This is a genomic window from Priestia iocasae (assembly GCF_016909075.1).
GTDB classification, from domain to species: domain Bacteria; phylum Bacillota; class Bacilli; order Bacillales; family Bacillaceae_H; genus Priestia; species Priestia iocasae.
The window spans coordinates 1-115,343 of sequence record NZ_JAFBFC010000007.1 but is presented as its reverse complement, the minus strand read 5'-3'; the positions used below and the strand labels follow the sequence as shown (position 1 = coordinate 115,343).

107 protein-coding genes, 1 tRNA gene and 1 other RNA gene (1 of these 109 running past the window's edge) are annotated in these 115,343 nt (G+C 38.0%); 7 read left to right on the top strand and 102 right to left on the bottom strand.

Going from position 1 to position 115,343, the window contains the following annotated elements; translation table 11 throughout:
• On the bottom strand, window positions 1–259 hold the start of the coding sequence (locus JOC83_RS16860) for a FecCD family ABC transporter permease (RefSeq protein WP_205188562.1). It extends 794 nt beyond the left edge of the window; only the first 259 of its 1,053 coding nucleotides appear in the window; the start codon lies at window positions 257–259; the stop codon falls past the left edge of the window.
• Window positions 256–1,260 carry a FecCD family ABC transporter permease gene (locus tag JOC83_RS16855; RefSeq protein WP_205188561.1) on the bottom strand — a complete coding sequence of 335 codons (1,005 nt, stop codon included), beginning with the start codon at window positions 1,258–1,260 and terminating at the stop codon, window positions 256–258. Before JOC83_RS16855 ends, JOC83_RS16860 begins: the two co-directional genes overlap by 4 nt.
• Window positions 1,261–1,452: 192 nt before the next feature.
• On the opposite strand from JOC83_RS16855, the gene JOC83_RS16850 reads away from it, so the two are divergent.
• The 3 genes from JOC83_RS16850 to trhO all read left to right on the top strand — a co-directional run bounded on the left by JOC83_RS16850 (window position 1,453) and on the right by trhO (window position 4,060).
• Window positions 1,453–2,445 (top strand): ABC transporter substrate-binding protein, encoded by a 993-nt coding sequence (locus tag JOC83_RS16850; protein WP_205188560.1) that lies wholly within the window; start codon window positions 1,453–1,455, stop codon window positions 2,443–2,445.
• 205 nt (window positions 2,446–2,650) lie between these two features.
• Window positions 2,651–2,830, top strand: a complete 180-nt coding sequence (locus JOC83_RS16845; protein ID WP_205188559.1) for a YozQ family protein — start codon at window positions 2,651–2,653, stop codon at window positions 2,828–2,830.
• Between the two features lie 315 nt (window positions 2,831–3,145).
• Window positions 3,146–4,060, top strand: coding sequence for an oxygen-dependent tRNA uridine(34) hydroxylase TrhO (trhO, locus tag JOC83_RS16840; protein ID WP_205188558.1), 915 nt, complete (start codon window positions 3,146–3,148; stop codon window positions 4,058–4,060).
• A 71-nt stretch (window positions 4,061–4,131) separates the two neighbouring features.
• On the opposite strand, the gene JOC83_RS16835 is transcribed toward trhO, so the two are convergent.
• On the bottom strand, window positions 4,132–4,956 hold the full coding sequence (locus JOC83_RS16835; protein ID WP_205188557.1) for an ABC transporter ATP-binding protein: 825 nt from the start codon (window positions 4,954–4,956) through the stop codon (window positions 4,132–4,134).
• Window positions 4,957–5,354: 398 nt separating this feature from the next.
• On the opposite strand from JOC83_RS16835, the gene liaG reads away from it, so the two are divergent.
• Both liaG and JOC83_RS16825 read left to right on the top strand, forming a co-directional pair.
• Window positions 5,355–6,212 (top strand): LiaG family protein, encoded by an 858-nt coding sequence (liaG, locus tag JOC83_RS16830; protein WP_205188556.1) that lies wholly within the window; start codon window positions 5,355–5,357, stop codon window positions 6,210–6,212.
• Window positions 6,213–6,311: 99 nt separating this feature from the next.
• Entirely contained in the window at window positions 6,312–6,725 is a 414-nt protein-coding gene (locus JOC83_RS16825; RefSeq protein ID WP_205188555.1) for a VOC family protein, read from the top strand.
• 156 nt (window positions 6,726–6,881) lie between these two features.
• On the opposite strand, the gene JOC83_RS16820 is transcribed toward JOC83_RS16825, so the two are convergent.
• The 7 genes from JOC83_RS16820 to JOC83_RS16790 all read right to left on the bottom strand — a co-directional run bounded on the left by JOC83_RS16820 (window position 6,882) and on the right by JOC83_RS16790 (window position 14,386).
• On the bottom strand, window positions 6,882–7,715 hold the full coding sequence (locus tag JOC83_RS16820) for a sugar phosphate isomerase/epimerase family protein (RefSeq protein ID WP_205188554.1): 834 nt from the start codon (window positions 7,713–7,715) through the stop codon (window positions 6,882–6,884).
• Window positions 7,716–7,744: 29 nt separating this feature from the next.
• On the bottom strand, window positions 7,745–8,722 hold the full coding sequence (locus JOC83_RS16815) for a DUF6005 family protein (RefSeq protein WP_205188553.1): 978 nt from the start codon (window positions 8,720–8,722) through the stop codon (window positions 7,745–7,747).
• Window positions 8,719–8,985, bottom strand: coding sequence for a petrobactin biosynthesis protein AsbD (gene asbD / locus JOC83_RS16810; protein WP_205188552.1), 267 nt, complete (start codon window positions 8,983–8,985; stop codon window positions 8,719–8,721). The genes JOC83_RS16815 and asbD overlap by 4 nt, the downstream gene beginning before the upstream one ends.
• Window positions 8,982–10,220, bottom strand: coding sequence for an AMP-binding protein (locus tag JOC83_RS16805; RefSeq protein WP_205188551.1), 1,239 nt, complete (start codon window positions 10,218–10,220; stop codon window positions 8,982–8,984). The genes asbD and JOC83_RS16805 overlap by 4 nt, the downstream gene beginning before the upstream one ends.
• A 21-nt stretch (window positions 10,221–10,241) precedes the next feature.
• Window positions 10,242–11,960: an IucA/IucC family protein gene (locus JOC83_RS16800; protein WP_205188550.1), complete on the bottom strand. Its 1,719-nt coding sequence runs from the start codon at window positions 11,958–11,960 to the stop codon at window positions 10,242–10,244.
• A complete protein-coding gene (locus tag JOC83_RS16795; RefSeq protein WP_205188549.1) occupies window positions 11,938–13,758 on the bottom strand; it encodes an IucA/IucC family protein in 1,821 nt (606 codons plus the stop codon). Before JOC83_RS16795 ends, JOC83_RS16800 begins: the two co-directional genes overlap by 23 nt.
• 295 nt (window positions 13,759–14,053) lie before the next feature.
• Entirely contained in the window at window positions 14,054–14,386 is a 333-nt protein-coding gene (locus tag JOC83_RS16790; protein WP_205188548.1) for an antibiotic biosynthesis monooxygenase family protein, read from the bottom strand.
• A 183-nt stretch (window positions 14,387–14,569) separates the two neighbouring features.
• On the opposite strand from JOC83_RS16790, the gene JOC83_RS16785 reads away from it, so the two are divergent.
• Complete coding sequence (locus JOC83_RS16785; protein WP_205188547.1) at window positions 14,570–15,781, top strand: MFS transporter; 1,212 nt, start codon at window positions 14,570–14,572, stop codon at window positions 15,779–15,781.
• A 45-nt stretch (window positions 15,782–15,826) separates the two neighbouring features.
• Here JOC83_RS16785 and JOC83_RS16780 read toward each other — a convergent pair whose 3' ends face one another.
• The 25 genes from JOC83_RS16780 to JOC83_RS16660 form a co-directional block, all read right to left on the bottom strand.
• Complete coding sequence (locus tag JOC83_RS16780) at window positions 15,827–16,441, bottom strand: PH domain-containing protein (RefSeq protein WP_205188546.1); 615 nt, start codon at window positions 16,439–16,441, stop codon at window positions 15,827–15,829.
• A 144-nt stretch (window positions 16,442–16,585) separates the two neighbouring features.
• Window positions 16,586–19,084 (bottom strand): bifunctional diguanylate cyclase/phosphodiesterase, encoded by a 2,499-nt coding sequence (locus JOC83_RS16775; protein ID WP_205188545.1) that lies wholly within the window; start codon window positions 19,082–19,084, stop codon window positions 16,586–16,588.
• Window positions 19,085–19,592: 508 nt separating this feature from the next.
• Window positions 19,593–21,587, bottom strand: coding sequence for a family 16 glycosylhydrolase (locus JOC83_RS16770; protein ID WP_239583601.1), 1,995 nt, complete (start codon window positions 21,585–21,587; stop codon window positions 19,593–19,595).
• A 109-nt stretch (window positions 21,588–21,696) separates the two neighbouring features.
• On the bottom strand, window positions 21,697–23,037 hold the full coding sequence (locus JOC83_RS16765) for a glycoside hydrolase family 30 protein (RefSeq protein WP_205188544.1): 1,341 nt from the start codon (window positions 23,035–23,037) through the stop codon (window positions 21,697–21,699).
• 15 nt (window positions 23,038–23,052) lie between these two features.
• On the bottom strand, window positions 23,053–24,405 hold the full coding sequence (locus JOC83_RS16760) for a GH1 family beta-glucosidase (RefSeq protein ID WP_205188543.1): 1,353 nt from the start codon (window positions 24,403–24,405) through the stop codon (window positions 23,053–23,055).
• A gap of 14 nt (window positions 24,406–24,419) precedes the next feature.
• Window positions 24,420–25,220, bottom strand: coding sequence for a carbohydrate ABC transporter permease (locus tag JOC83_RS16755; protein WP_239583608.1), 801 nt, complete (start codon window positions 25,218–25,220; stop codon window positions 24,420–24,422).
• Between the two features lie 111 nt (window positions 25,221–25,331).
• Window positions 25,332–26,231 carry a carbohydrate ABC transporter permease gene (locus tag JOC83_RS16750; RefSeq protein ID WP_205188541.1) on the bottom strand — a complete coding sequence of 300 codons (900 nt, stop codon included), beginning with the start codon at window positions 26,229–26,231 and terminating at the stop codon, window positions 25,332–25,334.
• 78 nt (window positions 26,232–26,309) lie between these two features.
• A complete protein-coding gene (locus JOC83_RS16745; RefSeq protein WP_205188540.1) occupies window positions 26,310–27,614 on the bottom strand; it encodes an ABC transporter substrate-binding protein in 1,305 nt (434 codons plus the stop codon).
• A 99-nt stretch (window positions 27,615–27,713) separates the two neighbouring features.
• Window positions 27,714–28,736 (bottom strand): LacI family DNA-binding transcriptional regulator, encoded by a 1,023-nt coding sequence (locus tag JOC83_RS16740; protein WP_205188539.1) that lies wholly within the window; start codon window positions 28,734–28,736, stop codon window positions 27,714–27,716.
• 195 nt (window positions 28,737–28,931) lie between these two features.
• Window positions 28,932–30,632, bottom strand: coding sequence for a methyl-accepting chemotaxis protein (locus JOC83_RS16735; protein WP_205188538.1), 1,701 nt, complete (start codon window positions 30,630–30,632; stop codon window positions 28,932–28,934).
• A 446-nt stretch (window positions 30,633–31,078) separates the two neighbouring features.
• Window positions 31,079–31,442: a transfer-messenger RNA gene (ssrA, locus tag JOC83_RS16730) on the bottom strand.
• Window positions 31,443–31,560: 118 nt separating this feature from the next.
• Window positions 31,561–32,028: an SsrA-binding protein SmpB gene (gene smpB / locus JOC83_RS16725; RefSeq protein ID WP_205188537.1), complete on the bottom strand. Its 468-nt coding sequence runs from the start codon at window positions 32,026–32,028 to the stop codon at window positions 31,561–31,563.
• Between the two features lie 126 nt (window positions 32,029–32,154).
• Window positions 32,155–34,503, bottom strand: coding sequence for a ribonuclease R (rnr, locus tag JOC83_RS16720; protein WP_205188536.1), 2,349 nt, complete (start codon window positions 34,501–34,503; stop codon window positions 32,155–32,157).
• A 64-nt stretch (window positions 34,504–34,567) separates the two neighbouring features.
• Window positions 34,568–35,308 (bottom strand): alpha/beta hydrolase, encoded by a 741-nt coding sequence (locus JOC83_RS16715; RefSeq protein ID WP_205188535.1) that lies wholly within the window; start codon window positions 35,306–35,308, stop codon window positions 34,568–34,570.
• 281 nt (window positions 35,309–35,589) lie between these two features.
• A complete protein-coding gene (secG, locus tag JOC83_RS16710; protein WP_205188534.1) occupies window positions 35,590–35,823 on the bottom strand; it encodes a preprotein translocase subunit SecG in 234 nt (77 codons plus the stop codon).
• 136 nt (window positions 35,824–35,959) lie between these two features.
• Window positions 35,960–37,252, bottom strand: a complete 1,293-nt coding sequence (gene eno / locus JOC83_RS16705; RefSeq protein ID WP_205188533.1) for a phosphopyruvate hydratase — start codon at window positions 37,250–37,252, stop codon at window positions 35,960–35,962.
• 331 nt (window positions 37,253–37,583) lie between these two features.
• The gene (gpmI, locus tag JOC83_RS16700; protein ID WP_205188532.1) at window positions 37,584–39,116 is read right to left on the bottom strand and encodes a 2,3-bisphosphoglycerate-independent phosphoglycerate mutase; all 1,533 of its coding nucleotides are present in this window, start codon (window positions 39,114–39,116) and stop codon (window positions 37,584–37,586) included.
• Window positions 39,116–39,871: a triose-phosphate isomerase gene (gene tpiA / locus JOC83_RS16695; protein ID WP_205188531.1), complete on the bottom strand. Its 756-nt coding sequence runs from the start codon at window positions 39,869–39,871 to the stop codon at window positions 39,116–39,118. The genes gpmI and tpiA overlap by 1 nt, the downstream gene beginning before the upstream one ends.
• 327 nt (window positions 39,872–40,198) lie before the next feature.
• Window positions 40,199–41,383 (bottom strand): phosphoglycerate kinase, encoded by a 1,185-nt coding sequence (locus JOC83_RS16690; RefSeq protein ID WP_205188530.1) that lies wholly within the window; start codon window positions 41,381–41,383, stop codon window positions 40,199–40,201.
• 259 nt (window positions 41,384–41,642) lie between these two features.
• Window positions 41,643–42,650, bottom strand: coding sequence for a type I glyceraldehyde-3-phosphate dehydrogenase (gene gap, locus JOC83_RS16685; protein ID WP_205188529.1), 1,008 nt, complete (start codon window positions 42,648–42,650; stop codon window positions 41,643–41,645).
• A gap of 55 nt (window positions 42,651–42,705) precedes the next feature.
• Window positions 42,706–43,734 (bottom strand): sugar-binding transcriptional regulator, encoded by a 1,029-nt coding sequence (locus JOC83_RS16680; RefSeq protein ID WP_205188528.1) that lies wholly within the window; start codon window positions 43,732–43,734, stop codon window positions 42,706–42,708.
• Between the two features lie 135 nt (window positions 43,735–43,869).
• On the bottom strand, window positions 43,870–44,115 hold the full coding sequence (locus JOC83_RS16675) for a glutaredoxin family protein (protein ID WP_205188527.1): 246 nt from the start codon (window positions 44,113–44,115) through the stop codon (window positions 43,870–43,872).
• A 143-nt stretch (window positions 44,116–44,258) separates the two neighbouring features.
• Window positions 44,259–45,557, bottom strand: coding sequence for an RNA polymerase factor sigma-54 (rpoN, locus tag JOC83_RS16670; RefSeq protein WP_205188526.1), 1,299 nt, complete (start codon window positions 45,555–45,557; stop codon window positions 44,259–44,261).
• A gap of 290 nt (window positions 45,558–45,847) precedes the next feature.
• On the bottom strand, window positions 45,848–46,522 hold the full coding sequence (locus tag JOC83_RS16665; protein WP_205188525.1) for a hypothetical protein: 675 nt from the start codon (window positions 46,520–46,522) through the stop codon (window positions 45,848–45,850).
• A gap of 202 nt (window positions 46,523–46,724) precedes the next feature.
• A tRNA-Arg gene (locus tag JOC83_RS16660) sits at window positions 46,725–46,796 on the bottom strand.
• 237 nt (window positions 46,797–47,033) lie between these two features.
• Between JOC83_RS16660 and clpP the strand changes: the two genes are divergently transcribed.
• The gene (gene clpP, locus JOC83_RS16655; RefSeq protein WP_205188524.1) at window positions 47,034–47,621 is read left to right on the top strand and encodes an ATP-dependent Clp endopeptidase proteolytic subunit ClpP; all 588 of its coding nucleotides are present in this window, start codon (window positions 47,034–47,036) and stop codon (window positions 47,619–47,621) included.
• A 107-nt stretch (window positions 47,622–47,728) separates the two neighbouring features.
• Here clpP and JOC83_RS16650 read toward each other — a convergent pair whose 3' ends face one another.
• The 67 genes from JOC83_RS16650 to JOC83_RS16325 form a co-directional block, all read right to left on the bottom strand.
• Window positions 47,729–47,986: an HPr family phosphocarrier protein gene (locus JOC83_RS16650; protein WP_205188523.1), complete on the bottom strand. Its 258-nt coding sequence runs from the start codon at window positions 47,984–47,986 to the stop codon at window positions 47,729–47,731.
• A gap of 55 nt (window positions 47,987–48,041) precedes the next feature.
• On the bottom strand, window positions 48,042–48,983 hold the full coding sequence (gene whiA / locus JOC83_RS16645; RefSeq protein ID WP_205188522.1) for a DNA-binding protein WhiA: 942 nt from the start codon (window positions 48,981–48,983) through the stop codon (window positions 48,042–48,044).
• Between the two features lie 116 nt (window positions 48,984–49,099).
• A complete protein-coding gene (locus JOC83_RS16640; protein WP_205188521.1) occupies window positions 49,100–50,080 on the bottom strand; it encodes a gluconeogenesis factor YvcK family protein in 981 nt (326 codons plus the stop codon).
• Entirely contained in the window at window positions 50,077–50,970 is an 894-nt protein-coding gene (gene rapZ, locus JOC83_RS16635) for an RNase adapter RapZ (RefSeq protein ID WP_205188520.1), read from the bottom strand. Before rapZ ends, JOC83_RS16640 begins: the two co-directional genes overlap by 4 nt.
• A gap of 108 nt (window positions 50,971–51,078) precedes the next feature.
• Window positions 51,079–51,537: an 8-oxo-dGTP diphosphatase gene (locus JOC83_RS16630; protein WP_205188519.1), complete on the bottom strand. Its 459-nt coding sequence runs from the start codon at window positions 51,535–51,537 to the stop codon at window positions 51,079–51,081.
• Between the two features lie 538 nt (window positions 51,538–52,075).
• Window positions 52,076–53,026 carry a thioredoxin-disulfide reductase gene (trxB, locus tag JOC83_RS16625; protein WP_205188518.1) on the bottom strand — a complete coding sequence of 317 codons (951 nt, stop codon included), beginning with the start codon at window positions 53,024–53,026 and terminating at the stop codon, window positions 52,076–52,078.
• Between the two features lie 85 nt (window positions 53,027–53,111).
• The gene (locus JOC83_RS16620; protein ID WP_205188517.1) at window positions 53,112–54,593 is read right to left on the bottom strand and encodes a tetratricopeptide repeat protein; all 1,482 of its coding nucleotides are present in this window, start codon (window positions 54,591–54,593) and stop codon (window positions 53,112–53,114) included.
• A gap of 241 nt (window positions 54,594–54,834) precedes the next feature.
• The gene (hisIE, locus tag JOC83_RS16615; protein WP_205188516.1) at window positions 54,835–55,461 is read right to left on the bottom strand and encodes a bifunctional phosphoribosyl-AMP cyclohydrolase/phosphoribosyl-ATP diphosphatase HisIE; all 627 of its coding nucleotides are present in this window, start codon (window positions 55,459–55,461) and stop codon (window positions 54,835–54,837) included.
• A complete protein-coding gene (hisF, locus tag JOC83_RS16610; protein ID WP_205188515.1) occupies window positions 55,458–56,216 on the bottom strand; it encodes an imidazole glycerol phosphate synthase subunit HisF in 759 nt (252 codons plus the stop codon). The genes hisIE and hisF overlap by 4 nt, the downstream gene beginning before the upstream one ends.
• Window positions 56,213–56,950: a 1-(5-phosphoribosyl)-5-[(5-phosphoribosylamino)methylideneamino]imidazole-4-carboxamide isomerase gene (gene hisA / locus JOC83_RS16605; protein WP_205188514.1), complete on the bottom strand. Its 738-nt coding sequence runs from the start codon at window positions 56,948–56,950 to the stop codon at window positions 56,213–56,215. Before hisA ends, hisF begins: the two co-directional genes overlap by 4 nt.
• Before the next feature lie 5 nt (window positions 56,951–56,955).
• The gene (gene hisH / locus JOC83_RS16600) at window positions 56,956–57,585 is read right to left on the bottom strand and encodes an imidazole glycerol phosphate synthase subunit HisH (protein WP_205188513.1); all 630 of its coding nucleotides are present in this window, start codon (window positions 57,583–57,585) and stop codon (window positions 56,956–56,958) included.
• Window positions 57,586–58,170, bottom strand: coding sequence for an imidazoleglycerol-phosphate dehydratase HisB (gene hisB, locus JOC83_RS16595; RefSeq protein ID WP_205188512.1), 585 nt, complete (start codon window positions 58,168–58,170; stop codon window positions 57,586–57,588).
• 33 nt (window positions 58,171–58,203) lie between these two features.
• Window positions 58,204–59,469 carry a histidinol dehydrogenase gene (gene hisD / locus JOC83_RS16590; RefSeq protein ID WP_205188511.1) on the bottom strand — a complete coding sequence of 422 codons (1,266 nt, stop codon included), beginning with the start codon at window positions 59,467–59,469 and terminating at the stop codon, window positions 58,204–58,206.
• Between the two features lie 15 nt (window positions 59,470–59,484).
• Complete coding sequence (gene hisG, locus JOC83_RS16585) at window positions 59,485–60,117, bottom strand: ATP phosphoribosyltransferase (RefSeq protein WP_205188510.1); 633 nt, start codon at window positions 60,115–60,117, stop codon at window positions 59,485–59,487.
• Window positions 60,118–61,299 (bottom strand): ATP phosphoribosyltransferase regulatory subunit, encoded by a 1,182-nt coding sequence (locus JOC83_RS16580; protein WP_205188509.1) that lies wholly within the window; start codon window positions 61,297–61,299, stop codon window positions 60,118–60,120.
• 213 nt (window positions 61,300–61,512) lie between these two features.
• On the bottom strand, window positions 61,513–62,040 hold the full coding sequence (locus tag JOC83_RS16575) for a DapH/DapD/GlmU-related protein (protein WP_205188508.1): 528 nt from the start codon (window positions 62,038–62,040) through the stop codon (window positions 61,513–61,515).
• Window positions 62,037–62,684, bottom strand: coding sequence for a pyrophosphatase PpaX (gene ppaX / locus JOC83_RS16570; protein ID WP_205188507.1), 648 nt, complete (start codon window positions 62,682–62,684; stop codon window positions 62,037–62,039). The genes JOC83_RS16575 and ppaX overlap by 4 nt, the downstream gene beginning before the upstream one ends.
• Window positions 62,674–63,618, bottom strand: coding sequence for a nucleoside recognition domain-containing protein (locus JOC83_RS16565; protein WP_205188506.1), 945 nt, complete (start codon window positions 63,616–63,618; stop codon window positions 62,674–62,676). Before JOC83_RS16565 ends, ppaX begins: the two co-directional genes overlap by 11 nt.
• 23 nt (window positions 63,619–63,641) lie before the next feature.
• Window positions 63,642–64,463, bottom strand: coding sequence for a prolipoprotein diacylglyceryl transferase (lgt, locus tag JOC83_RS16560; RefSeq protein ID WP_205188505.1), 822 nt, complete (start codon window positions 64,461–64,463; stop codon window positions 63,642–63,644).
• Window positions 64,464–64,480: 17 nt separating this feature from the next.
• Complete coding sequence (gene hprK / locus JOC83_RS16555) at window positions 64,481–65,416, bottom strand: HPr(Ser) kinase/phosphatase (protein ID WP_205188504.1); 936 nt, start codon at window positions 65,414–65,416, stop codon at window positions 64,481–64,483.
• 256 nt (window positions 65,417–65,672) lie between these two features.
• The gene (locus JOC83_RS16550) at window positions 65,673–66,044 is read right to left on the bottom strand and encodes a phage holin family protein (RefSeq protein WP_205188503.1); all 372 of its coding nucleotides are present in this window, start codon (window positions 66,042–66,044) and stop codon (window positions 65,673–65,675) included.
• Window positions 66,045–66,046: 2 nt separating this feature from the next.
• Window positions 66,047–66,241, bottom strand: coding sequence for a PspC domain-containing protein (locus JOC83_RS16545; protein WP_205188502.1), 195 nt, complete (start codon window positions 66,239–66,241; stop codon window positions 66,047–66,049).
• A gap of 15 nt (window positions 66,242–66,256) precedes the next feature.
• Window positions 66,257–67,357 (bottom strand): DUF4097 family beta strand repeat-containing protein, encoded by a 1,101-nt coding sequence (locus tag JOC83_RS16540; RefSeq protein WP_205188501.1) that lies wholly within the window; start codon window positions 67,355–67,357, stop codon window positions 66,257–66,259.
• A 101-nt stretch (window positions 67,358–67,458) separates the two neighbouring features.
• Complete coding sequence (locus tag JOC83_RS16535) at window positions 67,459–67,770, bottom strand: magnetosome magnetite crystal formation protein family (RefSeq protein ID WP_205188500.1); 312 nt, start codon at window positions 67,768–67,770, stop codon at window positions 67,459–67,461.
• 280 nt (window positions 67,771–68,050) lie between these two features.
• On the bottom strand, window positions 68,051–70,921 hold the full coding sequence (gene uvrA / locus JOC83_RS16530; protein WP_205188499.1) for an excinuclease ABC subunit UvrA: 2,871 nt from the start codon (window positions 70,919–70,921) through the stop codon (window positions 68,051–68,053).
• Between the two features lie 7 nt (window positions 70,922–70,928).
• Window positions 70,929–72,908 carry an excinuclease ABC subunit UvrB gene (gene uvrB / locus JOC83_RS16525; RefSeq protein WP_205188498.1) on the bottom strand — a complete coding sequence of 660 codons (1,980 nt, stop codon included), beginning with the start codon at window positions 72,906–72,908 and terminating at the stop codon, window positions 70,929–70,931.
• A gap of 216 nt (window positions 72,909–73,124) precedes the next feature.
• Window positions 73,125–74,360, bottom strand: coding sequence for a polysaccharide deacetylase family protein (locus tag JOC83_RS16520; protein WP_239583607.1), 1,236 nt, complete (start codon window positions 74,358–74,360; stop codon window positions 73,125–73,127).
• A 179-nt stretch (window positions 74,361–74,539) separates the two neighbouring features.
• The gene (locus JOC83_RS16515; RefSeq protein ID WP_205188496.1) at window positions 74,540–75,736 is read right to left on the bottom strand and encodes a PDZ domain-containing protein; all 1,197 of its coding nucleotides are present in this window, start codon (window positions 75,734–75,736) and stop codon (window positions 74,540–74,542) included.
• A gap of 377 nt (window positions 75,737–76,113) precedes the next feature.
• Entirely contained in the window at window positions 76,114–77,565 is a 1,452-nt protein-coding gene (locus tag JOC83_RS16510; protein WP_239583600.1) for a S41 family peptidase, read from the bottom strand.
• A gap of 178 nt (window positions 77,566–77,743) precedes the next feature.
• A complete protein-coding gene (locus JOC83_RS16505) occupies window positions 77,744–79,063 on the bottom strand; it encodes a murein hydrolase activator EnvC family protein (protein WP_205188495.1) in 1,320 nt (439 codons plus the stop codon).
• Window positions 79,064–79,179: 116 nt separating this feature from the next.
• Window positions 79,180–80,070, bottom strand: a complete 891-nt coding sequence (gene ftsX, locus JOC83_RS16500; RefSeq protein ID WP_205188494.1) for a permease-like cell division protein FtsX — start codon at window positions 80,068–80,070, stop codon at window positions 79,180–79,182.
• Window positions 80,060–80,746, bottom strand: coding sequence for a cell division ATP-binding protein FtsE (ftsE, locus tag JOC83_RS16495; RefSeq protein WP_205188493.1), 687 nt, complete (start codon window positions 80,744–80,746; stop codon window positions 80,060–80,062). The genes ftsX and ftsE overlap by 11 nt, the downstream gene beginning before the upstream one ends.
• The gene (locus tag JOC83_RS20220; protein WP_275580446.1) at window positions 80,743–80,865 is read right to left on the bottom strand and encodes a hypothetical protein; all 123 of its coding nucleotides are present in this window, start codon (window positions 80,863–80,865) and stop codon (window positions 80,743–80,745) included. Before JOC83_RS20220 ends, ftsE begins: the two co-directional genes overlap by 4 nt.
• Window positions 80,866–81,100: 235 nt before the next feature.
• Complete coding sequence (cccB, locus tag JOC83_RS16490) at window positions 81,101–81,445, bottom strand: cytochrome c551 (protein ID WP_205188492.1); 345 nt, start codon at window positions 81,443–81,445, stop codon at window positions 81,101–81,103.
• A 60-nt stretch (window positions 81,446–81,505) separates the two neighbouring features.
• Window positions 81,506–82,366 carry a YitT family protein gene (locus JOC83_RS16485; RefSeq protein ID WP_205188491.1) on the bottom strand — a complete coding sequence of 287 codons (861 nt, stop codon included), beginning with the start codon at window positions 82,364–82,366 and terminating at the stop codon, window positions 81,506–81,508.
• A gap of 207 nt (window positions 82,367–82,573) precedes the next feature.
• A protein-coding gene (gene prfB / locus JOC83_RS16480) for a peptide chain release factor 2 (RefSeq protein ID WP_239583599.1) occupies window positions 82,574–83,672 on the bottom strand; the annotation gives its coding sequence in 2 pieces (ribosomal slippage) (window positions 82,574–83,608 and window positions 83,610–83,672; 1,098 coding nt in all).
• Window positions 83,673–83,904: 232 nt separating this feature from the next.
• Window positions 83,905–86,421, bottom strand: coding sequence for a preprotein translocase subunit SecA (gene secA / locus JOC83_RS16475; protein WP_205188489.1), 2,517 nt, complete (start codon window positions 86,419–86,421; stop codon window positions 83,905–83,907).
• Window positions 86,422–86,823: 402 nt separating this feature from the next.
• The gene (gene hpf, locus JOC83_RS16470; protein ID WP_205188488.1) at window positions 86,824–87,381 is read right to left on the bottom strand and encodes a ribosome hibernation-promoting factor, HPF/YfiA family; all 558 of its coding nucleotides are present in this window, start codon (window positions 87,379–87,381) and stop codon (window positions 86,824–86,826) included.
• 205 nt (window positions 87,382–87,586) lie between these two features.
• A complete protein-coding gene (locus JOC83_RS16465) occupies window positions 87,587–87,985 on the bottom strand; it encodes a DUF8042 domain-containing protein (RefSeq protein ID WP_205188487.1) in 399 nt (132 codons plus the stop codon).
• Window positions 87,982–88,326, bottom strand: coding sequence for a flagellar protein FliT (gene fliT / locus JOC83_RS16460; protein WP_472924486.1), 345 nt, complete (start codon window positions 88,324–88,326; stop codon window positions 87,982–87,984). Before fliT ends, JOC83_RS16465 begins: the two co-directional genes overlap by 4 nt.
• A gap of 5 nt (window positions 88,327–88,331) precedes the next feature.
• A complete protein-coding gene (fliS, locus tag JOC83_RS16455) occupies window positions 88,332–88,733 on the bottom strand; it encodes a flagellar export chaperone FliS (protein WP_205188485.1) in 402 nt (133 codons plus the stop codon).
• 22 nt (window positions 88,734–88,755) lie between these two features.
• A complete protein-coding gene (gene fliD, locus JOC83_RS16450) occupies window positions 88,756–90,843 on the bottom strand; it encodes a flagellar filament capping protein FliD (RefSeq protein WP_205188484.1) in 2,088 nt (695 codons plus the stop codon).
• Between the two features lie 15 nt (window positions 90,844–90,858).
• Window positions 90,859–91,209, bottom strand: a complete 351-nt coding sequence (flaG, locus tag JOC83_RS16445; protein ID WP_205188483.1) for a flagellar protein FlaG — start codon at window positions 91,207–91,209, stop codon at window positions 90,859–90,861.
• Window positions 91,210–91,778: 569 nt separating this feature from the next.
• Entirely contained in the window at window positions 91,779–92,792 is a 1,014-nt protein-coding gene (gene rfbB / locus JOC83_RS16440; RefSeq protein WP_205188482.1) for a dTDP-glucose 4,6-dehydratase, read from the bottom strand.
• Between the two features lie 47 nt (window positions 92,793–92,839).
• Window positions 92,840–93,733, bottom strand: a complete 894-nt coding sequence (rfbA, locus tag JOC83_RS16435; protein WP_205188481.1) for a glucose-1-phosphate thymidylyltransferase RfbA — start codon at window positions 93,731–93,733, stop codon at window positions 92,840–92,842.
• Between the two features lie 10 nt (window positions 93,734–93,743).
• Window positions 93,744–94,901, bottom strand: coding sequence for a DegT/DnrJ/EryC1/StrS family aminotransferase (locus JOC83_RS16430; protein ID WP_205188480.1), 1,158 nt, complete (start codon window positions 94,899–94,901; stop codon window positions 93,744–93,746).
• 80 nt (window positions 94,902–94,981) lie between these two features.
• Window positions 94,982–95,749 (bottom strand): methyltransferase domain-containing protein, encoded by a 768-nt coding sequence (locus JOC83_RS16425; RefSeq protein WP_205188479.1) that lies wholly within the window; start codon window positions 95,747–95,749, stop codon window positions 94,982–94,984.
• Entirely contained in the window at window positions 95,746–96,885 is a 1,140-nt protein-coding gene (locus JOC83_RS16420; protein ID WP_205188478.1) for an ATP-grasp domain-containing protein, read from the bottom strand. Before JOC83_RS16420 ends, JOC83_RS16425 begins: the two co-directional genes overlap by 4 nt.
• Window positions 96,886–97,095: 210 nt before the next feature.
• A complete protein-coding gene (locus JOC83_RS16415) occupies window positions 97,096–98,394 on the bottom strand; it encodes a glycosyltransferase (protein WP_205188477.1) in 1,299 nt (432 codons plus the stop codon).
• Window positions 98,395–98,599: 205 nt separating this feature from the next.
• On the bottom strand, window positions 98,600–99,670 hold the full coding sequence (locus JOC83_RS16410) for a tetratricopeptide repeat-containing glycosyltransferase family 2 protein (protein ID WP_205188476.1): 1,071 nt from the start codon (window positions 99,668–99,670) through the stop codon (window positions 98,600–98,602).
• Window positions 99,671–99,750: 80 nt separating this feature from the next.
• Window positions 99,751–101,670, bottom strand: a complete 1,920-nt coding sequence (locus tag JOC83_RS16405) for a tetratricopeptide repeat-containing glycosyltransferase family 2 protein (protein WP_205188475.1) — start codon at window positions 101,668–101,670, stop codon at window positions 99,751–99,753.
• An 84-nt stretch (window positions 101,671–101,754) separates the two neighbouring features.
• Window positions 101,755–102,570: a flagellin Hag gene (gene hag, locus JOC83_RS16400; protein WP_205188474.1), complete on the bottom strand. Its 816-nt coding sequence runs from the start codon at window positions 102,568–102,570 to the stop codon at window positions 101,755–101,757.
• Between the two features lie 141 nt (window positions 102,571–102,711).
• On the bottom strand, window positions 102,712–102,942 hold the full coding sequence (csrA, locus tag JOC83_RS16395; protein ID WP_205188473.1) for a carbon storage regulator CsrA: 231 nt from the start codon (window positions 102,940–102,942) through the stop codon (window positions 102,712–102,714).
• A 12-nt stretch (window positions 102,943–102,954) separates the two neighbouring features.
• Window positions 102,955–103,389: a flagellar assembly protein FliW gene (gene fliW, locus JOC83_RS16390; protein WP_205188472.1), complete on the bottom strand. Its 435-nt coding sequence runs from the start codon at window positions 103,387–103,389 to the stop codon at window positions 102,955–102,957.
• A 12-nt stretch (window positions 103,390–103,401) separates the two neighbouring features.
• Window positions 103,402–103,992: a DUF6470 family protein gene (locus JOC83_RS16385; protein WP_205188471.1), complete on the bottom strand. Its 591-nt coding sequence runs from the start codon at window positions 103,990–103,992 to the stop codon at window positions 103,402–103,404.
• 137 nt (window positions 103,993–104,129) lie between these two features.
• Window positions 104,130–105,011 carry a flagellar hook-associated protein FlgL gene (gene flgL, locus JOC83_RS16380; RefSeq protein WP_205188470.1) on the bottom strand — a complete coding sequence of 294 codons (882 nt, stop codon included), beginning with the start codon at window positions 105,009–105,011 and terminating at the stop codon, window positions 104,130–104,132.
• Between the two features lie 9 nt (window positions 105,012–105,020).
• Window positions 105,021–106,637: a flagellar hook-associated protein FlgK gene (gene flgK, locus JOC83_RS16375; protein WP_205188469.1), complete on the bottom strand. Its 1,617-nt coding sequence runs from the start codon at window positions 106,635–106,637 to the stop codon at window positions 105,021–105,023.
• Window positions 106,638–106,656: 19 nt separating this feature from the next.
• Window positions 106,657–107,151 carry a flagellar protein FlgN gene (locus tag JOC83_RS16370; protein WP_205188468.1) on the bottom strand — a complete coding sequence of 165 codons (495 nt, stop codon included), beginning with the start codon at window positions 107,149–107,151 and terminating at the stop codon, window positions 106,657–106,659.
• Between the two features lie 8 nt (window positions 107,152–107,159).
• Window positions 107,160–107,426 (bottom strand): flagellar biosynthesis anti-sigma factor FlgM, encoded by a 267-nt coding sequence (flgM, locus tag JOC83_RS16365; protein WP_205188467.1) that lies wholly within the window; start codon window positions 107,424–107,426, stop codon window positions 107,160–107,162.
• Window positions 107,427–107,587: 161 nt separating this feature from the next.
• Complete coding sequence (locus JOC83_RS16360; protein ID WP_205188466.1) at window positions 107,588–108,013, bottom strand: TIGR03826 family flagellar region protein; 426 nt, start codon at window positions 108,011–108,013, stop codon at window positions 107,588–107,590.
• 56 nt (window positions 108,014–108,069) lie between these two features.
• Complete coding sequence (locus JOC83_RS16355; protein WP_239583598.1) at window positions 108,070–108,780, bottom strand: ComF family protein; 711 nt, start codon at window positions 108,778–108,780, stop codon at window positions 108,070–108,072.
• Window positions 108,773–110,242: an ATP-dependent helicase ComFA gene (locus JOC83_RS16350; RefSeq protein ID WP_239583597.1), complete on the bottom strand. Its 1,470-nt coding sequence runs from the start codon at window positions 110,240–110,242 to the stop codon at window positions 108,773–108,775. Before JOC83_RS16350 ends, JOC83_RS16355 begins: the two co-directional genes overlap by 8 nt.
• Window positions 110,243–110,351: 109 nt before the next feature.
• Window positions 110,352–111,194: a DegV family protein gene (locus JOC83_RS16345; protein WP_205188464.1), complete on the bottom strand. Its 843-nt coding sequence runs from the start codon at window positions 111,192–111,194 to the stop codon at window positions 110,352–110,354.
• 240 nt (window positions 111,195–111,434) lie between these two features.
• Complete coding sequence (locus tag JOC83_RS16340; protein WP_205188463.1) at window positions 111,435–111,872, bottom strand: YaaR family protein; 438 nt, start codon at window positions 111,870–111,872, stop codon at window positions 111,435–111,437.
• Window positions 111,820–112,179 (bottom strand): EscU/YscU/HrcU family type III secretion system export apparatus switch protein, encoded by a 360-nt coding sequence (locus JOC83_RS16335; RefSeq protein ID WP_205188462.1) that lies wholly within the window; start codon window positions 112,177–112,179, stop codon window positions 111,820–111,822. The genes JOC83_RS16340 and JOC83_RS16335 overlap by 53 nt, the downstream gene beginning before the upstream one ends.
• Window positions 112,176–114,077, bottom strand: coding sequence for a hypothetical protein (locus JOC83_RS16330; RefSeq protein ID WP_205188461.1), 1,902 nt, complete (start codon window positions 114,075–114,077; stop codon window positions 112,176–112,178). The genes JOC83_RS16335 and JOC83_RS16330 overlap by 4 nt, the downstream gene beginning before the upstream one ends.
• Before the next feature lie 118 nt (window positions 114,078–114,195).
• Window positions 114,196–115,158: a M14 family metallopeptidase gene (locus tag JOC83_RS16325; RefSeq protein WP_205188460.1), complete on the bottom strand. Its 963-nt coding sequence runs from the start codon at window positions 115,156–115,158 to the stop codon at window positions 114,196–114,198.
• Window positions 115,159–115,343 lie beyond the last annotated feature (185 nt).

Sequence of the window (115,343 nt, the reverse complement as noted above, 5' to 3'; positions counted from 1 at the left end):
CCGCTAAACAAATTCCAGCTAAAATAGCAATTATTATGCGAGGTAACCGAAAGGAAGTGACAATTAGTTGTTCAAACTCTGATCCTTGTCCAAAGATAATTTGAATAATGTTTAATGGACCAATAAAGAGTTCTCCCATACCAGCACTTAAAAGAAACAAACCTAGCAATAAGACTAATAAAGTAGACATAATAATGGTTGCAGAAATATTGATTAAAAATGATATTCTCCCAACACGAATAGCTTTGTGCTTTCTCATGATGAACGAACCCCCTTACGTGCGATGTAGATAAAGAAAGGAGTTCCAATACAGGCAGTCATAATTCCCACTGGTATCTCTTCTGGCATAATGACATAGCGGGCAGAGATGTCAGCAATTAAAAGTAAAATCCCCCCCAGCACTCCACAGTAAGGGAAGATCCAACGATAATCTTGACCAACAAGCCAGCGAACGATATGAGGCACGATAATCCCTACAAAACTAATGGGTCCAGCAATGGCTACAGCCCCACCTGCCAAAAAAACAATAACAATACCCGCACCAATTTTCACCATACCGGTTCGCTGTCCTAATCCTTTTGCAACATCTTCTCCGATTGTTAAAATATTAATCTTATTAGCTAGTAAAAAAGCGCCTACTGTTGCAACAACAATATAAGGAAGAACAGAATATAAAATATCTAATTTTCTTCCTTGAACAGAACCTGCTAACCAATAAAGAACTTGATCAAGCGATGATTCATCTAATACAAGAAGTCCTTGTGTTAACGAGGAGAACAGAGCAGCAATTGCAGCTCCTGCTAATGTTAGCTTAATCGGTGTTAACCCTTCTCTTCCTAACGAACCTAAAAAATATACGACGACTACTGTGATTGTCGCTCCTAAAAATGCAATCCAAGTGAAAGCTTGTAAAGATGTAATGGAAAAAATCATAACAGCTACGACAATGAAAAAACTTGCCCCAGCATTAACCCCTATAATATCTGGGGATGCTAATGGGTTTTTGGTTAACGCTTGCATCATAGCTCCTGCAATTCCTAAGCTACTTCCTACAACAGCTCCAATCAGTGCACGTGGTAACCTTACATTCTGAATAATAAGGTGTTCATTCGAACCATCAAACGCGCGAAAAGCCGCCATCGACGTTTCAATACTCGTATTGGTATAACCGAGTATAATACTTAAACCAATACATATTATTAAAATAATACTTCCTATCATCAATCCAACTAGTTTTAAATTAAAGGTTCGTAGTACCATATTGTTGCTCCTCTAACTATGCGGAAAAAGTCCTTTTTCTCTTCTTTCAGTTTAGAAAAGAAACCGATGTGTGTCAATGATTATGAGAATCATTTTCACTTTTGTATTGACAGTTTTATGAACTTCGAATAACATCTTACTTGTAAATGAAAATCATTATCATATTTTAATTAACTCTTTGGGGGTAAAAACATGACTACATATCTCAAAAAGCGCTTTTCATATGTTTTTGCGCTTCTATCCATTATGGCGCTATTAGTTGTATCCGCTTGCAGTAATGCAGCTGAAGAAAAGCCTGCTGAAGACGGCGAGAAAGATAAAGCTGGATCAGAAGAAACGTATACTATTCAACATGCAATGGGTGAAACAACAATTGAAGGTACACCAAAGCGTGTTGTTATTTTAACAAATGAAGGAACGGAAGCTTTATTAGCAATGGGCGTAACTCCTGTTGGAGCCGTTGAGTCTTGGCTTGGTGACCCTTGGTATGATCACATTCAAGAAGACATGAAGGATGTAAAAAGTGTCGGAACAGAAAGTGAACCAAGTCTTGAAACGATTGCTTCATTAAAACCTGACTTAATCATTGGAAATAAGCAACGTCAAGAAGCTGTTTACGATCAATTAAGCCAAATCGCACCGACAGTCTTCTCAGAAGCATTACGCGGTGATTGGAAAGAAAACTTCGAGCTTTACTCAAAAGCAGTAAATAAAGAAAAAGAAGGTCAACAAGTAATCGCTGATTTTGATAACCGTATCGCAGACTTAAAAGGTAAATTAGGCGATCAACTACAAAAAGAAGTATCCATTGTTCGTTTCACGGCTGGAGATGTTCGTATCTATCATAAAGATTCATTCTCAGGCGTCATTTTAGAGCAATTAGGATTCGCTCGTCCAGAATCACAAAATGTAGATGACTTTGCTGAAAAGAACGCAACAAAAGAACGCATCCCTGCCATGGATGGAGACGTCATGTTCTACTTCTCATACGAAACAGGTGATGGAGAAGCAACAAAGCTTGAAGAAGAGTGGACAAAAGATCCATTGTTCCAAAACTTAAACGTAGCCAAAGCAGGAAACGTTCATAAAGTAAGTGATCCTATCTGGAACACTGCTGGTGGGGTTGTCGCTGCAAATTTAATGCTAGATGATATTGAAAAGTATTTTTTAGAAGGAAAGAAATAAGCATCAAAAGGAATTGACCTTCGTCAGTTCCTTTTTTTATAGTGCGTAAACTACCTTCTGTTCGCCCTCTAACAACCTTTTAAACAAACGTTTGATTAATTTTTTCCTTCTATATAATATGACTCCTTGTCCTTCTTTTGTGTGGGTAGATGCATAGCTTTTTATACTTTTACACATAATGAACACATGTAAAGGAGGGATAACAATGGATCGTGAACCAAAGCAAGGAAAGAAAAATGAATTACATACAGAAGAAATGGCAGATCGTCAATTTGAAGTACAAGATTACAGCCGCCAAGATGAGTTATCACAAGGTCTTGCAACCACACATGAACAAGTAAGTGATGCTTATAATGAAGGAACCGTTGAAGATACAAACCGCTAATACTTTTTTTGTATGGAAGCTTTGATATTTTAAAAGAAGAGCTAGAAAAAGAAGAGCCAAAACACACTCTTATTAAAGGGATGTTAGCAAACTTTACGGAAATTGAATCTGTTCAATTTCATCGCGCACAAATTGCAAAGTTGCTAGGTGTAAAAATACGATAAAGAGCTTACCAGATAGCCCTTTTCACGTAGATTAAGCATGATTAAATACTTGTACTAAGCAACCTTTTAACAAATTTCCCCTCCCCTTCTTTACTTTCCACAAATTTGTTATGATAGAAAGGAAAGTTTAGAAGGAATAGGTGAAGAACAAATGAACTATCAAGTATTACTTTATTATAAATACGTCACAATTGATGACCCGACTTCATTTCGCGATGAGCATTTTGCTCTTTGTGAAGAACTTGGGTTAAAGGGCCGTATTTTAGTTGCCCACGAAGGAATAAACGGTACAGTATCTGGAACACCTGAACAAACAGAAGCGTATATGGCTATGATGAAGAATGATCCACGCTTTTCAGACATGATTTTTAAAATTGAACGACATGATGGACATGCATTCAAGAAATTAAAAGTGAAAGTAAAACCAGAGATTGTTAATTTAAGTTTAGATGCCGATTTAGACCCAAATGAAACAACAGGTAAACATCTTTCACCAAAAGAATTTTATGAAGCCATGAACCAAGAAGACGTGCTCATTCTTGATGCAAGAAACACATACGAATATGATTTAGGTCATTTTAAAAATGCAATTCGTCCTGATATTGAGACATTCCGAGAATTACCTGATTGGATTCGTGAAAACTTAAGCGAACATAAAGATAAAAAAATCTTAACATACTGTACAGGTGGTATTCGCTGTGAAAAGTTTTCCGGTTTCCTTGTAAAAGAAGGATTCGAAGATGTTTCTCAATTACATGGAGGAATCATCACATATGGTTATGATGAAGAAGTAAAAGGACGCTTATGGGATGGAAAATGCTATGTGTTTGATGAACGCATTTCTGTACCTGTTAACCGTACGGAAGAAGAAACTGTTGTTGGAAAATGCTATTACTGCGGAGAGCCTGAAGAGCGTTACGTAAAATGTGGCAACCCAGATTGCAATGATCACCTTCTCCTTTGTGAAGAATGTGAACATGAACATTTACGCTCATGTAGCTCAGAATGTAAAGAGCATCCACATAACCGCTACGTAAAAGAGCATGCTGTTCAATCAGAAGTATAATAAAACTATCCCCCCTATTTTAGCTGTTTAAAATGGGGGGGTTTTTATGGTGCACAAGACGTCTGTATTGACTACCTTGCTAAGCTAACCTCTCTTGTCATATCCTTGTTGCTTTTAAGTAAGTCATATGTAATACATATTGGACGATTCGTACGAGGGTCTTGCACAACTTCTGCATCAATACCAAATGTTTTTGCTAAAATATCAGGAGTCATTACTTCTTCAGGTGTACCTTCTTTCACAATTTGTCCAGACCGAAGAGCAACCATATGATGAGCAAATCTTGCTGCATGATTCAAGTCATGAATGACAATGGCAATCGTTCGCCCTTCTTCCTTATTTAGCTTATCTAATAGTTCAAGTACCTCTAACTGATGAGCTAAATCCAGATATGTTGTAGGCTCATCTAATAACAACAAATCTGTTTCTTGTGCTAACGCCATGGCAATCCATACTCGTTGGCGCTGTCCACCTGATAAAGCATCAACTGTACGCTCATGAAAAGCAGACATCCCCGTTACTTCTAATGCCCAATGAATAACATCTCGATCATGACTTGTTAACTTCCCAAACCCGTTTTGATGAGGAAAACGACCATATGACACTAACTCTGCTACTGTTAGACCAGAAGGAGCTTCTGGGGATTGAGGCAAGATAGCCATCTTTTTCGCAATTTCCTTTGTAGATGCTTTGTGTATGGCTTTTCCATCTAAATAAACAAAGCCACTCTTTGGATGAAGGATGCGAGACATTGTCTTTAAAATCGTTGATTTTCCACATCCATTCGGTCCGATAATGGTTGTAATTTTACCATGAGGAATTTCTAAATCTAGCTCTTTTACAATATCCACATCCCCATATCCGATATTTAACTTCTCTGTTAATAATGAAACCATTTATAATAACCTCCCCATCATTACGTCACATTGCTTATTAAAAAAGAAACTTCGTCTCAACTATCTACCTAAGCACCTAACATGACGGACCTTCCATTATGTCTCCTTTTTTTAGATAAATGTATATAGAAGTTCGAATCATTTATTTCATTACTTATAGTCAATCACTCAAAATAATCGATATTGATAATCTTTATCAATTAAAAGGATAATATAGATTATCGTGTTTCACAAGACTAATTACTTGATTTTCAAGCTTTTTCTCTCTACGTCTCAAGTCTTACATCAAAATAATTCTTGCGTTCATTGTAGAAATAATGGATTTTATTTACAATTAGACTATAAAAGGTAGTAAGTACTAACGTTACGCTAAATTATGAAGAAAGCAGGTAGTAAACATGAAACGGACTTTCATTATCTTTTTCGTTCTTATTGGAGGATTTCTGTTATATTCGAATCTTTCATCTTTATCGTTTTTACCGGTAGGATTGTCAAAAAGAACAGCAGATGTAAACTCAAAAGTCGAAACGATTCACATTGATATCTCAAGTGTTAAAACAACCATTATTCCTGAAGATCGAGAAGACATTAAAGCGGATTTAAAAGGAAAAGGAAAAGTAGAGATTTCAAAACGCGGAGATACGATTACTGTAAAATATAAGCGAAAACCGTTTGATTGGTTTTCATCATTCGAATCGTCTGAACTACTCATTTATATACCAGAAAACTATGATCGTAATATGAACCTCACAATAGGATCTGGGGACTTACTATTCTCAGGTACTTCTCCTAGTAAGCCTGTTCATTTAAATGAATTGCGTTTAAATGTAGGATCTGGGGATGTTCAATTAGCAAGCTTAGCTCTTGATACATTTGAAGGAAACATTGCTTCAGGAGATGTAATGATTACATCTCTTTCAACGAATAGAGGAACATTTGACGTGAGCTCTGGGGAAGTGAGCGTGAAGGAATACAAGGGTGAACTAAATGCAGACGTATCATCGGGAGACTTTTTTGTTCACATGAATGAACTCGTAAACTCAATTGATGTAGACCTGAGCTCTGGAGAAGCAACACTTGATCTCCCAAACAATGCTGATTTTAAACTCCGAGGAAAAGTAAGTAGTGGTGACATCACCAATGACTTTCCTTTACACCATTCCACACAAGAAAAAAGATTGATTGAAGGAACACATGGTTCTGGCACACATTTGATTAAAATAGATGTATCAAGTGGTGACTTTCAACTTCAATAAAAAACGAACAAATGTTCTTTACAAGTGATACCTGCTTTATTATAATAGAAGATGAAGAAGCTCATTTATCTAAATTATAAGAAATCAGGAGTGATACAAATGAAACATCAAGCAACCCCTTATTTAACATTTGATGGAAACGCAAGAGAAGCTTTACATTATTACAAAGATGTATTTGAAGGTGAAATATTATCAATTCAAACTTTCGGGGAAGCTGAGTTTCCAACTCCTCCAGAAGTAGATGAGCGAATTATGCATGCTCAATTTAAGAAGGACTCTCTCTTCCTAATGTTCTCTGATGCATTTCTAGGTCAATCTGTTACAGCTGGTAATAACATCTCATTAGCACTTGAATTAGAATCTGAAGAAGAGATTCAAACTCTGTATAATCGTCTGTCTGAGCAAGGCACTGTCATTATGGAGCTTCAAGATACATTCTGGGGTGCTAAATTTGCAAAAGTAAAAGATATGTTTGGCATCACTTGGGATTTAAACTATACAACTCAATCTTAAAAAATATAGACCATGATTACCTGCTTATCGGTAATCATGGTCTATTTTCTTGCTACTCATTCATGTTCGTTAGCGTCATTATCATGCCTTCTTTTAAACTACAAGAACAACATCATCACTAAGCTACACTCTTATAGATGAAATAAAGAACCTTCTTTAACAAGCACTAACCGTCAGCTCTCTCACTAATTCAGTTGTTTTTTTACAATCACTTGCTAATACCTCTTTTACATTTGGTCCAAACCATTCAAGAGACGCATCTACATCTATCAAAGGAGCAACAATTGATAAGAATGAATGGTAATCTACAGCTCCTTCAAATAAAGGTACCATCCCCTCTCTAGAACCTGCTGCTGCATAGACGTTTTGGGGAGCAAATACGTTTAGTTGGTCTCGTGACGTAATGTTTTTAAAATGAAAATGCGAAATAAATGGTTGAAGCACTTGAAATGCTTCAATTGGGTCTGCTCCCGACTCCCACATATGTAATACATCAAAGTTCACTCGAAGCGCTGGATGATTCACTTCCTCTAAAAGCTGCAATGTTGAAGGTAACGTATCGGTTAACGTATTTGGGTGTGTTTCAACCAGCACATATTGTCCTTGTTCATGAATCAGCTCACAAACAAGTCGTAACTGTTTCACAAGATATGCTCTTTCTTCTTTGCTAGTTGCAGCGCTTGCTTTTTGGCCAGCAAAGGTACGAAGCTTCTTCGTTCCCCAGCGATGACCAAGTGATGATAACGTTTGAACAGCATTCGTTAATTCAAGTGAAGATGCTTCTAGTGGAAAATAGTCACTAAGCATACTTACTTGTAACCCATAAGATTGTAGCCACTGAGCATTGTATGAAGGCTCATCGGCTAAATGCTTTGCATGAATTCCCCATAGTTCGATTCCTGTAAATCCATTAGATTGAGCCCAATCCGCTAGATGATCAATTGAATGAAGATGGTGGCGAAATGAGATGGTACATATAGAAAGATTCATTGTTTTCTCCTCCGTCTGTTGTTTCACTATTAGTTATGAATCAGCATGCGATTTTCACGTTGCTGACACCACTCGTCAAAACACTTCTGCAGTCCACGTTTAATCTTAAACTCTCGCTCATCTAGCTCATCTAACTTTTTATAAATCTCGTTTGTTTCTTCCAAATTGCCTGTCATCGCAATCTTCATTGCACGATATTGAACCGTTGTATACCCTTTTACGAGAAGCTCAATTTCATCGCACCATGCTTCAAATTCCTCTTCTTCATAGCCAAGTAGCTCCCAAAAATAAGCGTAAGCATGCTCATAGGCATATTTTCGAATGGCTAACACCGGTAATTGCTTTAAAGCCATTGTCAGCTCTTTTAAACGCTGCTGTTCCCTACCTGTCGTATAAGCTTCCACAATGAACCGAACGGCATCTGTCATAGGGTTCTTATCATGCTTCAAACACGTGTTAAAATAAGCTTCAATGGTTTCAGGTGATGTAGGAATAATTTGATCCGCATCAAAATAATAACCGCCTTTTACGGATGGCTCCTGTATTGCGGCTAAGATTTTATCCTTTGGTAACACACCTTCCCAACGAAAATCAGGATCAAACATAAACCACTCATCTTCATTTTCAGTTGTATCTAGCATGACATAATGAGGAAAAGGACGTTGATGAAACTTATTTTCACGCTCCGGTAACATCGAAAGGTCCAGCATTACCATGACGTGACGATGAGACGGCTTATTTTCAATTAAATGCAACATCCGTTGCACATTCTCTTCTTTAGAAAGACCTTCCTCGTACCATTGATGAAGTTTAATTCCATATAAAAGCTCATACCAGTTCTTAAAAAAGGTATGATCAATTTTTTCAGAATGATAACTTAATACCGGACCTTCAAGCACATCAAAATCTGCATCCCACACCCCAAAGTAATAGGGGCGATGGTCAACACCTGGCGTCTTTTTAATGACTTCACATACGCAACTAACAAAACAATGTACTTTAATCATGCGTTTTCCTCCACGTTTTGTAGACGCTCTAAAAAGTCGATTAACGTACCAACTGTGTGAAAGTCTTTTGGAGACAGCACTTCATCTGGAACGCTTAATCCAAGGTCTAATTCTACATGTAAAAGAAGTTGAAGAATCATAATGGAGTCCATATACAAGTCTTCATTTAATCTTGCATGCTCTTGAAAAGAAGAAAGAGTCGGGAGCTCTAATTTATTTTTCATAATGTCATAGATGTTTTGAGTTAACTCCTCTCTCGTCATACAGGCACTCCTCCTAGTAGCTTTCTGCTCACCTTTCCATTTGGGAGCTTAGCGATTTCTTTTACTTGAACAAATTCTACAGGAACTTGATACGGAGACAGTCGATTTTTGCACCATTCTCTTAGTTCCATCTCATCAATCGTCTCATTAGAAACGAACTGTACACACACTCGCTCGCCTGCATAGGCATCACTCTTTTTATAGACAACAGCTTCCTCTATTCTCGGCTCAGCCATTAGGACGTTCTCTACTTCTTGAGGGTATACATTTAACCCAGCTACATTGATTGTGTCATCCATTCTCGACACATAGCATAACGTACCGTCTTCCTTCAGATAACCAAGATCTTTTGTATAAATGTCCTGTAAAGATGTGCGAATCACAATTTCCGCGAGATGATTTTTGTCTTTTCCAGCGCTAATATTCACATGAGACAGTGCATATCCCATATCCTCAGGTGACATAACATTTGGATGCAGGGCTACACAACCTGCTTCTGAACACCCATACTGCTGAAGAACACGATCAGCTACTTGATGAAGAGACGACAACCAACTTGCTGGTATGACTGTTCCTGATGTCATAACCGCATGAAGTCGTTGCCCTTTTGGTAACAACTGTACAACTGTATGAATAAGAGCTGGAGCTCCATATAAAATATGGGTAGGATGTTTTACTACCTTTTTAATCACATATTTGGGATTCATATTGGTAATGACAATTGGCTCTGCCCCTCTTTTTAGACAAGATAACACACCACTAATCAGACCATACGAATGAGTAACGGGACAAGCAACAATAGATGTTGTGTCGTTACTCATTGGCCAATTCGCTACGTAGCTTTCTAGTTCTTCTTCAATTGAGTCCCAAGAGCGCTCAATGCATTTCGGCTCTCCTGTCGTTCCAGAGCTCATTTGAACGAGAACCCCTTCTTTTTCGTTCTCTTTACTCGAAAGCTCAATAGGTGACTCTAATGATTCAAAAAGCAAAACGTGACTTGATGTCGCGTTTGCAAAGCGAAGTGCTGCCTCTTTTGGAGTAGCAGGATTGATAGGCACAACCGAACCACCCTTTTTTTGCATATATAAGCAAAGCGATAACCATTCAAATGCATCGGGAAGACAAACGGCGATTCGTTTTTGATGGACATTTTGTAAGATCTCCATTTCTTCAAACCTAGCATGTTGCTTCTCTACATCCACAACTGTGTAGTACTGATCATTCACAAAAAACATGATAGCGATCTCCTTTTCTTTTTAAATCATTGCCAACGTATTAGATATGAGATGACGATAACTCTCTTGCTTTGTCGTACTAATCTTTTTTGTTAAAAGTGACTCTACATAGATGTGTTCTTGGTTCATACACAACTGTTCATGACGTTTACGTAAATGTGGAAAGTGCTCTAAGTGCCTCTCAATGGCTTTATGTACGTTCAACCAGAAAACACTCTCTTCATATCCACTATGCTCTTCAAGAACAAAAGATAGCTCACTCAAATGAAACACAAACAATGTATCCATCACGAGTTCTCTTAATCCCTCAACAGAAGACATCCAATAATACTCATCATTAGTGGCATCTTTATATAATGGATGTAAAGACTGAAAAGCTGGTAAAATTGACGGATTCGCCAAATAATCTTCTGTATACTCAACACTTTCATGAAAATCACGAAGCACAACCCGAGTAGGCCAGCCATCTTGATGTAGTAACACCATATTTTGTGCATGGGCCTCAACTCCAACACCATGAGCAATTAAAAGGTGCCATACGGGTAGAACTGTTACTTCAATAAAACGTTCAATCCATTTGTCTCTTCCATATTTCGTTAGCCAATGTTCGATAAATAACTTTCCGTCTCTTTCCATCATCATGAAAGCGGTAAATGGCACCGCTTCTTCATTCTCGTTCATATGACAACGAACGCTTTCACGCCAAATAACGCCAAGCTGACCATCCATTTTCTCTTTCAATGCTTCATCCTTTGGCTCATAAATAGCTCCTGCATACTCTTGCAATAAAACAAGAGATTTCTTCAAAAAAGGATCTGAATCAACAATTTTTTGAAGCCACAATGAAATGTGCGGAGCCGTGCAAACCGAATGAGAAGCAAGTGTACGCAAAGATGATGTATTGACCATGTTCATCGGTAGCTTAATGTGAGCCTTTTCTCTATTTGTCTCATTCCATAATGTACGAACAGATTGCGTTGCTCGATAGAAGTCTCCTTTAAAATCTAGCGGTAGAAGATCACCATTCCTTAACACCTCTTCTAATCGACCACTTTCAACAAGATTGCGCCACTGCCATGGATGAACGGGTAAAAATGTATAATCAATTACATTCTTTTCAGCTTGCTGTAGTTGAGACGTAAAGCTTTCCCACACCTCTACTCCAAGCTCTTTCTTAAAAAACTCAGGCTCTTCATAAGGGAAAGCAATATTTACATCAGACCTACGAACCGCAATCCATTGAAGAGAAAATGACTTCTTTGCTTCAGGTCCAAACTGCTGATGATCATCAATTGTGAATCCTGTCCTTGACTTGTAGCATGGGTGATAAGGATGACCCTCCATAATTTCTGATTCTAACTCTTCAAATGGTAGATCTCGTCTCGATTGAAGGTGAGGAGCAAGCTTCGATTCATTCCACTCTGTTAATCGAATCGTTTGTTGAAGCTCGTTTAATAAACGCGTTTGAACCTCACTATCTGTCGTTAACTCATTGACTAGTTGTTCAAGAGACACATTGGCTAATGATCCATCTTTCTCTATATAGTAAATCGACTCTTCATTTACTCGAAACCGCCCAAATGCAGTTTCTCGTGCTTCACACTGGTAGACTCCGTTGTGTCCATATATGTAATACGTACGATCACTGTTTTCATATGGGAGAATCTCCTCAAATAAAACGGCTTCAATTACTTGACGTTTTACTCTCAGCTCCGCTTTACAACATAACGGCTGAAGCATAAGCCCCCTCCTCTTGAATGACGTTCTCACTCACCACAAATGGATTCGTTACGGTTGTGTATACGGCTTGTTCTAGTTCAGCTTCTAACTCGTCTACATCATGAAATCGCGTTAACAAATTAGCCTTAAAAGCTAATGTTGGTTGATAAAGCATTAACTGAACAAATTTCTTTCCAGCTCCGCTTAACTCTCTTTCAAGCAGCTTTAATTTATTTCTCACTTCTTCTACTAATCTTTCTTCTTTTATAAGACCATCGAGTCCAAAACGATGAATGATAGAGAAGAGTTGATTCATGAACAAGTAGTAAGCAAATCGATCTTCGATCACATGATTCTCGTAAAAGAGGTCTGGTGTCTCTTTTACGTTTGGCTCACGTTCAAGAAGGTACTCAGCATAATTGGCTGACAAGTAAAAGCCTTGATTATCACGATAGTAATAAGCAGTTGGATAACTTGTTGAAAGATCTAACACACTGTTTTGTTGATGTGCTTCAAGTGCAATTCCATGTTCATCAAATAAGCGAATGAGCGGATCAATTGAGCATGCCCAATACTTTCTAAACCAATTCATACTCACTTCTTCATTTGTTCGTCTTTCTGACGTTGCAAGGTTTGTAATTAGCTGATGAAGGCGAGATTTGCATCCTGGTAAGGTGTCTTGAACAAGTGCAGCAATTGACGTAATCCCCTTATCTTGACTTGTTGGGAATAGATTTGAACGAATAATTACTTCAAAACCTGTTTCTTTGTGACCTGGTAAAGCAACTGTTACATATGCCGGGTCATCCATGACACGAAAGCTTGGGTATTTTTCTAAGAAGTTTATTTTCTTTAATAAACTAGCCATGATGACACCGGCTTTTAACTCATGAAGACGATTGACTCGTAGTGAGTTTGTTACTTTAACGGGAATTGAAAATTTATACATCCACTTTCCTTTTTCGCTATAAACCGTTCGGATAGATGATGTAGGTGTAAACACTTCACCAAGAGGACCTAAATCTTGCACAATGCCTCCTTTTATCGCTTCTTTCACATGTGGTTGTTGCAATAGCCACTGTGCTTGAAGAGGATGCATAGGAATCAAATCAAATCCTTCTTCTACTTCAAACGCTAATAACTCTTCTTTTATAAGAGACGTGGCAGCCTTTTCTAATACAGAGGCTTCCTCAACATAGTCAGATTTCACACTGAAATAGTGTAGCTGAAATCTCCCACAAAGCTCTGGAGCATAATAATCGTGTTGCCAATTGGCCATACCTTGTCGACTCTTCGGTGTAGGATGAAGCCAATGTCCAAACAAAAGTGACTGTTCAGTGTCGATAAAACGGCTCCCGTCAGAGTACAATTGTTCAACATCCATGTTCCTTTTCTCCACATACGTTGTCATCGTATGATAACTTTCAATTAAACGAAGAATCAGTTCATCATAATGTGAAGCAAGTGACGAGCGTCCAGCTGATTTTGCTTGTAAATGAAGCTCTTGAGTTAGTAACATCATGACGGATAAACGATCTTCTTGATACCATGACTGTTTGTTTACATCGTATTTAAACGCCTTGCCGAGCGAATGCCTTCCTACAATCGATGCGTATTCTATCTCTATCGCTAAACAGAGCGCCTGATGCGGCAACTGAAGCTCTACTATATGTGTACCTGTGACAACAAAATTTGGTTGTTGTTCTCCCACCCATTCCTCTCTTTCAATTAAGTGACCTTTATTAACCTCACGTAAGTAACTGTTCACAAACGCTTGAAAAGAGGCGTTTTCTGCTATTTGTTTAGCTTTATGGGTCATAGTTCCACCCTTTCTTCATTCTATTGTCCTAGTAAAAGAGAACCATTCTCAATTGGGTTCAAAAAAATTTATATACTGCTATGTCTACTTCTTTCGTAATAATGAAATGTAACTGACTTATTGTATAAATATAATCGTTCAATCAGCATTTCTTTTATCTAGCTCTTTTCGGTTCAACGTATGTACTTTTAAATCTTGTGTTTATATCCTACTCCACCCTGAAGAAGGATATTGATGATGTCATCAGGTGTGGAGAGGTTTACATCTATTCTTATTTAGTACGAATGAGTTTCTATCAACGAGGAGTTGGCTCTGCATAAAATTTCTGACCTAATACATGAAACACGTCTTGGCGACTTTCTAAAATAAAGGATGGAGCCGGTTTGCCACGATTAGCACGATGACCAGCAAGGTGAATATCACTTGTCTCCCATGCCTTCCACGCTTCTTCTGATTCCCAACGAATCATAATTAACACTTCTTCATTTCCTTTTCTCTGCTTCTTTTTAAGGACGCTTAAATCAACAAATCCAGGTTGCTGTTCGATTATTCCTTCTGCTGCAAAGCGCTCAACCATCTTTTCTGCATGTCCTTCTGTCACAAGTATTGTCTTTAATTGAACAAACATAAATAACCTCTCCTTTAACGTATCTTTGTATGTTATTATAGATGATAAAGATTCTCATTTTCAATTAATTTCTTGAAAAAAGCTAATTTTTTCCTAAAATAGTAGAAAAAGAGTTTCCTAAATCATAAGAATTACAGTATATTTAGGGAGACGAAATAAAAGGATAATGGAGAGGCTATTAACATGTGGAAAAATAAAAACGTATGGATTTTATTAGCCGGAGAGTTTATTGCAGGTCTTGGTTTATGGCTTGGGATTATTGGAAATCTGGAGTTTATGCAAGAAAAAGTACCATCTGACTTTTTAAAATCTGTCATTTTAGCCGTTGGTCTTTTGGCAGGGATTGCAGTTGGACCGTTAGCTGGACAAATTACAGATCAAGCAAATAAGAAAACCGTCATGCTGATTTCTGGCTTTACTCGCAGCATTAGCGTTGTTTTTATGCTCATTGCGATCGAAACCGGATCTGTTTGGTGGATGATTGTATTTCTTATTTGCATCCAAATATCTGCTGCTTTCTACTTTCCCGCCCTTCAAGCTGCCATTCCGCTTGTGGCCGAGGAAAAAGATTTATTACAATTAAATGGTGTTTATATGAATGTATCAACGCTATCTCGAATATTGGGCACAGCTCTAGCAGGTATCTTTTTAGTCATTATGTCTTTATCTATGCTTTATATCACATCCTTGATTGCGTATTTAGGATTATTTATCTTAACATGGTTCTTAACCATCGACGAAACAAAACAAGAGCAAGAAACAAAAGATGGCGCACCGGCAAAAGCTGGATTTAAAGAGGTCTTTCCTATTATTAAAGGGCTTCCGATAGTTTTTATGACCCTTGTTATGACATTGATTCCTCTTTTATTTATTGGAGGATTTAACTTAATGGTTATTAATATTAGTGAGCTTCAAGACAGCTCAACAATTAAAAGTTGGATTTATACAGCTGAAGGTGTAACGTTTATTTTAGGGACTCTGTTTGTAAAAAAGATGGAGGAAAAAACATCACCTTATAAAATTCTATTTGGCTGCTCATTTGTGATTGGGTTCTCTCAACTTCTTCTCTATTTAGCGGATATTCCTGTTTTATCCGTTTTAGCCTTTGCGATTTTTGGCTTCGCGGTTGGGTGCTTCTTTCCAACAGCTGCAACCATTTTTCAAACAAAGGTTCCAAAAGAGTTTCACGGTCGATTCTTCTCGTTCCGTAACATGTTAGACCGTCTCATTTTCCAGGTCGTTTTACTTGTTACAGGATTCTTATTAGATGTGATTGGCTTACAACTGATGACAGTCCTATTTGGCTCTCTATCTATCGTAATGACTACTTTATTTTATACAAAATATCGTCAGCTTCGCTCAACCAACTCCCTAAAAGTTGAAGCGAGTAGCTAAAAAAAGCATCAAGTTGTCGAATAGACAGCCTGATGCTTTTTCGTATTAATTGTTAATATACTTTTCAAACACTTCGCCAAAGTCCTTCACATGATACTGGTCATGCACAGATGTTAACCATGTAAACCCAAAGTCCGTTAGCTCACGATATGTAACGGCTAGCTTGTTATCATCTGTTCGTGCATTTTGTAAAACTGTCACCGCTTTGTCTAAACTTTGCGAAGCCATCTTCATGTAAATTTGATTGTCATGAGTCATTTCTGCAATACGAAGAAGTGCTTTATATAAATCTTTTAGCTGTTCAATTTGTTCTTTATGAACATCGATGTCAAACGCTACATTCCCTAGCATAAATTTGATTTCAACATCCATATCAATCTTTCCAGCTGTTTCAAGAAATACATTTGAAATTTTATGCTGAGAGTACGGATAACGCTTAAGAACACGTTTTGAAGATACAGCATTCGCTCCATCCACATGAATAATTGCTAGATTCGTAAAGCAATACTCATCTGCTTTCGTTTTAATAAGAAAGTAAATTTTCTCTCCATCTTCATGCATCACATAATCATCCGCATCCGTTTTATCATAATCAGCTGGGCTAATGATTTTTCCAATATCTGATAATCCTAATGCATCTGAAGCAATCTTTTTAAACATTCTTATTCCTCCCCGCTATTGTTCTTACTGTTTTATCTTATCAAGATTATTTACATCTTTAAACAATTAACAATATTTTACTCATTCTTTCTCTGTCCATTACTTGTACTTGTGTTCAAAAGAGGAGTCTACAAGTTACAATGCTTAACCTTCTCTACCTGTTAATACACCTTGCTCTTCTTTAAAAAACGTATGAAGTACTTGATCGTGCGGAACTGGCGCACTACATAGATAGCCTTGATACTGATGACATTGACGAGACATTAAGTAGGCAAGCTGTGCATCGGTTTCGACTCCTTCTGCAATCACATTAAGGTTAAGATTTAATGCCATATGAATAATCGTATCAACAACTGCTTGGTCTTTCGGACTATCGTGAATGGTTTGAATGAATGATTTATCAATCTTTAACGTATCTAAAGGGAACTCTTTTAAATAATTTAACGAAGAATAGCCTGTTCCAAAATCATCTAAAGATAATCTAACTCCCATGGCTTTCAATTCATGCATAAAAGGAATGGAAATATCCGGATTTCTGACTACGCTTTCTGTTAATTCCAAATCTAAGTAAGTTGGATCAATCTTCGTTTCTTCTATTATTTTTTTAACCGTGCGAATAAAAGTAGGCTCATTGAATTGTACAGCTGAAATATTGACAGATATATGCTTAAGGTCAAGTCCTTGATTTAACCACTCTTTAAATTGTAAACAAGCTTGCCTTAAAATCCATTCTCCTAGTGGAATAATTAACTTTGTCTCTTCAGCCAAAGGAATAAATTCTAAAGGTGAAATAATCCCTAACTCAGGATGATTCCATCTTACTAACGCTTCAAAGCCATTAACTCCCCCTGTTTCAATGTCTACCTGAGGTTGATAATAAATGTGAATTTCTCCGTTAGATGCCGCTTTACGTAGCCCTGTCTCTAAAATCATTTTTCGAGAGATGAGTTCGTTGATTTCCAGCGTGAAAAATTGATACTGATTTCCACCCTTTAATTTCGCTTGATACATAGCCGTGTCGGCATATTTAATTAAATCTTCAACCGATTGAGCATCCGCTGGGTACAAACTAATTCCAATAGAAGGAGAGATAAAAAATTCCATATCATCTAACACCATCGACTCTTTCATCAAGTCGATAATGTTGCTTGCAACCAAGCCAGCTTGATTAGAGCTTGTTTGTGTAAGAACAATGACAAACTCATCGCCACTTTGCCTCGCGACTAAATCTTTTGGTCCTATACAACTTAAAAGTCGTGCTGTCACTTCTTTTAATACAGCATCACCCGTTCGATGCCCATACACATCGTTGACAAGTTTAAAACGATCTAAATCAATAAATAAAAGCGCTATTTCTTCGCCATTTTCTTCAGACTGACTGAGTACACTCGCAAGATGTTCATTTAACATTCTTCGGTTCGGTAGATGCGTTAACTCATCCTTATAAACGAGCTCTTCAATACGTCTTTGATGATTAATACGCTCTGAAATATCTCGGATAATGCCGGTAAAATACGCTTTCTCACCTTTAGAAGTTGTAGACAATGACAGCTCTAATGGGAATTTTTCCCCAGACTTATGTAACCCTTCTAACTCTACCGTCTTTCCAATAACCTTTTTCTCTCCTGTTTTTTTAAAACGCTTAACTCCCTCAACATGTGCTTTTCTAAATTGCTGAGGCATAATTTTCTCGACAGATTCTCCTCTTACTTCGTCAAATGAATAGCCGAAAATCCGTTCAGCAGCTTGATTCCAGGAGATAATGTTCCCATAATGATCAATTGTAATGACTGCGTCGTTTGCAGTTTCAATAATGGATTGATACATACTATCCATAAAACTTATTTGCTCAGAATGATTTTCCATCTTTGTGTCATACTTGACTAGAAGGATGAGTATTCCAATCATTAACAATATCCCGAACGTAACCGCAAAACCAAGCGTTGTTGCATCAATAGCCATTGAAGGCTCGATTGACGAAACATGGATATGAGTAAAGGTGGCAGATGCCATTCCTGTATAATGCATCCCACAAATTGCAGCTCCTAGCATTAAAGCAGCACCCCAACGATACCTTACCCACCTTTCAGGATGATTAAGAAATTCTCTAAACACAAGTAATGCAACAAAAGATGCGACAAAAGCAATAAGAACCGATACAAAAACAAGAAACATGTTGTAGCTAATTTCTGCTGACATGACCATCGCTTCCATACCAACATAATGCATGGATACAATTCCAACACCAATAAATAATGAACCAATAAACAAGTAAAAAGTTTGATCTAACCTTTTACTAATTAAATAAAATGCAAGAAAACTAGAGCCAGCGGATGAGAGGATGCTTACCGTTAATAAAAATGCATCATATGTGACTGGCATGTGCATATCGTATGCAAGCATCGCCACAAAGTGCATAGACCAAATTCCTCCCCCAAGTGTTAATCCCCCTGCAAGAATCCATTTCCACCGATTTATTCCTGTCGAATGATTAAGACGATCTACCATTTGCAATGAAGCAAACGAAGCAATAACTGCTACGATAATCGATAAAGCAACAAAGCCCATGTTGTAATGACCAGACATTTCTTCCACAATAAACAATCCTCTCTTTACTTCTAATAAAGGAACGAAACAAACCATACACCTAAAACAAATCCATAAAATAGAATTATTACCATTTTATAAATATAATAGATTATTTAGTTATTATATACATTTTAAGAAATTAGTAGCAACAGAGATAGCATAACAGAACCTCTGACAAACATTCAATTATAAGATAGTAATAAAGTAATAGGTGATAGTTCATTTGAATTAAAAATAAACGTTGATGGTTATTGTATTCACATTCTATTGTTTTTCTTCTTTCTTCCGTGAATCAATCCGTTTAAGTGGCTCATTAAACATAGAAAAAGAACGTTTTCATATAAAAATCCCTTATCCATCAATCCATTCACTTTCTGGATTGCATAGACAAGGGATTTTGCAGACTAAGTCAAAGGAGACTCCTTATGCTTCCTTTAACTTAGTCGTTTATTTGTAATTAGAATGAATAGCTTTTAAAAAAGAAACTGCTTCACAACCGATTATTCCGACCTCTTTAATCTAGAAAACATCCTATACTAGTCATTTCATTATGTTACATTTTCTAGAGGGATTTATATAGCTGAATATTATCAAGCTCGATAGTACCTTTAGAGTTTCCTAATTGAAAAACGAGTTGTGAATAAGGATCACTTACATTCATTGCTAACTCTTTAAAGGTTAGTTCAATGTGTTGTTCTCCTTTTACGAGCTTTACAACTTCTTTTCCATACACTTTACCTTCTTGATTGACAATCTGAATTTCAACCTCATTTTTATGAGATGATTGAACGTCAAAGCTAAGGTTATAGTCATGATCTGGTGAAATAAGAATGCCTCGTTGAACGAGTTGAATCTCACTTGCATGCTTACCTCGCTTCTCAATATCCATCTTTAACTTACGTTCTTCTGCGTCAACATTACTAGAAACAACTGCTTTTCCGCTGTTCAATAAATGCCAGTAGCTCATTCCGTTAGCTTCTCCAATGTCGAACCCACCATTGTACACATGATTGCCGTTAGGTAACGGTGTCTTCAGCACATCATGATTAAATGGAATACTCTCTACTTCTTCTAATCTCGCATTACCAATCCACGTAGTCGTGCTGTTTGTCCCTAAATTAAATTCAACTCGAGCTGCATTATCTGAATCGTGTTTCATTTGGAACGGAATTTCATAGCGTTGAATCTCGTCTGTTACATGCGCCACTAAGCTTGGTGAATAACTTGCATAGCCAACTGAAGCTCCACCCGTGACTTTCACAATCATCTTTCTTACTTCTTCTGCTTTTGCATCAAAGGTTAACTTGTAGAATCGACCTTTCGCAAGTGAAACAATTGCTTGCGGTTGCACGGAATACACCTGCCAACCAGCATTTTTAATATCTACTTTTAGAAAGCGGTCATTATTGATGTCTTCAACCAGCACGTTAGCATTATTACCAGCACCCCATTCTTCATAGAGCGCCCAATGAGCAGTTCCCGGAATGCCCATTCCATAATCTTCTTCTACATCTTCTGTAAAGCGATTATTATAAATCAAGTTACCATCCTCTTGCGCAAGCTTTGCATCTGGCAAATAATCTTCTTTCGCAATAGTTGGAGGGACTGGCTCTCGATATTCACGGCCAGTTAGTTCATATACACGTACATAATCGATTTTCATCGATTTTGGAAACATGGTGTTTTCGTCAGGATTACCATCAAAGTTTCCTCCAACAGCCAAGTTCATAATGAGGTGAAACTCTTCATCAAATGGAGCTGGATAAGCATTGTTCGCTGGTTGACCAGGACTTTGGCTATACCAATCATTCTTTGTACTATATAACTCACCGTCTACATACCAACGAATCTCACCAGGTTCCCACTCAATCGCATACGTGTGAAAATCTTCAATTGTTTTGCCATCTTTAAGCTCGTACTCTGCCCCACTGTATCCATTGTTCGGCCATTCTTGCCCATAATGAATCGTCCCTGCAATGGTATGAGGCTTACTGCCCCATCCCTCCATAATATCAATCTCTCCAGAGGCAGCCCATCCTCCGTAAACGTTTTTCTCAGGAAGCATCCAAATCGCTGGCCAATACCCTTTTCCAGTTGGTGCACTTGCTCTAATTTCAAATTTGCCGTATTTTTTACTGAACAACCCTTTTGTTTTAATACGAGCAGACGTGTAGCCAAAGCCTTCATATTCTTCTTTTCGTGCTTCAATGACAAGGTTACCATCTTCTTCCCTTACATTTTCAACACGATTTGTGTAATATTGTAACTCATTGTTTCCCCAGCCAGGTAGCCCGACTGAATGACCATTTGTTAAATCAAATGTCCATTTGGAAGAATCAATTTGTCCATCATTAAATTCATCTCCCCAAACTTTCGTCCACATTTCTTTCGTTGGTTTTTGATGATCATCTTTTTTTACGGCTGCATGTACCCCTGATTCTTTTTTCACGTTGATGACTTTATCCTCTGCATAAGAAACACTAGTGAAGAAAGAAGTCAGCATCATCGAAGAAATTAAAACGGAGGAAATTGACTTCTTAAATGTATGACTTCTCATTCTATACACTCGCTTTCTATCATTTTTTGAAAACGCTTTCTAAAAAGCTCACAATATACTCACAGGACATGAAATCTGTACCTGTGAGTCTCGCACCTTCTCCCTCCTCCTACAAAATAAACGTAGAAATAGAGTGAGCAGGAATTGTAGTAGTTGTACTTCGTTCTGACATCGATAATGTAATGGTTTGTGCATCATCTTGCTCATTCATCAGAACAACAACAATCGTACCGTCTTGATTTTTAAATGCTGTCGCTAACACGTTGTCACTTGATACATTACACAAGATACGCTGTGCACCTGGTTTAATGTATTTACTGAAATGACCAATGTAATAATAAGAGCTATTGTAATGAACTTGTTCTTGTCCCACATCTACGATGACAGGAGCATCGCAATAATTTCCGACGTGGTTAGGACCACCTTTTTCATCTAAAACTAAATTCCAATCAATCCAAGCTTCAAGATAGTTATTTAAATCTCCAATGATGTTTCGTCCGTAGCGTTCTCCTGTCTGCCAAGCTCCGAGATGAACGCCGCCTTCCATACATCCTTCTGTAAAGATTAAGTGTTTGTCAGGGAAAGCATGGTGAACCTTTGATAAATTCTCGAATTCTTCCGATACATACCAATGAACACCAGTACCCCACACATACTTAGCCGCATCTTCATCGCTTAAGATGACTTTTGCTCGTTCATAGATATTGTCTCGATTGTGATCCCATATAATTACCTTTTTATCTTCATACCCTGACTTAAGCAGAGCTGGTCCTAAATAATATTTAATAAAGTCCCTTTCGTCTTCTGCTGTATATAAGCATGAGTCCCACACCTGCTTTGCTTCAGGTTCGTTTTGAATCGTTACTCCCCATATGTCGATTCCCTTTTCTTCCATCGCTTCAATGTATTTAGCATAGTACTCTGCCCATGCTAAACGATATTCAGGTAACAGTTTTCCACCGTTATTCATTTCATTAGTGTCTTTCATCCATGGTGGCGGACTCCAAGGAGAAGAAACAATGAATAACGGCTCTCCTGCTACTTTCATCGCATCCTTTATTAAAGGAATAACAAGCTTTGTTTCCCGTTCTATTGAAAAACTAGCTAGCGACTCATCATGTTCGTCTACATACGTATAGTTACCAAGAGAAAAATCACAGCTGTTAATGTGAGTACGTCCAAATCTGTAGCCAAGTCCCTCGACAGGATCAAAATAACGATTGATGACCTGGTCACGAAGTTCAGGGTTCACTTGAGACAGTACATAAGCTGATGACTCTGTAAAAGCTCCACCAAATCCTAACATCGTTTGAAATGTTTGATTCTCATCTAGCGTAACGACTGTTTCTCCAAGTGACGGATTTGATTGAAAAGATAGAGGCTCTTTTGCTGATAAGCGATCTCCAGTATCTCTAGCGGTTTGAATAACTTGAATCTCTTTTGTTTTCACAACGATTACCCCTTTTTACTCCACAGTGCTTGAAGGTACTTTTAAGCTTCTATTTTTAATGATTTCTGCATAACGATGCGCGCTATCTTTCCAAATTCGCTCTTGTGAATCAAAGTCTACATAAATAATGCCAAATCGCTTATCGTATCCAAAGCTCCACTCGAAATTATCAAGCAATGACCATAAATAATAGCCTTGAATGTTCATTCCTTCATCGTTTAACTCGGAAACAGCTTGTAGATGCTGCTCAACGTACTCTACACGCTTCACATCATGCACTCTTCCGTTTTCAACTTGATCATCAAACGCTGCTCCGTTTTCTGTAATATAAATCGGAAGGTCTGTGTACTCTTTTCGTAAGCGATGAATTAAATCTTTAAATTCCTTCGGTGCAATATCCCAGCCCATTCCCGTTTTTTCATAGTCAGAGTATGCGCCTTGGTACATAAAGTCTGCAGCTGCATTAAACTCGACTAAACCACGGCTATAAAAGTTAATGCCGAAGAAATCACAATCGATTGAGATTAATTCCATATCTCCTTGGTGAATGAAGTCATAAGAATGAACATACTTAGAAAATAGATTCATCATATCTGTTGGGTATTGACCTTTAAATACTGGATCTAAAAACCAACGATTTGAATATCCATCTGCATTGTTAGCCGCTAATTGATCATTCGTTGAATCTGTCTTTGCGTAGACAGGAGAAAGATTTAATGTAATACCGATTGGTGTTTCAGAATGAAAAGTCTCCTTAAGCATTTGTACAACTTTTCCATGTGATAAAAGAATATGGTGAACCGCTTTTAATGCTTCTTCTAGATTTTGATGACCAGGAGCATGAACACCTTGATGATACCCTAAAAATCCAGCGCACCAAGGTTCATTGTGTGTAATCCAAGAATCAACATATTCATCTAGCTCTTGAAAACAAACTTTTGCATAGTCTGCAAACCATTCAACCGATTCTCTGTTTGTCCAACCACCTTCTTCATGTGCCCACATAGGAAGGTCCCAATGATAAAGTGTAACGGCTGGCTTAATTCCTTCTTCTAATAAACGAGATGTTAGCTTTTTATAAAATGCCATTCCTTCTGCATTGAACACGCCTTTTTGAGGAAATATTCTTGGCCAAGCAATAGAAAAGCGATATGTGTCTACTCCTAGGTTTTTAATATGCTGAATATCCTCTTCAAATCGATGATAATGGTCACAAGCAACATCACCGTTATGTTGCTTGTACACTTTTCCTGGAATATCACAGAACATATCCCAAATGGACGGTGTTCTTCCGTCTTCTGCATGAGCTCCTTCAATTTGATAAGAAGATGTTGCTGTTCCGAATGTAAATTCTTTCGTAAATGTCATGTCTTTTCTCTCCTCTATTCTTTAATTGAACCTGCTGAAATGCTGTTAACGATATATTTAGATAAGAATAAAAATGCAACCATAATCGGAACAACCGATATCGCAATTCCTAGATACATAGAACCTAAGTTTTGAGCAACTTGTGAACCTTTTAAGAAGCCCATTAATACTGGTAACGTATATTTTTCTGGTGAGAACAACACGACCAACGGGACAATGTAGTTGTTCCAAGATCCGATAAATGTAAAGATAGACATGGTCGCAATAGCCGGCATCATGATTGGAATCGCAACTGTGTGAAAGATTTTAAATTCACTAGCTCCATCAATTCGCGATGCTTCAATCAAGCTAGGGTGAAGCGTTGTTTGAATGTATTGACGTAGAAAGAATACGACAAACGGACTAGCAATCGCTGGCACGATTAATGGAATAAACGTATCTAGAATACCTAAGTTTTTACTTAATTCATAGAATCCGATTAATCCTAGTTGTCCTGGTACCATCATCATGATCAACATAAAGACAAACAAGAAATTTTTCCCTTTAAATGTGTAAAAGGCAAATCCGTAAGCAGTTAATGCTGAAAAGTATCCAGATAAAACGGTCACAAGAACGGAGATAATTAAACTATTTTTAAATCCAGCCCAGATGTTAATGTAGTTCATCATCGTTTGATAGTTTTCAACTAAAGAAGTGCCGGGAAGTAATTGAAACCCTGTTAGAATTTCTTCGTTTGATCGAGTGGCATTAACAAGCATCATTAAAAATGGAATAAAACAAATCACTGCTAGCAAGACAAGAAATGTATAGATCATGATTTTCACGACGCTTGGTCGTTTGGCATTACGTGATTTTTCTAATGAGAATGCTGAATGCTGCTTCGTCTTGTTTTCGTATTTTTCTACTGGTGCTTTTTCTAACATGGTTTACACCTGCCTTCCTTGTTTACGTTGATTTCCATACATACCTTTGAATACAATTGCTGAAAAGATGAGCGTAATCACAAATAAGCCGTAAGCTACAGCCGATGCATAGCCGTAATTGTTGTATTTAAATGCTTGGTTGTATAAGTACAGAACCATTGTGTTAAGTGCTCCATCAGGTGAACCGATACCATCTGTTAAAAGCATTGGTAAATCAAATAATTGAAGTCCGCCAATTAATGACGTAATCATGATATAAAGTAAGATTGGCTTTAATAACGGAACCGTAATCTTAGTAAACGTTTGCCAACGGTTCGCACCATCAATTAATGCTGCTTCATAATAGTCTTTTGAAATACCAGATACGCCTGCCATTACAACGATAAACGAGTGACCAAACCACATCCACGTCAGAATTAACGAGACAGAAAGTTGAGCTGAAGTTGGTTCATTCAACCAGTTGATCGGCTCTGATATAAGCCCGATATTCATTAGAACCATATTTAATGATCCATGTTGCCAATCAAGTAAAATACCAAATAATAAGGCAACAGAACTAATGGTAATCAGGTTAGGAAGATAAAAAATCGATCTAAAAAAAGCAAGTCCTTTTAGCTTGATTCTCATATCAGAAAAAATCATTGCTAATAACAACGCCAAACTCATTTGTAACACAAAGTTTATTCCCCAAATCTTCCACGTGTTAAAAAAGGCTTCAACGAAGTACGTATCCGTTAACAATCTTTTATAATTTTCTAGACCGATGACTTCCGCTACACCGCTCCCTGTATAGTTTGTAAAACTGTAGTAAAAGGTAAGCCCGACAGGATAAATACTAAATACGCCAAAAATCAGCCAAAATGGAGCAATAAAAAGGTACCCATATCGGTTTAGATTCTTCATGTTTCCGCCCTCTTTCTAAGAATGAATGGTTAAGGGTGACGCCATCTAATTGTGTCACCCTTAACACCATGTACTACATTATTTATTCGGTACGTTTATATCAGGGTAAGCATTCTTTACTTTGCTATAGAATTCTTTAATTGCTTCTTCTTTTGATTTTTTACCTTCTGCATATTGCTGAACAGCGCTTCCATATAAAGTATCAATTTGTTGATCATACTTTGTCACGATACCTGGCTCAATCTTTTCAGATTGTCCTAAGAAGAACTCGTAATTGTTTTGACCACCTAAGAACTCTTCGCTAAAGTCATCTTTAATTTTATTTGTTACAGGAAGATAAGATAAAACATCTCCCGTTTCTTTCGCCCACTCTGTTAAGAACTCATCATCTTGCGTCATCATTTCTACAAATTTATAAGCAAGTTCTTTGTTTTTTGATTTACTATAAACACCTAACCAAGTACCACCCCAGAAGTAAGAAGTTGGCCCACTTGTTAATGCCCAGTCTCCTGTCGTTTCTTTCACATTTGTTTTAAGAACACTGTGTAGTCCCCATGTAGGTAAAACATAAGAAAAGACTTGTGTTTCTACTTCATTACCTTTTTCTTTTACTTTAATTGGCTTATCCATTGCTTCAAACCAAGACGGTGACCACTCAGGTGCTAATGCTGTATAATTGTTTGTTCTTAATTCTTTTGCATAATCCATGAAATTGATTCTTTCATCTGTTAACTGTAACTCATTGTCTTTGTTCACCCATGGCTGAGGATTATCTCCTTGTGCGAACCAACGGATTGATCCTTCATCTGGAAACATCTTATAACCTTTTGCTTTCATCTTTTCAGCCACTTCAAATACTTTATCCATTGAACTAAGCATGTTGCCTACTTCTGCTGGATCATCTGTTCCAAGTACTTCTTTTGCAATACTACGTTTGTAAAAGATTCCACCTGGTGTCGTTTGCCATGAAACGGCTCTTACATTTCCATCTTTATCTTTTCCTAAATCAAATACATACGGAACAAACTTGTCTGCTTGCTTCTCTACACTATAAGGCTCCTCAGATAAGTTCTCCCAATACCCTGCATCTACCCACTGCTTAATGAATGCAATTTCTCCAGTGAACACATCAGGTGCTCCTACTCCACTTTCAAGTACTGGCTTTAGCTTCGTCGGGTAATCAGCAATTGGAACAATCGTCAATTCGACCTTAACACCATTTTTTTCTTCAAATTTTGTAATTGGTTTTTTTAATTCATCAGTGAATGACCAAATTTTTAGGTCAACATCTTTGTTACCACCTGTTTCTTTGTTGCCAGCGCAACCAGCTAAAACACCTATTAATAAAATCGATGCTAAAGCAATGCTTACTAATTTTCTCATTGTAGTTTCTCCCCCTTAAAATTTTGAAATCGGTTTCGATTTAATTTAAAATTTAAACAATACGAAACCGCTTTCGAATTGCTCTAAAAAAATAATGCCTTATTTTTCTTTTTTAGATATGGTTCTACAGGAATCTCGGATGATAAGTTCCACCGGAATCACTTCTGAATGAATCATCTTTTTCTTTTTCGTGATTTGATTAAGTAACATCTTAGCAGCTCGTTCTCCTATTAAGTGTGTATCCTGCTTAATAGTTGTTAGCTTTGGCGTAATGTAACTGGACATCTCAATGTCATCAAACCCTATAATGGAGATATCTTCTGGAACGGATAGTCCTTTTTCCTTTACAGCTTCAATCGCGCCGATTGCCATGTGGTCACCTGCTGCAAACACTGCTGTCGGTCGATCACGTAAGGACAGTAGCTGTTCCATTGCATGCTTTCCTTCTTTAATTGAAAATAGTCCTCCATTAATGAGGTATTCTTCTGGAATAGGAAGATGTAGCTGCTTCATCGCATCTTTATATCCTCTAATCCTTGCTGCTCCTGCATCGGTTTTAGAATCTCCGGCAATATGAGCAATTTTAGTATGACCAAGTGAATACAAATAATGAACGGCTAAGCTTGATCCTGCAACGTTATCAGAATGAATCACACTACAACCTGGGTCCATACGATCGATGACTGTGATTGGTAATGTACTGTTTATCATCTCTCGAACTTGAGCATCTTTTGAATCTGAACAGATCACTACAATCCCGTCTACCGCTCGATATTGAAAATGCTCTAAATAACTAATATCACGATTACGAAGGTTTCTTGATGCAAAAATGAGATCATATCCTTCTCTTTCTACGTACTTTCTAAAGCTTTCAATCACTCCATTGAAAAATGGATGCTTCATTCCTACTTCGTTTGCCTCAGAAAACATAACCCCTATGGTCCAAGATTTTTTCGTAGAAAGAGATTGAGCATGAGCATTTGGTAAATACCCCATTTCTGCTGCAACTCGTAAAATTTGTTGCTTCGTCTTTTCACTGACATCAGAGTAATTATTAAGAGCCTTAGACACTGTTGTACTTGAAAATCCTGCTTTCTTTGCAACATCATAGATTGTAATCATTTCTTATCTCCTCTATTCCGAAAGCGCTTTCGATAATTTCATTATAGCTTAGCATTTTTAAGTAATCAATAAAAAATTTTCAGATTTTGCTTGAAAATTTTTCTTTTAAATGACGATAAAAAACGGACTTATCACATTGATAAGCCCGCTTCATAACTCGCAGCTTCTTTCCATTTGTTAAAATATTATTATTGCTTACTGCACTTTAAACCTTTTAATTAATTCTTGAAGCTCTCCAGCCAGTGTAGAAAGCGAAGTGGCTGTTTTATTCATATATTCAATAGATGTCATTTGCCTGTCTGAAGAAGCGGCAACTTGTTTTGTCATTTGAAATGACGATGTAGATGCATGTGCCATTTCTTGAACCGAAGCAGCTACTTGTTGTGAACCAGCACTTATTTGTTCAGACGTTGCTGAAATGTTTTCGATTTCTACTTTCATTTCTTCCATAGCGTTTAATATTTCATTAAATTTCTCATTTGTTTGCTCTGCTGAATGAACGCCATCGGAAACAATCTGCTTAGTCGTTTCAATGGCTTGAATCGTGTCATGTGTTTCTGCTTGTACTTGTTGAATTAACGTTGAAATTTGCTTAGTAGAATGAGAAGATTGCTCTGCTAATTTACGCACTTCATCTGCTACGACCGCAAATCCCCTACCTGATTCACCTGCTCGTGCCGCTTCAATCGCTGCATTTAGGGCTAATAAGTTTGTTTGCTCAGAAATCTCTTGAATCATTGTGGTAATCTTTCCGATCTCTTTAGACCTTTCGCCTAAGGATTGAATATTGTGAGCCGTTTCGTTCACTTCTGTGCGTAAGGATTGAATGTGAGCAACCAATTCATTAATAGCAACGGTTCCTTCGTTAGCTTTTATGGAAGCCGTATGAGATAGCTCAGAGACGCTCGAAGCATTTTCAGCAATGGACGATATACCTTTGCTCGTTTCTTCGACCGCTGTTGCTGATTCATTTGACATTATATTTTGAGTTTCTACTGTATGAGTTAATTGTTGAATGGACTGATTGATTGCTTCCACATCGTTTATGACACTTTCAGCACCTGACTGAAGCTGAACCGATGAAGAAGCTACGCTATTTGAATGTTGTTCCACATTGATAATGATGGTTCGTAAAGTTGATAAAAATTGATTGAAAGAAGAGGCCAATTCACCAAGCTCGTCATTCGTACGTATTTTTATCTCCTTTGTCAGATCTCCATTACCAGAGGCAATCTCCTTAAACTGTATATTCATTTCCTTCAAAGGCTGAATAATGGAACGAGTGAGTAGAATACCTACTGTTAAGCTAAGTAAAATAATGGAGAGAATTAAAACAATTTGAGACGTTGTCCTCTTCGTCTCTAAAGCAGCCAATTTCACTTTACTTTCATGAACCTCTGTGTCTATTGACGCTACTAATTCTTCAATCGCAGGGGATAACGTTTCTTTTCGAATCGTTCGTTGATTGATAAAATGAATCTCTTCAGCCAATTGAAGATTTCCATCTTCATAAGCTGTAATGCTATCCTCATGTGCTTGAATATAAGAGGCAAAAGCTTTTTCTAGGTTGACAACTAGCTGTTGTTCTTCTTTTACGATAAGAACCTTTGATTTTTCTAGTAGTTCCAATGCCTCTTTTTGTTTTTCGTCAATCTGCTCCACATATGAAACATCCTTTTTGACTAAAAATCCTCGCTCATCATTTGAAATACCTGCAAGTTTATATTGAAAATTTTTAAGATGCGTTGCTACTTCTGTATATTGCAAAAAATGCTCATACTTTATTCGCATATCTTTTTGAATATAGATTGAATATCCACCTATTATACTCGTTCCCATCATTAATAAGAGTAGTAATATAGCCATTCGATGCTTGATTGTTTTAAAAATAAACATTTTCTTCCTCCTGTATACCATTAGATGCCAACTGTTATGACTATGTATAACTTGCTATCATGCAGTACTTGTCCACATATTCACTACTTTTTTGTTTAGGAATTTTTTCAAGATATAAACTCTCCCTTATTTACACGATAACCATAGGACAACTCATTCATTATAAGAAGTTTAAAAGTCGTTGGAAAGAAGAAAATGACTAAATTAGAAAATTTTACTTAAATCAAACCCAATTTAAATAAGAAGCATAGGAGGAAAAGAACCATTCATGCGAGATTGGATCATTGAGGATATTTAAAGAGTTGATTAGAAAGTATGCGCTGATTATATATGGATTGCATCTCTTGTATGTAAAAGTAGAGAAAACAAAAATAAAGCACAAGTTAGCCAAAATGGCTATCCTATGCTTTATGTGAATAATCGTATGTAGCCACCAAAGTATGTATTGGTGGAGACGGTGGGAGTCGAACCCACGTCCAGACATATCGGCACTTAAGCTTCTACGAGTGTAGTCGGCATATTAGCAATTCGCAATCTTTTCTGCCTACCGACAGGCGTCCAAGTCACTAGTCTGATTGTTCTCTTCCTTCGTCCTCAGACGGCGAACTCCGGCGTAGCCCACTTAAAGTGAGTCCCTGATCCTACCACATGGGCGATGGAGGGAGGAACCGCTTTAAACTGTTATTAAGCAGCTAAAGCGAAGTTATTGTTAGATTTGCCAGTTATTATTGGCGTTGATGTTTTTACGAGGCCATCTCCTCGACTCGCAACTCAAGCTCGAACTATCCCTGTCGAATCCGTAACGTCCCCATATATAAAAGGGTAACTAGGAAATGTTCGTTAAGCAAAAGTTAACGTTGTAACTGGCTAACAACAATTCTTATTATAGCACAAAATGTGAGCTTTGCAATTGTAAGTTTTTGTAAAACTAATCTTTTTGACGATCACGGAATGCGCGCTCAATATCACGTTTTGCTTCTTTCTTCTTCAAGTCATCACGCTTGTCATATTTCTTTTTACCCTTACCTAACCCTAATAAAACCTTTGCGAAACCATTTTTCAAATAAAGCTTGAGTGGTACAAGCGAGTAACCTGTTTCTTTCGTATAACCAATTAGCTTACTGATTTCACGCTTATGCAACAGTAATTTACGCGTGCGAAGCGGGTCATGATTATAACGGTTACCTTGCTCATAAGGACTAACATGCATATTGTGTAAAAAGACTTCGCCATTTTGCACACGAGCAAATGAATCTTTTAAGTTAACACGTCCATTACGAATCGACTTAATTTCTGTTCCTTGTAGAACAATACCTGTTTCGTACGTTTCTTCAATAAAATAATCATGATGCGCTTTTTTATTTTGCGCAATTAATTTCCCTTCACCTTTTGGCATCGTACTTCCCCTTTCCCTACGGTAATCTACATTCTACCAAATTCATGTTTCTAAAACAATGAGTGGGTAGAAACGAGAAGGTCTTACTCTGAGTGAGCAAGACCTTTTGTAAAAGAAACACACTCTTTATTTTCGTTTCTTTTTACGTTTCGCTTTCGGTGCGTTTTCAAAGAAGCGTTTTTTCTTCTTCTTTTTAGGCTTTTCCGTTGTCCAACCATCTACACTGTTTTCTTTCTTACCATTTGAACCTGTTTTTGATCTTTTAGAAGGTTTGTCATCACGTTTCTTCGCTTTAATGACCGTCGGACGATCTTTCGCAATACGCTTACGACTTTCTTTCATGCCGACAATAACAAAGTCAATTGATCGCTCATCTTTGTTCACATCAACTACTTTTACTTCAATTTCATCACCAATACGGAACACATTTCCTGTACGTTCACCAATCATGGCATAATGACGCTCATCGTATCGGTAATAATCATCTGTTAAGTCACTTACATGAACGAGACCTTCAATTGTATTGGATAGTTCCACAAACATACCAAAGTTTGTAACGGAGCTAATAATTCCTTCAAACGTTTCACCAATTTTATCAGCCATAAACTCAGCTTTTTTCATGTCATCGGTTTCGCGCTCTGCATCCACAGCTCGTCGTTCCATATTTGAAGAGTGTTCCGCAATATCTGGTAAGTCCTCTTTCCATCTTGCTTGTGTATCTGCATCTACTTTTCCTTCAATTAAGTAAGTACGAATTAAACGATGCACAATTAAGTCTGGATAACGTCGAATTGGTGATGTGAAATGTGTGTAAAACTCTGTTGATAACCCAAAGTGACCTAAACTTTCTGCTTCATAACGCGCTTGTTTCATCGAGCGAAGCATCACTGTGGATACAACCATTTCTTCTGGATTTCCTTGCACCGCTTCTAAAATATCTTGAAGCGCTCGAGGATGAATGTCGTTACCCGTTCCTTTCACGACATATCCAAAGTTTGTGACAAATTCTAAGAAGCGACTAAGCTTCTCTGCATTAGGCTCTTCATGAATACGATACATAAACGGTACGTTCATCCAATGGAAGTGCTCAGCCACCGTTTCATTCGCCAATAACATAAATTCTTCGATTAAACGCTCTGCTACTGAGCGTTCACGTAGTTCCACATCATAAGGATGGCCTTCTTTATCAACAAGTACCTTTGCTTCTTTAAAATCAAAGTCAATCGCTCCGCGATCCATACGCTTCGTACGAAGAACAGATGCTAACTCGCCCATTAATTCAAACATGGGGATAAGCTGTTCATATCTCGACATGACTTCTTCATCTTTATCCACAAGAATTTTATTCACATCTGAATAAGTCATTCGTTCTGTTGTTTTAATTACACTTTCAAAAATTTCATTTGAAACAACTTCACCTTGTTGATTTACTTCCATCTCACAGGAAAGTACCAAGCGATCTACCTGTGGATTTAACGAACAAATCCCGTTTGATAGACGATGAGGAATCATTGGAATAACACGGTCAACCAAATAGATACTCGTTCCACGGTCCGCTGCTTCAACGTCAATTGGTGACCCTTCTGTTACATAGTGTGAAACGTCAGCAATGTGAACACCTAACTTGTAGTTGCCGTTTTCTAGTTTTTTTACGGTAACTGCATCATCTAAGTCTTTTGCATCGGCACCATCAATCGTCACAATGACTTCATCACGTAAATCACGTCGGTTCTTAATTTCGTCTTCACTAATGGTTTCTGGCGTATCGTTTGCTTGCTGTAATACATCAGCAGGAAATGATTGTGGTAATCCATGTTTATGTATAACAGATATGATATCCACACCAGGATCATTTTTATGACCTAAAATCGTTACAATTTCCCCTTCAGCACTCATACGTCCTTCTGGATAACTTGTTAGTTTTACAACCACTTTATGACCATCAATTGCCCCTTTAGATGCGTTTTTGGGGATAAAAATGTCACTTGCAATCTTTTTATCATCAGGAATAACGAATCCAAAGCTTTTACTTTGTGAATAAGTCCCCACTACCTCTTGCATGCCGCGTTCAATAATTTTTACAATCGTTCCTTCACGACGAGCACCTGAGGATTCTGATACAACACGTGCAAGCACGATATCACCATGCATCGCATTGTTTGTCTCAGTAGGTGGAATAAAAATATCACTTGCCTCTTTATCCTCAGGTACGACAAACGCGAATCCTTTAGCATGTCCTGTTAGCTTACCGCGTACAAAATTCATTCTCTCTGGTAAGCCATAACGATTACTGCGAGAACGCATCACGAGACCTTTTTCTTCCATAATGACAAGAGCTTTTACGAACTCTTTAAAGTCAGCAGAATCTTTAATCCCGAATGCCTCTTCTAATTCTTGAACCGTTAAAGGTTTATAACTTTCTTCCTTCATAAAGGAAAGCAAGCGGTCAATGTGCTGTTGCATTTCTTGTTCCATAAAGCGTTCCCTCCTTTTCTCTCTACTTCCTATCTATAAATAGATATATACAATGACAATATTCTTACCAATCTAATGACTCTAAAAATTGATATACATCTTCATGTAACTGATCGCGCTCTTTATCGAGTGTAATAACGTGACCAGATTCTTCATACCATTTAATATCTTTTACAGGGGATTCAACACCGTTATAAATGATGTTTGCACTGTCTGTATTAATCATATGATCGTGACGAGCTTGTACGACAAATGTTGGTGCATAAATCATGTCAATCGATTCACGTACATCTGAGATTAAACCTTGAAGTGCCTTTAATGTATTCATCGGCGTTTTTTTGAACTCTTCCATTTCTTTTTCAATTTGTTCGGTTGTTTTTCCTTCACGCTTTTTATATTCTTTTGCGTATTCAAGAACACCTTTATACATGATTTCTTCGCTTTTAATATACATAGGCGCGCACATAGGCACAATACCCTTTATAGGTACAGTGTAACCTAATTTCAAGGAAAATACGCCTCCTAGCGACAAACCAGCAACCGCAATACTTTCATGTCCTTTATCTTTTAAAAATTGATAGGCTTCCATGACATCTTGCCACCAATCTTCTGGACCAGTATGAACAAGTTCTTCCGGTGGAACACCGTGACCTTTATAATGTGGAGCATGACATGTGTACCCTTTCTTCTCTAAGAATCGACCAAGCATCCTAACATCGGCAGAATTACCTGTAAAGCCATGTAATAAAAGTACGGCTCGTTCTCCGCCTTCAAACGTAAATGGTTTTGGTGTTGCAACTTTCATTTCTTTCACTCCTTCATATATATACGTCGCTCATTTGTTTGAACTGTTTCATTTGATACATTAGAAAAGCAATTGTTTGGATTCCTTATTAGATTGCAACGAAGACTGTTTTTTAATCAAACGTTCGTTTAAACTTCTCTACTCTCTTTATTTATCAAGATTAGCCACTATTTAAACAATCGTTTATTTAAAAAGAAATGGTAAAATCTCCGTTAAATGTTCATTATATCACTATGATAAAATGAAGAGAAACAAAAAAGGCCAGCTCTAGGAGCTCGCCTTTAAATTTTAAAGTATGTTACTGCAAGAGTTAAAAGAAAGAATAATACAGATAAAACAATAGTTACTCGGTGTAATACTAAATCAATTCCACGTGCTTTTTGTTTTCCAAATAACGTTTCAGCACCACCTGAAATTGCACCAGAAAGTCCCGCACTTTTTCCCGATTGTAATAATACCACTACAATTAGTGCAATCGATACGATTACAAGTAAAGTAATTAGTACTGTATGCATGCCATACACCTCCTACATCAATACGCACACTATCTTAAACATAATTTATCATAAAATTGTGTCATGTACAAGATAGCACTGGAAATAAACAAAACAAATAAGGGTGAGCTTTTAGAGCTCACCCTTATTTATATGATTAGTTTTTTACATTGTAGAAAGATTTTAATCCATCGTACTTAGCAACTGGACCTAATTGATCTTCAATGCGAAGTAATTGGTTGTATTTTGCTACACGGTCTGTACGTGATGGAGCACCAGTCTTAATTTGACCAGCATTTAATGCAACTGCAATGTCAGCAATTGTGCTATCTTCAGTTTCACCAGAACGGTGAGAGATAACTGCTGTGTAACCAGCGCGCTTCGCCATTTCGATTGCATCAAATGTCTCAGTTAATGTACCGATTTGGTTAACTTTGATTAAGATTGAGTTAGAGATACCTTTTTCGATACCTTCAGCAAGCTTCTTCGTATTTGTTACGAATAGATCGTCACCTACTAATTGTACTTTCGTACCGATACGCTCAGTTAGAAGTTTGTGACCATCCCAGTCGTTTTCATCTAAACCGTCTTCGATTGAAATGATTGGGTATTTAGAAACAAGCTCTTCGTAGAAATCAACCATTTCAGCAGAAGTACGAACAACACCTTCGCCTTTGAAGTGGTATTTTCCGTCTTCTTTGCTGTAAAGCTCAGAAGATGCAACGTCCATTGCTAACATTACTTGCTCACCTGGCTTGTAACCAGCTTTTTCGATTGCTTCAATGATTGTTTGAAGTGCTTCTTCATTTGAACCAAGGTTTGGTGCGAAACCACCTTCGTCACCTACTGCTGTGTTGTAACCTTTAGATTTTAATACTGATTTTAAGCTATGGAAGATTTCAGTTCCCATGCGTAAACCTTCTTTGAAGTTTTCAGCACCTACAGGCATTACCATAAATTCTTGGATATCAACGTTGTTATCAGCATGCTCTCCACCGTTGATGATGTTCATCATTGGTACTGGAAGAGTTTTTGCGTTCACGCCACCAAGGTATTGGTATAAAGGCATGTCATAGTAGTCTGCTGCTGCACGAGCAACTGCCATTGATACACCTAGAATTGCGTTTGCACCTAATTTACCTTTGTTTTCAGTTCCGTCAAGCTCGATTAACGCTTGGTCGATTACTACTTGATCAAATACATCGTAACCGATGATTGCTGGAGCGATGATTTCGTTTACGTTCTCAACCGCTTTTAATACACCTTTACCAAGGTAACGATCTTTGTCACCATCACGTAGTTCTACTGCTTCGTATTCACCAGTAGATGCACCACTTGGTACTAAAGCGCGACCCATTGCGCCAGACTCCGTATATACTTCAACTTCTACAGTTGGGTTACCGCGAGAATCTAATACTTCACGTGCGTATACATCAACAATAATTGACATGTTATTTTCTCTCCTTTGAATATCAAATGTTTTTTTATTTACGAATTCGTTTTAACGTTGTTGCTCTAGAGCTTGTTCCGCTTTGCTTACTGTCTAGCTGCACAAGCTATGTCCTACGGCTGTTTCAATCCTTCCTACGAAGTCAAAGAGCGACTTCTTCTCAGGATCTCCAACATCCTATGGACATGAACGAGCTTGTTCCGCTTTGCTTACTGTCTAGCTACGGCTCCTAGGCTTTCGGTCGTTTCACTTCTGCTATTGAAACTAAAGAACAGTTTCCCTACCAGAAGCTCCAACGTCTCTCATGCCTAAACAGTCGCCTTCGCTTTTCTTACTTAATCAGTGTTTTTCCTGTCATTTCTTTTGGCTGGTCTACGTTTAGTAGCGTTAGTACTGTTGGTGCTAGATCACCTAGAATACCATCTTGACGTAGCTCAATACCTTCTTTTGTAACGATGACTGGGACTGGGTTTGTCGTATGAGCAGTCATTGGGTTACCTTCAAGTGTGATGACTTCATCAGCGTTACCATGGTCTGCTGTGATGATTGCCGTTCCACCTTTAGCAACGATTGCATCTACGATTTTACCTAAACACTCATCTACTGTTTCGACTGCCTTGATTGTTGGCTCAAGCATACCTGAATGTCCAACCATATCAGGGTTTGCAAAGTTTAAAATAATTGCATCATGCTTGTCCGCTTCGATTTCGCCTAGTAACGCGTCCGTTACTTCATAAGCGCTCATCTCTGGTTTTAAATCATAAGTAGCTACTTTTGGTGAATCGATTAAAATACGCGTTTCACCTGGGAATTCTTCTTCACGTCCACCACTCATAAAGAATGTAACATGAGGATACTTTTCTGTTTCAGCAATACGAAGTTGTTTTAAGCCATTTTGTGATAAGACTTCACCAAGCGTGTTATCTAAGTTCACTGGTTTAAATGCCACGTATCCATCAACTGTTTCACTAAAGTGTGTTAAACATACGAAATGCAAGTTTTTCGGATGCTTTTCACCACGATCAAATGAACGGAAATCTTCATTTGTAAATGTGTTAGAAATTTGGATTGCACGGTCAGGACGGAAGTTATAGAAAATAACTGCATCCTCATCCTCAATTGTTGCAACTGGTGAACCGTCTTCTTTTGTCATCACTGACGGAAGAACGAACTCATCAAAGATGCCGTGCTCATATGAATCCTGAATTAACTCATATGCGTTTTTGTATGTTGGACCTTCTCCGTAAACCATCGCGCGGTATGCTTTTTCTACACGCTCCCAACGCTTATCACGGTCCATTGAGTAATAGCGTCCTGAAAGAGTTGCGATCTCTCCTACACCATACTCGTTCAATTTAGCATTTAGCTCATCAATGTATCCTTTAGCAGATTGAGGTGCAACGTCACGACCATCTAGGAAGCCATGAATATACACTTTTTCTAAGCCTTGTTTTTTCGCAAGACGTAATAGTGCATATAAATGTTCAATATGGCTGTGTACACCACCGTCTGAAAGTAAACCAAACAGATGAAGCGCCGTGCCTTTTTCTTTTGCATGATTCATGGCTGCTAGGAATGTGTCGTTTTCTGCAAAGTCACCTTCGCGAATCGCAACATTTACACGAGTTAAACTTTGATAAACGATACGTCCTGCACCAATATTTAAATGTCCTACTTCAGAGTTCCCCATTTGGCCTTCTGGTAATCCAACTGATTCACCAGCAGCGATTAAACTAGCATGAGGATACTGGTTCCAGTAGCGATCAAAGTTTGGCTTGCTTGCTTGAGTAACCGCATTACCTTTGTCTTCTTCGCGTAATGCAAAACCATCTAAGATGATTAAAGCAACTGGTTGTTTACTCATTATTTACCTGCCTCCAAAAGCTGTACGAATGACTGTGCTTCAAGGCTTGCGCCACCTACTAATGCACCGTCAATATCAGATTGTGACATGTATTCTTTAATGTTTGCTGGTTTTACACTTCCACCGTATTGGATACGTACTGCTTCAGCAACTTCTTGAGAGAATTGCTCAGCTACAACGCTACGGATGTAAGCACAAACTTCATTTGCATCTTCAGCAGTTGAAGATTTTCCTGTACCGATTGCCCAGATTGGCTCATATGCGATGACAACTTGCTTCGCTTGAGTTTCATCTAAACCTTGTAATGCTTTTTTCACTTGTTCAGCTACTACTGCTTTTGTTTGATCTTGTTCGCGCTCTTCATTTGTTTCACCACAACAAACAATTGGAAGTAATCCATGTTTGAATGCTGAAATCGTCTTTTTGTTTACTGTTTCATCTGTTTCAGCAAACATTTCACGACGCTCAGAGTGACCTAAGATTACATAGCTTACACCAAGGTCATTTAATGCTACAGGACTTACTTCTCCTGTGTACGCACCACTTTCTTGGAAGTGCATGTTTTGTGCACCAATTTTTAAATCCGTGCCTTTTGTTGCTTCTACTAAACGATCTAAGAATAATGCAGGTGCACATACAACTGACTCTACGCTGTCAGCTGTTGGCACAAGTCCTTTTACTTCTTCAACAAAGCTAGTTGCCTCAGAAAGAACTTTATGCATTTTCCAGTTACCTGCAATAATAGGTTTACGCATGATTATCATCCTTTTTACGTTTTATATAAAAAGTGTTCTTATTCGTGTTGTGAAGACTACAAGTACCCACTTGCATTCGTTCGTCTTACACATGGAGCAAGGAGAGCTACTGCATGAAATGAGCAGAAGGTGCTGTAGAAGCAACAGTAGCTTGTTGTCTTCAAATCTGTTCATTCGTTACGCCTCGATCTTGCTACACTTTTTTTATTGTTTAACTACACCAGCTATGTCCTAGGGCTGTTTCACTCCTTCCTACGAAGTCAAAGAGCGACTTCTTCTCAGGACCTCCAACAACCTATGGACATAAACGAGCTTGTTACGCTTTTCTTATTTATCGTTTAATGCTGTTACTCCTGGAAGTTGTTTTCCTTCCATGAATTCGAGTGACGCTCCGCCACCTGTTGAGATATGGCTCATTTTGTCAGCAAGGTTGAATTTTTCAACTGCTGCTGCAGAATCTCCGCCACCGATTACAGAGTATGTATCAGTTGCTTCTGCTAAAGCTTCTGCTACTGCTTTTGTTCCGTTAGCAAATGTATCTAATTCGAATACACCCATTGGTCCATTCCAAATAACTAGCTTAGAGTTTTTGATCACATCTGCATAGATTTCACGAGTTTTTGGACCAGCATCTAAGCCTTCCCAATCGCTAGGAATGCTGTCTACTGATACAACTTGTGTGTTTGCATCATTTGAGAAATCGTCTGCTACTACTACATCAACTGGCATGTAGAAGTTAACACCTTTTTCTTTTGCTTTTTCCATAAATGATTTAGCAAGATCAACCTTATCTTCTTCAAGAAGTGACTTACCTACTTCATGGCCATTTGCTTTGATGAACGTATAAGAAAGACCTCCACCGATGATTAGGTTGTCTACTTTTTCAAGTAGGCTTTCAATAACACCGATCTTGTCTTTTACTTTTGCTCCACCAACAATAGCTGTAAACGGACGATCTGGATTAGATAATGCTTTACCTAATACATCTAGCTCTTTTTCCATTAATAGACCTGCAACAGCTGGTAAATGATGAGCAATTCCTTCTGTAGACGCATGAGCACGGTGAGCTGCACCAAATGCATCATTTACGTATACATCCGCTAATTCAGCAAATGCTTTTGCTAACTCAGCATCATTTTTCTCTTCACCTGGGTAAAAACGAACGTTTTCAAGAACTAAAACGTCGCCTTCGTTCATGTTGTTAATGATTTGTTTTACATTTTCACCGTAAGCTTCGTCTGCTTTTGCAACGCTCTTACCAAGAAGATCTTGTAAGCGCTCTGCAACTGCATTAAGACGTAACTCTTCTACTACTTGGCCTTTCGGACGTCCAAGGTGGCTTGCTAAAATAACTTTTGCACCTTGTTCTACTAAGTGTTGAATAGTAGGGATAGCTGCACGAATACGAGTTTCGTCTGTTACTTTTCCGTCTTTCATTGGTACGTTAAAGTCAACACGGCAAAATACTCGTTTTCCTTTTACATCGATGTCTTTTAAAGTTTGTTTGTTCATCTTCAAAAGGCCTCCTTTTTAATTTTGGAACTAAGCAATAAAGCAATATGGCTTGTTTAAAAGGATAAGTTGCATCATTGACGCTTCTTATTGGTGCCCCATAAGCCATAAAAATAAATAAAGGAGGAGGGGGTCTATTCCCCACTCCCCCTTGGCAATTTCATTATAGTCGTTCTGCTTTTAGATATCCAATGATAACTAAAACACAGGTTTACTTTTCTTACTGTCTACCTATACAAGCTAGCTTGTTTCGCTTTTCTTATAGTCCTTGAGCTGCGATGTATTCAGCTAGGTCAACTACACGGTTTGAGTATCCGCTCTCGTTATCGTACCAAGAGATAACTTTAACCATTTGACCTTCCATTACCATTGTAGATAATGCATCGATTGTTGAAGAAGCTGCGTTACCATTGTAGTCACCAGATACTAGTGGCTCTTCGCTGTAACCTAGGATACCTTTAAGATCGCCTTCAGCTGCTTCTTTAAGAGCTGCGTTTACATCTTCAGCTGTTACTTCAGTGTTAAGTTCAGCAACTAAGTCTACTAAAGAAACGTTTGGAGTTGGAACACGCATAGCTCCACCGTTTAATTTACCTTTTAATTCAGGTAATACTAGAGAAACTGCTTTTGCAGCACCAGTTGAAGTTGGGATGATGTTTTCAGCTGCTGCACGAGCACGACGGTAATCTTTATGAGGTAAGTCTAAGATTTGTTGGTCGTTTGTGTAAGAGTGAACAGTTGTCATCATACCGCGTTTGATACCGAACTTGTCGTTTAATACTTTAGCGAATGGCGCTAAGCAGTTTGTTGTACAAGATGCATTTGAGATAACGTTGTGGTTAGCTGCATCATATTTGTCATGGTTAACACCCATTACGATTGTGATATCTTCGTCAGTTGCTGGAGCAGAGATGATAACTTTTTTAGCACCTGCTTCTAAGTGTTTCGCTGCATCAGAACGCTTTGTGAAGAAACCAGTAGATTCAACAACGATATCTACTCCAAGAGCTCCCCAAGATAATTTCGCTGGGTCACGCTCAGCAGATACTTGAATTGTTTTACCTTCTACTACTAGGTTGTTACCGTCAACAGATACTTCTGCATCTAATTTACCATGTACAGAATCGTATTTTAAAAGATGAGCTAGCATGTTAGCATCTGTTAAATCATTGATTGCTACTACCTCAACGTTTGAATTCTTTAAAGCTGCGCGGAATACGTTACGACCAATACGACCGAAACCGTTAATACCAATTTTTACTGCCATGAGAATTTCCTCCTTGATTGTAAAAAGTGTTTTTTTTTAGTTTTTATATGAGGGATTAATGAAAATCCCTTACTAACTCTTTTGCGGCGCCTTCATCCGTGATTAAGATAGAATGTTGCGCTTGTTGCATGAACGCTTTAATTGCTTTTGCTTTCGATGAACCACCTGCAACGGCAATAACACATTTATTGTTCTTTAAATCATCCAGTTGTATGCCTACTGTTTTAACTTTATGAACAACTTCTCCACTTTGATTAAAGTAGTAACCAAATGCTTCTCCTACCGCATGACCTTCTTCAATTTTTCCCAAATCTTCTTGAGAGGTTTTACGACGTTCTGCCATTGTCATAGCATCTCCTATCCCATGAACAACCATACCAGCAGACTTGATTAAGTGCATCATTTCTTTAATGGACGGTTCTTCAGCGATGGATTTATAAGCTTCGTCGCTTAATTGATCAGGTACATGAAGCAAGCGATATTGCCCAGATGAGCCTTCTGCCATCTTGGCACAAATGGTGTTAGCCTGGTTTTGAACATTTTCCCCAAGACCACCTCGTGCCGGCACAAACAAGACATCACGTTGTTTAGGATCTGGTGTCATCATGTCAGCTACAGCAGCTAGCGTGGTTCCACCTGTAACAGCGACGATATTTTTTTTACCAATAAGTCGTTCTTTTATACATGCAACAGATGCTCTACCCATCTCTTTCTTCACCCATGATGATTTATCGCTGTCTCCAGGAACGACAATCACATGTGATAAGGAAAACGCCTCTTTTAATGTTGTTTCCAATAAACGTAGCCCTGAAACTTCTTTCATTACTTCTTCTAACTTAATCAGAAGCTCTTCTCCTTCATGCGTAAGCGTCATACCAGAAGAATGAATCTCAACTAAATCTTGTTCTTTTAAAAATGTCACTTCACTTCGCAACACGCGTTCTGTTAAACCTAAACTAGTGGATAGATTTCTTCGACCAATTGGTTGCATGAGACGTATGTATTGCAAGATTTGGTATCGCTTTTGCATAACGGACAGAAGATCAGGTAATAATTTTTGTTGTACTTCTACTAAAGAGTGCATGTAAAAATCCCCTTAAGGCGCAAACTAGGTGGGCATAAAAAGTCCCGCATAGACATATTGTGTCCCACTTAACGTAAAAAAAATTCACCCTGTTACAAGTACATTCTAACAGGAGTGAATCGGTTATTCAACTAATCAAACACCCATTTTTTCAAGTAAACGCTTTCTTATGAAATCTTTTTTAATTTGCCCGTATGCAACTACTATCCCATCAACCTCAATAACCGGAATCATCAGTTGATACTTCTCTAATAATTGATCATCTTTATAGATATCTTGTTCTTTAAAAGAGAACGCAAATTCTTCTTGAAGCTCTTCCATCACCACTTTTGCTTTCTCACAAAGTGGACATATCTGTCTTGTATACATCATAATTTCCATTCGTTATCTTTCTCCCTACAACTAGAATGAAGAAAATACCTTTTCAGTTTAACACCCCTCACCCGCTTAGTTGTAAACTTTCACTAACTTGCAGAGTAAGGGATACTCTGAATGATATGACTTCTAAAAACAAACGTTCCTTCTTAAAACGTTTTACGCTTTGATGAGGATAAAATATTTAACTGTTCACGGTATTTTGCAACCGTTCGCCTTGAGATGACAATATTATGGTCTTTTTCTAATAAATCCACAATCTGCTGATCAGATCGGGGCTTTTTCTTATCTTCTTGATCAACTAATTGCTGAATTAACGCCTTTACATATGTGGCAGATGTATCAGCATCAACGGTTGATTGAATGCTGTTTGTAAAGAAATACTTCATATCAAACGTACCAAACGGTGTTTGAATGTATTTATTTTTTGTAGCACGGCTAATAGTCGATTCATGAACATCTATCATCGAAGCTAGTTCTTTCATTGTAAGAGGCTTTAAATAGTGAGGTCCTTTTTCAAAGAAAGTACGCTGTTCGATTAACAATGCATCCATAATGTCTTTTAACGTTTTTTTTCGTGTATGAAGTCCTTTGACAATCCAGTGAATTTCTCGATATTTCTCTTGTAAATACGACACCACTTCCGGATGATGCTGGTCAGATAAGCTTTGTTCATATTGATTATTAATACTGACATTAAGTTCAATGTCTTCATTTGCATAAGCTGCTAGACGATTGCTTTCACGCTTCACAATAAAATCAGGGATAATGAATTTTTCATGATCATGCACATAAGATAAGCCTGGTCTTGGATTCAACACAAAGATATCATCGTGAATTTGTTTTAACTGCATAAGAGATAGATGAAGTTTCTTTACAAGTTGAGGCCATTTTTTATAAGCAAACTCTTCAAAATGTTGGGTTAGTACTAACTCTGCTTCTGGTGTTAATCGTTGTTTTCTTTTTAATTGAAGAATTAAACACTCTTGTAAGCTACGTGCACCAACACCTGCTGGCTCTAATTGTTGAATAGTGGCTAACGCTTTTTCAACAACCTCTACCTGTTGATTTAATGCTTGCGCAATGACATCTACTTCTTCTGTTAAATATCCATTATCATCTAAACTTTGAATTAAGTAAGCTATGCATATACGTTCCTCTTCACTCATCTTAACGAGCATGAGTTGCAAATTTAAATGATCCGTTAATGTCTCTCTCTCTTTTAACCCTATATTTTGATAATCTTGACTTGATTTAGCTTGATATTGACGGTTTTGCTGAACGGAAAAATTAGGCTCGTGAAAATCGATGAGAGGATTATGTAGCGCCTGCTCTTGGAGAAACGCAAGCACTTCGAGAGATGAATATTGTAGTAAAGAAATAGCCTGTGACAACTCTTTTGACATCGCTAACCGTAGCGACTGTTGTTGAAATAAACCTATTTGCATCTTGTCTCTCCCCTTTTTTCTATTGTACTATAAACTGAACTTTCCGTCAGTGGAGGTTTCTGGATTGCTTACTATGTTTAAAGTAGGCATACTGAAGAATAAATTTCATGTGGAGGGAACAACTACCTGTATTCATAGGGAGTTACCCATGATATGATTAGTTTATATTGCGGTCAAGCACCGCACTTACTTTCTGCTCAGTTTCGGCAAACTGAGCTTTTTATCATTGTATGCACAAAAACTTCGTAACAGGTAAGTTACGAAGTTTTTTTACGTTTACGATCACTCTTTTATTTTTTAATTGTGCTCGCCATCTCCAAAAATGGCTCTACATGATTTTGGTCTTTTGCTGTATAAATAGTTAGCTGCATTGGAGTAGTACCTTTTACTAAAATAGAATGAATCGCATCTTCTTCTGTGTATGATTCATACCATATAGCATCTTGCAACATGCCTTCTCTGCTAAATTCTTCACGAGGCTTCGTGTTCACGTCAATAGCCATCGCCAATTGCTTCATGTTTTCTTCTGCTTCTTCAATTGTCATATCTTCTGGAATCATTTCAATGCGCATAAATGTATGCTCATCTTCTGTTAACGCGATCACGTCTTTACGTGGCTCTTCTTCCATTAATTCATAGCCATCTAAGAGTTGAATCGAATAACCTTGGTTTTCACTCGTTACAGTTGTTACATCTTCTTCAACTTCTTTAGAAGATGCTTGTTCTTCTGTCTGCTCAACTGATTCTTGTGTGGTTTCTGTGCCTTCAGTTGATGAAGATTGTTCTGTCGCTTCTTCTTCACTTGACCCATCTTCTACTTCGTTAGCAGCCGGCTCACTTTGTTCAGTTGTTGAAGTATTTTTTGCTGGTTGAGACGATCCATTTGATTGACTACCTGTCCCACATGCAGATAAAAGAAGTGCTAAACAAGCACTAACAATAAAGAATTTATTCATTGATTTCATGTTTCTTCCTCCCTAGCTGTCATTTTCCTACTACTTTTTGTTTTAAACGATTATTGACTATTTGGCAACCATGACAAAGGTACCACCCCTTCATTGTATAGGTCGGATGAAATAATGAAAATGTTATATGTATTAAAAAATTTTATCATCTTGGCACAAAAAAGAGACTGTGTATCATATACACAGTCTCTTTTAACATAGACGCCCTCGACAGGATTCGAACCCACCCTAAGAGAACCGGAATCTCTTGTGCTATCCACTACACTACGAGGGCCAATTTCTATTATTGTAATCATCATTATAGGCAACAAATGCAATCTTTTCAAGTGAATCAGACGTTTATTTTTAGCAAAACAAGGGAAAAACTTTTAGTATGTTCAAACAAAACAAAAAGGAATACATATGAAGAAGAGCGAATACATGTAAAGTAAGTTCTTTTGTTTGACCTTTATTGACCTTAGATGTATTATAAAGTTACATAACAAATTATTCTTGTTAAGGAGGAATTTGAATGAATTTAATTCCTACAGTTATTGAACAAACTAACCGTGGCGAACGTGCTTATGATATTTACTCACGCTTACTAAAAGACCGCATTATCATGCTAGGTAGTGCCATTGATGACAATGTGGCAAATTCAATTGTTTCTCAGCTTCTATTTTTAGCTGCAGAAGATCCAGAAAAAGATATCTCTTTATACATCAACAGCCCTGGTGGTTCAATTACAGCAGGTATGGCAATCTATGACACAATGCAATTTATCAAACCAAAAGTATCAACAATTTGTATTGGTATGGCTGCATCAATGGGTGCTTTCTTACTTGCTGCTGGTGAACCAGGTAAGCGTTTCGCATTACCAAACAGTGAAGTGATGATTCACCAACCATTAGGTGGTGCACAAGGTCAAGCAACAGAAATTGAAATTGCTGCAAAACGCATTCTTTTCTTACGCGAAAAGCTAAATACCATCTTAGCAGAACGTACAGGTCAACCAATTGAAGTAATTGAGCGTGATACAGATCGTGATAACTTCATGACAGCTGAAAAAGCACTAGATTATGGTTTAATTGACAAAGTATTAACAAATGACCCTAAATAAGTGTTTTTAAAAGGAGTGCACATGCACTCCTTTTAAAAATGCTAAAAACCCCTGTCCAAGCTAGATCATACTAGGATGAAATAGATGGGCAGGGGTTTTTTATCAATTTAGTTCTCTTGTTTTACATAAGATACTAACGCTTCAAGCGCTTCTTGCTCATCTGCCCCATCAGCAATTAATGTGACTGTCGAGCCTGCCCCAACCGCTAAACTCATTAACCCCATAATACTTTTTGCATTTACTTTCTTTCCGTCTTTTTCTAGATATACATCTGATGTAAAGCGATTTGCCTCTTGTACAAATAACGCAGCCGGACGTGCTTGTAATCCAGTCTTTAATAATACATCTACTTGTTTTTCTACCATTAAAATTCCTCCTCTATACCCCTTGTTTATCTTCTATAATAAAAGCCTCTCTACCTTATACAGGCTGACCTGCTCTTAACTTGTCAGCAATCTCATCAATTTTACGTAACCGATGGTTAATTCCTGACTTACTAATCTGTCCACCTGATACCATTTCACCTAACTCTTTTAATGTCACATCTTGATATTCGACACGTAATCGAGCAATTTCTTTTAACTTATCTGGCAGAACATCGAGACCAACGGTTTCCTCGATATAACGAATATTATCAACTTGACGAATAGCTGCTCCAATTGTCTTATTCAAATTAGCTGTTTCACAATTCACCAGTCGATTCACAGAGTTACGCATATCACGAACAATTCGAACATCTTCAAATCGAAGCAATGCACTATGAGCACCAATAATGCTCAAAAACTCTGTAATCTTTTCTGCTTCTTTTAAATACGTAATGAATCCTTTCTTACGTTCAAGTGTTTTACTATTTAAACCAAAAACGTTCATCAATTCACAAAGAGAATCATTATGTTCTTTATAGAGAGAAAAGATTTCAACGTGATAAGAAGACGTTTCAGGATTATTAATCGACCCACCAGCTAAAAAGGCTCCACGCAAATAAGAACGCTTACAACATTTTTTCTTAATAAGGTCGTCTGAAATAGAACGAATAAAGGTAAAATCTTCATTTAATATCTTTAAATCTTCTAAGATTGTTCGTGCTTTTTCAATTAAACGAACAATGTAGACATTATTTTTTTTCAAACGCATCTTCTTACGAACGAGTAATTCTACAGATACTTCATAACACTTCTTTAGTAGCGTGTAAATTCTTCTCGCAATCGCTGCATTTTCAGTCTGAACATCTAGCGTTAAATTTCGATTTGAAAAAGATAATAATCCGTTCATTCGAATTAAGGCTGATAGCTCTGCTTTTGCACAGCATCCTTTTACTTCTAAATTGGTTAATTCTTTTTTTGTTTCTGATGCAAATGACAATTCTGCACCTCCATTCACTACTAAAGCTCTTCTATATTAGGCCAAAATGATTTTAAAAGATCATCGTCCATCTATTATAGATTTCATTTTCTTCACGTGCACGCGTTTGCACTTACTTATTCTTTTTTATTCGTATAAGAAGGTTGAAGCGAATGAAAGATTAACTCTGCCACTTTCTTCGTGTTATGACGAATAACATTCCCATCATATTGAATAATATGATCTTCCATCACATGTAGTCCTAATTTGAGCAATTGATTTTGATCATATTCAACTGGCTGTGCTTGCTCGATTTCATAGCGTTGCTTAAGCTTTAATGGAATAGGCCCATTATTAACAATAATGGAATCAAGAAAAGGAACAGGCATATGTGAGTAAAGCGCTTTTACATGATCACTTGCTGTATAGCCCATTGTTTCTCCAAACTGGGTCATGACATTGCACACATAAAGCTTCTTCGCTGTTGCTTTGCATATCTCTTCAGCAATTTCTGGGACAAGTAAGTTCGGTATGATGCTCGTATACAGACTACCTGGACCCAAAATAATTAAATCTGCTCGACGAATAGCCTTGATGGTTTCCACTAATGGCTTCACATCTGGTGGAGATAAAAACACTCGCTTTATTTGCTTACCTGCCTTTGGAATTTTCGACTCACCTTCCACAATTGATCCATCCATCATCTCAGCATGAAGAACGACACTGCGGTTTGCAGCAGGCAACACCTTTCCTCTCACATTTAGTACTTTACTCATTTCACGAATAGCGTGTACAAAGTCACCTGTAATAGAAGTCATGGCTGCAAGCAATAAATTCCCCAAAGAATGACCCGTTAGTTCATTGCCAGCTCCAAAGCGATGCTGAAACAATTCCTCCACAAGAGGCTCTACATCTGATAGTGCCACGAGTACATTTCGAATGTCTCCGGGAGCAGGAATCTCTAGTTCATCTCTTAACCTTCCTGAACTTCCTCCATCATCTGCAACCGTTACAATAGCTGTAATATCAAGAGGATAATTCTTCAATCCTCTTAATAAAACAGATAGCCCGGTTCCTCCCCCAATGACAACAACCTTAGGATGCCGTTCGTTTTTCATCTATATTTGTCCTTTCTCCTCTCGATGTCTCGATGAGAAATGTGGGTTTTGTATTCTTCATTAAAGTGATGCCCAATATGCTCTGCTAAAGCCACTGAACGGTGCTGACCTCCTGTACAACCAATCGCAATCACAAGCTGACTCTTTCCTTCACGCTTATATTGCGGCAACATAAATGTAAGTAGATCCAACACTTTTTCAATAAACTTCTGAGTCTCATTCCACTTTAGCACGTAGGTTGATACTTCTTCTTCTAACCCTGTTTTCGGTCTCATATGATCAATATAATGTGGATTTGGTAAGAAGCGAACATCAAATACCAAATCAGCGTCTATTGGTATTCCATATTTAAATCCAAATGACATCACGTTAACCGTAAACACCTGAGAGGCATGACTTGAAAATTGCTTAATGATTTTATCACGAAGATCGCGCGGCTTTAACTCAGATGTATCGTAAATAAGCTGAGCTCGACCTTTTAATTCTTCAAGTAACTCTCTCTCTGTTTGAATACCGTCTAAAGGTAACCCTGTTTGAGCAAGAGGATGTGAACGTCTCGTCTCTTTATATCTTGTAACAAGTACGCTGTCCTTCGCATCAAGGAATAGAATTTGCGGCGCAATCCATGTTGTTTCAGCAATATTATCAAGTCCTTCAAATAAGCTCTCAAAGAATTCGCGGCCACGCAAGTCCATTACAAGCGCTACTTTATTCATTTTATTCCCTGACTCTTTCATTAACTCAAGAAATTTGGGTAATAACGTTGGGGGAAGATTGTCTACACAAAAAAAGCCTAAATCCTCAAAGCTTTGAATCGCAACGGTTTTCCCTGCACCTGACATCCCTGTAATAATGACTAACTGAACATCGCTTACAGAACCAACACTCATTTCTTTTGCCCCCTATTAAACCTTAAAATAAATCATAAACACTCTATAACCAATCATACAATCCTTCTCTGTTTATCTACACCCTACCAAAAGTGTTTAACCAAATTGTTAGCAAGGATCAATTCGGTAAGATAAAAGCTCGAAGTCGGTTGTATACGTAAAGTTTCCATAAATGACTCCAGAACCTTTTGCTACATAATCAATAATATGATAGTCACCTGGTGCCATCGGTAGCTCACTGACATCTGATAGGTCGTGCCAGCCTAGCTTACCTTCTTCTGATTCTAGCACATTTGTCCCATCAAAATCTGTAGCAAAAAAAGTAAACATCATCCACTCAGATGTAATTTTGTCATTTTCCTTCATCGTAAAAGTAAATACCCCTTTTATCGTAGGGTTTTTTAAATATATTCCCGTTTCTTCTCGATATTCACGTACAACAGAATCTTTTATTGACTCCCCTTGCTCCATCTTCCCTCCTGGGGCCACCCACCAATTACGTCGTGGCTTTTGAAGTAATAATACTTGGTTGTCTTTCACTAATACACAGTTTGTGACCCTTTGCATCGTTTCCACCTCTATATTTTAGCTATTCTTATAAATGCTGTTGCTGCTTACCAAACAGTGAAGAGCGGTTTCACTTCTATTCGCTTATTCTGTTAGCGCACGGTGCTTTCGCTTCATTCTCCTACTTTGCCTTACTTCAAGAAGCGAAGTTAAAAACAACAACTCTTTAGAAAAAAGATCTATTTTTTTATAGTTTATACACCGAAACAAAAAGACTTTCCTTGTTTTTTTACTGAACTAGTCAATATGCATATACATTCATTATACTATGAACTAATTAAGAGTCTCAACGCAAACGCCCCTGTCTTTCATACTTTTCTGAAAACAAACATCCATACATAAAAAAAAGGAGCACAGATATCGTTCCTGTGCTCCAAACAAATATATTTTATAAAAGGGGGTCAATTACTATTTACATAGTACCTTATTAATGTTTCAGCAGTGTTACAGAACAATTAAAACCGAATTACGTTTTAATATACGTCTATTTGTCCTACCTATTTGACAGGAAAGAAGCCCCTTTTTCTACATGTTCAAATTAGTTTGTTGCCTTTAACTTTTCAACTAATTCTTCTACATAATGCTGTGCTGTTTGTGCTGCAATACTACCATCACCAGTAGCTGTTACAATTTGGCGAAGTGCTTTTTCACGCACATCACCAGCGGCAAAGATACCAGGAACTTTTGTTTCCATGTTTTCATTTGTCTCAATATAACCATTTTCATTTGTAATGTTTAATGATTCAAATGGTTTTGTTAATGGAACCATTCCAATATAGATGAACACACCATCTGTTTTGAATTCTGTTTCTTCACCATTTTCAGTGCTCACTAATGTTACGCTACCTACTTTACCATCTTGGTCTTTAATTTCTTTGATTGTGTGATTCCAAATGAAGTCTACTTTTTCGTTGTCAAATGCACGTTGTTGTAGAATCTTTTGGGCACGTAATTGATCACGACGGTGAACAATGGTTACTTTTGAAGCGAAGCGTGTTAAATAAACACCTTCTTCAACTGCAGAGTCTCCTCCACCGACAACAACAAGCTCTTTGCCTTTGAAAAATGCTCCGTCACATACTGCACAATAAGAAACCCCTCGACCACCAAGCTCTTTTTCACCTGGTACACCGATTTTCTTATACTCGGCACCAGTTGCAATAATGACCGCACGCGCTTTATATTCTTTGCTACCTGCACGTACAGTTTTGTACTCTTCACCATCAACAACTTCTTTAATATCACCGTAAGCATACTCTGCTCCGAATTTCTTTGCATGTTCAAACATTTTATTTGATAGGTCTGGACCTAAAATGTGATCATAACCTGGATAGTTTTCAACCTCTTCTGTGTTAGCCATTTGACCACCTGGTACTCCACGTTCAATCATTAATGTTGATAAATTTGCACGAGAAGTATAAACAGCGGCAGTCATACCAGCTGGACCTGCTCCAATAATAATGACATCATATACTTTTTCTTCTGTCATTTTTACGCACTCCTTTTTTCATGTCTAGGAAATTTGTCTCTATACCTATCCTATAATTTGTTCTTCCTACCGTCTATTTTTTTGCTCATTGTAAAAGCGTATGCACGGTTTTCACATATTTTGAAACGGTAGAGATAGAAATGGAATATAGCACCGCCATGTTTGCTTGTGTAACTTTCTCTTTCTTTTGCTTCTTCCACCAGTACGTAACAGCTGAAGCCCAGCCATTGACATTTACATGTTGAAAATCATATTCATGCTCTTTTACTTTCGTATAAACGAAAAACCAAAAAACGAGTAATTCAGAAAGCTGGCTTTTATCTTCGACTTCCGCTTCCATAAGTTCCGCTACTTCAAAAATAACATGCTGTTTATCTTGCCATACATAAGAATATACTTCTTCAATAATTGAATGACCATCTAATGACAAACGTACATGTTCTAAAAGAAGAAATTTTTCTTTCTCTTTTAAGCGCGTCACTAAGTAAAGTCCGTGCAATTGTTCTTCTATAGAAGAACTCAGACATTTTCGTTTAATTTGCTGAACGAGCTTTGTTTCTTCCTGATCGATTAAAAGCCAAGGCTCTTCTCCTTCTTTTTCAGGCATTGCTTCCATCACCCGAACCCATACATTCTTCGCTAACGTTTCATTCCCAACATGATAAGAAGCATGTGAGAGCCAATAATAAAAGTTTGAATCACCCTCGAATCCAGTTTTATACAACTGACGAAGCCATTTATATGCAAGCTCATATTGACCAATTAAGGCAAATGTCGCTCCTAATTTATAACGATGCTCAATTGAAATCGGATAAACAAGTTCAAGCTGTTCTGTTAGCTCTTTGACTTGTCGATCTTGTTGACAGTAATAGTAAAAAATTAATTTATTGCATAAAGCATGGAGGTTGCCAGGATTTTTTTGTAACACATCATCTAAAATTGCCATCGCTGAATCAACGTGATTTAAATAGAAATGAGTAAGCGCTAAATTATTATGAGCCGACCAAAATTGTGGATAATCTTCAATAATTTCATTTAATAATTCCATTGCTTCTTCAAATTTGGCTTGTTCCAACAGCAATTTGGCTTTTTCTTGCTTGACAATAAGCAAGTCATCTTGTTGCTCAAACTCATCTTCATCATCCTCCACCTCTATCGAGAGAAGGTCGAGTAAGTCTTCTGCATCTTCAAGAAATTCGCCATCTTCCTCTTGGTCCATATAACGGTTAGCGTATTTTTGCGCCTCTTGAAACAGACCTAGATGGGCATAATTATTAGCGATAAAATAATAGCAATCCACCATATCTTCATCCATTTCATGAATAACAGAAAACAACAATTGATTAGATTGTTGATATTCACCTAGTTCTGTTAAAACCGTAGCCAATTGACAGACAACAATTGGGTCTTTTGGGTCTAATTGCATAGCGCGCTCTAAATATCTTTTTGCTTTGTGTAAGTCATGCTTACGATAAGCTTTCAGTGCTTTCTCAAAGTAATAATCACCTGTTTGTAAAAACGGAACAATCTGTGCAATTTTGCTCTTGGCATTTGAGTGTTTTCCCATTAAATCCTCCAAATAGTCGATATTTCAACGTTCGTAGTATATCATACTTGACAACCTCATTAACACCTCTAATTTATATCCACACAGAAGGTCAATCATGCCTTTCATAAAGGAATGCACCTAAATATAAGCGCCCGTTCGTTACTCTTTTGAGCTTACGAACAGGCGCTTACGAGGGCTTTATTTCGATCTTAGACAAGGTAATTTGTCCATTGTTAGACTCTGCTTGGCAGGAATTACATTATTTTTTATGACGCTCTGCTAAAACAGCTAATACATCATCTAACGGTAGCTTTTGCTCACGCAGGAGAACAAGAACATGGTAAAGTAAATCAGCTACTTCCCATTTTAATTCGTCGTGGTCACGGTTTTTAGCGGCAATAATCACTTCGCCCGCTTCTTCTCCCACTTTCTTCAGGATTTTATCGACCCCTTTTTCAAATAGGTACGTCGTATAAGCTCCCTCTGGCATTTCTGCTTCACGCTCTGCAATGAGTTCTTCTAAAATACGTAAAATAGCAAAACGATCTGTCGTAGCAGTTGTTGCCTCACCTACTAATGGTTCATTGAAACAGCTGTATGCACCCGTATGACAAGCAGGGCCGTTCGGATCGACTTTTACAACGATTGAATCTGCATCACAGTCATACGTCATACTAACAATCTTCTGTGTATTTCCTGAAGTTGCGCCTTTATGCCACAGCTCTTGACGTGATCGGCTATAGAACCATGTTTCGTTTGTTTCGATAGACTTCTTTAGCGATTCTTCATTCATATAAGCAAGAGTCAGTACTTCTTTACTTCCTGCATCTTGGACAATGGCAGGAATAAGGCCTTTTTCATCAAATTTGATTTTCTCGATGTTCATCGTACTTCAACTCCTTGCTTTCTAATATCATTTTTTATTTCTTTTACCGATGTTTCTTTATAGTGAAAAATAGAAGCAGCTAATGCAGCATCTGCTTTCCCTTCAATATAAGCGTCCACAAAGTGTTGGCCGTTACCTGCACCACCTGATGCGATAACTGGTACTGTGACAGCTTCACTAACAGCTTTTGTCAATGGAACATCAAACCCACTTTTCTCACCATCACGGTCCATGCTTGTTAGTAAAATTTCACCTGCTCCACGTTTGACCGCTTCTTTTGCCCAAGCAATGACTTCCCACTCTGTTGCTTGACGGCCACCATGTGTGTATACGCGCCATGAGCCAAGCTCTTCATCGTATTTAGCATCAATGGCAACCACCATGCATTGCGTACCAAAGAAGTCAGCACCCTCTGTAATTAATTCAGGATTCAGCACAGCCGCTGTATTTAGCGACACTTTATCGGCTCCAGCACGTAAAATTCGCTTCATGTCTGCTAATGAATTGATGCCACCGCCTACTGTAAAAGGAATCGCCAATTGTGAAGCGACCTCTTCTACAACATGGACCATCGTTTTTCGCCCTTCGTGTGAAGCAGAGATATCTAAAAAGACGAGCTCATCTGCGCCTTCTTCATCGTAAAACTTTGCTAGTTCTACTGGATCTCCCGCATCACGTAGCTCAACGAATTGAACGCCTTTTACAACTCGACCTTCCTTAACATCTAGACATGGAATGATGCGCTTTGTAATCATGAAGACTTCACCTCTTTAAGTGCTTGCGCAACTGTAAACTTGTTTGTGTAGAGCGCCTTTCCAACAATGGCACCCACTACACCATCTGCTTCATATTCTTTTAGCGCACGTAAATCATGAAGAGCACTTACACCACCTGACGCAATGACCCCTTGCTTTGTCGCGCGTGCCATCTCTACAATCCCCTCTACATTTGGACCTGAAAGCATGCCGTCTGTAGAGATATCCGTAAAGATAAAGGTCTCTGCCCCAGCACTTGCTAGCTCTTGCCCTAATTCTGTTGCTTTGACAGTGGAGGTTTGTAGCCATCCTTCTGTTGCCACATATCCGTCTCGTGCATCAATTCCAATCGCAATGCTAGCGCCATATTCACGAAGCATTTTCTTTACAAAGGCTGGATTCGAAATAGCTGCACTTCCTAAAATAACGCGGTCAATGCCACTTTCTAAATAAAAAGCTACATCTTCTTCCGAGCGAATCCCTCCACCGATTTGAACATTGACACCTAATGTTTTTTTGACTTCTAGCACAAAGCGATCATTGACACGCTTCGCTTCTTTTGCTCCATCTAGGTCCACCATATGAATCCAGCTTGCTCCCTCATTAGCAAACTGTGTCGCCATATCAACCGGTGAATCGCCGTATACCGTTTCTTTATTATAATCGCCTTGTAGCAGACGAACACATTTCCCGCCGCGCATATCAATGGCTGGATAGATTGTAAAGTTGCTCATCATTCTTAGCCTCTTTCCTCTACGAAATTTGCATAGTTCTGTAGCATGCTCATGCCCAGTGAACTACTTTTCTCTGGGTGAAATTGTGTACCGAACACATTATTTCGACCAACGACGGCAGGCACTTGAACATCATAGCTACTTGTTGCTAATACAGCATCTTGATCACTTGTGTTCACATAATAAGAATGAACAAAATAAACATGTCCGTTGTCGACACCTTCTAGTAACGGCGAGGAATGGTGGAACGTTAACGAGTTCCATCCCATGTGAGGAACCTTATACGTTTCACCTGTATTCGTTACCCCAGGAATGCGTTCAACACGACCCTTTAATAAGCCAAGCCCTTTTGTTAAGCCGTTTTCATCGCTTTCCTCAAATAACAACTGCATACCAAGACAAATACCGAGTAATGGTTTTCCATTTGCTGCTTCCTCTTGGATAAAACGTGCAAGTCCTGTTTTATGTAGCTGATCCATTGCATCTTTAAATGCACCTACTCCAGGTAAAATATAGCCCTTTGCTTTTTTTAGCTCTGTTGTATCCTCAGAAATGAAGTACTCATAATTCAAACGTTCTAATGCTTTACTGACGCTATATAAATTACCCATGCCATAGTCAATAATGCCAATCATTTATAACATTCCTTTCGTAGACGGAACTCCTTTAATACGTGGATCAACCGTTGTCGCTTCATCTAATGCTCGGCCAAGTGCTTTAAACACCGCTTCAATAATATGGTGTGTATTACGTCCGTAGTGAACAATAACATGAAGGTTCATACGTGATTCTAATGCAAATTTCCATAAAAATTCATACACAAGCTCTGTATCAAATGTCCCAACTTGGCTTGCCGGAATGTCTCCTTTAAATTCAAAGTGCGGACGATTACTTAAATCAATGACAACTTGCGCTAAGGCATCATCCATTGGAACAAATGCATTTCCATAGCGCTTAATTCCTTTTTTATCACCAAGCGCATCTTTTAAAGCCGTTCCTAAACAAATACCAATGTCTTCTGTCGTATGATGACCATCAATTTCTAAGTCACCTTTTGCTTTAACGTCTAAGTTAAATTGACCGTGCTTTGTGAATAAATCGAGCATGTGATCTAAAAAAGGAACACCGGTATCAAGAGAAGCTCTGCCTTCTCCATCAATTCCGATTGCTAAGCTAATATCTGTTTCGTTCGTTGTACGTTTAATACTTGATTCTCTCATCGTGATGCCTCCTCCTATTTCCACTCATTCTTATTATTTGAATCGCTCTTCAACTGCTCTTGCGTGTGCTTCTAGTCCTTCTAATCGTGCAAAAGCTGCAATTTTATTCACATCTCGTTCTAGCGCTTGTTTGCTATAAGAGATGATGCTTGATTTCTTTACAAATGAATCAACAGACAACGGACTTGAAAATTTAGCCGTTCCGTTTGTTGGTAACACATGGTTTGGTCCTGCAAAGTAATCCCCAACTGGCTCTGAGCTGTAACGCCCTAAGAAAATCGCTCCTGCATGACGGATGGAACCAACAAGCTCAAGCGGACTTTCTGTCATCACTTCTAAATGCTCAGGCGCTAATTCATTAACAGCCTCTAGCGCTTGCTCCATCGTTTCCGTTACATAAATAGCGCCATAATCTTTCACAGATTGAGAGGCAATGGCTTGACGAGGTAACGTCGCAAGCTGCTTTTCTACCTCTATTTGCACCTCTTCAGCAAGCTTCATAGATGTTGTCACAAGCACACTAGATGCTAACGCGTCATGCTCTGCTTGCGATAAAAGGTCAGCTGCCACTTCATTTGCTTTTGCCGTGTCATCTGCTAGTATGACAATTTCACTCGGCCCTGCAATGGAATCAATATCAACGATTCCATATACTTCTCGTTTGGCTAGCGCAACAAAGATGTTTCCAGGTCCAACGATTTTATCAACCGCTTTAACCGTATCCGTTCCGTAAGCCAACGCCCCAATGGCTTGAGCTCCTCCTACTTTATAAATCTCCTTTACCCCTAATTCGCTTGCCGCTACAAGAACTCCTGCTGGCAATAAACCGTTCTTTTGAGGAGGTGACACCATCACAATACGCTCCACACCTGCTACTTGAGCTGGGATCACATTCATTAAAACGGATGAAGGATACGCAGCAAGTCCACCTGGTACGTATACACCAACTGCATCAAGTGGCGTTACTTTTTGTCCAAGAATGGTTCCATCCTCTTTCGTTACCATCCACGACTGTTGAACCATACGTTCATGATAGTCACGGATATTAGCAGCTGCTTCACGTATAATCGTTAAAAGCTCTTCACTTACTTCTTCATATGCAGATTTCTTTTCCTCTTCCGTCACAAGAAGAGAAGAAAGTTCTACTTGATCAAACTTCTTTGTATAGTCATAAAGCGCCTGATCTCCACGCTCCTTTACATCCTCCAAAATGGATAACACTGCTTTTCGTTGGTCATCCGTACCTTGATCAATCGTACGCTTTAAGCTTACGTTTTCTGTCACACGTTCAATCTTCACCGTTTCTCACCTCTTTTATAGTTGATCCACCACTTCTGCTAATCGATTCACAATATCATCAATGCGCTCATCTTTTAATCGGTAGCTCACCGGATTGACGATAAGACGTGATGTAATGTCTCCGATGTGTCCCATCTCGACAAGTCCATTTTCTTTTAACGTACGTCCTGTTGAGACAATATCGACAATGCGATCGGCTAGTCCAATTAATGGTGCTAACTCTATTGATCCATTTAGCTTAATAATCTCGACTTGCTCACCTTGTTCACGAAAATAAGTCGATGCAATGTTTGGATATTTTGTTGCCACTTTTTGAGCCACTCGTGATGTACTAGTATTAGGTAGTCCTGCAATCGCTAAGTAACACTTACTAATTTTCAAATCCAATAGCTCATACACGTCACGCTCTTCTTCAAGCATGACATCTTTGCCCGCAATCCCAAGATCTGCGACACCATATTCCACATATGTCGTTACATCCATTGGTTTAGCTAAAATAAAACGCATGTTTTCTTCTGGTATATCAATGATTAATTTACGTGAATCATCAAATTCAGGTGGCAGTTGAAAATTTGCTTTTCGTAACAACTCAGCTGCTTCTTCAAAAATACGCCCTTTTGGCATCGCAATGGTTAACACATCACTCATTTATTCTGCCCCTTTCCCTTTTTTACCGATTAAGTAGGTAACGTCTTCAAACGGTTCTGTAAATGCATCCACATCATCTACTCCGACAATATCTTGCATGACAACACGATTACCTTCTGTACGCTTTTGTTTTGCTGCAATTAACGCTTCCTCTAGTCGCTCTTGGCTATATAAAATACAATAAACAGGTGATGGCTCATACGCTTCTTCTCCTAATGCTTCAATTAAGCGATCGAGTTGAATACCAAAGCCTGTTGCCGGCGTCTTAGATTCAAACTTTTCAAGCAATTTATCATAGCGTCCTCCATTACCGATATGAAACCCGACATTCTCTGCAAACACTTCAAATAAAATACCTGTATAATAGCTCATATGACTCACTAAATTAAAATCAATTTTAATTTCTTCGGTTACGCCATATGCATCAAGCATTTGCCATAATTTTTGAAGCTCAGATGCCGCTTGCTTTCCAACCTCATTTTCCACAAGCTCCATCGCTTCTGTAATTTTCATTTCATTTCCACGTAAGTTCAATAGTTGTAAAAGGCGCTGCTTGTCAATTGATGATAAATTTAAACTCTTTACATGATTGCGATACCCAACATAATTCTTTTCATATAAAAAGCGGCGTAATACATTTGCTCGTTCTTCATTGCCGACAATTTCTAAGAACAATGAATTCACAAATCCAATATGACCGATGGCTACTTTAAACGATCGTAAGCCTGTGCGCTTTAATGCGTCAATCATAAGTGCAATAACCTCTGCATCACTGCTGCTTGTTCGTTCACCAATTAGCTCAACACCAATTTGTTCGAACTCTGCCGGTCTTCCACCTTCTCGTTGCTGCGCTCGAAATACATTCGCTTCATACGCAAGACGAAGTGGGATATTTTTTAGTAATTTTGACGCAGCAACACGCGCAATCGGTGTTGTCACATCTGGTCGTAACACAAGTGTATGACCTTCTTTATCTAAAAGTTTAAATAATTGTTGATCTAAAATGGCCGATGCATGACCGACTGTTTCATAATATTCAAGTGTTGGTGTTGCCATATATTGATAGCCCCAACCTGAAATTTCATCTGCTAATTGTTGTTTGACTTGCTTTTTTTGTTCAAAAAGAGCAGGTAACGTATCCCGCATTCCGAGTGGTTTCTCAAACATAAACAACTTCGACATCTCCACACGTCCTTTAGTCATATTTTTATCTATTTCATCATAAGATAATGGCTATTATTCATATACATTTTAACTTTATCACGCTAATGTATTAGCGAAATAGTAAATTAAAGTTACATGTAGTTTACAACGGTTCCCAATAATCGTCAACCGATAGACTCTTTTTTCAATAAACAAATTCATAGGTAAAAAGCTTATAAAAAAAACTACAACTCACTTATGAAGTTGTAGCTCCTTTTGATTACGTGCTTGCATTTCTTCTTTTGTATAAATAATCTTCATTGGATTTCCACCGACAAATGCTCCTGAGGGTACATCCTTATGTACGAGTGTCCCAGCAGAAACAATGGCACCATCTCCAATGGTTACACCAGGTAAGATCGTACTATTGGCTCCAATCATCACTTCGTCCCCTATCATGACGTCACCAAGGCGATATTCTGTAATTAAATATTCATGAGCAAGAATCGTTGTATTGTAACCAATCACTGTATTTCTGCCCACTTTTATTTTTTCTGGAAACATAATATCAAGCATGACCATCAATGCAAATGAAGTGTGACGACCTACATCCATCTTTAAAAGCTTGCGGTATAACCAGCTTTTCATAGATAAAAATGGTGTATACCTTGCGACCTGAATCACTACAAAGTTCTTCACAACCTTCCAAAACGGAACGGTTTTATACACATGCCAAAGCGAATTTGCTCCTTCGACAGGGTAACGGGTCGTGTTTCTCACGCTTGCTTTCCTCCAAGAATCGCAATGAGATCCTTCATGTTATCTAGCATGATATCAGGGTTATAACCAGCTAAGTACTCGCGACCCTTCACACTCCACGCGACCCCAGCTGTTTTCGTTCCTGCATTTTGTCCACCGACGATATCATGATGGTTATCTCCAACCATTAGCGTTTCTTCTGGCTTTGCATCTAGTTGAATCAACGCTTTTTCAATCGGCTCTGGATGAGGCTTAGCATGCTCCACGTCATCAATGGTCACAATGACATCAAAGAATTGATCAAGCTGTGTTAACTTTAACCCCATCATCACCGTATTGCGTTGCTTTGTTGTCACAATCCCTAATTTGTAATTTTGTTCATGAAGCCACTGAACAGCCTCCATGACTCCTTCAAATTCTTTCACAAATAAATCATGATTACCAATGTTGTAATCACGATAATATTGAACCATTTCATCTACGCGATCTTTATCCATTTTAACAAATGTATCGTATAGCGGTGGTCCCATAAATGCATGAACATCTTCACGCGTATATTGATTTGGATAAAAGTGATCAAGCGTGTGTAAAAACGATGAGACAATTAATTCATTTGTATCAATCAATGTTCCATCTAAATCAAAAAGAATGGTATTAACGTTCATAAGTTGCTTCCTTTCTATTTGTTACTTCAACTCGATTCCATATTCGGGCGATAAACAGTGTGAGTAAAATGGCAACGACTACACGAATAAGGAGCAGCGGTAAAACAGGAATCCCAAGCGGAATAAAGATTAACGTATCTTCGATGACAGCATGACAAGCAACCAGGAAGATAAATGCTAATGTAATATCTTTCTTCTCAACTCCATCTTCTTTTACAGCCTGAATCATGACACCTGCACCATAAGCTAATCCAATGAGAAGTCCTGTGACCAGTGTCATCGATGTATTTTCTTTCATCCCTAATGCGCGTGTGACTGGACCCATTCGCTTCGAAAATGCATCGAGCCAATGTAAATCTTTTAAAATTTGAATACCAATCATCACCGGAATCACAATTAATGCAAGCTGAAGGACACCGAACCCAGCTTTTTCAACCCCTTGTATAAAAATAGCGAGCCAACCACTTACTTCTTCTGTATTGGATGAAAGAAAGCCATATTGTGCTTGTTCTGCTCCTCCATTCCACAGCAAATGGATAAAAAATGCGGACACAACTGCGAGCCCGATGCGGACTGTTAAAATGACCCATAGCTTCACGCCTACTTTTAACGCTACACCTGTTTCCACTAACAAGTTATGCGAAAACGACAGCATCACGGCAAGAATAAATACTTCTTTTACCGTTAAATCCAGTGACAAAATGGCCCCTATTCCTGCATACAAATTCAAGAAGTTTCCTACTACTAAAGGAATTGCCGCATCACCAGATAAGCCAATTAGGCCCATAAGCGGCGAAATCAAGTTAGCAAACCCTTCAAGAATCGGCGTGTACTGTAAAATAGATACAATCAAGGTGATGGGGAAAATGATTTTCCCTAATGACCACGTCGTTTGTAGTCCAACTAAAAAGCCTTTTTTAATGGAGCCCCCCACGTTCTTCCCTCCCCTTGCAGCCTTTATTCGGCCTTGCTCTCTAGATAACGCTCTTTGCTCAGCCCTTTCTTACGGCGAACAACAATCAATGTAACCGCTAATGCAATTAAAACGAGTGAAATCACTTGAGCAATGCGTAACGTATCTGTCAGCATCAAACTATCTGTACGTAATCCTTCAATAAAGAAGCGACCGATTGAATACCAGATGACATACGATAAAAATAACTCACCACGTCTTAAATTCACACGACGAAGGGAAATAAGAAGAATAAACCCGGCAATGTTCCAAATAGATTCGTATAAAAACGTCGGATGATAATATGTACCGTTAATATACATTTGATTCACAATAAAATCTGGTAAATACAAGCTTTCTAAAAACTCTCTTGTGACAGGCCCTCCATGTGCTTCTTGGTTCATGAAGTTTCCCCAACGTCCAATTGCTTGCCCTAAAATAATACTTGGCGCAGCAATATCAGCTAGCTTCCAAAACGACAAGCCTTTCATTCGTGCAAACACAATTCCTGTTATAACCGCACCGATTAATCCTCCATGTATGGCAATTCCACCTTGCCAAATTTGAGGAATTTCATTTAAGTTTTGAGAATAGTAGTCCCATTCAAATAACACGTAGTAAATTCGCGCCGAAATAATCGCAATCGGTACTGCGAATAACACTAAGTCAATAAATGTATCTTTCGGAATGCCTCGACGCTCGCCCTCACGCGTTGCCACATAAAGAGCTAACAGAACGCCAGCACCAATGATTAGTCCGTACCAATAAATAGTGATTGGACCTAGTTCTAGAAACACACGATCTAGCGGTTGAATCTCCGTTCCCACTGTGTTACACCCTCTCTTTAAATGTCGTCACGATCTCCATCTTCAATTACATCCGTTAAACGACTAGAAAACTGCTCGGCTGCATTAATTCCCATTCGCTTTAAGCGGAAGTTCATCGCAGCTACTTCAATAATAACGGCTAAGTTTCGTCCAGGTCGAACGGGAAGCGTAATTTTCGTAACATCTGTATCAATGATTTTCATTTTTTCTTCTTCTAATCCTAAACGGTCATATTGCTTATGTTGATCCCAAATTTCAAGGTTAATAATCAGCGAAATGCGCTTATAGCTACGAACAGAGCCAGCTCCAAATAAGGTCATCACATTAATGATGCCTAATCCACGAATTTCAAGTAAGTGCTCAATTAAGCCTGGGGCATTCCCAACAAGCGTATCCTGATCTTCTTGACGAATTTCTACGCAATCATCTGCCACTAAGCGGTGTCCTCGCTTCACAAGCTCTAGGGCTGTTTCACTTTTACCAACGCCACTTTTTCCTGTGATTAATACACCGATTCCATAAATATCAACTAACACACCATGCATCGCTGTTGTTGGTGCTAGCTTACTTTCTAGAAAGTTTGTTAAATGACTAGATAATCTTGTTGTTTTCAACGGTGAACGTAATACGGGAACAGATTCACGCTCTGATGCTTCAATCAGTTCCGTTGGAATTTCCATTTCACGTGAAACAATGATGGCTGGCGTAATGTCTGTACAAAGCTTTTCCATACGAATTTTCTTTTGTTCATCGTCTAGCTGTTGAAAAAAGGATAGCTCCGTCTTTCCTAACAGCTGCACACGTTCAGCTGGATAATATGTAAAGTAACCGGCCATTTCAATTCCTGGGCGAGATAAATCACTTGTTGAAATGGGACGATTAACTCCTTCTTCCCCACTTACTAGCTCTAAGTTGAATTTTTCAATGATGTCTTTTGTCCGAACTTTAACCACAATACGTCCTCCTTTGCTTTGGCACTTTCTTCAGCCTTTTTTTATTTTAGCACTAATTACCTGATAAAGTGAAACATCGTAAATGGAAGCCGATGAAATATTTTTATGACGTAGAACGTGTCGCCAACTTTGTAAATCTAGTATGCTTCTTTCTATTGGGCACACTTCATTCAAATTGGGTTACAGTAAAATGAACAATTAGTCAAAATAAAAAAACTCACTGAATCCAATGTCTTAAATGGATTCAATGAGTGGTTTATCTTCTTCTTCTTTTTTGAAGAGGTTCAACAATGAGGTTTTCAATGAGTGCATTTAAAATCGACATCACAATGGCTGCCAAAATGGCCATACCGAATCCTTCAATTTCGAATGCACTTCCCATTAGTTCATCGGTAATTACCAATGTAATGGCATTAATGACAAACAAAAATAAACCTAACGTTAAAACGGTTACCGGCAATGTCAACAAGATAATGATCGGTTTTACAAATACATTTAAAATCGATAAAATGATGCTCGCAATAATGGCTGCACTCACTGATTCTAAGTAAAAGGATTCAAAATAGCCTGCAATGACAATGAGTACAAGCGCATTGATTAAGATACTTGTAAGCCAACGAAGAAACATAATTACCCCTTCACCTCTTCATTTGGCACAACAAAAATCCAGATTAAATAGACAAGGCCGAGTGAACCAAATCCGAAAATTAACCCTAGTACAAACAAAATACGTAGCAGAGACGTATCCCAGCCTGTGTAATCGGCAATTCCACCGATTACTCCAGCAAGTTGCCGATTTGTACGAGAACGATAAAGCTTTCGCATTACGTTTCCTCCTCACTAATTCTTGATTAAAATGGAGCCTGTTTTCGACTCAGCGAATAATTTAAACCCTTGGCTCTTCATGCTATTTGCCTTAAAGCGAAGATGCTTTTGTACAGTTTCATTCTTTTCTTCTATTATTTCCATATTTGGTATTTGACATGTAAGCCCACCAAGATTTGACTTCAAGTCACCATCTACAAAGACAGTTGGCGATGCTATTACCTCGATACTACCTGTCGTTGTTTTAAGAAACACTTTTTCCGTACGCTCTCCTCGGAACCGACATGTAACATTTCCGTTAAATGTTTGTACATTGACCTTTTCATACTCACCTTCCATGCGAATGGCACCATTAATGGTTTCCACTTCACACCTTGGAGCGGACACATCAATCAAATGAATAAGGCCATTTGCCGTTTCAACCTCTAGACCTTCACTTTTACTATTCGTTAATGTAATGGCTCCATGCGCTGTTTTTGATTTTATTTCTCTAGCCGTTAGTCGTTCTCCTTCAATTGAACCATTAAACAAACGCACTTGCACACGATTATAGCTGACTTCTGGAATGTAAATAACTGATTTTACTTTCATCTGTTTTTTTTGCACGCTAAAGCGTAACGTTCCCTCGTTAATCGAAAACAAAACATCTTGCAAAAATGCTTGACGTGCTTCATCTTGATTTGCCACTTTATATACCGACGCCTCACATTCAATCCGTACACTGTTCTGCGTCCAAGGTTTAAACGTTACACCTCCGTTTGATACATCAATTTCAATATCATTAATTGATACATCTGACTGCTGAAAAATATGTTGAATGTCGACGGACGGACCAAAATTAAAATCTAAATCTTTATCTTTTACTTTTTTAACGGTTTGGTCCACAATCGAAAAAATTTTATCTTTAATCGATGATTGAGGCGATTGATATGCATTTCCTGTCTTTTTCTTCTCTTTATCAACCACATACGTTGAAAGGTTTTGAATGTCTTCTGCTTTTACTTCACTGGACTCGGATGGGTCTTTGTCTAATGAATCTAGTAAAATAAGAGCTTCATCAACTGTTAACTTTCCCGCCTCGACCATTTGCAAAATTTCTTTGCGTTTTGTCGTCATAAAAAAACCTCCTTATTATAACCATTCTACAAACCATAAAAATATGCCAATCTTTATTTTCTCTGATTAAATCAGAAAACCCTTTATCAAAAGTAGACCTGTTAAGACCCTAGAACTCGAATTCCTTTCACAACATTCCAAACGACGATGCCAGCACTTAACAGAAAACTTACGCCCACAGATAAAAAAATCCATATTAACGCAAACCCTTCAGATACATGGAGACTTGGGAGTAGAATGACGAAAAAAAGAGGGATTAAAATAATGGGTAATAAGTGCGAAAATAACGCTGCTTTCGCATGATCCTTTACTTCTCGTTCATCTGTAATAAAATAAATGACAATCGGTACAAGAAAAGGGGCAAAAAAGACACTAAAGTAACATAATGAGGCAATAAATTTTTGCGGTTCCATGTCATCACTTCCTTTTGTCTTTTATTACGTTTGTATGATAGAAAAGGTTTCATCATACTATATCATTTGATTCAGAAAATAGAACTAGATAAGCACAAAGAGAGTAAGGCTACCTCCTACCTATGTAGCGAGTGATTGGAGTCATGTAAACGAAAAAAGCTGAGACAAAAGAGGTAAGAAACACCCCTGTTTGGCTCAGCCTGAAACATTGCTTTCCCTAACAATTCAGTAACGTCAAGGGATAGAGAGGCAAGGAATGTTGCCTTTACATCTTCTTCTTTTATTTTGTTACCGCTTCTTCTAAACGATTTTCCATACGCTGACGGTCACGCTCTAAGATTGGCTTCAAATAACGACCTGTATAAGAACCTTCCACTTCAGACACTTGTTCTGGTGTACCCGTTGCTACAATTTGTCCACCTTTATCTCCACCTTCAGGCCCAAGGTCAACAAGATAATCAGCTGCCTTAATGACATCTAAATTGTGCTCGATTACAAGAACCGTGTCTCCATTCTCCACAAGGCGCTGCAGTACTTTTAACAAGCGAGAAATATCATCAATGTGAAGACCGGTCGTTGGCTCATCTAAAATATAAAACGTACGTCCTGTCGAACGACGATGCAGCTCAGATGCAAGCTTCACACGTTGAGCTTCTCCACCAGATAACGTTGTTGCAGGCTGTCCAAGTGTAATATAGCCAAGACCCACATCATAAATGGTTTGAAGTTTACGTTTAATCTTTGGAATGTTTTCAAAGAATTTCAACGCATCTTCGACTGTCATATCTAAAACATCTGAGATATTGCAATCTTTGTATTTAACTTCAAGCGTTTCACGGTTATATCGCTTCCCATGACATACTTCACACGGAACATACACATCCGGTAAGAAGTGCATTTCAATTTTAATAATCCCATCTCCTCGGCATGCTTCACAGCGACCACCTTTTACGTTAAAGCTAAAGCGTCCTTTTTTATAGCCACGCACCTTCGCTTCGTTCGTTTGTGCAAACACGTCACGAATATCATCAAACACACCCGTGTATGTTGCCGGATTCGAACGTGGTGTACGCCCAATTGGAGATTGATCAATATCAATGACTTTATCAAGCTGCTCGATTCCTTTAATTTCTTTATGCTCACCTGGCTTGCTTTTGGCTTTATGAAGCTTTTGAGCAAGTGATTTTTGAAGAACTTCATTAATAAGCGTACTTTTTCCTGAGCCGGACACACCTGTAATAGAAATAAACGTCCCAAGCGGAAGCTTTACTTTTACATTCTTTAAGTTATTTTCCTTTGCCCCGATAATTTCAATCATCCGTTCCTTGTCTATCGCTCTGCGTTCAACAGGAAGCGGAATGAACTTTGTTCCTGATAGATATTGACCTGTTAATGAATTGGGATCATTGATGACTTCTTCAGGCGTCCCACTTGAGACAATGGCTCCACCATGTACACCTGCTCCTGGTCCAATATCAATTAAATAGTCAGCAGCAAACATCGTATCTTCATCATGCTCTACAACAATAAGGGTATTTCCAATATCCCTCATATCTTGCATTGTACGAATGAGGCGATCATTATCACGCTGATGAAGACCAATTGACGGCTCATCAAGAATATAGAGGACTCCTGTTAAACGAGAACCGATTTGTGTCGCGAGACGAATGCGCTGCGCTTCCCCACCTGATAATGTACCAGCTGAACGATTTAACGTTAAATAATCAAGCCCTACGTTCACAAGGAAACTTAGACGCTCTGTAATTTCACGTAAAATCATATTAGCAATTTTCATCTCTTTTTCAGAGAGTTGCAGGTGTGTAAAGAATTCATGCGCTTCTTCTACCGACAGACGCGTTACATCTCCAATGTGCTTTTCATCAACTAAAACCGCTAAGCTTTCCTTCTTTAATCGATTCCCTTTACACGTCGGACACGGCTGCTGAGCCATATATTTTTCCATCTGTTCACGAATGTAATCAGAGCTTGTTTCACGATAACGGCGTTCAATATTTGGAATCACACCTTCAAACTCAATATGATTCTCGCGCACTTGTCCAAAATCATTTTCATAGCGGAAATAAATGAGATCTCCCTTACTGCCGTATAGCACTTTATCCATTAAGTGAGTTGGAAGATCACGAAGAGGTGAATCCATGTCAATGCCGTAATGGTGACAGACAGCTTGTAATAATTGCGGATAATATTGAGAGCTTGTAGGTTGCCATGGAACAATGGCTCCTTCATTTAACGATAATTCATCGTTCGGAATCACTAAGTCCACATCTACCTCAAGCTTTGAACCAAGTCCATCACAAGACGGACACGCGCCATAAGGACTGTTAAACGAAAACATTCGTGGCTCAAGTTCACCGATTGAAAAGCCACAGTGTGGACAAGCATGATGTTCACTAAATAACAGCTCTTCTTCTCCCATTACATCAATTGTGACTTTTCCGTCTCCAAGTCTTAGTGCGGTTTCAAGTGAATCAGAGAGACGAGTAGCTACCCCTTCTTTTACGACAATACGGTCAACAATGACTTCAATTGAATGCTTTTTGTTTTTCTCAAGCTCAATTTCATCGGTTAACTCCATCAGTTCACCGTCTACACGTACCCGTACATATCCTTGCTTCTTTACATCTTCTAACACTTTTACGTGCGTTCCTTTTCGCCCAGATACAACGGGTGCTAAAATTTGAAGCTTTGTTCGCTCAGGGTATTCTAGGATACGATCGACCATTTGTTCAATGGTTTGAGACGAAATTTCAATCCCGTGCTGAGGACAAGTTGGATGTCCCACACGCGCAAACAAAAGACGCAAATAATCATAAATCTCCGTTACCGTTCCGACTGTGGAACGTGGATTTCGACTTGTTGTTTTTTGATCAATTGAAATAGCAGGAGACAACCCCTCAATAGAATCCACATCAGGCTTGTCCATCTGCCCTAAGAATTGTCGTGCATAAGCAGACAGCGATTCGACATAGCGACGCTGTCCTTCAGCATAAATCGTATCAAATGCAAGCGACGATTTCCCCGAACCAGATAAACCTGTTAAGACAACGAGTTTATCGCGCGGAATCTCAACATCAATATTTTTTAAATTGTGAGCTCTTGCTCCTTTTACAACGATCTTTTCCATCGCCATTTCTTTGTCACCCTTCCGCTTTTAACTCTAAAATTAAATCGCGTAGTTCAGCAGCTCGTTCAAAGTTAAGTGCTTTCGCTGCTTCTTTCATCTCTTGTTCCATTTCAACTAATAGCTTTTCTTTTTCTTTCTTATTTAGCTTGCCATAAGCTGGGGCTTGATCGTATGTTTCCACATCTTCAGCCACAACGGTTGCTCGTATTGATTCACGTACTGCTTTCTTAATGGTTTGTGGAACAATACCGTGCTTCTCATTGTAAGCTTCTTGAATCTCTCGACGTCGCTTCGTTTCACTCATCGCAATTTCCATTGATTTTGTGATTTTATCTGCATACATAATAACGTGTCCATTGGAGTTACGAGCTGCACGTCCAATCGTTTGGATGAGAGAACGCTCTGAACGAAGGAAGCCTTCTTTATCTGCATCTAAAATCGTAACAAGTGATACTTCTGGAATATCTAAGCCTTCTCTTAATAAGTTGATTCCGACTAATACATCGTACTTTCCAAGTCGAAGTTCACGTATGATTTCAATTCGTTCAAGCGTTTTTACTTCTGAATGAAGATATTGCACTTTAATGCCAATCTCTTTTAAATAGGTCGTTAAGTCTTCGGACATTTTCTTTGTTAATGTCGTAATTAACACACGCTCATTTTTCTGAATCCGCTCTTGAATTTCACCAATTAAATCATCAATTTGCCCTTCAATTGGTCGCACTTCAATGTTTGGATCAAGTAGCCCTGTTGGTCGAATGATTTGTTCAATGACTTCCGGTGCTTTTTCTAACTCATAAGGACCTGGTGTTGCCGATACATGAATGATTTGTGGAATATGCTGCTCAAATTCATCAAACTTTAACGGACGATTATCAAGCGCTGACGGCAGACGGAAGCCATGATCGACAAGCACTTGCTTCCTCGCTTGGTCCCCATTATACATGCCACGTACTTGGGGCATTGTAACATGTGATTCATCAATTACTATTAAAAAGTCTTCAGGGAAGAAGTCTAAAAGTGTATAAGGTGTTGAACCCGGTGGACGTAGCGTTAAATGACGGGAGTAGTTTTCAATTCCAGAGCAAAAGCCCATTTCGCGCATCATTTCTAAATCGTAGCGCGTACGCTGTTCTAAACGCTGTGCTTCTAATAATTTATTGTTCTCTTTTAACTCCGCCAGTCGAACTTCTAACTCTTTTTCAATGTTTTCAATCGCAACTCTCATTTTCTCCTCACGCGTAACGAAGTGAGATGCAGGGAAAATGGCCACGTGTTCACGTTCACCTAATATCTCGCCTGTCAATGCATCCACTTCTCGAATGCGATCAATCTCATCACCAAAAAACTCTACACGAATGCAATGCTCATCACGCGATGCTGGAAAAATCTCCACCACGTCTCCACGTACGCGGAAGGTTCCACGCTTAAAATCAATGTCATTGCGTTCATATTGAACATCAACAAGCTGACGTAAAAGCGCATTTCTCTCTTTTTCCATTCCTACACGGAGTGAGACGACAAGCTCTTTGTATTCTTCTGGTGAACCTAATCCGTAAATACATGATACACTCGCAATAATCACAACATCTCTTCGCTCAAATAGCGAAGATGTCGCAGAATGGCGTAGCTTATCAATTTCATCATTGATGCTCGCATCTTTTTCAATAAATGTATCTGTTTGCGGTACATATGCCTCTGGCTGATAGTAGTCGTAATAACTAACGAAATACTCGACCGCATTATTTGGGAAAAACTCTTTAAACTCACTATATAATTGACCTGCTAACGTTTTGTTATGAGCAATAATTAGCGTAGGTTTGTTCACTTCTTTAATCACATTTGAGATGGTAAATGTTTTACCTGTCCCAGTTGCGCCTAGTAATACTTGATGCTTTTTGCCTTGCTCGATGCCTTCAACAATCTTTTTAATTGCTTTTGGTTGGTCACCTTGTGGTTCATAAGCCGATACTAATTCGAACTGATCTTTCAAGCAAAAACCCCATTTCTAACAAATGATATTCTTATCTTACCACTATAAGGGAAAAAAGAAACAGAGACCGAACTGATATTCGTATTTTATCATTTTACACGTGTAAAAACAATCTAGATGCTACGCAAAATCCCTTGCTGCTCTATCCAATCAACAGAAAGGATAGAGCAGCAAGGGATGGGTGCAGAACGATTCTTTTATACCTATACCATACCTTCACTTTAATGCCACAAGCTTATAGCCTTTTTTACGAATGCCTTCAATAATTGCCGGAAGTGCCTCAATAGTGGCAAGACGATCATGCATCACAATCACACTGCCGGATACAACTTGATGGAGAACACGATTTTTAATGGTTGTTGCACTCTTTGTATCCCAATCCCGAGGATCTGTGTCCCACATGACAACGTGCATTCCTCTTTCATAGGAAGCTGATAGGGTTGTTGTGTTGTAGCTTCCATACGGAGGTCGAAATAAATTCACTTTTTGCTTCACTACTCTTGATAACACCGTGAGACCTCGATCTAATTCTTGGCGTTGCCCCGTGATGGATAATTTCTTAAAGTCCGGATGCGTATAGGAGTGATGGCCAATCACATGCCCTTCTTCTTCTGTACGTCGAATCGCTTGTGGATATCTCACAACATTTTCTCCAAGTACAAAGAAGGTTACAGGCACGTTATATGCTTTTAATACATCAAGCAGCTTAGTCGTATGAGTGGTTGGACCATCATCAATAGTTATGGCTACATATCCCTTTGGAACAGACCGAACAATCGTTGGCTTTTCAATGGGCGGGATGTAGCTCACTTTTTCTTTTTCTTGCTCTTTTCTTGCTTTCCATTCCGCTTTTACTTTTTCTCGAAACGGAGGATGCATTACGCGAGCAAGCATCACAGCAAACTGAGAGCGAGTAACGAGCTTCTCTGGGCAAAACGTATTGTCACGATATCCTAATGTAATGGAATGAGCGGTTAAAGCTGCAATAGGATGATGAGCCCAATGGGTAGAAGGTACATCTTTAAACAGAGAGGCATGGCTTCCTTTAAGCTTAAAAGCGATGGTTAATACTTTTGCCATTTGCGAACGAGATAAGAGTTTTTGAGGTTGAAAGGTTGCAGATGTTTGAAAGATTCCCGCCTCCATCATGGCTGCAATGGCAGGATAAGAAGGGTGTGTCGAAGGTACATCACGAATTGGAATGGTAGATACGTTTTGAAGGTTTACATTTAAAGATTTTGCAAGCATGACGGCGGTTTGCTCTCGTGTCATGGCATCATTTACACCGAATTCTTCACCGATTCCAGACGTGATATTCCGCGAGGTTAAATAGGTGACTTCTTCTTTCGCCCAATGGTTAGCCGAAACATCTGTAAATGCAAAAGCAGCTGAAGCATAACCTGCTGACAAAATCAAAACCAAACTAATAAGGAACAATAGGTGTTTTTTCATCAATTGAACGAGACCCCTTTCACTTCTCTAGTAAACTAGCTTTTTTTACTAGACTATGAAGGTAAAAGGAGAAAAAGAACGCAAAAAAGTAGCCACAGATTTCATCCTATCCACGGCTACCTTTTGCGAACACAAATAATAGAAGAATAAGTAGATCATTCATTCTAGTAATTGACGATTTACCCAACCTCTACTTCCGACTCACGCTTTTGATGATGTTGCACAAAAATAATTCCGAGCTCATGATGTTCATTGTCGTAAAGAGCACGCTGCGCAAAACGAATTTCGCCATTTTCATCAATCACTTCTAGCTTACAATATGCTCGGTTATTGGCTTGTAACGCTTCATAAAAGCTTGACACATGAGACACAGGAATTCCATTCACTTTCGTAATGACTTCGCCTACTTGCAGCGCCATTTTCTCAGCTGGTGATGTTGGAATAATCCCTAAAATAACAAGTCCGCTATCTCGCTTTGAAAAGAATACAGGTGCGTTATCATCTGTCATACGTTGCTGAATAGTGATAAGCTCACGAATGAATATCGCAATCGCTACAATAAAAATGGATACGAATGGATAAAAGAAAACAGCTACACTGGCTAATGCAATAAAAAGACCCAGACCTAACACACGCTTGCCAGTGATGCTAATGGAATGGATTGGCAGCATCCCTTTAATACGCTGTGAAAACCCAATGGCAAATGGTACAAGGAACAAGCTAAACGTTGTATCGTTCACTGTTAAAACAGGCCACCATGACCATACCGCTTTAATGGCATCACCAGGAATTAAGACAAACAATGGGACAACCCATAGCTTCTGAGCAAAGTGAGCTCCTACCTGTTGTCCACGCTTACTCGTCACCATCGCAGGTGAGGTTCCTTTATGGCCATATTTCCAAATAAGAAAGCCTTCTGCTACTAGTAAAAGCGCTAAGATAATCACTATGGACGGTAAATGCATATTTTTAGCTTCCATCACAAGCTCAGCGATTAGGCCTGTTCCTAATCCACCTTCAGGAATCAACAGGGCCGCAATAACCGCAAATCCTAGCACAAATGCAGGTGATAACCAACGAAACGTAAACGGACCACTTAATAGAAAGGTGATCACACCAATTACTACAATCGTTCCTATTGATAAATATGTACCTAGTAATAACGTAATAACAGACAACACAAGTCCAATCAGAAGACCAGGAAAGAATAAGTACTTTAATTCAAGGATAAAATCAAAAATCCGAACGTGAAAATGCTTCCTTTCCCTCTTCACACGAGCTAATCCAACAAAATAAGCAACCATTATAAAAAAGTACGTTAATGGATGTAAAAACAGTCGACCGAAACCTCTTAGCCCTTCAACAACCAAATCCACTCTTTCCACCACCTATTCAAATCAATGTAATCCTTTATTCACTATCTTTTATCTCTCTTATTCTTAATTTTAAAAATTTCACCACAGACTCATTGCTCTTTTGAGAAAGTATCTAAGTCCTTTCAATCACGTAAGATTAGTTTTCGAAAAAGACCGATTCGGTGATTTACATTCCTAGAATTTCCTCATTTAAAGGTCTTCTAAGAGAATGACGTCCACTTTTTGTGTTTGATTCGATATGTATTATTCTATCAAATTACAGGATTAAAGAACAATGTCGTTTTTCGGTTAATTTTTTTGGCTTATTCCTTTCGATGCCAAGCATATAGACTCATCAAAAAAAGCACCTCTGCTTTTTTTGCAGAGGTGCTTTTTCATTATTGGCTAACTACTTTAAGTGCCGATTTTAACTGAATATCACTTGTATCAGACTGCACTTTTTCTAGTAGTTTTGCTTGTATTAATTGTGCTGTATCATGATCAATTTCACCTGTTACTTCAAGGTTGTTTGCTTGTTGGAATCCTTTAACAGCTGTTTCGGTTTCTGGACTGAAATAGCCGTCTTCACGACCAGGCTCAAATCCTAGACCTTTTAACATAAGCTGCGCATTTTTTACTTGGTTATCATTCATATCTCTTGTTAATGCTTTTTTCTCTTCTACTTGGATTGGGTTTGCATAATAATAGTCAGGTTGATTGACTTTAATCGTTGGCTCTACACCTTTTTCATTAATCCAATTTCCATCCGGTGTTAACCACTTGTAGAACGTTAACTTTAAGTTACTACCATCTTCCATTGGAACCGCTTGTTGAACTGTTCCTTTTCCAAATGATTTTTCTCCAATTACTTCATAGCCACCTGCTTCTTTTAGCGCGCCTGCTAAAATTTCAGAAGCTGATGCACTTCCTCTGTCAATTAATGTGACAATTGGATAGTCTTTTGGCTTTTTAATGGATGAGAAGAAACGATCTTTTTCACCATCTCGTTTTTCAATCTGAACGTATGGCTTTTCATCTGTTACAAGTTCTTTTAAAATTTCTTCTACGCTTTGTAAATAACCACCTGGATTACCACGTACATCAAGTACAAGTCCCTCAATGCCTTTTTTCTCTAATGCTTTTAACTGTTGTTTAAATTCTTCTGCAGTCTCTTCTGAGAATGATGTGATTTCCATATATCCAACGGTTTTGCCATCTACTTTTTTCGTTGAAGAATAAACGGTTTCAATTGGAATTTCATCGCGCACAACATCAATGGTCATCACTTCTTTGACACCCGGACGTTGCACATCTAATTCAACCGTTGTTCCTTTTTTACCACGAATTTTTAATACAGCTTGATACAAATCAAGACCTTCAATGCTTTTCCCATCAATTTTCAAGATTTGATCATTTGGCTTTAATCCTGCCTTTTCAGCTGGTGATGATTTAAAAGGAGCCACAATGGTTACCTTTCCATCCACCATGCTTACTTCTGCACCAATTCCTTCAAATGATGAATCAAGAGATTGGGTAAACTGCTGTGCAGTTTCTTTGTCCATATACACAGAGTAAGGGTCTTTTAGTGTATCTACCATCCCTTGAATGGCACCTTCAAGTAATTGCTTTTCATTCACATCTTCATAATATTGTGTGGATATAAGTTCGTACGCTTGCTTAATTTTGTCAAACTCTGCATCGACATTGACGTTTGTCTCACCACTATCGGCTAACGACAAGCTTTGCGTCCCACCAATGCCTTCTCCAAAAAAGTGAAGCCCTACATAAGTTCCAACTGATCCAACTGCTAGTGCAAGTACCATTAACATTGCAACGACTTTTCGATTCAAACGTTTCATCCTCCTCTACCCTAACCCATCTCTTTTTATTATAGTAGATAGTGGACAAACTATGTAATAAAAAGGATGTTTACGTAATTTGTAACAAAAGGCATCACACTTCGTTGTGCGATGCCTTTTTATTACATTCTTATGATAAGCTTGTACGATGTATGCAAAAAAGTTGATGTTAGAAATTAATGTAGCTTCTTGGATTTACAGCCGAGCTACCGCCTCTCCATGCACCTTTGTGTAATTCAAAGTGTAAGTGAGCACCAAATGAACGACCTGTGTTCCCCATGTAACCTAGGAATTGACCTTTTTTCACTTGTTGACCAGCAGAAACCGCTCGATTTTCTAAGTGAGCATAAATTGTCGTCCATACTTGTCCATTAATATTATGCGTTACATACACAACGTTTCCATATGAAGACGAGTAGTAAGAACGGAATACACGACCGTCTGCCACTGAAACAACTTGTACGTTCGAACCTCGCTTGCCAATATCGATTCCGTTATGCATACGACCAAATGTTGCTCGGTACCCATATTCAGAGGTAACCGGTCCAGTTGTTGGTCTCATAAATGAACCGCTCGTGACTGGAGGTGTTGATCCTTTAGGCTCACTACTAGATGAGCTACTTGAATTAGAGCTAGATGGTTTGCTTTGTTGTTGAGCCGCACGTTGCTTCGCAGCTTCTGCTTCACGCTTGCGTTGTGCTTCTAGCTCACGCTGTTGCTTCTCCCAAGCTGCTAATTCTGCTTGAATCGCTTTTTCCTGTTCAGCAAGTGTTTCATCTTCTTCTTCTAAACTCATTAAATGTTCGTGAGCTTCTTCTTCTTCACCTTCAAGTTGCTTAACTAGTTCACTTTTTTCTTTACTTTGCTTCTCTAAATCCGCACGTAACGTTTCAAGTGCTGCTAATGCTCGTTGTAAGGAGTCTAGCTTGTCTTGAACTTGTGTTTCTTTTTCTTGCTTTTCATTTTTATCTGCTTCATGTTGCACTAATAAGTCACGATCAGCTTGAACGATTGTACTTACCGCGCTCACACGGCTAATAAAATCACTGAAGCTTTGAGCACCTAATACTACATCCATGTAATCAATCATGCCGCCGTTCTCTTGCAAAGAACGAGCACGGTCTTTTAACAATTCGTTACGCTTATTAATACGCTCTGCTAAAATCGCAATCTCTTCTTTTAATTTCGTAATCTCTTCTTTCGTTGTCGCAATTTCTGATTCACGATCACGAATCTTAGCATTTGTTTCAGAGATTTGCGCATCTAATCGTTCAATTTCAGCCTCTGCTTTTTGTTGCTCTGACTTTAATCGGTCAATCTCTGAACGACTTTCACTCATATCTTTTTCTACATTAGAGCGTTGATTTTGTACATCGTTCATTTTATTTTGCAAAGAGCTATTCGCATATACCGAATCCCCTGCTCCAGCAAACAGACCGCTTAAACCGATTACAGCGGCTGTCGTAACTGTCATCCATTTCCGCTTCATTTTTCATTTCTCCTCACTTTTTTGAAACTTTTCATCGTTGCTTATCGTCTACTTATGTATAAATGTCACGTACGACGTTTACATCGTACGCGACCGGGTTATAGTACCTATAACTCTTATTTTTTCAAGAACTTGCGAACCGATAACATACTTCCCCAAATTCCAATAAACGCACCAAGTAAGACTAGTAATAGTGATACTTGAATGGTGAATGGGAATTTTGGTAACAGTTCAAAAAGACCTTCTAATCTTGGATCAAAATTATCAAATACAAACGTGTATGAAGCAATGACAACAATGACTGGAATAAGCGCTCCTAGTAATCCTAAAAATAAACCTTCTAGGAAAAATGGCCAGCGAATAAACGAGTTCGTTGCCCCTACTAATCTCATGATTTCAATTTCTTCACGACGTGCGACAATGGTAATTTTGATTGTATTTGAAATTAAAAACATCGCTGTAAATAAAAGACCAATAATTAAGCCAGCTCCGATGTTACGAGAGATGCTTAACACTTTGAACATCTTCTCTACTTGCTCTTGGCCATACTTTACTTTCGCAGCATACGGATATTTTTCAACTTCCTTCGCTACTTTTGATACGTCTGTTGGCTTGTCCGTTTTAATCACGAAAACATCATTCAAGGGGTTTTGCTGTTCAAACAGTTCAAAGGCTTTCCCCTCGTCTCCTAAACTTTCAATCAAGCTTTTTAATTCTGCTTCTTTAGAAGAAAATGTAACCTTATCTACTTGTGAAATTGCTTTTATCTTTGCTTCCATCTCGTCCTTGTCTGCTTGTGTAGCCGCAGGATCAATATGTACGCGAACTTCTACGTCTTCTTCAATCACCGTTGCAAAATGATTGAGGTTTAACATTAGAACAAGAAAAACCCCAACTAATAATAACGTAACGGTTACTGCACTGACGGATGCAAATGTCATCCACCCATTACGTCCAAGGCTTTTTGCTCCTTCTCTAAAGTGACGCCCTAGTGTTCTAGCCTTCATAACCGTATTCACCTCTCACTTCATCACGAACGATCTTGCCATTTTCCACTGCAATAACACGTTTGCGAATCGTATTTACAATTTCACGGTTATGTGTAGCCATTAAAACGGTTGTGCCTGCTTTATTAATCTCTTCGAAAATGTCCATGATTTCCCAAGATGTTTCAGGATCTAAGTTTCCTGTTGGCTCATCAGCAATAACAACTTTTGGTTTATTTACAATGGAACGAGCAATGGATACACGCTGCTGCTCTCCACCTGAAAGCTCATCTGGTAACGAACGCATTTTATGCTTTAGCTTAACGAGATCAAGAACTTCCATCACTCGCTCTTTAATTTTTTCTGGATGCTCTTCAATTACTTCAAGCGCAAAGGCAACGTTCTCATAAACCGTTAGCTTTGGAAGTAATTTGAAATCTTGGAATACCACGCCGATATTACGACGGAAAACAGGAACCTTGCTATTTTTTACCTTCGCAAGATTTGTACCGTTTACAATAATATTGCCTGACGTTGGTTTTTCTTCGCGGTACATCATTTTAATAAATGTTGATTTCCCTGCACCACTTGGTCCTACAATGTAGGCAAACTCACCTTGATTAATTTTCACATTAATTCCATTGATGGCACGAACGCCATTTGGATACGTTTTATATACTTCTTGCATTTCGATCATAGATAACCACCTAATTGAATGTCTTGTTGAGAATACTGTAATGATAGTTCGACTTTTATCAACAAAATCATATTTTTTTCAACAAAAACCACGCTCTCTACTTTGACACGCTCTACCATTATAACATCTCTTTTTTACAAAATAAGCCCTAAAAATATTACAATTTCATTTCAACAGTGATAAAAGTCCGTTTATTTTACACATTTTTACGTAAAATAACAAAAAAAATAAACAATATGACACTTGTTTCATCCACATGAACATTTTTCCAAAATTCTACAAAACAAAAAAAGAGCAAATACTTTGTCGTATTTGCCCGTGACATGTTCTTTGATCTATTTCTTCATGCATGGATTATTTCTGAGTCGCTAACCACTCGGCTACTTTTGTTGCATCTTCACCTTTTAATAACCCTTTTGGCATTGAGCCTTGGCCATTTAAAATAATGTTTTCAATTTCATCTTCTGAATATTTATTTCCAACCTTCGTAAGGTTCGGCCCTACTCCTCCTTCAAGGTTGTTACCGTGACAAGACGCACAGCTTTGTTGGAATAATTGCTCACCTTCACCGCCGTCAGATGTCTCTCCTGCTGGAGCTGCATCGTTCTCTGCAGGCTCTTTCGCTGTATCTTCTCCTCCGCCACATGCAGCTAAAGCAAGGGATGTTCCCATAAATAATGCCAGTAATCGTTTTTTCATAACAAGTCCCCCCTTATGATTAATAAAATTTTCCAAATCAATTCTATTATAGCCTACTTCTTACTGTTTAAAACCCTTCCCAAGTACCTCTGAAGCGTCCGCTACAATGACAAATGCATTAGCATCAATGCTTTGAACCGTTTGTTTCAATTTTGTGAATTCTGATTGATCCACCACAACCATTAAAATGGGACGCTCGCTATCTGTATACCCACCATAAGCAGATAATTTAGTAACACCACGATCGATTTTATGTAAAATGGCTTCACGAATTTCTTGCTCTTGATTGGTAATGACCAATACCATTTTTGAACGACCAACACCCACCTGTACAATATCAATCGTTTTACTTGTAACATATAGTGCCACTAACGCGTACAATCCTAATTCAATATCAAAAACAATCGCTGCGGTTAACACAATGAGTCCATCGATAATTGCCACGCAAACACCAAGGGACATTCCAAAGTACTTATGAATAATTTGAGCAGCCAAATCCGTTCCACCTGTTGAAGCACGCCCTCTAAATACAAGGCCCAATCCAAGGCCGACTCCAATTCCACCAAATAGAGCTCCTAAAAGCGGATCCGTTGTAGCTGGCTCCATGTCTTTTGTTAAAAAGACAACCATCGGTAAAAAGATCGTACCAATTAAGGTCCTGGCCCCGAATTGCCATCCTAATAACAAAATACCAGCAATGAATAGAGGAATGTTAAATGCCCACTGCACATAAGCCGGCTCCCATCCGAATAAGGAATCGAAAATGGTACTAATCCCGCTAACGCCACCTGAAGCAACACGGTTTGGTAATAAAAACAAATTAAACGCCATTGCGACAATGGCCGAACCGACTAGCACATATAAAATATTGATAATACGACGATAAGGATATAATTTCTGATACAATTGCCTGCGAGTCATAGCTGCCTCCACTCTGTCTCTTCACTTATTTACTTTAGTAAAGTTTCCCACAAAATCACCAGGCCCATGCATAGATCTATGCACGGGCCTGGTTTCTTCTTAGTTAAGAATGAAATGGTGTATTTGCTCATTAACAGGGTGATTTGTTTTCGCTCGAATCAACTTCCTATCTTTTCATCACCAAACATCTTAAAAAAGAACGATACATTAAATTTTAGAACGTAAATATGCATCAATAAATGGATCTAAATCGCCATCCATCACACTTTGCGTATTTCCTACCTCTGTGTTTGTACGGTGATCTTTTACCATTGAGTATGGATGGAATACGTAAGAACGAATTTGACTTCCCCATCCGATATCTTTTTGCTCACCGCGAATTTCAGCTAATTCTTCTTGCTGTCTTTCAATCTCACGTTGATATAATTTTGCTTTTAGCATTTTCATCGCTTGCTCACGGTTTTTAATCTGTGAACGCTCTGTTTGACATGATACAACGACACCTGTTGGCATATGTGTGATACGAACCGCTGAATCCGTTGTATTGATATGCTGACCACCCGCACCACTCGCACGGTATGTGTCTACTTTTAAATCTTCTGTACGGATGTCGATTTCAATTTCATCATTGAATTCCGGCATTACTTCACAAGACACGAAAGATGTGTGACGACGACCTGATGAATCAAACGGTGAAATACGAACAAGGCGATGTACACCTTTTTCAGCACGTAAGTAACCATATGCATTGTGACCTTTAATTAACAGCGTCACACTCTTGATTCCTGCTTCATCACCAGGAAGGTAGTCCATTGTTTCCACTTTAAAGCCTTTTTTCTCTGCCCAACGTGTGTACATACGTAACAGCATAGAACCCCAGTCTTGAGACTCTGTTCCACCCGCACCTGGATGAAGCTCTAAAATTGCATTGTTTTTATCGTATGGTTCGCTTAGTAAAAGCTCTAACTCGAACTCATTCATTCCTTTTGTTAGTTGTTTAAGCTCTGTGATCAGCTCTTCTGCTAAATCTTCATCGTATTCTTCCTTCACAAGCTCATACGATACTTGTAAATTTTCATACGTTTCATCAAGATGATTAAATTGATTCACGGCATCTTTTAATCCGTTCGCTTCATTAATGACGGTTTGTGCCGCTTGTTGGTCATCCCAGAAGCTTGGGTCTGCCATTTGTTCATCTAGCTCATTAATGCGAGCTTGCTTATTATCGAGGTCAAAGAGACCCCCTAAAGTCCGCTAATCGCTTAGCTGTTCTATCAAGTTCTTGCTTAATTTCTACTAATTCCATGTTATAAGCACCTCTATATTCATAATCGTGTATTTCTCCACACACAAAGGAAATGAGGAATCCCCCATTTCCTTATCATGTTCAATCTTGAATTGACTATCTTCATTTTAGCATATTAATCAGAAACATAGTTGCTACAAATAATTGTTGCTGGTTAAAGAAGTAATTTCCCATCAACTTCTTCATCTGTTCTCTGCGCTACGTCGTACTTTTTCAGAAAAAAGCTGAAAGATTACGCCTGTTGCCCGCAGCAGCTTTTGTATTTCTTGCCGCTACCGCAAATACAAGGATCATTTCTTCCTACATCAATGGCATTTACTTTTGGCTTTTTCTTCACTGGCTCGCTGCCTTCTTTCGGATGAACAGCTGCTTGACCTTTTGCCACTTCTTGACGCTCTAAGTTATTATGAATCTCTGCTTTCATCATATACTTCGCCACTTCTTCTTCAATGCTTGCAATCATGTTTTCAAACATCGCAAAGCCTTCAAACTGATACTCACGAAGCGGATCGGTTTGACCGTATGCACGAAGGTGAATCCCTTGACGTAGCTGATCCATCATATCGATGTGATCCATCCATTTTGAGTCAACCGCACGAAGCACAACCACTTTTTCAAATTCGCGCATTTGCTCTTCAGGAAGCTGCTCTTCTTTTTCATCATAGCGTTTTTTCGCTTTTTCAAATAAGAACTCAACCATTTCCTCTGGTTCTTTGTTACGAAGGTCATTTTCTGAAATGGCTCCTTCTTCTAACATGTTTGCAGCCATGTAATCCACAATCGCTTTTAGATTCCATTCTTCTTCAAGCTCTGTACGAGGCGCATTCGCTTCTACAACGCGCTCGATTGTTGCGCGAACCATACGCTCAACGATGTCACGAAGATTGTCAGAATCCAACACTTCAAAGCGTTGCTTGTAGATGACTTCACGCTGCTGACGTAGAACGTCGTCATATTGTAGTAATTGCTTACGCGCATCAAAGTTGTTACCCTCTACACGTTTTTGTGCAGATTCAACGGCACGCGTCACAATTTTACTTTGAATTGGCTGTGAGTCGTCCATACCAAGACGGTCCATCATCGCCATCATGTTATCCGAACCGAAGCGGCGCATGAGCTCATCTTCCATTGATAAATAGAACTGCGTTACCCCTGGGTCTCCTTGACGACCAGAACGACCACGAAGCTGATTATCGATACGACGAGATTCATGACGCTCTGTACCAATAACCGCAAGTCCACCGGCTTCACGTACACCTTCACCAAGTTTAATATCGGTACCACGACCAGCCATGTTTGTTGCGATTGTAACCGCACCTTTTTGACCCGCATTTTCAATGATTTCTGCTTCACGCTCATGCTGCTTCGCATTTAACACGTGATGCGGCACGCCTTTTTTCTTTAAAAGGGCTGACAGTAACTCTGATGTTTCAATCGCAACCGTACCCACAAGTACAGGTTGTCCATTTTTATGGCGCTCTACGATATCATCTGCTACTGCACGGAACTTCCCTTCCATTGTTTTATAAATTAAATCTGCACGGTCATCACGCGCAATCGGTTTGTTTGTTGGAATCGCTACAACGTGCATGTTGTAGATGTTACGGAACTCTTCTTCCTCTGTTTTCGCCGTACCCGTCATACCAGATAGTTTTTCATACATACGGAAGTAGTTCTGGAACGTAATTGTCGCAAGCGTCATGCTTTCATTTTGAATATCCACGCCTTCTTTTGCTTCAATCGCTTGGTGTAGCCCTTCACTAAAGCGACGTCCCTTCATTAAGCGACCCGTAAATTGGTCAACAATGACCACTTTTCCTTCTTCCACCACATAGTCTACGTCATTTTGCATCGTGACATGTGCTTTTAGCGCTTGGTTAATATGGTGATTTAACCCAACGTGTGCGATATCGAATAAGTTTTCAATGCCAAACGCTTTCTCTGCTTTTGACATTCCATCTTCCGTTAATTGAACACTTTTCGTTTTCACGTCATACGTAAAGTCTTCTTCCTTCTTTAACGTACGAACGAATGCATTTGCTTGGATGTAAAGTGCCGCTGATTTTTGTGCCGTACCTGAAATAATAAGCGGTGTACGTGCTTCATCAATTAAAATCGAGTCAACCTCATCGATTACTGCAAAGTGAAGCGGACGCTGTACCATTTGCTCTTTATACAGCACCATGTTGTCACGTAAGTAATCAAAGCCCAGCTCATTGTTTGTGCTATACGTAATATCGGCATTGTACGCTTGTTGCTTTTCTTCACGCGTTAAGCTGTTTAAGTTTAATCCTACTGTTAACCCTAAAAACTCGTATAAGCGTCCCATTTCAGTCGCGTCACGGCTTGCTAAGTATTCATTGACTGTCACAACATGAACACCTTTGCCAGTAATCGCATTTAAATAAACAGGCATCGTCGCAGTTAACGTTTTACCTTCCCCCGTCTTCATCTCAGAAATGTTTCCTTCATGAAGGGAAACGCCCCCCATTAGCTGTACTTTGTACGGATACATTCCTAATACACGCTTCGCTGCTTCACGCACAACCGCAAACGCTTCAGCTAATAAGTCATCCAGCTTTTCGCCTGCTTGATAACGTTGTTGAAACTCTGCTGTTTTTTCGCGTAATTGATCATCTGTTAGCTCACCAATTTTAGGACCTAACGCATCAATTTCGTCTGCCATTTTTTCTAAACGGTTAATTTGGCGTTGGTTGCCATCGAATACCTTCTTAAATAATCCAAGCATCTAAAACGCTCCTCTATTTATAATGGAATAAATGCAACATCTATCTTGTCATATGGCTGCTTTTATAATCATTGTTGTTTCTTGATCGGTCATTTCCTTTTCAACCAATCATATTTAGGAACAACAATCGGTTACAAAAGAACCTTGTTTATTTGAATTCTGGTGTCATCACTTTCATGCGCTTCATCAAAGAAGCTGATTGTTTCTTCTATTATATCTGATTATCAGTAAAATTGTAACATTCGAGGGATAACCATGACAAATAATCGAGGTAGATATGCAAAGGGACAGTGGAGAATAGGTGGCTGATGGTAGAGAACTTTCCTTGCTATAAGGATGATGATTGGGTGTGTTGAAGAACAAAAAAACTGATGCGAGAGCAACCCGCATCAGCTTTTATAATTAATTTGGCTCGATTAGGCCGTACTTTCCATCTTTACGACGATACACAACGTTTGTTGTATTTGTTTCTGCGTTTGTAAAGACAAAGAAGCTGTGACCAAGCATATTCATTTGTAGAATTGCTTCTTCGTTATCCATTGGCTTTAAGTCAAAGCGCTTTGTACGCACTAATTCTAAATCTTCATCTTCTTCTGTCGCAACAGCCGTTGCTGCTGTTTCATCCTCTAAATTAGCAAACACATACTTTGGTACACCTTTTTCACGAAACTTACGGTTTACTTTTGTTTTATGTTTACGAATTTGACGCTCGAGTTTATCAACAACAAGATCAATAGCTGCATATAAATCTGTATGTGTTTCTTCTGCACGAAGTACTAAATCCGTCATAGGAATCGTAACTTCTATTTTTTGTTCATTGTTGTATACTTTTAGATTTACATAAACATCTGATTTCGGAGTTTGATCAAAGTATCTTTCTAGCTTATTAATTTTCTTCTCTACATAGTCCTTTATCGCTGGAGTTACCTCAATGTTTTCACCGCGAATGTTGTATAGCATGTCTGAACTCCTCCTTTAATCCAAGGTATGTATCTATATTTCTACAATACCCGACACATCTCCTTCTTAAACCATAAAATTATGTGAAAATTTTGTGAATGTCTACTTTTTCACATTCACCTCCTTAGTATGTCGATGTGTTTAGAAAATAGTATGAGGAAGAAAATAAAAAAATGCGGCATCCCTCAAAGAGATACCACATTTTTCAGTGCGTAATATATGGTTGAATTTGCTGCTCCATTCGTGTCTTCCACTTTTCAAACAGAGGGAGAATGTCACCATTAATAATGCGTTGCTTTTCATACATATCATTCATGTGCCCTTCTAGCTGAAGCACAGCGTTAAGAACTGGTTGATACTGTTCAATAAACTTTGTAAACGATCGGTTTTCAGCAAATTCTTGTAGCAGTTGCTCATTTGTTTTCTCAAGTTGACTAAGTGCTTCAAGCACATCACCTAATACCCGATCTCCTTCTGTTTTATTCTCATCATCAAAGCTCGCTTCAACGTAGAGAAGACCTTCTTGAATGGTTTGAAGCAAGTCATAATACGATTTTAAAAGTTCAAATTGATTTATCTCTAGAGTTGGCATACGTTCACTCATTTCCGTTTATCATAAAAGGTCCCGTCAAACGATACATTGGCGTATGGATTGGCATAGCGGTCCGTTTTTGTTTTCTTTATTTTCAACTTACGAATATCAACCGCTACTTGCTCTTTTATTCCAACAAGCGCTCGGTCAATCGCTTGATTCATTGTGATCATCTCTTGTGCTAGTGCCTTCTCTTCTAAGGAAGCTGGCTTGGTGACGTGCGAAAGTAACGCTTGACGAGCGTCCAAAAGCTCATCAACACGTTGAATGTAAGCATCTCGCTGTTCCTCCGAAGGACTGGTTGCGACATGTGTATGTAACGCTTTTGTCACTTCATAAAGCTGATGAAGCATACTCACTATGCCTTTCCACCTTGACCATGTGATTGCTGACGGCTTAGCTGAATAACTTGCTTCCACGTGTCACGGAACTCGACAACATACCCTTCCACTTCATCTAAAATACCGATATCATTTTTAATATTCGCTTCAATCAAACGATTGTTTAAATAATCGTACATTACAAGTAAATTCTCAGATACAGGGTATTTCTTATCTAGTGTGACCATTAACTCTTGTACAATCTTTTGTGCCTTCAACAAGTTCGTATTTTTCGCTTGAATATCATTTTGTTGAATCGCTAACTTACCAAGCTTAATAAACTTAATACACCCTTCATATAACATAAGCGTCAACTGACCTGGTGATGCCGTATTCACATTGTTTTGTTGATACGCTTGATATGGATTACTCGTTGCCATCTTCTACTCACTCCCTTTACTATTACCCACCAAACTGCTGCATCATGAACATCGCTTGCTCATTTGAACGTTGAATCGCTTTTTCCATTGCGGTGAATTGACGCCAGTAGCGGTCTTCGATTTGTGTTAAACGAGATTCAAAACTACTAATTTGTTTATCCACATTATTTAAATCACGACCAATCGCAAACTGCATATTTGTTGATAAACTGCTCCCTGCTCGGTCGCGTATTTGTCCCATTGACTTTTGAAGACTATCATATAAACGATTAACAATCCCTTTTTCACCATAAGCTGTTCCAGAACCGGCAAAAAGCTGTTCGACAGATGCAGGGTCTTCTTCAATCGCTTTCTTCAGTTCTGCTTCGTTAATCGTTAGCTTTCCACCCTCTAAATAGTTACTGCTTGTTTTAATTCCAATAGCTGTAAGCTGCTGAAAAGGTGATTGCGCATTCTGACTATTCTTAACGGGTGTATAAAAATCCAGACGCATTTGACTTAGTACACTTGATAAGATTGGATCTCGACGGAGTAACCCGCTTTTTGCTTTTTCTTCCCACTGCTCTTGTTGCTTATCAGATAGTTGTTCACGCTGCTCATCTGTTAAAGCTGTATAAGATCGGTAGACATCTTCTGAAAGCTTTGCTTGGATTTTTTCAATCGTTTCATTATATTTATCAACAAACTTCTTAATATTTTCAAACACAGCCTCCGTGTTGTTAGAAACACCTAGAGAAATTGGTGGGTCTGTAGCCTCTGTTTTATCTTTTAATGTAAGTGTGACACCATTCATTTCAAAGGTGTTAGATGTACGCTGCGTCTCTAAGCCGTTAATTGTAAACTTCGCATTTTCTCCACCCGTCTCACTTGCACCATCAAATTTTAAAACATTATTTAGAAAAGTTCCGCTTGTCATAATTTCATCTTTGCGGACCTCTAGAATGCCTTTATCAGGATCAGCCTCAACTTCACCTTCCGTATTAAAGTTACCGGTTTCTTTCCTTGTTAGTGTCACTTGATCTGTAAACGAATCATAAAAAGCTGTGACGCCTGCTTGAGAACCATTAATACGGCTAAGTACATTGTTTAATGATTCTGTTCCTTGTACATTAAACTTTTCTTCAACAGATCCTTTTGCATTAAACGTCGTAATACCGAAAGAAAAATAATGTTGCTCATACGCTACCTTTACTTCTGTATCGCTAGGAATTTCTTGACCTTCATTAAAGGTGATTTTTCCTGTTGGGAAATCAATACTACCTACTACTGCATCAGTTTCATCTTTAATTTCCCCATTAGTTGTACTCACATATGTTTTACTACCGGCTGTAATAGTCACGCTACCTTCAACCAAGGCACCTTTTGTTAGCTGTAGCTCTTTTAATGGATCTGATGATTTAAATGTATCAACTTTTTTATCTGCTACATAATCAACTTTGATAGAGCTGCCTTTGTTAATGCTTTCTCCAAATGTTAACGTACCATCAGCAGCAAGCTTCACCTCTCCTTTTTGAGGAGTGGCATCCTTCGCTACCACCTTAAAAGACGTGCCATTTACTTTTACAGAGATACTAGATAAATCCGCTATCTCATTCTTTACACTTACTCCGTTAGAAAGCGTCAAGTTAAAAGTGCTGCCACTTTCTGTAGCAGAAATCGTTGTTGTTTCGACACTTCCTTTGCTCCAATTAAACGTGCTATCTCCAAACGAATCTTTTATACTGTATAACCCTTTTGTAGAATCGACCTTAGCTGTTGTATCTTTAGAGATACTACCTGTATTCACTTTAGTTGCGGCCGTAGCTAGACGGTCAATCTTCGAAACAGTAAAAGAAGAAAGATTCGCTGCACTTGTTGCCGTTGCCGTTATCTTTGAGTCATTTGAAGAACTAACGGACCTTGCTCGATAGTTAGAAGAAAGCTTCATATCAAATGATAAGTCTCTTAGTGATAACAACAATGAATTCATTGAGCGATAGTCATCACGTTTCCACTCTAACGCTTGCTTCTTTTGTTTATATTTATCTAAAGGCATACGTTCTGCTTTCATTAAATCCTTTACAAGGGAATCAGTATCCATTCCACTTGCCAAACCACCAATACGTACCATACATCCTCACCGCCGTTATACTTTATGGTCAAACAATAAACCGATGAATCTGTTCATCTCAACATACATATCAATTAATTTTTTAGGAGGAATTTCTCGAATGACTTCTTGCGTTTTCACATCTATAACCTTTGCATAATAGCGGTTTGCCTCTTCATGAAGCTCAAAGTGAACCGCTGTAAACGTAGGTTCAAGAAATGCATTTAACTCCTCTACCGCTTTTTCTAAGTATTCTTTACTGTAGACATCTTCTAGTTTGGATTCAGGTGAACTTTTCTTTTCATTTGTACGTTCAACTTTTGAATTTTGGTTTATATAGTCTGAGTTGTATAAATCTTTCGTTGATGAAGAAATGCGTTTAATCATCCCCTCAACTCCCAGCGCTTTTACTTTATTTATCGGATGAGATGAGAGATTTTAAATAGGGAAATGAGCGGAGATTTGATTTAGAGATCTGAAAATAAAAAAAGAGACCGTAGCAAAACTAGAGCCTCTTTCATACCTAAAAATTAACGAAGAAGTTGTAGAACTCCTTGTAGTTTTCGATTAATTTACTTTGCAACCGTACCTTTTTATTACAAAGCATACTATATCTTCATCCATATTTTCATGGATCTGCCCACTCCGAACAACCTTTGTTAACCTATGAGATTCATAGCTGTAGCTTTTGTTCTCTACCCGTTTAACTTTCTCTGGCGTTTCCTCACAAGAACTTGAATTACTAATTACTCATCATTTCATTTTCATTATTATCTCAAGAATTTTAAAATTCTTTTGATCTGTGATTTCTAACATCGCTTGTGCTTTTTGATTTCAATCTTTTAAGAGTAATAAAAACAGCAACTTTAATTAAATGTGGATATTCCACTTACTCTTCATCATTCTACAAATCTTGACATATCTTAGATTTTCACAGTAACAAATTTCTTAAGTTGTTATTCGCCAGATAAAATAGACTCCAACCACTCTCTATTTTCTAAATACCATTTAATTGTCAATTCCATACCCTGATCAAAGGTATATTTAGGAACCCAACCTAACTCTTCCTTTATTTTTGAATTATTAATAGCATATCTTCTGTCATGACCTAGGCGATCTTTTACGTACTCTATTGAAATTTCATTTTTTCCTAAAGACTTAAGTATTAATTTAACAACTTCAATATTTTCTTTTTCACTATTTCCACCTATGTTATAAACCTCTCCTACTTTCCCTTTATGGAGAACGGTTTCAATTGCAATACAATGATCTTCAACATGTAACCAATCTCTAATTTGCTTGCCATCCCCATAAACTGGTAAAGTTTTCCCTATTAAAGCATTATAAATCATTAGTGGTATTAGTTTTTCAGGAAACTGGTTTGGACCATAGTTATTAGAACATCTTGTAATATTTATAGGAAGTCCGTATGTTTCATAATATGCTCTTACTATCATATCAGCCGATGCCTTTGATGCCGAATATGGACTATTTGGAGAAAGACATGTCTCTTCTGTAAAATATCCTTCACTTCCTAATGATCCATAAACTTCATCTGTAGATATTTGAATAAACTTAACTCCGTCTTTAAATCTTTTACTGTATTTATCAGAAGAATCAACTTTCCAATTATCTAATGCTATATCAAGTAAAGCTTGAGTACCGAGTACATTCGTTTTCAAGAAAACGCCAGGATTCTCTATACTACGATCAACATGAGATTCAGCAGCGAAATTTATTACAACATTTATCTTAAATCGCTCAAAAAGATCCTTTAGTAATTCTCGATCACCAATATCTCCTTTTACAAAATGATAGTTATCATGTTGCATTAATTCTTTAAGGTTTTTTAGGCTTCCTGCATAAGTGAGTAAATCTAAGTTGACTATCGTATAGTCATACTTTGAAATCATATGTTTAATAAAATTAGATCCGATAAACCCTGCCCCGCCAGTTACCAGTATATTCATAACAAACTCCTTTAAAATCTGCTAAACCTTATAATAAAAACTGTTAATTATAGATATATAGCTTGCTTATTTTGTAGCTCCTCAGCAACTTCCATTAAGTATTTACCATACTCTGTTTTTAATAAGGGCCTAGCAAGTTCAATTAGTTGCTCTTTGGTAATATAACCTCTTCTATAGGCAATTTCTTCAATACACGAAATAAATAACCCTTGGCGCTTTTGAATTGCTTCAACAAAATTAGATGCTTCTAGAAGAGATTCATGAGTTCCAGTATCTAGCCATGCCAGACCTCTTCCCATTACATCAACCTTTAATTCACCTTTCTTAAGATATTCATTTATTACTGAAGTAATTTCTAATTCTCCTCGGGCAGAAGGAATCACTTTTTTTGCAATTTGTACTACGTTATTATCAAAGAAATATAAACCTGGAACTGCTAAAGAGGATTTAGGGTGCTTTGGTTTTTCTTCAATTGAAATAGCATTCTTTCGTTCATCTACTTCAACAACACCATACGATCGTGGATTTTTAACATAACAACCAAAAATAATGGCTCCAGTTAATAATGAAGCAGCTTGATATAATCTGTTTCCGAAATTTGACCCATAAAAAATATTATCACCTAACACTAGTGCTACAGATGAATTACCAATAAATTTCTCTCCAATAATAAAGGCCTCAGCAATACCATTTGGTTTGTCTTGAACTTCATATTCAAATTTCATTCCAAGTTTACTTCCATCTCCTAAAAGATCTATAAATCCTCCTATATCTCTTGGAGTAGAAATAATTAAGATTTGTTTTATGCCCGCCAACATTAATACTGACAACGGATAATATATCATTGGTTTGTCATACACTGGTAACATTTGCTTTGATACTGCTTTAGTCAACGGGTATAGTCGAGTACCAGAGCCACCAGCTAAGATTATTCCCTTCATAAATAACCACCTAATCTTTAATCGGAATCAAAAATGGAGCACTAGTATGCATTTCACGTAATATTCGACAAATTCCTTCTACAGATTCTAATTCTAAATCTCCGTAATAAGGCAATGAAAGTACTTGCTGTACAGACTTTTGCGCTTGAGGAAGATTCTCTGGTTGTGCAGAATCAAGGTGTTTATACCAATGAAAATCACTACATAATGGATAAAAGTACCTTCTTGTATACACATTATACTTCTCAAGTTCTTTATGAATCCAATCTCTTGTCCTACCATACTTGCTTGCATCAATTTCAATCACAAAATACTGGTAACTACTACTCTTGTTTTTCAAGCCCGTAATGATCCTAATTCCTGGTATATCAGCTAAATTTTTTTCATATGTTTCCCTAACTTTATCTCTCCGCACTCTTTCTTGATCTACTAATTTCAAAACTTCTAATCCAATAGCTGCTTGAACTTCATTCATTTTCGCATTTAATCCTGACAATACGACTGATTCTGAACTGACAAGACCAAAGTTCTTTAATAGTGCTAGCTTTTCACCTATTTCTTCATCATGAAAAGTAAGTGCCCCACCTTCTACAGTGTTAAAAAGCTTTGTCGCATGAAAACTAAACATCGTCATATCACCAAAGCTACCTATAGGCTTACCTTTAATTTTCGTACCAAATGCATGTGCACCGTCATAAATAACTTTAAGATTATATTTATCTGCTATTTGCTGAATTTTACCTACTTCACATGGGTTTCCAAAAACATGTACCCCAAGGATAGCACTTGTTTTATCTGTAATAAGCGCCTCAATTTTATCTGCATCGATATTGAGAGTTTTTGGGTTAATATCACAGAAAACTGGGTTTAAGTGGTTCCAATCTAAAGCTTGTACTGTAGCAGGAAATGTAAATGGTGTAGTAATAACCTCTCCAGTTAATTCTAAAGCTTTTATTCCTAATACCAATGCTAGCGTTCCATTGTTAAATAAAGATATATGGTCAACGTTCAAATAATTTTGTAATTGTTTTTCTAATTCCTTATGCTGTAAACCACCATTTGTTAGCCATTTACTTACCCACACTTTTCCAATTGCATCATTTACAGAATCTATATCCGGAAGTACTGGCCTTGTCACATAAATTGGTTCTCTAAAGCGTTTTACCATTTTTATGATTCATCTCCAAATTGTTATACTACATTAAAATAATAGCACAACCCATTGTTCTAAAGATTTTTTAAACATAGTCACTTTAATGATTTCATAATAAAGATAGGTCTGTTTAAAAACTCTCCTAAGTGGTCAAATCGATTAATATTTTCTTTATTTAATTTATTATAATGAATAGAATCTTCTATTTGTTCCGCAACACCTATTTCGATAATTCCCCATTTTTTTTCAGTTCCATCTTTTATAAATCTAATTAATTCTTCTTTCGTTCCGTTTTCAAATAAACCTAATTCACTATTCCCTTTCCAATTAAAACCCAATTGAAAAACCATTATTTCAGTAGTATCCGCTAATGTATTTAATTGTTCAACAATAATTCCCTTTGCTTTTTCTATTGATAATTTTTTATCACCATAATCATCACCAATATGATGCAAAACATTTAATAACAGTATAATATCATATTTTTTTTTTCTACATTCGTCATCAAACCTATAGTATTCATTGGTAATTTCTATCTTCTTTTCAACACCCAAAACTTTTGATGAAAGTCTTACAAATTCAGAATGTGTTTTATTCCCTTCGTAAAAATGAACTTTTTCTACGCCTTGATCTATCATTTCAAATGTAAAGTAGCCTGTATTTCCTCCAATATCTAATATCTTTTTGTTATGGATATCAAGGTTTTCTGTTATGTATTTTAACCGCTCTTTCTCATACCTTGTTTTGACTTTTATTTCGTTATGATTAATAATTTCCGAAAGTCTCTTAGATAGTATCTGATAACTTGAGTGCTTACTCATTTCTGAATAAAGCTCTTTAAGTTTATTTTTTTCCGTACTCATTGAAGTAGCTCCTTTTTGAAAATCAACTTTGTATCTGGCCTTCTGTAAACATCGTTTTCTAACCATTCAGGAAAAAAGTCTACCCAATCGTCTTCATTACATTGGTAAAATGTTGGTTTTTTATTTTTGCGAAGTATTTCTCCCAATCCACCAAACCAAAAATATTTTATTTTTTCTGACGGATCAGTAAACTTACCTAGAGATTCTATTAGACCAAAATCATGAAAAAATGCTTCAAAGAAATTTATATTGGCATCTACAAACAATTGTGAAGGTCCCCAAAACCTAGGATTCGCTTCAATCATGTAAAATTTATTATTATCCCCTTTTACTTCAATCATAACAAATCCAAAGAAGTGTACCATCTTAAATAAGTTCTCATATTTTCTAGATTCAGATGTATTGTGAAAATCAGAAGAAATAGCAGCCACCATTGACTTTCCACCAGGCTGTTGTACCAAATTTTCTTGGGAAAATTTAAAAATAGTTCCATCTCTATGAAAATAATATAATAAGTAAAAACTTCGCCCATTAATAAATTCTTGGAAATAAAATTCTTTTTTTTCGTATTTCTTTAAAAAATTTTCAAGTTCAAATGAATTATTAATAATAATAGGAGATAATACTTCTTTATTTTTCATTGATAAATAATGTTTTGGTTTTGCTACTAAAGGATATAGAAGACCTTTCTTAAGATTAACTTCTTTAGGAACTAGTATGTTGTTTTTAGAGCATAAATGGCCAAAACTATACTTATCAGAAATCAGTTCATATAAATCTTCATTGACTAATGGGATTATACAACGATTTTCTTCAAACTCTGCTCTATTCTGAAGTAAAAACCTGTTTAGTGCCTCGGTTGATGGTGCAATAATATATTTATCTGCATTTTTTTTTCTTTGCACTTCTTTTATCGATTCAATAAGATCCTCTTTATTAAGCTGTATCGATTGACGAATTGCACGTACCTCATTTTTATAATCTGTTAAAAAAATTCTGTCCTCCTCTGATTTTGCAATGATTGCGTAGTCTATATTATTCTTATGTAAGGTTCGTAAACACGAAATTACTGCTCGTTGATTAAACCCTGAAAAAACAATAACGCATTTTTTAAAATGAATCCCTTCAAATTCCATCCTATCACCCTATTTAGCTACTGGAAAGCTTGGCTTCGAATCAAACCTAACAGCAGAAGCTTTATAATATTTATAGATTTTTCTATAGTAAAAAGATTTTTACTTATTAGAACATATTGCGAAATTCAAATTATATATATCAAATTTTGCTTTTTATGGTAGATGGTGACGGGGGTTCGTCGCCATAGCATTTCATAATGAGATTTACCCTCATTCACGAATCTTTATATATACTTTTAACTCAGGAAACCTTTTTACTACATCATTAAACAAATTTGTTGCTAATTCATGTTTTCCCGTATTTTTCAAGGTACTTAATCTCCAACTAAAATATTTTGCAAGTCTAATTAGCAACCAATTCTCTAAATCTAATCGATTAATTCCCTTTTTAAAAGCAATTTCTTTTAATTTTTCTAATTCATCTATTGTTGTGTAATCATATTCAGTCGGCATATTATTACTTATACTATTCCTGTGCACTCTATAAACTGACACTTTATCTTTAATAAATCCAACATCACCAAGAAGCATTAGCTTTAAATATAGAAATAAATCTTTTGATTTAGTTTCCTCTTTTAAACAATCTAGAGTCATAGCCTTTTCCCTATCAAAAACTGTAGTTAAGACACCTGTGATATGCTTATAATCCTCCGTCTCATATTTAACAAAATATGTTAAACCATCTGTAATCATAGGTAAATTAAATGACGTTTCACTAAACATTTGGGTTTCTTCTTGTCTCACATAGCAATTTGCCCATACAAATGAAAGGGTTGGGTTTTTGGTTAATAGATTTATTGCTTGTGAGATATAATCCTTTTTTACTAAAAAATCATCGTGATTAAGAATCATTACATACTTAGATGTACAGTGATTATAGAATAAATCACTTGAATTATTACCTGCTCCCAAATTTTCTCTTCGTTTAATATACTTTAAATTCGGATATTTTAAATACTCTTTCATTAATTCGTCAGTTCCATCAGTCGAATTATCATCGCCGACTATAACCTCTAAATTTGGATAGTCTTGAGCCAAGGCACTTTCAACAGCCTCTTTAAGATAGGCTTTTTGATTATATGCAGGGATAATTATACTTACTGAGGGGGTTTTAAAAGGGTTTAAAGATCCAAACGCTGTAGAATTAAAAATTTTCTTTAGTTCCATTTGATTATCATATAAAGATAATAATTCATCCTTTAAATCATTTTCTATTGAATACCGATAGGCCAATCCGTAATGAAAAGCTGCATCACTTTCATTCCTCATATTTTCAAGTGCGTACGCATAATTATAGTAAGCATTTGCATTTTCTGGATCTATGCTTAGTGCATTTTTAAGACATGCGGCAGCTGATTTATATTCCTCGACCTTTAAACATAATACCCCTCTTAAATTCCAGTATTCTGCATTATTCAAAAATTCTTGTTTGATTTCTATAATTAAATTAAGAGCTTGTTCAATATCATTATTTACTATAAAACCTTCAATCCTCTTAAGGACAGTCATTGTTTAAATCCCCCACAATGTAATATGTATTCAAATAATTAACTAACCGTTTCAGGTTCTATATTTAATTAGATATGTTAAATATATCTGTTGATTTTCGGTTTAGGAGCCTTATTGGCCCTGTATTTCCAAAGGATTCTCACGCCTTCCGCTCTAATCAATAATAACCTTTAACACAGCCATTTAATTAAAGATTTTAATTCTCCTAAGACTCATTATTCATTAATGTTGCTAGACGACTCTCAGCTAACGAATATCCGTATTGAGAGGATTGTTGATAATAATCAATAGCTTTATTAATATTACCAGTCACCTCATAAAAGACAGCGAGGTTGTAAGCAGCTAAGTAACTACTAGTACCTTGTAAATATTCCAAGTACTCTGTTTCACCTAGACTTAAACAGGATAGAAAACTATCCTCTATTCTTTGAATATAGTTTTGTGCTTTATTAGGAAATGCCAAGCAATAATTCAAATAAAATAACCCTTTGGCAAATTGAAAATCTGAAACGTTTTTTAAATGCTCCTTGTTTTGGTTTATTATATGTAACACTTCTTCCCTGTCACATTCTTTCCCGCTATTAATTAACTCTACAACTAATTCCCAATAATATGGAGTGTTAATAGTCGCCAATTTATATGCTTTCTCTAAAAAGTAAAATGCCTCTTTAAACTGCTTATTTATACGTAATTCTTTGCCTAATTGAAAAAGGTAATATACATCTTTTGGATTTTTATTAATTTCTTTTATAAGCAATGGAATATTTCTTTGACTTTTTTTAGTTTCGAAATAACCATCATGTTTAAAAATTAAATTTAGCTTTTCTCTAGGAATATTGCTTTCAAGCTGCTCGTGAATTGCCCCAACGAATCTAACTTCCCTTGGAAAAAATCTAGAAACATAAGATTTTGAATGATAAACTTGATTGTCTTTTTTAAAATGACTATCAATTAATATCCTACCAATTTTATTATGGGCCATACATAATTCTAGATCGTTTCTAGTTCCCTTAGATACGTATTCATCGCCATCTAACACTAATATGTAATCTCCCTTAGTGTTTTCAATCGAAAAATTACGTGCTAAGGAGAAATCATGACACCATTCAAAGTGATATAATTTAATGTTTTCATACTTTTTAATGATATTGATTGTATGATCGGTTGATCCGGTATCTACTATCACAATCTCATCTACAAAATCTTTTACACTCTGTATACATCTTTCTATATATCTTTCTTCATTCCTGACTATCATGGCTAATGATATTTTCAATCTCATTCCTCTTTCTAAATGTAGAATGCTTCACAATTAACTTTATAAAAAATGAAATTGTTTTTAATCTCGTAATGTTACTAATTGAACCTTTCTAAATAAAAGCTATCTAAAAATAGTTCTCTTGCTCTTAGTAATGTAGTTTCATACAATTCATCTTCCTGAGCGTGTTCTAATATTATTTTATAAAATCGAAAATCTTGTTCATAAATTGACATTGCATACTTCGTAATATTTAAAGCGTCAGCAATATTTTCTGTTTGTAATAAACTATTGATTATATTTAAAAAATCTTGCTCAGAGAAGTAATTCCATTCCGCTTTTTCATATAATTGTAAAGCTTCTGTTTTAAATCCATTTGAAAATAGCAAAGCCGCTACTTTTGAAACACTTTTTTGATTCAGATGTTGAATATTACTTAACAAAGTTTCACATAATGAAAATTGTTTATAATTAATGAGCGTTTGTAAAGAAAAAATAAATAAGCTTTCTTCAATTGTTTCTTCAACATATTCATTATGTAATATATCAATTAATGTTTTAAGGGCTTTTTCTTTTTCAAAATGTATCATAAGGTCACACTCTATATTGTTCTGTTTCATAAATTCCCTTAATAAAAAAACATCTATAACATTGATCCAGTTTAATTGAACTAGTTCCTTTATTAACGAATAATCCAAACCATCTTGAAACGCTTCAAGATTCTCTTCTTTTTTAATACATAATTTTTTCAATAATCCAACACTATACAAATTTTTATGTTCTTCATAAAAGTTTTCAAGAATTGATAATGCTAAATCAGGGTTTCCAAAATCAAAACTTGCTTCAACATAATACTTGATATTTTTAGAATCCACTAAATTTTCCCTATTAAAGAAGTTGGAAATTTCTGCAACTGAATGAAATTTATTTAAGATGTATATTACCTTTTTTATGCTTTCTTGATTATATTTATTTATATTCAATACACTAGTATAGTGATAAATCGCCCTCTCATAATTTTCTTCATAAAGGTAAATTTGCCCTAATCGATTATGTGGCTTTTGATCCTTTAAGTCAGGTCTCATGATAACATGATGATATTTTTCATTATTATTTATTATTTGAAGGAACATATTTTTTGCATCCTCCAATTGACCTCTGACAAAAAATATTTCCCCTTTTAAATATGGGATTTCAGGGGAAGTAGTATAAATAGATTCAGCATCTGCTATGACTTTTATCGCATCGTTATATCTCCTTAAATGGATTAAACAGATAACTATTTGAATTAATGTAGTCGACACCCATGAAAGGCGAAAGTCTTGTTTAAGTTTATATGCCTTTAAATAAGATTCCAGTGCTTTTGAATATTCACCGCTGGAAAAATATTCGTTTCCAAAATTAAAATAATCAAATGCATTATTATCACCGCTACTCATTTCTTTATCTAATAATTCTTTATTTCGCTGTTTTTTCTCTTTTTTATCGACTGTTTCGTTTAAATACCCAGAGTGAAAAATAAGCAAATTAGAATTTTTACTTTTCAGTGGTTCACCACTCTGTTTTTTAAATTGTTCATGAATTTTACGATAATAACTAATTTGACTATTATTCTTATAAATTCGATCATGGAAATTCTGCACTAAATTCTCTCCATAATTTCCGGTAAAGTTTAATATTTTTGCACTGTAAGCATCATACATGCCTTTATCATTTTTTATCTCTTTAATAAACTCTTTAAAATTTTCTTCATCTACATATTCATCTGCATCTATTACAAGAATCCATTCTCCCGAAGCTTTAGATGCTGCATAATTTCGTGCGACTGAAAAATCATCTATCCATTTAAATTCATAAATATGAGGTGTATACTTTGCTGCTATTTCTTTAGTGTGATCGTTTGATCCTGTATCCACAACGATTATTTCATCTACTAAATGCCAAATGGAAGATAAACTACGGTCAATCACTTGTTCTTCGTCTTTAACAATCATGCATAATGACATGAAAGGCTTCATTTTGTTGACCTCCTAGAAGTAATAAGTCTAATAAAAATATCGTGCTTCAAAATAAAGCACGATATTTTTTTAAAATTACTACTATTAACGAAGAAGTTGTAATACACCTTGTGGTTGTTGATTAGCTTGAGCAAGCATAGCTTGAGCAGCTTGAGAAAGAATAGAGTTCTTAGTTTGAGCCATCATTTCTTTAGCCATATCAACGTCACGAACACGTGATTCAGCGGCTGTTAGATTTTCACTAGCCGTGCCTAAGTTATTTATTGTATGTTCTAGACGGTTTTGATAAGCACCAAGTTTAGAACGTTGAGTAGATACACTTGCAATAGCAGTATCTAAAGCAGCAATAGACGAGCTTGCTGCGGCATTAGTTCCAACTGAGATAGTAGCTCCTGAAATACTTAATCCAGCAGTATTCATAGCAGAGATTCCAATGTTAATTACCTGACCATGATTTGCCCCAATTTGAAGAGTACCTGAGAAGCTTCCACCTAATAAATTTTGAGTATTGAATTCTGTAGTAGTAGCAATTCTATCAACTTCAGACATTAATTGGTTTAATTCATCTTGAATTGCTGTACGATCAGCTGTTACATTAGTATCATTAGCACCTTGTACAGCTAACTCACGCATACGTTGTAGAATGGCATGCGTTTCATTTAATGCTCCTTCTGCCGTTTGTAGTAAAGAAATTCCATCTTGTGAATTCTTCGAAGCCATGTCTAACCCACGAATTTGCCCACGCATTTTTTCAGAAATCGCAAGGCCAGCTGCATCATCCCCCGCACGGTTAATACGAAGACCTGAAGATAATTTCTCCATTGATTTTGATTGACCAGCTGAAGCACTATTTAGCTTGTTGTAAGTATTAAGCGCTGCAATATTATGATTAATTCTCATTTTATTGTTCCTCCTTGAATGTATATTCCACGTCCTTGTGGATGGTTTGGAATAGGTCGAGAAGTCGGCCGCCTTTCGACTTATTCTTTACAGTGTTTATATCGTCATGGAGACACAGTTGTTTAGAGGTTTAACGTGAATTTATTTCTCTTTTTTTAACTTTTTTAGCTGCTGTAGTAAATCAATGGCTGTTTCCGATGCTTGTTTATTTTCCTGCTGAATGGCTTGATAGATTTCTTTTCGGTGAATGTCGATATGCTTTGGGGCATTGATGCCGATTTTGACCTGATCGCCTTCGACTTTTAAAATGGTGATTTCGATGTCATCGCCAATTTGAATGGACTCTTTACTCTTTCGTGTGAGAACGAGCATGTCCCTCCCTCCTTACTTTACAGGTTGTTTGTATAGCTTGTGCTTTGTTTGATAATTTGTGTTCGTTAAAATGATTTGCTTTCCTTTGTTGTTTTTCGTATTTACAATGACCGGTGCTTGTAGATTCGCTGTTGAGTGTTCCATTGGATCTTTAATCATTAAGATTGAATAAACCGCTACATCTTTTTCACTTTCAATCCCTAGTTTCTCCAAATAACCCTTGTCTATTTCAAAATCATAGTCCGTAAAGAAGAGAAAGGGATTTGCAACAACAAACGCTAGCTCTGGTGTTTGAACGGATTGAAGCAAGTAAAACAGGCTGTCCTCTGCCAACGGTAACACGACAAACGCTTTTTCTTCTAAAAACCCTGGAATTCCATCGTCAAATCGGAGAATGTCTTGCTTGTTGATGTCAAGCTCTCCATGATATTTCGTTTCAATGTTCATGCATTCACAACCTTATATTTTTTGTTCGTACTTGATCCCTCGGTAATAGAGGTTGTCAAAATCAATCTTCAGCGAAGCTCTCTGTTCCATCTCAATGTCGACTTTTCCTCTTTCTACGTTGAGTGTCGGCTTATTTGTTTTGGCTTGAATAATTGGATCATTTCGTTTCCATTGAATGTCGACTTTTCCTGGTGTGTAATTGATTTTCACACTGTCATGAGACGGAATCCAGCCGATATTGAAATCATAGATTGGTGGTTCACTGTTTTGTTGGGCGTGCTGAGGAATCGGATTACCTCCATCTTCAATTCGCATGAGGTCTTCTCCTTCTTGTGACCTTCGTGCTAATCCAGCCAACCAGTCTTGATGGCCTTGGTCCGCTGCTTCTTCAATTCGTTTTGAAATATGCTTCAAATCCATGTCTTCCCATGCTTTCGTTTGATCAATTGTCAGCTGCGAAGGGGTACGCTCAATGTTCATTTCGGCTTTTGGCTGTTCAATGGACAAATCCGCTTTCGGCTGAGAAATCTCCATCGTTGCAGGAGTACTATTCATGCTAATCCTCGCTGAAGTGGATTCTAATCGAATTTGTGGCACACGCATCTTTTACCCTCCTCTTCTGTTTAGAATGGATTAAACACCTAACAAAAATCACTGCCCCTTCATTTCCATTCAACGCATGGACAATGTGACAGTGATTGTTACAAATTTGTTTTTACTATAAATCAAACATTCTAATTCTATCTTAAGAAGTCCATCAGTGTTGGCTGAATGATTCGTGAACCAACACCAAGCGCGGCACGATGAACGCTTTCCTGTGTTTTCAAGTCGGTAATAACACGTTCAATATCAACGTCTTCGTTTTCAGATAGGACGCGATTAGCGATCACTTCTTGTTCGTCAATACGTGTTTCCATCATTTCGATACGGTTTTGGCGTGCGCCGATCTCAGAGCGAACACTTAGAACGGCGTTGATGTTGTCATCGAGATCTTTTAAAGAAGCATCAATGTCACCAGCATTACTCATTAATTTCGTCTGCAGATCTTCAATTCGCTTAAAGAAGTCTGCGTTAAATAGCTTGTTTCCAGGTACATTCACACCGATATAGATCCCTTTAGACAGCTCAATTTTCACTTCGTTTGCATTCGTTGATGTAGTCGCAACCGTGCCACCTGCGTTCGTTGTCACAGGCTCTTTTGACGTGTTTGTCCCATTAAAGATGTATTTGTCACCTACTTTTGTGTTGGCAATCGTGACGAGATGCTCTTTTAGCTGCTTAATTTCTTCTTCAATTGCTTTACGCTGATTTCCTTCATACGTATCGTTACTTGCTTGAACGGTTAATTCACGAAGTCGCTGTAGGCCTTGGGTGGCTTTGTCTAACGCCGCATCCGTGTTTTCTGTCCATGTATATGCTTCTGAGAAGTTTCGCTTATATTGCTCCACTTCCATTAAGTTCGTGCGATACGTAATTCCTTTCATCGCGACGACAGGATCATCAGATGGACGCGTAATTTTTTTACCCGTCGCAAGTTGATCTTGATATTTCCCCATGTTTGCATAGCTTTTACTTAAGTTACTAAGCATATTGCTCGCTAGCATACTTTGTGTTACGCGCATTACCTATCCCTACCTTCCTCCGACACCTAGACCGTTAATAATTTTATCGAGCATTTCATCAATGACTGTCATATTACGTGCCGCTGCATTGTAGGCGTGCTGAAATTTGATCATATTTGTCATCTCTTCGTCTAACGATACGGCACTAATTGATTGCCTTCTCGTCTCAACCGACTGCAGTAGCACATCTGTATTTTGCTGCATACGCACTGCTTGCTGTCCATCGACCCCAAGCTTTCCAACCCAGCCAGAATAATTTGTTTTTAACGTTCCATTTTGGAGAATTCCTGCAGGTAGCGCAATAGCTGCCATGCCTTCTAATGGAATTGATCCATTTGCGAGGTTAATATTGTTTAAGTTTGCGAGATTAATCGCATGCAATCCGTTTCCAGACTCGCCATTTTCGGTTGAAATGGCAATGTTTTTTAAGTCGTTTTCAATATCTGCATGAAGCTTGATGGACTTCGCTGCTCCTTTATGATCGGTTCCCAATCCATCGAAGAATGACTTACCTGTATTGTCCGTTCCGATGCCATAGCCTGCTTGATGAACCGTGTTAAACAATGTTCCAAACGAATACGCAAGACGATCCATGTTATCAATCATTTGTGGATACAATCCTTTTTGAGGATCGGTTGTTCCGTATCCATACGATTCAACCAATGCTTTTAGCTTTCCGAGTGGCAAACTTGCTTCATTTCCTGATCCAGCATTGATGGTTTGATCGCCATTTAATGATCCTGTTACCTTAAAGCTCGTAAACGTCGCACCTGGTGTTTCAGCTACGCCGTCTCCATCAATATCCGTTCCTCCTTCTACTGACAATTTGTCAAAGGATGATCCCTCTACTAATTTATACTCGACACCCTCATGCATGAACGAGATCGTATATGATCCTTCTGCGAGTGGTGAAGCGTTAGTTTGAGTAAGATCAGGCTTGACCGGTGTCACTTTGACTGCCATTTGCTTTGAAAGCTGATCAACAAGCTGATCACGCTTATCATATAAATCATTTGGTAAATAGCCATGTGGCTCGATTTCATTAATTTGTGTATTCACTTTGGCAACCTGCTCTAAAATTGAGTTAACTTCATTCACTGAAACCCCAATTTGACTACCAATTTCATTTCGCACTTGATGCAGGGAATCATTTAAATAATGAAACGTATCGGCTACAGCAATTCCACGCTGTCTCACAACCGCACGTGCTCCTTCATTTTCTGGATTAACACTTACATCTTGCAAAGACTGCCAAAATTGATCCATTACTTTTGATAGGCCACTCCCGCCTATCTCCGTAAAAATATCTTCCATGCGTGAAATATCGCTACTACGCGCTTCCCAATAGCCTAGTTTGTTGCTTTCACCGCGATATTGGACATCTAAAAATCCTTCGCGGACACGTTGAATACTTCCTGCTTCTACGCCCGTACCCATTTGTCCTGGAATTTGCGGACGATTCATTGAAGGCGCCGGATATGGCTCTGTTTGAATGAAATTAACACGCTGACGTGTGTAGCCGGGTGTATTGGCATTAGCAATATTGTGCCCTGTTGTATAAAGAGCTGATTGCTGAGCCGTCATTCCTCGTCTAGCCACTTCTAAACCATGAAACGTTGAACCCATGTTCATACCTCCTTTTTCATTAGATCTTTGAGTTGAAAGAAGAATGAGGCAAAGATTGCTTCACTCCATTTGGGCGCTCATAATTGTAGGATTTTGCTTGAGGACGTACAAGATCCATTGTTAGATGTACAAACTGCAGAGATTGATAAATGAGCTGCTGATTCAGGTCATTTTGTTGTTTTAGCGCAGACAAACAACGAACAAGTTCGGTTTGTACGCTCGTTAGTTGCTGCTGCTCTTTTTCATCTGCCCTATTGATTACATCTTGTAGCGTTGGATGTTGTCCTGTTAGAAGGTGACCCTTTACGAGCTCGTTCAGTGCATTTACTCTTGCTTCTTCTAGCTTTGCGATGGCTGCTATGTGGGCTTGTTCTTCTGTCATTAACGCATTTAATTCTTCCATGCTACCGCGTTTAATGGCGTCTGTTTTCCGCTCTGCTAATTGATGCAGACTTTGATGCAAGGTGACGAGCTTCGTTAAAAGGTTAAAAAGAGCTTGTATTGACACGTCCATCCAACTCTCTAATTATTTTTCGTATAGAAGTCCACCATACTCTTTGCAATGTTGCTTGGCTTCACTTCGTACGTACCTTGCTGAATTTGCTTTTTCAATTCTTCTACTTTTCGCTGACGCTCAGTGGTGAATTCATTTACATGCTGCATTTCTTTTCCATGAGCAGAAATTTCGACTTTATCTTGTTTATCATTTGTTTTATCCATTTTGTATTGTTTATCCATCTGTTTCTTATAAGGATTGATATTAAATGATCCGTATCCGTTAATTTTCATTTTCTCACCCTTTCAATCCGCTTTTGATTACCTTTATTATCGGCTATTTTGATGATAAATTAACCTTTTCATAAAAGATGATACAAATAGCACAAAGCAAGGATTAGACTAGATTTTTCGGCCTATTCTCTCGTTGTATGTTTCACTTCTAATCTCTCACTTTACTTCCTATCTTTGTTATCAAATGTGTGATACGTACGCATTTGCTGGTTTTTAAGGTCTTCTGCCTTACGATTTTCTGCTTCTTTTAATTTATTGACCTGTTGATTAAAGCTTGTTTGACACGTTTCACAGAGCTTTCCTTTTTGAATGAGCTCTCCGCACTGATCGCACGGATACCCTAGATTCGGAAATTGTGAAACTTGCAGACGTTTATGTTTAATAAATTTATAGATAAGTGTTTCTGGCACACCTGTTGCCTTCGTTACTTGAAGCATCGTTGCGGTTCTGTTTTCACGCTTTCGAATAAAGTTGTACACTAAGTCGTATTGTCTTTCTTCTTCCCTAAAGCATGCTTCACACACATCTCGGAACGCATTTTTCATAAAAATATTGTTACATGTTGGACAATTAATAATTTCGCCCATCTAAACCCCTCCACCCACGACTATTTACCCATTATATCGTCTCTTTTTTAGAGATGTTAACTCCTTGCAAGCGTAAATGATTGAACAGAATTTGCTCCTGCTTGTTTTAATACGATAGCCGCTGCATGCAAAGTCATTCCCGTTGTGTATATATCATCAATAAGAACAACGTCTTTGCTCTTCAACCTCGAACCATCCCTCACATTAAACACGCTTTTCATCTCCAAACGCTCTCCTCGTGACTTTTTAGACTGCTTTTCGTGATGAATGCGAGTTAATCCTTCATAAATGTTAGAAGATAATAACTCTGCCAGTGCTAATGACTGATTAAATCCTCGTTCATATAATCGTTCATCACTAAGCGGAATCGGCACTAACAAGTAAGCGGGTGAATACACTTGTTTGTACAACGTAACCCAATCACTTTGAAAGAGGTGAAGAAGTGCATAATCTCCGCGAAATTTAAATTGAGCCATGACGTCTTTACAAAAAGAGTTATACAAATAGAGAGAGCGATTTTGTCCTAGCGTTCCTTTGTAGACGGCATCTTGCTCCCATTTTTGACAATCGCTACACAGCCCGCTTTGGTAATATTGAGGCGATAAGGCTGACAGAGGACGCCCACATTTCTGACACAGTTCTCCTGAAATTTTTAGCAGCTTTTCTTTACACATATGACAAAGCTGCACACGATGATTGGGCGAAAAGAAATGATGCCAACTACTACTGTGTCGAAGAGGCTGATGACAGTAAAGGCAATTATCCATCGATAAGTCCCCGCTTTTTCGCTTCGACATTCATCGTGATAATGTGCGCTCTTGCTTTTAGCATCTCGTTTGTTTTTCCATAATGAAAAAAGGTACTCTCACCTGTTGGATACTCAGCGCTTCTACCTACACGCCCTGCAATTTGAACAAGAGCACTTTCTGTAAAAATACGATCTTCTGCCCCGAGTATCGCTACATCAATTCGAGGAACCGTTACACCTCTTTCTAAAATCGTGGTCGTAACCAAAACAGAGAGCTCACCTTTACGAAATTGCTCGACCTTCTCTTTTCGATGCTCATCTGCTGCATGAACGCCATCTACCGAGACGCCCATTTCTCGAATGAGCGCAACAACTTGATTAAGCACGTCGATGCGAGGGATAAAAATAAAACAAGGCGTCACTTCAGTGATGCGTTTTTGAAGCCATTGTTTAAACGGAACGGGTAACCGTCCTTTTTTTAATGATTTTTGCCAATTTCCACACCAACATAAGCTCGGAACAGGGATTGGATGGCGATGATAACGAGCGGGAATTCTGACTGTTTTTCGCTTTTTGGCTTTTACGTCTTGTTGCCATTTTTCATTAGGGGTTGCGGTTAAATAAATGGTCGTGGCATGAGGCTTTTTCGCTTGCTGAACAGCATACTGTAGGGTTTCATCGGCAGAATAGGGAAATGCATCAACTTCGTCCACAATGATGACATCAAACGCTTGGTAAAAGCGAAAGAGTTGATGAGTGGTCGTTAAAACGAGCGGAGAATAGACGTGACGATCAGGACTTCCTCCATATAAGCCAATGGCATTCGCATGAGGAAATGCTTGCTGCAAACGAGGAACAAGCTCTAAAACAACATCCGTTCGAGGAGTGGCGATACAGACGCGTTTTCCTTCTTGTAACGCAGTATGAATTCCTTCAAACAGTACTTCCGTTTTACCGGCTCCACAAACTGCCCACACTAACAGCTCCTCGTTATGATGGATAGCGGATACCACTTCAGAAGCAGCGAGTTGTTGAGCAGGTGAAAGTGTTCCTTTCCATGCAAGAAACGAAGTGCTTTCAGAATGAGGAATCGTGGGGCCGTTCCAACTAATCAGCGGCGTGCATTCACTGACTCTTCCCATCATGATGCACGCACGGCAATACGTACACACTTGATCACAGCGAGCACAATGGAATGAATAAAAAAGGTGCTTGTTCCCACAGCGATTACACATCATCGTCGGCTTGTGTACAATTCCTTTCCGATACGATACATAGCCGTTTTGATAATGATCATGAATGGTTTCAACTAAAAGGGGAATATCATCAATGAGTAGCTGTTTTCCGACTAACAGGTGCTGAAGCTCTGAGGAGTAAGAAAAGGTAGGATTTAGCGGTGGAGAGGTCCACGGAGAGCAATGAGAGATAGGTTTACCTTTTTGATGGTTCATGAGGTGTTCGTTTTCCACGTAAAATTTCATCACATCATTCCTTTCGTTTACAGCAACAAGTATACAAAAAACTGGAAAAACGAACAACAAAAAAGTGTTTGAATGAAACATCCGCTTCACTCAAACACCTTTTCATTTCTTATATTTTATACCAGCCGATTCCCATGGATCCTTCTCCAAGATGCGTTCCGATAACGGGACCAAAATGTGAAATTCCCCATTCAATTTGCGGGTATTCTTTTTCAAGCTCTGCTTTTAGCTCAGCCGCCTCTTCCTGACGGTTTGCATGAATCACGACCGCTTTCATTGGCTCGTTATGTGCTGCCTCTTGATCTAGAACCTCTACAATTCGTTTAATCGCCTTTTTACGTGTGCGAATTTTTTCAAATGGAACAATTTTTTTATCAACAAAATGAAGAAGTGGTTTCACTTGAAGGAGACTACCAACAAATGCTTGTGTAGCACTCAAACGTCCACCACGCTGAAGATGTGATAAATCATCCACCATAAAATAGGCAGAGATGGATTTCTTCATCTCTTCTAATCGAGCTAAAATCTCATCAGATCCTTTGCCTTCATTCGCCATTTGTGCAGCTTCTAATACGTAAAAGCCTTGAATCATACAACTAATTTCAGAATCATAAACGTGAACGTCAATTCCATCTACCATGCTTCCTGCCGTGATTGCTCCTTGATACGTTCCACTAATTCCACTAGAAAGTGTCACAACAATTGCAGCATCATACTCTTCTTTTAGTTGTTCAAACAATTCTACAAATTGGCCAATGGGTGGCTGAGACGTAGTAGGAAGCGTTTCTGCTTCACGTACCTTTTCATAAAATTGTTCTGCCGTAATATCCATTTCTTCTCGGTATGTCTCATTACCGAAAATCACACTAAGTGGCACCATATGTATGTTGAGCTTATGGAGTATGGTTTGGTCAATATAAGCTGTACTATCTGTAATAATTGCCGTTTTCATCAAGGATCCATCCTTTTGTTTTTTAGAAAAATTTTATCTATGATTATCGATGCATTGTTACAAACTTACTTCATCAAGCTAATTTATGCCGATGCTTTTCAATTCTTATATTGTACACCATTTCCAAGCCATTTGCATTATTCAATCCCTCTTATAGCCCTTTTAGCCCAATGACTCGCAAAAGAAAAAGCTACTTCAAAAGAAACATCTCTTTGTACCTTTTGAAATAGCCTTCTCTTTTTACACATATAAATTAACAAGCAACCCTTGAATTTCTCCTACTACCTTCAGCAAATCAAGCTGATTTTGTTCTTTATGAAGAACGGCTGCCGTTAAGTCATGAAGCTTACCATCTACTTCTCTAACGGTATGATAAGTGGTGTAGGAGCCACGATTGTTAAATCCACGCTGTTGATCAAGTGTCAAACCACTCTTTACCACATCATCCATAAACTGTTTAACAAGCTTTTTATATTGACGAAGACCATCAACAGAACGGTGCTTTGCCAACATTTCACCTTGATGCTCAATTTGCTGCATCAATTTATGCAGCCGCTCATACGTGGCATCTTGATGCTTTTGCCCCATTACTTCTGTAAATGAAGTAGAAGGAGTCACTCCTTTGCTAGCCGTCTGAACGTTCTGTAACGATGCTTTTTGTAGTCGTTGAATCTCCAAGCGAATGATCTCCTTCCTCTTTCTCAATTTCTTGAATGAATAGCAATACTTCTGCAATGACCGCATACAACTGTGGCGGTACTTGCTCACCTAAGTCTAAATCAAGAAGATGGTTAAGCAATACCATATTTTCTTCCACCGGGATATCGCGCTGCTGTGCTTGCTCAACCAGCTGTTGAGCCGCAGCACCCGTTGCTTGCGCTAATACTTTCGGGGATTGATCAGCATTTTCTTCATAGCGAATGACGGTTGCTCGCTTTTTCGGTTGATGCTGACGGTTTAACTGATTAATCTGTTGATACATCATATTGAGAAATCAAACCCTTCTTCGGTAGATTGATTCGTTTTTGGCTTGATTGCTTCTGGTTCGGTTTCTACTACAGGTGGTGATTGTTGGATGAGCGATTGATAGTTCACACCTTCAATACGAAATCCAACTGACTGCACGTTTTCCTTTAACCATTCTACAAGCGGCTTTGCTTTTTCAGCAAATTGTTCGTCATTGCTTTTAAACGTTAACGTTAACTTTCGGTCTACCGCTGTTAATAACACACCCATCGGCCCAAGCTTGTTTGTTTCAAACAAGAAATACAAGCTGCAATTTTCCCAATCAATGGTCTCTTGCTTTTTTTGAGAATTGATATAAACATTTACACTTTTTATTTGATCTTCTAGCATATAAGGTAACTGAAAGAACAGACTTTGTACATTCGTACCCGACTCTGGCTTACTGAGTAATTGTTGACCCGTTACATGATTCAGCGCTTGCTCGACTTGAAGCGGTACCTTCCCATTTGGAGAATGTTGAACAAGCTGTAATAACGCTTCTTTTACATTTTGCTGAGACGTAGGCTGCGCTTCACGTTGAAAAAAGAGCGAGCGAGCTACTTCTCGTTCATGCCCAACCCCAAGCTTCTTTAATACCTCTAACACCTGTCTCCCTGATGCTTGCTCTCCTGTTTCCTCTACCATCCTTTGCACTTGTGAAAAAACGTGAGGAGCTTGATTTTTTTCACTGACTCTTTGAGCAACGAGTTCGTTACGTTCTCCTTGTTGTGTCACCATTTTAGCATGTGAAGCTTGATTTGGCTTTTGAGCGATTGGCAGCTCTCCTTGGACAAGATGAACCATTTTATTTACAGACGGCTTGTATTCAATTGTTTCAAGTAGGCTTTTAATGTGCTGAATCGCCGTCGCTCCCTCTTTCACATTGCCAGTCGTCACGTGCTTTTTAGCTTGTTGAAGCAATGTACTCACTTCTAATAGCTGCTTTTCCGTTTTCATGTCGGCATACAGCATCATATTGCTTTTTAAAAGGAGATCATCGACCTTTTTAATCGCGGCATCTAGCCATTTATGTGCTTGCTCAGGAACAGGTTTTTCCGGATCAACATATTCACTGAGCGCTTGAACGCTTTTAAATACCGTGCGCTTTCCTTCTGCGAACTCATTCGTTAGACGCGCGAGCTGTTCGGTTACTACTTTGACAATCATTTGCTTTGAAACTGTTGAGGTCTGTGTCTGCTGAACAGCAGGAGCGTGTACACCTTCCGCTAAATCGGCTTCGGTGATCGGCTCTTGTAAAAAATTTTGTACAGCTTCTTCAACAGTTGACACAATCTCTGGATTGTCATTAACAACAGGTGCTTGCTCTGCTTCTATCCACTCCGTCATCGATTGACGATGTAATGCTTCATGAATAGGTGTTAAGAGTTCAGGGGTGATTGGTAACTTTTTTGCAAGTAACGCTTCAATGGTTGCAAGCTTCTGCTCGACTGTTCCTTTTGCTTGTGCAACAAATGTAATCAGCTTTTGAATGTCCTCTTTTTTCAGTGATACCCCTTTTTGCTCCAGAGCTTGAACAATCCCCTTTACCTCTTCTCGAACGCGTGGATTACGCACATCTGTTAAAAGTTGATCAACAGACTGTTCCGCTGATTGGATAGGCTGTGAAACAGCTTGCTTCACTACATTTCCTTCTAGACCAGCTTCTGACACGTTCGTGACATCTATTGTCATCTTTTGATTAACCTCAATCGGCTGATCAACTTTTACGCGTACGAGCTTTCCGTTTACTGTCATCATTCCTTCAAATTCATTCAATACATGCTGAATGGTCCCCGTTACTTGTTGACCTTGCTTTATCATCAGGGCACTTTGTGAGGCGGCATTTGCATACGCACCTAACTGATTATAAATTTGCAAAACATCCAACCTCCATCCGTACTCGTTTCATCCTCTTTTTTATCGGTTACATTGAACACATGTTTAAGGGTTATCTTTAGGTCTATTTTCCTGAAAGATAACCCTCTTGTCTATTCACTTACTTCATTTCATTCGCCACCATTAACCCAATGGTTACATTTTGCTTCCATATACGATCAAAGTTGCTTAATGGGACTGGTTGATGTCCCGCATATGGAGATACTTCAGGTGTGAAAGCGGGCATTTTTTGACTGCTAATAAACCAATCCGTATAGCCTCCACCTGTTCCACTCGCTGATTTTGGCACCATTGAGTAACCGGTTGCCCTAGACACTTTTCGCGCCAGCTTTTCATCACGGCTCAATTGACTGCCTTGCTGCTTAAAATACCAATACAGAATTTCTCCTGATGAGTGGTAAGAGATGGCTGCTCGGAAGTTGTGCTTTAATGTAAAATCGTATAACGCTTTTGTCTCAGGCTCGCTAAGTGCTTTTGTTCCTTTATAGTTTTGCGGACCTGGATAACGCGCGTTGCAGCACAAGTTATTCCAATTCGCAGGATATTGTTTGTTTAAATCTACACCTCGAATGTTGGCTTTCCACGCTGCAAAGTTCGTGTTGCCTCCATTCATTTTTAGTACTTCTTGTGGTCGCTTGGCGCTTTTATGACCCAATTGAACGAGTGACACACCGTCTGGATTCACCATCGGTACAAACCAAATTGCTGTATCATCTAAAATCGTTCGTGTATGATACGACCCAATCTTTGTTCCCTTTGCATACGAATACGCATATTGATCAATCTTCTCCATCACTAAGTTGGTAGAAATGTATTCACGAGCGTGATGAGACCCATTAATGAAAATTTCTTTCTTCCCTTTTCCAAGCTTTACTGCATAAAGCTCACGTCCATCTACAGATTGACCAATTGTATGTACTTCTAAAAAGTCACTGTACATCTTTTCAAGAATTCCAAGATCCCGCTCCATTTGTGTATACGTATAGACTGTTTTCGGATTGACGATATCTTTAGGTGAAAAAGTGACACTGTTCATATAGAGAAAGCCTTGACGGTTTGCCACGGTTACTTCAAGCCAATTTCCACTTATAGTGACAACTTGTAACGGACGCCCGCTTTTTACTGTCGCAAATGGAATAAGCTTTCCTGTACTATTATCTTGAACTACCCACCACTTATTGACCTTACGGTCTAATTGAAGTGGGGGATTCCTAAGAACACAAACCTATCGGTTTGTTATTGATTAGG

Coding starts and splice junctions, on each gene's coding strand:
- JOC83_RS16815 (WP_205188553.1), bottom strand. CDS start 8,722: ATGATTAAAGTACATTGTTTTGTTAGTTGCGTATGTGAAGTCATTAAA.
- JOC83_RS16715 (WP_205188535.1), bottom strand. CDS start 35,308: ATGAAAGTTGCAACACCAAAACCATTTACGTTTGAAGGCGGAGAACGA.
- JOC83_RS16850 (WP_205188560.1), top strand. CDS start 1,453: ATGACTACATATCTCAAAAAGCGCTTTTCATATGTTTTTGCGCTTCTA.
- JOC83_RS16545 (WP_205188502.1), bottom strand. CDS start 66,241: ATGCGAAAGCTTTATCGTTCTCGTACAAATCGGCAACTTGCTGGAGTA.
- JOC83_RS20220 (WP_275580446.1), bottom strand. CDS start 80,865: ATGGTAGAGCGTGTCAAAGTAGAGAGCGTGGTTTTTGTTGAAAAAAAT.
- JOC83_RS16405 (WP_205188475.1), bottom strand. CDS start 101,670: ATGAAGCCTTTCATGTCATTATGCATGATTGTTAAAGACGAAGAACAA.
- flgK (WP_205188469.1), bottom strand. CDS start 106,637: ATGGGTTCAACGTTTCATGGTTTAGAAGTGGCTAGACGAGGAATGACG.
- JOC83_RS16735 (WP_205188538.1), bottom strand. CDS start 30,632: ATGTTTATTTTTAAAACAATCAAGCATCGAATGGCTATATTACTACTC.
- JOC83_RS16465 (WP_205188487.1), bottom strand. CDS start 87,985: ATGAGTGAACGTATGCCAACTCTAGAGATAAATCAATTTGAACTTTTA.
- JOC83_RS16425 (WP_205188479.1), bottom strand. CDS start 95,749: ATGAGTACGGAAAAAAATAAACTTAAAGAGCTTTATTCAGAAATGAGT.
- JOC83_RS16760 (WP_205188543.1), bottom strand. CDS start 24,405: ATGACATTTACGAAAGAATTTACATTCGGAACAGCAACATCTTCTTAT.
- JOC83_RS16420 (WP_205188478.1), bottom strand. CDS start 96,885: ATGGAATTTGAAGGGATTCATTTTAAAAAATGCGTTATTGTTTTTTCA.
- JOC83_RS16770 (WP_239583601.1), bottom strand. CDS start 21,587: ATGAGAAGTCATACATTTAAGAAGTCAATTTCCTCCGTTTTAATTTCT.
- fliD (WP_205188484.1), bottom strand. CDS start 90,843: ATGGTACGTATTGGTGGTTTGGCAAGTGGAATGGATACTGATTCCCTT.
- trhO (WP_205188558.1), top strand. CDS start 3,146: ATGAACTATCAAGTATTACTTTATTATAAATACGTCACAATTGATGAC.
- JOC83_RS16835 (WP_205188557.1), bottom strand. CDS start 4,956: ATGGTTTCATTATTAACAGAGAAGTTAAATATCGGATATGGGGATGTG.
- hisIE (WP_205188516.1), bottom strand. CDS start 55,461: ATGAACATCGAGAAAATCAAATTTGATGAAAAAGGCCTTATTCCTGCC.
- flaG (WP_205188483.1), bottom strand. CDS start 91,209: ATGATTAAACGCATTTCTTCATCAACGAAAGATTTATACAACTCAGAC.
- ftsX (WP_205188494.1), bottom strand. CDS start 80,070: ATGAAGGCTAGAACACTAGGGCGTCACTTTAGAGAAGGAGCAAAAAGC.
- JOC83_RS16650 (WP_205188523.1), bottom strand. CDS start 47,986: ATGGTAGAAAAACAAGTAGATGTATTATTAAAGACTGGATTACAAGCA.
- JOC83_RS16485 (WP_205188491.1), bottom strand. CDS start 82,366: ATGACTCGCAGGCAATTGTATCAGAAATTATATCCTTATCGTCGTATT.
- fliT (WP_472924486.1), bottom strand. CDS start 88,326: ATGCTTCATCAGCTTTATGAAGTGACAAAAGCGTTACATACACATGTC.
- JOC83_RS16845 (WP_205188559.1), top strand. CDS start 2,651: ATGGATCGTGAACCAAAGCAAGGAAAGAAAAATGAATTACATACAGAA.
- rnr (WP_205188536.1), bottom strand. CDS start 34,503: ATGGAACAAGAAATGCAACAGCACATTGACCGCTTGCTTTCCTTTATG.
- JOC83_RS16675 (WP_205188527.1), bottom strand. CDS start 44,115: ATGGAAATTATGATGTATACAAGACAGATATGTCCACTTTGTGAGAAA.
- gpmI (WP_205188532.1), bottom strand. CDS start 39,116: ATGAGTAAACAACCAGTTGCTTTAATCATCTTAGATGGTTTTGCATTA.
- JOC83_RS16820 (WP_205188554.1), bottom strand. CDS start 7,715: ATGAATCTTTCTATATGTACCATCTCATTTCGCCACCATCTTCATTCA.
- JOC83_RS16800 (WP_205188550.1), bottom strand. CDS start 11,960: ATGCTTCAGCCGTTATGTTGTAAAGCGGAGCTGAGAGTAAAACGTCAA.
- cccB (WP_205188492.1), bottom strand. CDS start 81,445: ATGAAAAAACGATTACTGGCATTATTTATGGGAACATCCCTTGCTTTA.
- JOC83_RS16430 (WP_205188480.1), bottom strand. CDS start 94,901: ATGGTAAAACGCTTTAGAGAACCAATTTATGTGACAAGGCCAGTACTT.
- fliS (WP_205188485.1), bottom strand. CDS start 88,733: ATGGCAACGAGTAATCCATATCAAGCGTATCAACAAAACAATGTGAAT.
- JOC83_RS16855 (WP_205188561.1), bottom strand. CDS start 1,260: ATGGTACTACGAACCTTTAATTTAAAACTAGTTGGATTGATGATAGGA.
- JOC83_RS16775 (WP_205188545.1), bottom strand. CDS start 19,084: ATGGTTTGTTTCGTTCCTTTATTAGAAGTAAAGAGAGGATTGTTTATT.
- clpP (WP_205188524.1), top strand. CDS start 47,034: ATGAATTTAATTCCTACAGTTATTGAACAAACTAACCGTGGCGAACGT.
- JOC83_RS16825 (WP_205188555.1), top strand. CDS start 6,312: ATGAAACATCAAGCAACCCCTTATTTAACATTTGATGGAAACGCAAGA.
- JOC83_RS16350 (WP_239583597.1), bottom strand. CDS start 110,242: ATGAAATTTTACGTGGAAAACGAACACCTCATGAACCATCAAAAAGGT.
- JOC83_RS16535 (WP_205188500.1), bottom strand. CDS start 67,770: ATGGAACCGCAAAAATTTATTGCCTCATTATGTTACTTTAGTGTCTTT.
- JOC83_RS16540 (WP_205188501.1), bottom strand. CDS start 67,357: ATGACGACAAAACGCAAAGAAATTTTGCAAATGGTCGAGGCGGGAAAG.
- hisH (WP_205188513.1), bottom strand. CDS start 57,585: ATGATTGGCATTATTGACTATGGCATGGGTAATTTATATAGCGTCAGT.
- trxB (WP_205188518.1), bottom strand. CDS start 53,026: ATGACAGAAGAAAAAGTATATGATGTCATTATTATTGGAGCAGGTCCA.
- JOC83_RS16690 (WP_205188530.1), bottom strand. CDS start 41,383: ATGAACAAACAAACTTTAAAAGACATCGATGTAAAAGGAAAACGAGTA.
- gap (WP_205188529.1), bottom strand. CDS start 42,650: ATGGCAGTAAAAATTGGTATTAACGGTTTCGGTCGTATTGGTCGTAAC.
- JOC83_RS16740 (WP_205188539.1), bottom strand. CDS start 28,736: ATGATTACAATCTATGATGTTGCAAAGAAAGCAGGATTTTCAAGTACA.
- tpiA (WP_205188531.1), bottom strand. CDS start 39,871: ATGCGTAAACCTATTATTGCAGGTAACTGGAAAATGCATAAAGTTCTT.
- secG (WP_205188534.1), bottom strand. CDS start 35,823: ATGCATACAGTACTAATTACTTTACTTGTAATCGTATCGATTGCACTA.
- JOC83_RS16370 (WP_205188468.1), bottom strand. CDS start 107,151: ATGGACGTGTCAATACAAGCTCTTTTTAACCTTTTAACGAAGCTCGTC.
- rapZ (WP_205188520.1), bottom strand. CDS start 50,970: ATGAGTGTTGGTTCTGTAAGCGATGTTCAGTTAGTCATTATTACAGGG.
- hag (WP_205188474.1), bottom strand. CDS start 102,570: ATGAGAATTAATCATAATATTGCAGCGCTTAATACTTACAACAAGCTA.
- JOC83_RS16745 (WP_205188540.1), bottom strand. CDS start 27,614: ATGAGAAAATTAGTAAGCATTGCTTTAGCATCGATTTTATTAATAGGT.
- JOC83_RS16360 (WP_205188466.1), bottom strand. CDS start 108,013: ATGGGCGAAATTATTAATTGTCCAACATGTAACAATATTTTTATGAAA.
- smpB (WP_205188537.1), bottom strand. CDS start 32,028: ATGCCAAAAGGTGAAGGGAAATTAATTGCGCAAAATAAAAAAGCGCAT.
- JOC83_RS16680 (WP_205188528.1), bottom strand. CDS start 43,734: ATGCACTCTTTAGTAGAAGTACAACAAAAATTATTACCTGATCTTCTG.
- hisB (WP_205188512.1), bottom strand. CDS start 58,170: ATGAGAGAATCAAGTATTAAACGTACAACGAACGAAACAGATATTAGC.
- JOC83_RS16335 (WP_205188462.1), bottom strand. CDS start 112,179: ATGATGTATCAACAGATTAATCAGTTAAACCGTCAGCATCAACCGAAA.
- secA (WP_205188489.1), bottom strand. CDS start 86,421: ATGCTTGGATTATTTAAGAAGGTATTCGATGGCAACCAACGCCAAATT.
- JOC83_RS16785 (WP_205188547.1), top strand. CDS start 14,570: ATGTGGAAAAATAAAAACGTATGGATTTTATTAGCCGGAGAGTTTATT.
- JOC83_RS16755 (WP_239583608.1), bottom strand. CDS start 25,220: ATGATCTATACATTTCTTGTCTTGCTAGCAGTGATTTGTTTTATTCCA.
- asbD (WP_205188552.1), bottom strand. CDS start 8,985: ATGACGAGAGAGGAGTTAACTCAAAACATCTATGACATTATGAAAAAT.
- hpf (WP_205188488.1), bottom strand. CDS start 87,381: ATGCTATACAACATTCGCGGTGAAAACATTGAGGTAACTCCAGCGATA.
- JOC83_RS16520 (WP_239583607.1), bottom strand. CDS start 74,360: ATGAAAAAACACCTATTGTTCCTTATTAGTTTGGTTTTGATTTTGTCA.
- ppaX (WP_205188507.1), bottom strand. CDS start 62,684: ATGAACGTTAATACCATTCTTTTTGATTTAGATGGAACATTGATTGAT.
- JOC83_RS16415 (WP_205188477.1), bottom strand. CDS start 98,394: ATGACTGTCCTTAAGAGGATTGAAGGTTTTATAGTAAATAATGATATT.
- rfbA (WP_205188481.1), bottom strand. CDS start 93,733: ATGAAGGGAATAATCTTAGCTGGTGGCTCTGGTACTCGACTATACCCG.
- JOC83_RS16505 (WP_205188495.1), bottom strand. CDS start 79,063: ATGAAGCGGAAATGGATGACAGTTACGACAGCCGCTGTAATCGGTTTA.
- ftsE (WP_205188493.1), bottom strand. CDS start 80,746: ATGATCGAAATGCAAGAAGTATATAAAACGTATCCAAATGGCGTTCGT.
- JOC83_RS16550 (WP_205188503.1), bottom strand. CDS start 66,044: ATGTTTCTTCGTTGGCTTACAAGTATCTTAATCAATGCGCTTGTACTC.
- rfbB (WP_205188482.1), bottom strand. CDS start 92,792: ATGAATATACTGGTAACTGGCGGGGCAGGGTTTATCGGATCTAATTTT.
- flgM (WP_205188467.1), bottom strand. CDS start 107,426: ATGAAAATTAACGGATACGGATCATTTAATATCAATCCTTATAAGAAA.
- hisA (WP_205188514.1), bottom strand. CDS start 56,950: ATGAGCAACTTTACAATCTATCCAGCCATTGATATGCGCGGCGGGAAA.
- JOC83_RS16795 (WP_205188549.1), bottom strand. CDS start 13,758: ATGACCCATAAAGCTAAACAAATAGCAGAAAACGCCTCTTTTCAAGCG.
- JOC83_RS16780 (WP_205188546.1), bottom strand. CDS start 16,441: ATGTTTAAAAAGATTGCTTCAGATGCATTAGGATTATCAGATATTGGA.
- uvrA (WP_205188499.1), bottom strand. CDS start 70,921: ATGGCGATGGAAAAGATCGTTGTAAAAGGAGCAAGAGCTCACAATTTA.
- JOC83_RS16665 (WP_205188525.1), bottom strand. CDS start 46,522: ATGAAATCAATGAATAAATTCTTTATTGTTAGTGCTTGTTTAGCACTT.
- JOC83_RS16790 (WP_205188548.1), bottom strand. CDS start 14,386: ATGTTTGTTCAATTAAAGACAATACTTGTGACAGAAGGACATGCAGAA.
- JOC83_RS16385 (WP_205188471.1), bottom strand. CDS start 103,992: ATGCGTGTGCCACAAATTCGATTAGAATCCACTTCAGCGAGGATTAGC.
- hisG (WP_205188510.1), bottom strand. CDS start 60,117: ATGAGTGATGTGTTAACCATTGCGATGCCAAAAGGGCGTATTTTTGAA.
- fliW (WP_205188472.1), bottom strand. CDS start 103,389: ATGAACATTGAAACGAAATATCATGGAGAGCTTGACATCAACAAGCAA.
- csrA (WP_205188473.1), bottom strand. CDS start 102,942: ATGCTCGTTCTCACACGAAAGAGTAAAGAGTCCATTCAAATTGGCGAT.
- liaG (WP_205188556.1), top strand. CDS start 5,355: ATGAAACGGACTTTCATTATCTTTTTCGTTCTTATTGGAGGATTTCTG.
- hisF (WP_205188515.1), bottom strand. CDS start 56,216: ATGATTACAAAGCGCATCATTCCATGTCTAGATGTTAAGGAAGGTCGA.
- flgL (WP_205188470.1), bottom strand. CDS start 105,011: ATGCGCGTAACACAAAGTATGCTAGCGAGCAATATGCTTAGTAACTTA.
- JOC83_RS16630 (WP_205188519.1), bottom strand. CDS start 51,537: ATGCAAAGGGTCACAAACTGTGTATTAGTGAAAGACAACCAAGTATTA.
- JOC83_RS16750 (WP_205188541.1), bottom strand. CDS start 26,231: ATGAAGAATCTAAACCGATATGGGTACCTTTTTATTGCTCCATTTTGG.
- JOC83_RS16580 (WP_205188509.1), bottom strand. CDS start 61,299: ATGTCGAAGTTGTTTATGTTTGAGAAACCACTCGGAATGCGGGATACG.
- JOC83_RS16345 (WP_205188464.1), bottom strand. CDS start 111,194: ATGAAAACGGCAATTATTACAGATAGTACAGCTTATATTGACCAAACC.
- JOC83_RS16640 (WP_205188521.1), bottom strand. CDS start 50,080: ATGAAAAACGAACGGCATCCTAAGGTTGTTGTCATTGGGGGAGGAACC.
- JOC83_RS16620 (WP_205188517.1), bottom strand. CDS start 54,593: ATGGGAAAACACTCAAATGCCAAGAGCAAAATTGCACAGATTGTTCCG.
- JOC83_RS16805 (WP_205188551.1), bottom strand. CDS start 10,220: ATGTTTTTTGTGAATGATCAGTACTACACAGTTGTGGATGTAGAGAAG.
- JOC83_RS16355 (WP_239583598.1), bottom strand. CDS start 108,780: ATGGATAATTGCCTTTACTGTCATCAGCCTCTTCGACACAGTAGTAGT.
- rpoN (WP_205188526.1), bottom strand. CDS start 45,557: ATGCAAATAGGTTTATTTCAACAACAGTCGCTACGGTTAGCGATGTCA.
- eno (WP_205188533.1), bottom strand. CDS start 37,252: ATGTCAATTATTGTTGATGTATACGCACGTGAAGTATTAGATTCTCGC.